This window comes from Roseateles oligotrophus (assembly GCF_025717515.1).
In the GTDB taxonomy this organism is placed as follows: domain Bacteria; phylum Pseudomonadota; class Gammaproteobacteria; order Burkholderiales; family Burkholderiaceae_C; genus Paucibacter_A; species Paucibacter_A oligotrophus.
Genome location: NZ_JAJIRN010000004.1, coordinates 400,775 through 510,955 on the forward strand (window position 1 = coordinate 400,775; position 110,181 = coordinate 510,955).

Here is a 110,181-nt window from a genome sequence, read left to right on the forward strand (position 1 = left end):
CAATGTAGCTGGAACTCGGAATGGGGGGGTTATATTTGAGACCTGAGCCCGATTTTGCACGTGACCCCGATTTTGCACGATTTTGCTTGTATGAAATTGAATCGCTCATGAATACTCTCAATTAACGTTTAAATAAATACTGAAAAGGAATACTGAAGAAGTTAAAAATGGCTTGACACCACACAAACCATATAGTCGCTGCGCCAGCCGCAGCGCTTGCACCAACAATGGCCAGCCCAGGCTTGGTCGAAACCATAAAGCTAACCATCAGCTGCCCACGGCTTCCATGGGCTTTGTTGGTGGGTTGGTCGGGGAAGATGTAAAAAAATGCCAGTAGCGCTGCAAATACAAAAATCCCAAGGAACCCTTTTAACCACAACACCCACTTACCGCGCGGCTCTCCCAGAACGGCAAACTGCAAATATTCGAGTTGAGATTCGATCGAGAGAAAGCTAGCCGTACCGCACAGAAATGCGAATGCCAGCATGGCAACGAGGTAAACGAACACAACATTGGGAGAGCTAGCAATGATCGAAAGTTTGTGCGCGGACGGTATCAAAACACCGAGTTGTTGAAATATAAAGCTTTTGGCAAGCCAATCAGACTCCGGCAACAAAAACGGCAACACAAGACCGAATCCACAAAGCCAAATTATCCCGTTCGTCAATCGCGAGTTGCTTCTGACCACGGACGGATAATTGGTGGCAGGCTCCGCAATTTTTTGGTCAACATTTTTTTCTATTTTCGATATCATAGTATTTCCATCAATAACTTATAGCCATAAAAACATTTGAACCTAATGAAATGAACGCGCGCCACTGATGATTTAGTTATTTTCATTCATAGAACCATAATTCCCACTGCCTCTGCATACTCGAAGAGTCCCTCCACTGAATCGGCCACAGGGTCACTAGTGAGGCCTCAATATTTTTTTCTAGCATAGGTGGGTACACCAAAACATATAGCGCCCCTGTAATGAAACTACGAATACGGCACTAATCCTGTGTTGCTTCAGATTGATGAACTGGCCGCCACGAGTTCGAATCAGATAAATTTCCATTTACATTTAATACCTGATCCAGTCGTTTCCAGGCACTTCGCAACTGCATAAGCACCTCAACACTTCGCAAACCCTCTACCCGACCAAACTTCGCCTGAATCTCGGCCCTGGCATTGCCCCGAATGGATGCAAAACGCTGGGGCTCAGTGATGGCCTGCACGGTCTTCTCGGCGATTTCATTGACATCCGTGAAGCCGACCAGTCGGCCGTTTTCTCCGCCCCTGAGAACCTCCCTGACCGGCGCCGTATCCGAGCAAACCACCAAACATCCCGAGGCCATCGCCTCCAACATCGACCAGCTCAGCACGAATGGATACGTGAGGTAGACATGCGCACCGGACACTTGCAATAAGCGCTTGTAGTCGGCGTAGGGCAGCTTGCCGACGAAATGGGTGCGCGCCGGGTCCAACCTTGATCCGACCTCGGCCAGCATTTTTTCTCGCCAAGTTTTGAACTTTCCGCACTTGGGCCGACTGCCGTAACTGACCTCGTCACCGCCGGCGATCACGGTATGGCGTTGCCTGTGCTCGGCCTGAATGGCCGGCAAGGCCCGCATGAAGGAATGAAAGCCTCGGTAGGGCTCCAGATTGCGCGCCACATAGGTGACGACCGGATCCCCAGCCTTCAGGATCTGTCCATTCGGCAACTTGCACCGCGCCGTTGAATCGGGCCACAAATTCTGGGTATCAATACCCTCATGTGCCACCGTGATCTTGTCCCGGTAGGCGAGCGGGTGCTGCGCTTTCTGCCACTGCGTCGGGTTGATCGCCGCGTCGCAGTTCTCCAGGTTCAACAGATGCAAGGCGTTCCAGCTGCGGATGCGCGCCTGATCGTCAAAGGTGACCGGGAACTCAGGATCAAACCCAATATCTGCGCCCTGGCTGTTGTAGAACCATTCCGCGAAGTGCACCAGGCGCGCACCGGGAAACACATCCTTCGCATACAGCGTCTCGCCCCAGCCTGGGTGCGCCAAGATCGCGTCTGGTTTGAAGCCCTGGCGTTTCAGATCCAGCAGCACCCGCGCGACGGCCTGACCGTGCAACACCGCGTCTTCCATTTTGCGAAGGTAATGATGTTGATTGGCATGAACTGGCCGATGCGGCTTGTAGCGCAGCATTTTGAAAAAGCCGGGGGCCTCGGGCAAACCTGGCGCTGTGTCACGCCCAATGGCGATGACCTCATAACCCGGTCGCGTTTTCGCCCACTCGGCGGCCATGTGCCGGAATTGGCCGGGGAAGTTTTGGTGAATGACGGGAATCTTCATGGTGATGATCAACGTTCTTTCAGGCGCTCATTCACATGGCGTTGCACTAGGCCAAGCCCAGTAACCTGGAGTGAACCCCATGAACTCCAAGGCCAGTGGAGGCGGAAAAATCTGTACTGTGACGTCGCCGGGAAATTGCCTGTCGATGAGTTCTGGAGCTCGCTCCAAGCCGCCAAACTGGTGAACTTTCCCCTCGCTCCTTGTCCGAAACATCCTCGGTGCCGCTGCTGCTAACTTTTGCTTTCAGCGTAGCATGGCGAAGCCATTGAAATTCCCCGGCATGATCCTGACCACATGGCCCGCGCGCGCAAAAATCACGCCTTGGCTCTCCAACACCTACAACGGCCACCAGAGAGGTCTACTTTCAACTCGTCGGCCCTGCCCCTGCCCATTGAAAAAGCTCATACCCCTCAAGTCTTGCCCAAGCCGGCCGAAATAGACCGATCAAGCCGCTAGACCCTATCCGCTATGGACCAAGCCCGCCGACTGACCTTGCCCGAACTGGAGGCCGCCCTGGCCACCATGGTGCATGAGCGCTACTTCGAGGCGGAGAGCGATGACGAGGCCGAAATGCAGGCGGTCGAGGCGCGTGATACCGAATACCTGCTAACCCGCATCCGCTGCCTGGAACTGAATCTCAAAGCAGCGGAAGAGGAGTTGAGCTGGATAGGCCCGGGCGGGCGCAACACGCCGGCGCAATCGCTGCGGCGCATCAAGGCACTATGTGCCCGCTTCCCCGATTTGTTCAACGCGATGCAAGCGGTGGCGGTCACGCATCCGGCGGTGTCCCGCGAGATGCTGGCAATGGCGATCAAACAGTTTCGGCGCGATGCCGATGCACTCAGCCAGGACGATGTGGTGGGGCTGTTGACCAGCGTCGTCAACGGCGCCCATCAAGCCTTTGACGCGGTGCTGCGTACCCGCAAAGGCGCCGAGCGCAAGGCAACCTCCTTGCCCTGGGGCAAGCATAACGAGTAGGCAAGTCGGTAGCCGACCACCACCGCTCAGCGCTCAGCGCAGCGTGCTGGTGCTGGACACCAAGCGGGCGATATGCCGCCCATCGGACGGGCTGAACTCCAGCCAACTGAACACCGCAGCGACGACCACCAATCCAAGCAACACATAGGCCGAACTCGGGCGCTGAGACTTGTTGGGCACCGCCCGCCGACCCTGTGTGCGCGAAGGGGCCAAGGCAGACGGAAGTTCCCGAGTCGCCGCGCCGGACTTCAAGCGTTGCACGCGGCTGGCCTGTTTCTGATTGTTTCGTCCTGTCACAATTTCGAAGCTGATGCGCTCACCCGCGACGGGCTGCGGCCCCTCGGCCGGGAACGCCGAAATATGGATGAACAGTTCTTGGCCACCCTGATCGGGCATGACCGCGCCATAGCCTCGCTCAATATGCCAGACGGTTAATTTGCCTTCGAAACGCATGATGGACCTCACTCGATTTGAAAATCCCGGCTCTCTTTGGGCCTTTGGGATCAAGGTCTAGGCCTCTTGACCCACCTCTCTTGACTGCTCGACCCGATCTTGCCCCTTGCTCGCGGCAAGCCTGCAACAGTCGGTAAGCAATGTTTCCGGCGCCGACCCGCGACAATCGGGCATTCAAGCCCCCGAGCCAACAGCTGCGGCGGCGACCTTGGCAATTCAGAAAGACACAAAAACATGGCCATCCACTGGTTCCCCGGGCATATGAATTCGACCCGCAATGCGATCAACGATCGCATGAAGGCCGGCCTCGACGTCGTGATCGAGCTGCTGGACGCGCGCCTGCCCGGCTCCAGCGCCAACCCGCTGCTGGCCAAGCTGACCGAGGGCAAGCCCACGCTCAAGCTGCTGAACAAGCAAGACCTGGCCGACCCCGAGCGCACCGCCCTATGGCTGGACCATTACAACGCGCTGCCCGACACCCGCGCGATTGGCCTGGACGCCTCGATCAAAGCGCCGGCGCAAGCCTTGATCAAGGCCTGCCGCGAGTTGGCGCCGCTGCGTGGCGGCATGGTCAAGCCGGTGCGCGTGCTGATCTGCGGCATTCCCAATGTGGGCAAGTCAACGCTGATCAACACCATCACGACCAAGCGCATCGCCAAGACCGGCGACGAGCCCGGCATCACCAAGATCGAGCAGAAGATCGTGCTGGAAAACGACTTCTACCTCTTCGACACACCGGGCATGCTGTGGCCGCGCATCACGATCGAAGAAAGCGGCTACAACCTGGCCGCCAGCGGCGCGATCGGCCGCAATGCGTTTGAGGAAGAAGAGGTCGCGCTGGAGCTGCTGGCGCGGCTGCGCCAGAACTATGCCGGCCAGGTGGAAGAGCGCTACAAGCTCGGCGATGTGAGCAGCCTGAGCGATGAGGAATTGCTGACCGCGATCGGCCGCAAGCGCGGCGCCATGCTCAGCGGTGGGCGGGTCAATCTGCAAAAGGCCGCCGAGGTGCTGATCTATGAGTTCCGCCAATGCATACTCGGCCGCATCACGCTGGAGACACCGACCGAGTTCAAGCAATGGGCCGCAGCGGCCGATGCGGCCGAAGAAACGCGCAAGGACAAAACCAGCAAGCGAAGAAAGAAGGCCGCCGAGGAGCGCGCGCCGATGGCCACAAAGCCAAGCACCGAGGCCGCGCCCAGCGAGCCAGACCGCATGGAAGAATGACCGCTGCGCGCTGCGGCGCGGCATGCCCAAAGGAAGACCAGCATGAGTTTGCCAAGCAAGACCTGGACCGGCGTACCGGCATTGGCGCTCGCCATTGCGACCCTGAGTAGCTGCGGCGGCGGGGGTGATAGCAGCGCCCCGGCCCCGGCACCCGCGCCAGCGCCAAGCCCCGCCCCTGCACTGCCCGGCAATCGCATCAGCGCCGACAGCCCGGTCGCGGCGGGCTGCACCGGCGGCTCAAGCGGCGGCTCAAACAGCGGCACCCTGTACGCCAACGCCGAGGTTGAACCCTTTGCCGCCGTTCACCCGGGCAACGCCAATGTGCTGATCAGCGCCTGGCAGCAAGACCGCTGGAGCAGCGGCGGCGCACGCGGCTTGGTCACCGCCGTGTCGAGCGACGCCGGCGTCAGCTGGACCCGCCGGCTCCTGCCCTTCTCGCGCTGCGGCGGCGCGGCAGCGGGGAGCAGCGGCGACTACGAGCGCGCCAGCGACCCCTGGGTCGACATCGGCCCCAGCGGCGTGATGTATTCGATGGCCTTGGGCTTCACCGGCACGGCCTTCACGCCGGGCGCCAGCTCAGCCCTACTGGCCAGCCGTTCGCTCGACGGCGGCCAGACCTGGAGCACGCCGGCCACCCTGCTGCGCGACGGCGAGACGCTCTTTAACGACAAGAACGCGCTGACCGCCGACCCGACCGATGAGCGCTATGTCTATGCCGTCTGGGATCGCCTGGAGTCGACGAACTTCGGGCCCACGCTGCTGGCGCGCTCGACCGACAGCGGCGCCAGCTGGGAGCCGGCGACCATCATCTACCGCCCCAGCGTGGCCGCAGGCATCAGCCAGACCATTGGTAACCGCATCGTGGTGCTGCAAGACGGCACGCTGGTCAATCTATTCACCCAAATCGACACCGTCGGCAGCAGATCGAGCAGTTGGCTGGGTGTGCTGCGCTCCAGCGACAAGGGCTTGACTTGGTCGGCGCCGATACGCATCAGCGACATCCAGGCGGTCGGCGCCAAAGACCCGCAGACGGGCAAGGCCATACGCGACGGCGCGACGCTGGCCTCGATCGCCGTCGGGCCCGCCGGCAGCTTGTGGCTGACCTGGCAGGACGCACGCTTCAGCGGCGGCCTGCGCGATGCGATTCTTGTGACTCGCTCGGTCGATGGCGGCCGCAACTGGACGGCGCCGGTGGCCATCAACCGAGACCCCGGCGTTGCCGCCTTCACGCCGACGGTGGCGGTCAACGCCGAAGGGCAAGTGGCCATCAGCCATTACGACCTGCGCGCCGACACGGCCGATGCCACCACCTTGCTCGCCAGCGCCTGGTTGCTGAGTTCGCGTGACGGCCTGACATGGGTCGAGACCAAGATCTGGGGGCCTTTTGACATGGCACAGGCGCCCGACGCACGCGGGCTTTTTCTTGGCGACTACCAGGGTTTGATCGGCAGCGGAACCGGCTTCTTGCCGGTGCTCGCGCTGTCCAGCCAAGACGGTAACAATCGCAGCGATATTTATGCGCTGCGCGTGACGCCGGTGATGGCTGCGGCCGCCGCGCCGACTGCCAAGATCATGGCCCGGGCGCCAACCGCCAGCCGGCCCGAGGGACTAGGCGAGCCGGCCTTCCGGCGCGCCAGCCACGAAGCCATCGCCGCGCTGATGGAGCGCCGGGTGCCCGGATGGGAGCAGCGCTTCAAGAAGAATGCCGGCCCGCCCTGAACAAGCAGGCTCAAACGCCCGGTTCGCCTTGCGTCCATAGGCGCAGCAGCAGGCCCATGCCCACCAGCAGGACTGCGGCCGTGATCCACAGCGCGCCCCGGTAGCTGCCGCTGGCCTGCGCCATCGCGCCCGCCAAAGCCGGCGCGCAAACCTGCGCCAGGCCGTAGCTGAGCGTCAGGCGGGCCATTGCCTTGCCGGGGTTGTCGGGTGCGCGCCGGCCGACCAGGGCCAGCGTCAGGCTGACGATGCCAATGAAGGTGGCGCCATACAGAAAAGCGCCCGCCAGCGCGGCGGCCAGGCCGTTCGACCAGGCCGGCAACAGCACCGAGACCGTCTGCAAACCGAAGGCCAAGAGCAAGGCGGGCAGCTCGCCCCAGCGGCGCGCGAGCTGGTCCCACAAGAATACGGCCGGCGTGGCGGACAGGCCGACCAAGGCCCAGGCCCAAGGGCCTTGACCGGCCAGCAGCGGCTGGCGCTCGACGATGGCGACGGTGAAGGTGGCGCTGATCACAAAGCCCCAGCCGGCGCAGAAGTACATCAACATCATCAAGCCCAGCCAGCGCCGGGATGTTGTGCTCGGCTTGGCCTGAGAGCCAAGCGCGGCGGGCGGCACCGGTGGCCGCCAGGCCCAGGCCGGCATGAGAAACAGCAGACCGATCAGCGCAAAACCCAGCCATTGCTGAGCCCAGCTCAAGAACAGGCCGCTCATCGCAAACGCGCCCAGCGCCGACACCACGATGCCCAGGCCCAGGCCGGTGAAATGCAGGCCCAGCTCGGGCCGGCGGCCATTGCGCATCAGCCAGTTCAGCACCAGGCCCGAGCCCAACAACATGCCGGCCGCGCCGCACAAGCCGCCCAGGTAACGCGATAGCGCCCAGACCCAGAAATTGCCGCTGAGACCCATCAGCGCGGTGACACCCAGGCTCAGCACGAGGCCGGCGCTGTAGAGGCGCTGGCGCAGCCTTGCGTCATCAACCCAGGCCGCCAGCAAGGCGCCGCTCATATAGCCGAGGTAATTGATCGAGGCCAGCCAGCCGCCGGCCACATCGCTTAAATCCGCCTGCGCCTGCATCAGCGGCAGCAGCGGCGTGTAGGCAAAGCGCGCCAAACCTATGGTCAAGACCAGGCCGCAGATGCCGCCCGCAATGACTTGCCAAGCCTGGAGCGGCCGCGCCGTGGTCGGGGATAGGTCGGAACTGTGCATGGCCGCAAGCCTAAGGCATTCGACCGCCCTTGCAATCGACACAAACGCGCCCATGTGGCGAGCTATGGACATCAACGCCCTGCCCCTGCTGCTCACCATCGCCTTTGGCCTGGGCCTGATCGCTTGGCTGGCCGGTGGCCCCTTGCTGCAGCGCCGACGCCGCCAGAAGCTGCGCGAGCAACCGTTTCCGCAGGCCTGGCGGCGCATTCTGCGGCGCCGTGTGCCCTTGGTGCAGCGCCTGCCGGCCGACCTGCAGCTGCGGCTGAAGCAGGACATCCAAGTCTTTCTGGCCGAGAAGCCGATTCTGGGTTGCGGCGGCCTGACCGTGACGGACGAGATGCGCGTCAGCATCGCAGCGCAGGCCTGCCTGCCGCTCTTGGGCGCCAGGCGCGGTTACTACCCGCAGCTCAAGCAGATCCTGCTCTACCCCGGCGCCTTTGTGGTGGACCGGCCGGTCAATCAAGCGGGCGGTGTGCAGATGGAGCAGCGCCGTGCGCTGGCCGGCGAGAGCTGGGTGCAGGGTCAGGTCTTGCTGTCCTGGAGCGATGTGCAGGCCGGCGCGGCCGACCCGGAGGATGGTCATAACGTCGTGATTCATGAATTCGCCCACCAACTCGATCAGGCCAAAGGCCATGCCAATGGCGCGCCGCAGCTGGCCAGCAAACAGGCCTACCGGCAATGGTCGACGGTGATGCAAAACGAATACGACGCCTTGCGGGCTCGGCTGGCAATGGGCGAAGCAGGCCTGATTGACGCCTACGGCGCCACCGATCCGGCAGAGTTTTTTGCCGTCAGCAGCGAGCTCTTCTTTGAGCGGCCGCTGGATCTGGCCCAGCAGCACCCGGCACTCTACGGCTTGCTGCGCGACTACTACCGCATCAACCCGCTGAACTGGAACTAACTCCAGAGATTCAGCGGCGCCTCGCGGGTCAAGGCGCGCAGGATGTCGGTGCGGGACAAGAAGCCCAGCATGTCGCCCCGGTCATCGACCACCGGCAGACCCGGCAAACGCAGGTCCAGCAAGGCTTGCGCCACTTCTCGAATCGGCGTATCGGGCCGCGCCGCCGGCACCGGGCTCCACATCACTTCGGCCACCGGGCGCGCCAGCCATGCGGCCCAAGCCTGCGCATCCTCGAAGTTAGCCGGCCCCGGCAATAGGTCCGCCCGCAGCAGCAGCCCGACCAAACGCCCCCGCTCATTGACCACCGGCGCCTGCCCGACGCGGGCCTGGCCGAGTATGGCCAAGCCTTGGGCCAGCGTCGAAGCGAGCGGCACCGTGTGCAGGTCCAGGCTCATCAATTGCTCGACCAGGCTCAAGACCTGCCGCTCGGCACCGGCATTGGTGGTGAGCGCCTGGGCCTGCGCGTAGGCAGCCAAGGCGTCGCGCGGTTGCGGTTCGGCGCCACCCAGCGCGGCCAAGGTAGTGTCGGGCGCGGGCCCGGCCAGAATCACATCCGGCGAAAACTGTTCGCCCCGCCGCGTGGTGGCCTCGACCGCCCTCACTCGGGCCACGGACTGCACCGCACCCAGCTCGCGCAGCCCTTCCAATCGGCCACTGAAAATACGCCCGTTCAGGCCGTAGACAGTAAACATAATGCTCAGGCCTTGCTGATACGTTCCGTGGATGGAGGCAGATCCGGGCCGGCCGAAGCCGCGGCTTGCGCCACTTCAACGCGGTTGCGCCCCCCTTGCTTGGCACGGTAGAGCGCGGCATCGGCGGCTGCCACCAAGCCATCGGCGGTATCGGCTCCGGTGATGGCGCCACCGCGCACGCCGATGCTGATCGTGATCGCGATGCTGTGCACGCCCCATTGAATCGGCGTTGCCTCCACCGCCGCACGCAGCGCCTCGGCCAACACCTGCGCGCCCTCCAGGCTGGTATCAGGCAAGATCGCCAAGAACTCTTCACCACCGAATCGCCCGATTTGATCCTGCGCCCGCAGTCGACTCTGCAGGGTCTGCGCCACGCTACTCAGCACCACATCACCGGCTTGATGACCGAAGTTGTCATTGACACGCTTGAAGTGATCAACGTCAAGCATCAGCACGCTCAAGTATTGGCCTTGACGCTGCGCGCGCGCCACGGTCATCAGCAATTGGTCGCCGATGGCGCGGCGATTCGCCAGCCCGGTCAACATATCCTTCATCGCCAACTCGAAGTTGCGCTGCTCGGCGCGCTCCATCGTCATGTAGACAAAGCCAAGCGTGATGCTCAGTACCGCGCACAAGGAAATCAAGAACACCGGCCCCAAGCCGCGGCCGCTGGCCGCAAGCGTCTGGGTATCAAGCAAGCCCAATAACGCCAAAGCGGCCCGCGCCAACAGCGTCAGCAACAAGGTGCCAAAAGCACCCAACAAAATGTAGCGGCCTCGGCCATGCCGGGGCTGGCTAGGGTCCAGCAGTGCCGCCAGAATCAAGCCGATCTGCCATGCGTAGATCAAAGACGAACAGACCACCCGAACCGTGCTGTACTGAGCCAACAAGGCGTACAGCAGCGGCACGAGCAGCAAAGGCGCCAGGTACCAGCGCCCGTTCTGGGCCACCCCTTGAAAGCGCCGCACGGCCTGCAGCATCAGCACCAAGGCGACCGCATAGGCCGTACTGCCGCCAATCAGGAACACCTGCGGCGGCAAAAAATCTTGCAGGCCGAAAAACACATGGCTCGCCGTATAGGCCAACAAGGCCAATGCCCAAGCCCAAAGAGCATGGCCCAAGGGCTGCCCCCAAGCCATGAAACAAACCCAAAACGCCATCAACAGGCCAACCACCGTAACCACAAGGTAAAGCGTAGCCTGGTCAAGATTCATAACGTTGATTCTAAAAGCCGCATGAACTTGAACGCTAGGTATTTAGCAAGCGGGCCAGAGCCAGCAAGGCGCCCTCATCCAAGCGGCCGCTGGCTTGCGCCAGCCTCAATTGCCGACGCGCCAGTTCGCGGTAGATGTCGCCATGCTCGCGCCCCAGCCCGTCGAAGGCCTGCAAGTGAGCGGCCACCACACCCCTATCGCCGCGCGAAATGGGGCCCGACAAGGCGCCAGCGAGCCCACGCGCCGCTGCCGCATCCAAGGTGCCGCGCGCCAAGGGCAACAAGGCCTGCAGCGCCGCCTCGGGCGGCAAGCCTATCTGCGACCAGACTTGCGCCGCCTCGTCCAACATCGAGAGCAGAAAACTCGCCGCGAAACTGGCGGCGCCGTGATACGCAGCCCTGGTGCCGGGCTGCAACTGCAGGGGATTCATTTGCAGGAGCCGCGCCAAGTCATGCAAGTCGGCCGACAAGGCCTCAGACTCGGCGCCAACCTCGATCGCCACCGCACTGCCGGCCAGCAAGGCCAAGGCCCTTGTCGGGTCGGAAAAAATCTGCAAGGGATGAAATCCGCCGACTTGTGCGCCGACCGCCGCCGCCGTATGCAGCGTCGTCAGTTCGGTGGCGCCGCTGCAATGCACAAGAGCTTGGCCGGCCGACCAAGGCAGCGAAGCGGCCAAGCTGGCGATCGCGTCGTCCGGCACCGACAGAAAAACCAAATCCGCCGCCGCCGCCGCCTCGGCCGCACTCAGCGCCCGACAGCCGGGCAATTGCGCGGCCAATTGCTCGGCCGCGACCGGGCTGCGGCTGGCCACCGCCACCACCGCCAAGCCTCGGGCAGCGCACGCGCGAGCCAAGGTCTGACCCAGTCGGCCGGCTCCGATGAAGGCCAGCCGGCGCGCCGCAATTGCCCTTGTCATCCGTGCAAACTCAAGGTTTGACGAACTTCAGCGTCATCCGGTCGCTCTCACCGATGGCCTCGAACTTTGCACGGTCCTTGTCCTTCAACCCATAAGTAGGCGGCAGCGACCAAACGCCGCCCTCATGGTCGGCCGTGTCCTTGGGATTGGCGTTGACCTCGGAGCTGGCGGCCAGCTTGAAGCCAGCGTTCTCGGCCATGCGGATCACATAGGCCTGATGCACATAACCGCTCTCGGCCTTTTCATCCTGCTTGACCGAGGCCGGCCGGCGATGCTCGACGACACCAAATGTGCCGCCCGGCTTGAGTGCCGTGAAGGCGCTCTTGAATACCGCTTGGGTCTTTTCTTCTCCGGCGCCTATCCAGTTGTGGACATTGCGAAAGGTCAGCACCAGATCTGCCGAGCCGGGTTTTGCGTAGTCCAGCTTGGATCCACCGGCCGAGAACACCGTGACTTGGGCGCGGTCATAAACGGCCGGCAGGGCGGCCAGCTTGTCCTTCATCCTGGCCGCACTGCGCTGGAAATAGGCAATCTCGGACGCGGGGTCATCGCCGGCCAGAATCAGCTGACCTTTGTCGCGCAGATAGGGCGCCAGGATCTCGGTATACCAACCACCGCCGGGTGACAACTCAACCACGGTGTAATTCGGCTTGATGCCAAAGAAGGTCAAGGTCTCGTAAGGGTGGCGCGCGGCGTCGCGAAGCACATAGGCAGGGGTGCGATGAGGGCTGGCAATTGCCGCCTTCAAGGCATCGTCCGCCTGCACCGGCGCAGCTGCCATCAGGGCGGCACAGGCCGCCGCGAGGCCCAAGGTCCAATGTTTGCTCATCTTCATCGTCAGCGTCATGGTGGTGATCCGGGTTAGGTGAATAAGTTTTGGCCAGCCGAAGTATGGCGCCAGTGGCGAACCCATGCCAAAGGGCATGGCTCGGCTCGGCTTGACCGCCGCCGCCTCGCTTATATTAGACGCCCCGTACCCTGCCCCGAACCCACCATCATGTCCAACCCTGCTGCCTGTCCTGTTTGCACTCTTGAGAACACCTATCGGGACGGCGAAATGAATATCTGCCCCGATTGCGGCCATGAATGGGGCGATGCCGTCGAGGCCAGCCCGGCCGATGAAGGCAGCAAGGTCGTGCGCGATGCCAACGGCCAGGTACTGGTCGACGGCGACTCGGTCATCTTGGTCAAGGATCTGAAGGTCAAGGGCTCGTCCATCACCCTCAAAAAAGGCGCCAAGGCCAAGGGCATCAGGCTGGTTGATGGCGACCATGACGTAGATTGCAAGATCGACGGTGTCAGCCTGATGCTGAAGTCGGAGTTTTTGAAGAAAGCCTGAGCCGGACTGAAGCAAGCCTGAGGCTTGATTCAGCCTGCGAAGGGGTGCGGCCCCCGGACATTTCCCCGGCCTTTCAAACAAGAAAGTTGACTCCATGCAACGCAAGTCCGTCCTGGCCCTGATCACTGTCGCCATGATTGCCACCGCTGGAGCGGCCTGGTGGACTTGGAAACAAGGCCAACCCCTCGGCAAGCCCGGCAGCGGCCCGGCCAAGGCTGGCGGCCCGCAAAGCGTCAGCGTTTTCACCGCCTTGCTGCAAGACGTGCCCCTGATGCTGGAAGCCAGCGGCACGGTGACGGCGCTGAAGCAGGTCGAGCTGCGCGCGCAGACCACCAACACGGTCAAGGAAGTCTTGATCAAAGATGGTCAAACGGTGCGCAAGGGCGACTTGCTGTTTCGCTTTGACGAGCGCGCCGACCGCGCCAATTTCGACAAGGCCCGCGCCCAGCTCGCACGCGACCGGGCCAGCCTGGCCGATCTGCAGCGCCAACATCAGCGCGCGGTGGATCTGCGCGCACAGAACTTCGTCGCGCAAAGCGCGCTGGACACCGCCTTGTCCAACCTGGAAGCCCAACGGGCGCTGATCCAGGCCGACGAGGCTGCGCTGCAGTCGGCGCAGGTGGCGCTGACCTACAACGAAATTCACGCGCCAATGAACGGTCGGGCCGGCACGGTCAATGTGGTGGCCGGCAGCCTGGTGCAGGCCAATTCAAGCGCGCCGCCGCTGGTCAGCATTGCGCAAATTAACCCCGTCGCGGTCGGCTTTGTGCTGCCCGAGACGCAGTTGGCGGCGCTGCTGCAAGCGACCCGTGGCGCCAAGCCGCAAGGCTTGAACGCGGAGGTCTTGCTGGCAGGCGAGCGGCGCGCCAAAGCCGAAACCAAGGCCGAAACCAAGGCGCTGGGCCGGGTCACTTTTGTCGACAACCTGGTCGACAGTACGACCGGCACGATCAAGGTCCGCGCCGAGTTCAATAACGAACAAGAGCTGCTCTGGCCCGGCCAATATGTGCGCCTGCGCCTGCAACTGGGCAGCCTCAAGGAGGCGGTGGTGATACCGCAAGCGGCCATCATTCAGCGCGGCAACGAGCGCTCGGTCTATGTGATCGATGCCGAGCAATTGGCCCAGCCCAAGCCGGTCCAAATCCGCCACAGCTTCGGCGAGATGGTGGTGGTGGACGGCATCAATGCCGGCGCAAAAGTGGTGCTGGACGGCAAACAGAATCTGCGCCCCGGCACGCCAGTGAAGGCGCAGCCCGCGGCGCTCAATCCGGCCGCGCCAAAACGCCCGGCTTCAGTTGCATCATCGGCATCATCGGCATCGAGAGTTGGCGCATGAGTCGGGGCAAGCATCCGATGCAATGCTTGAGTCAGGTGGCGCCATGAGTCTGACCGAGCTCTTCATCCGCCGGCCGGTGATGACCGTGCTGCTCAATCTGGCCTTGGTGATCGCGGGTCTGGCCGCTTGGAGCAAGATTCCGGTGGCGGCCTTGCCGTCTTACAACACGCCGGTCATCAATGTGCAGGCCGCCTTGCCGGGCGCCTCGCCGGAGACCATGGCCGCCTCGGTGGCGCTGCCGCTGGAGAAGCAGTTCTCCACCATCGCCGGCCTGGCCAGCATCTCGTCCTCCAGCATCCTGGGCAGCACCTCGCTGACCCTGGAGTTCGAGTCCTCTCGCAATATCGATGCGGCCGCGGTCGACGTGCAAGCCGCGCTGTTCCGCGCGCTGCGGGCGCTGCCGTCCGAAATGAACAGCCCACCCAGCTACCGCAAGGTCAACCCGGCGGATGCGCCGGTCTTGCTGGTGGCACTGACCTCGCCGTCCATCAATCTATCGGACTTGAACGACTTTGCCGAGAACCTGCTGACGCCCAGCCTGTCAACCATAGACGGCGTGGCGCAGGTTTCGATCTATGGTCAAAAACGCTATGCGGTGCGGGTCAAGGTCAGTAACGATTTACTCAGCCAGCGCAATATCACGCTGGAAGAACTGCAAGCGGCCATCCGCAGCGCCAATGCCAACACGCCGGTCGGCGTCTTGGACGGCCATCGCCAGACGCTGACCATCCAGGCCAATAAGCAGCTGCGCAATGCCAAGGAATTTGGCGCCATCGTGGTGGCCAGCCGCAATGGCGCGCCGGTGTTCTTGCGCGACGTGGCCGAACTGCAGGACAGTTTTGAGACCGTCAAATCCTTCTCCAGTTTCAATGGCGAGCGCTCCATCGTGCTGGCCGTGCAGCGCCAGCCGGACGCCAACACCGTCAAGGTGGTCGATGCGGTGAAGGCGATGCTGCCGCGCTTCGCCGCGCAGTTGCCCGCCTCGGTGCAAATGAGCACGCTGAATGACCGCTCGGTGTCGGTGCGCGAGTCGCTGCACGACGTCTATTTCACCCTGGCGCTGACCGTCGCGCTGGTGGTGCTGGTGATCTTCATCTTCTTGCGGCGAGCGGTGGCGACGCTGATCCCGACGCTGTCGCTGCCGATCTCGCTGATCGGCGCCGTGACGATCTTGTTCGCGCTGGGTTACAGCTTGAACAATATCTCGCTGCTCGGCATCACGCTGGCCGTGGGCCTGGTGGTCGACGACGCGATCGTGATGCTGGAGAACATCCACCGCCATATCGAGGACGGTATGGACCCGTTTTCGGCCGCCGTGCGCGGCGCGCGCGAGATGGCTTTCACCATCGTGTCGATCTCGATCTCGCTGGTCGCGGTGCTGATCCCGATCTTCTTCATGCCGGGCGTGATCGGCCTGCTTTTCCATGAGTTCGCGGTGGTGGTGTCGCTGGCCATTCTGGTCTCGGCCGGCGTGTCGCTGAGCCTGGTGCCGATGTTGTGCAGCCGCTTTTTGCGCCCCCACGCGGCGCATCAGGAAGGCGCCTTGGGGCGGCGCTTTGAGCGCGGCTTCAATGCGCTGCTGGGCGGCTACACGCGCAGCCTCGACCTGGCCCTGCGCCACCGCAATTGGGTGTTAGCGCTGGCTTTGTTGACCTTTGTGGCCAGCGCCTGGTTCTATCACGCCATTCCCAAGGGCTTTTTCCCGGAGGAAGACATCGGGCAAATCCAGGCCAGCACCGAGGCGGCGGAGGACATCTCCTTCAACGCGATGACGGTCTTGCAAGAACGCGCCGCCGCGATCGTCAAAGACCACCCGGCCGTGGCCAGCGTGGCGGCGGCCGTGGGCGCGGGCGGCGGTGGCGGCGGCAACGCCGGCAACACCGGCCGCATGTTCATCAATTTGAAGCCGCGCGGCGAACGCCCGCCGATGAAAGAAGTGCTGGAAAGCCTGCGCAAGCAGCTGCGCGTGGTGCCGGGTCTGGCGGTCTATTTGCGGCCGGTGCAAAACCTGCAACTGGGCGGGCGCCAAAGCAAGAGCCGCTACCAATACACGCTGCAATCGGTGGCCGGCGGGGAGCTTGGTGTCTGGGCGTCCAAGCTGCAAGAAAAGCTGCGCGCCGACCCGCTGTTTCGCGACGTCACCAGTGACTCGCAACTGAAGGGCCTGCAGGCCAATCTGATCATCGACCGCGAGCGTGCGGCAGCACTTGGCGTGCAGATGCAAGACCTGCGCAGCGCTTTGTACAACGCCTTCGGTGACCGGCAGGTGTCCAGCATTTATGCCGAGAGCAACACCTACCAGGTGATCATGGAGGCGCGCGACGATGAGCGCCAGAACGAGCAGGCGCTGGCCAAGATCCATCTGCGCGGCAAGGGCGGTGCGCTGGTGCCGCTGAGCGCATTTGCCACCGTCGAACGCGGCCTGGGGCCCACCTCGATCAATCACCAGGGCCAGTTGCAGGCGGTCACGGTGGCCTTCAACCTGGCGGCCGATGTGCCGCTGGGCGACGCCACCGCCAAGCTGGACGCTTATGTGAAGGCGCTACAAATGCCCAGCAGCATCATCACCAGCTATGGCGGCGACGCCGCCGTATTCCAGGACTCGCAAGGGGGTCAGCTCTTGCTGATTGGGCTGGCGATCGCGGTGATCTATGTGCTGCTGGGCGTGCTGTACGAGAGTTTCATCCACCCGCTGACGATCTTGGCCGGCCTGCCCTCGGCGGCCGTCGGCGCCTTGATAACGCTGCAACTGTTCGGCATGGACCTGACGCTGATCGCCACCATCGGCATCCTGATGCTGATCGGCATCGTCAAGAAGAACGCCATCATGATGATCGACTTCGCGCTCGACGCGCAGCGCATGGGCGGCATGAAACCAGCTGAGGCGATCCGCGCGGCCTGCATCCTGCGCTTTCGTCCCATCATGATGACAACCTTGGCCGCGCTGATGGGGGCGCTGCCGATTGCGCTCGGCCTGGGCGCGGGGGCCGAGTTGCGCCAACCCTTGGGTCTGGCGGTGGCCGGCGGTTTGATCCTGTCACAGGCGGTGACGCTCTACATCACGCCGGTGATCTATCTGGCGCTGGACCGCTTCAGTGGCAAAGGGCCGGACCAACGGGTGGTGGTGGTGGAGGCGCCGCAGGCCGGCTAATCAGGCCGCTCGCTTGATCAGGGCCGCGTCCAGCAGCTGAGCGGCCAAGGCCCCGATGCGGCGCAGCGCTTGGGGGTGCTCCGGCCCCCAACGCCCGCCCACACCCAGCCTGATGCAGTGCCGAAAGCGCGGGCTCGCGCTGAACATCGAGCCGGGCGCGACGCAAATATTCTCCGCCAGGCAGGCCTCGTACAAGGCCACCGCGTCCAAGCCCCCCGGCAGTTCCACCCAAAGGATGAAGCCCCCACCCGGGTCGCTGACGCGCGTGCCTTTGGGGAAGCTGTCGGCAATCAGGCTGCGTGCTTCGTCGACGCGCCGCGCCAGCGTGGCACGCAACTGGCGCAGCGCAGCCGCCGCGCCGGCCTGATTCAGCAGGTCCGCCAGGGCCAGCTCCACCACGGCGGTCTGCGCGCCCGATTGCACCGATTGGATCTTGTGCAAGGCCTGCGCCCAGCGGCCACCATCCACCCAACCCAAACGCAGGCCAGGCGCCATCGTCTTGCTGAACGAGCCGCAAATCATCACATGGCCGCTGCTGTCAAACGAGCGCACGGCACGCCGCTTGTCCTCTTGCTCGGCCAGGTCGTTGTAGATCACGTCTTCGATCAAGGCCACATCGTGCCGCAGCACCATCTGCGCCAGCCGCTTGCGCTCGGCCACCGCCATGCAAGAGCCCATGGGGTTGGACAAGGTCGGCACCACCAGCACCGCCTTGACCGGCTGAGTTTCCAGCGCGAGTTGCAAGGCATCGAGCGACATGCCGTGGCGCGGATGGGTCGGAATCTCCAAGGCGCGCAGGTGCAGGCTTTGCAGAATTTCCAGAAAACCAAAGTAGGTCGGTGACTCCAAAGCCACCACATCACCGGGCTTGGTGACCGCCTTCAGGCAGAGCGTGATCGCTTCCATGCAGCTGCTGGTGATCAGCACATCGTCGGGCTGCAACTCGCAACCCAGCCCAAGCGCGTAACGGGCCACCGCACGGCGCAGCTCCTCTCGCCCCGGCCCGAGCGGGTAGGTGCAGAGCAGATCGCGGTGACGCTGCACCACCCGGGTGAGCGCCCGGCGCACGCGGTCCTGGTCAAACAGATCGGGCTCGGGACAAGCCGCCCCAAACGAGATCAGGCCCGGCTCCACCGACTGACGCAGCACCTCCTGCCCGAGCTCGTCCAGCTGCACCACCCGCGAGCGCGCGCCCGGGCGGGAAGATTGAGGCTCCGGCAACAAGGCCGGGCGGGCGGCCACGAAGTAGCCCGATCTCGGCCGGGCTTCGATCAGCCGGGCGTCCTCCAGCCAACGCAGCGCCTGCACCGCGGTCGACGCCGATACCGATTGCTGCGACGCCAACTCGCGCACCGAGGGCAGGCGTTCGCCGCGCTTCAAGGTACCGGCACGGATCGCCCGCGCCAATCGCTCGGCGATTTGCAGATAGAGCGGTCCGCTGTTAGAAGCCTCATCCATGCGCCATTCTGTACCAGCCTGCGGCTTTTCAGGCAGTACAGATGGCCACCAAGCCGAACCATACAGACCAAGCATTCACCAGACCTGTACGGTACAGATTGGCTTGACCCTGTGGCTGGCGGCGAGCACGCGCTGGCCGCAAAGTTCGACCCATGGACAGCACAATCACCCGAACCGAAATCACCGCGCTGCCGGGTTCACAGCGCCAGCAACTCGAGTTGCCGGCCTCCGCCGCCAGCCAATTGCTCAAGCTGCGGCCGGGCCAGCGCTTGCTTGTGCAGGTCAGCCAAGGCTGCCTATGGCTGACTCGGGACGGCCACCTCGATGACATCTTCTTGCCGCGCGGTGCGCAGTTGCAGTTGCAGCAAGCGGGCAACTACCGCCTGGGCGCCTTCGGCCCGGCCGACGCCGCGGTGATCACCTCTGCGTTGTGACATCGGCACCGGCATGTGGGCGGGCAATTTGCGGCCGGGCAGCGCCGCCATGCAGCCTGTCGCAAGTGGTTTGACCTGCCCTCCAGCCGCTTGCAAACTGCATGCTTTGAAGCCCAGAGGCGAGTCCAGCGCCCGACAAGAAGATGCAACGCCATTTCAAACGCCTGATACTGAGCCTTCAGCTCGCCCTGCTTTGCGCCGGCGCGCTCGCCGCCACAGAGGCCGTACCCACCAAACCCCCGGCAGCCAAGACGCCGGTCGAACTGCAGCAACGACTCGCCAGTCTGCTGAAGGAAAAGACGCTGCCCGGCGCCAGCTACGCGGTCTTTGACCTGAAGGAAACCCTGCTGACCGGCCAACTCGGCGTCGGCAATCAAAAGACCCAGGCCAAGGTCAGCGACAAGACCTTGTTCCGCATCGGCTCCATCACCAAGACGGTCACCGCGATCGCGGTGATGCAACTGATCGAGCAAGGCCAGTTCGACCTGCAAACGCCGGTCGCTGAATTGCTGCCGACGCTGCCGATCAAGAACCCCTACGACAGCAGCGACCCGGTGCGCGTGATTCATCTGCTGAGCCATTCCGCGGGCTTCGAGGACGAGCACCCCAAGGGTTTCCACAGCGACACCGAGGTTCGCGGTCAGCACCTGCAAACCTCCCAGCGTCAAAACGAAGCGCTGGTCGCGCGCTGGCGGCCAGGTCACCATCACAGCTACTCCAATCCGGGCTATGTGGTGCTCGGCGCCATCCTTGAGGCTCATTACAAACAGCCCTGGGACGACATCATCACCCGCCAGGTGCTCAAACCACTCGGCATGAACGACAGCCTGGCGCTGACCTCCATGGCCGAAAAGCTCGACCATGCCGACGGCCATAGCGGCGCCGAGATGAGGTCCACCGGCAACGACTTCGCCCGCACTCAAGCCGATGGGGCACTCTGGTGCAACGCCGCCGATTTGGCCAAGCTCGGCCGCTTCGCGCTGAGCGACGGCGCCTCCAGCCCTGGCGTTCTGAAGCCCGAAAGCGTGCGCTTGATGAAAACCGCGCAAGCCACCGATGGCGCCAGGGCCGGCCTGACTCATGGTTATGGCCTGGGCCTCACCCACCTGATCATCGATGGCGTGCGCTGGCAGGGCCACACCGGCGCCGTGCCCGGCCAGAGCGCGGTTCTGATGTTCCACCCCGAGCAAGGGATGGGCTTTGTGTTGCTGATCAATAGCGACATGCCCAAACGCAAATTGGTCGAGGCCTTGACGGCCTACGTGATCGGGCAGAGCCATTGGCAGCGGCCCGCCGTCACGACCCAAGCGATCGACGCCGAGTTGGAGGGTTGGTACCGCACGGCGCCGGGTCGCACCGAACTGTTCGGGCTGATCGAAGTGTTGATGAACGTCGGCCATATCACCGTCAAGGGCGACAGCTTGTTGATGAGCCCGATCTTGCCGGGCCTGGGCCCTAACGCCAGCTTCAAACACCATGGCAAGGACCTGCTCGCCGAAGCCGATGACGGCGATGTCGTGGCCAGCGTGGTGTTGCGCGACAGCGCCGGCAAGACCACCGGCATACAAATGGACGGGCGCCACATGTTCAAGGTGTCCACCGCCTCTGCGCTGCTGCCGATGGCCAGCGTGCTGCTGTCCCTGGCCTTGCTGTTGAGCGCGCCCTTCGGCCGCCGCAAAGCGCTGCAAAACCCTTGGCTGCGACGCCTGCCAAGCTTGGCGCTGCTGAGCCTGATCGGCGGCCTAGCCTGTGCGCTGAGCTTGAATTTTGCCATCATGGGCCAGCTCAATTGGCAAACCATAGGCATACTGCTGGCCACCACGGCCTTCCCGCTGTTCGCAATTGCCGGCATGTTTGTCAGCTTGAGGACCTGGAAGCAGGAGAGCGCAAGCGTGGCCAAGTGGCGCTGCCTGTTGGCGTCCTTGGCGGCCTTGGTCTTGAGCGCCTGGTTTGCCGCCCATCAATTGTTTGCGCTGGCCCTGTGGGCCTGGTGAGAGTCAACGAATGCAAAACACAGTCCCTAAGCCAAGCGCACGCAGCGGCCATCGCTGGGCCACGATCTCGGCGATTCGAGCCCGCACGATGATCATCGCGGTCTGCGCCTTGGGCACCTCGCTCTGGCAGGGCTACACGATCCAAAAGCACAATCGTTTGATGGTGCAGCCGATTCTGGACGAAGAGATCAACACCGACCCCGACGGCAGATGGGAGAGCTATGTGCTCAATAGCGGCCTCGGCCCGGCCAAGGTGGTGCGCGTCGACTACCGGGTCGACGGCAAGGCGCTTAAAGGTCTGGACGAAGCGCTGAAGGCCTTGGGTGAACCGGCGGATTGCTATGGCACCGGCAGCCTGGAGCATTTCTACCGCGTCAACCAGCGCCAGCAAGTGCTGAGGTCGCTCGACAAGCGCTGCGCCAAAACGTCGGAGCAATTGAAGCTGCTGCTGTCCAGGCTACAGCTCACGCTGCACTATGAGTCACTCTATGGCGACAAGGCGACCTTGAACATGTTCGGGCAGGAAGCAAGCGCGCCCTGATCCGGGTGCAATCAACGCGAGATCAGCCGCCCGTCACGCCAGGCCTGCGCCAAGCCCGCCACGCCGCGCTCCAGCAGCGCCAGCACATGGTCAAAGCCCGCCGCCGGGCCGAAATAAGGGTCGGGCACATCCTGCCCCTCCATGCCGGGCACAAAGTCCAAAACCAATTTCAGGCGCGACTGCAGCTCGGGCGGGCATTGCGCGCGCAAGACCTTCAGGTTGTCGGCCTCCATCGCGAGGATCAGGTCATAACGCTCGAACTGTTCGGGCATGACACGCTGGGAGCGCCATTTCTTTTCGACCGCCAGGCTCGCCCGTTGCAGCGCCGCAGCGGCGCGCGCGTCGATGGGCTCGCCGCGCGGGCCCGCGCGTGCGCCGGCCGATGCCACTTGCTTGAATGCCAGCTCAGCCGCCGGCCCGAAGCCGGCCCGGCGCGCCTTCAACAGCGCCTCGGCCATCGGCGAGCGGCAGATATTGGCCGTGCAGACGAACAGGACTGCCGGCACGATTTCAGCGCGCCAGCTCGGCGCGCATCGCGTCAATGACGGCCTTGTAGTCGGGCTTGCCGAAGATGGCCGAGCCGGCCACAAAGGTGTCGGCGCCGGCATCGGCGATCTGGCGGATATTGTCGATCTTGACGCCGCCGTCGATCTCCAGGCGAATGTTGCGGCCGCTTTGCTCAATGATGCGGCGCGCCTTCTCGAGCTTCTTCAAGGCACTCGGCAAAAAGCTCTGGCCACCAAAACCGGGGTTGACGCTCATGATCAGAATCATGTCGACCTTGTCTATCACCCACTCCAGCACATCCAGCGGCTCGGCCGGGTTGAACACCAGACCGGCCTGCTTGCCCTCGGCCTTGATCAGCTGCAGCGTGCGGTCCACATGCTTGGACGCGTCGGGGTGGAAGGTGATCATGTCGGCGCCGGCCTTGGCAAAGGCGACGGCCAGCGCGTCCACCGGCTCGACCATCAGGTGCACATCGATCATCGCGGGCGTGCCGTCGGGCTTGACCGAATGCTTGCGCAAGGCCTCGCAAATCATCGGTCCGAAGGTCAGATTGGGCACGTAATGGTTGTCCATCACATCGAAGTGAATCCAGTCGGCGCCGGCCGCCAGCACATGGCGAACCTCCTCGCCCAGGCGGGCAAAGTCGGCGGACAGGAGGCTGGGGGCGATGCAGAAATCTGGGCGGGTATTGCTCATGACGGACGGTCCAATAAGTTCGGGCAAGGCGTGATTCTAGGAGGCCGGCGATTTAAAAGCGCGCCGTGCGGCCTCAACCCGGGCTCGGGTCACACAACCCAGGCTGTGGTCATTGAGCAGCCCCATCGATTGAATGAACGCATACATGGTGGTCGGGCCGACGAACTTCCAGCCGCGTTTTTTCAAGTCCTTGGACAGCGCACGCGAGGCCTCGGTCTCGGTCGCGATCACCGGCGCGGCCAAGGCCTGGGGCTCAAACTGCCAGATGTAGCGCGCCAAACTGCCCTGCTCGGCCACCAACTCAAGGCAACGCTGGGCATTGTTGATGACGGCCTCGATCTTGCCGCGATGCCGGACGATGCCTGCATCCTGCAGCAAACGCTCAATCTCGGCGGCGCCGAAGCGCGCCATCTGCTCGATCTCGAAGTTTGCAAAGGCGCTCCGAAAGGCTTCCCGCTTGTTCAAGATCGTGCGCCAGGACAGGCCGGATTGAAAGCCCTCCAGGCATAGCTTCTCGAACAAACGCCTATCGTCGGCGACCGGGAAGCCCCACTCGGTGTCGTGATAGTGCAAATAGCCGGCGTCACCGGCTGCGGCGGCGCACCACAGGCAACGCGGCTGGCCATCGGGCGGCAAGAACAGGGGTTGAGTTGAACTCATGGCGGCATCTGGATGAAGACTTGAAAACGAAACAATCGGGAAAGCCCCGCAGCATAGCGGCCCAGGCTGGCGCGCCTAGAATCGCGCCATGGCTAATCCGCAAATCAAATGCACGGTGCTCGTGCAAGTTCTGCCCGAGCAGACCGACGCACAGCAAGGCGTGCACGCCTTCAGCTACCAGATCACTTTGGAGAACACCGGCGACATTGCCGCTCAAGTGATTGCGCGCCACTGGCACATCACCGACGCGCGCGGTTTCGAGCAAACCGTCGATGGCCTGGCCCTGGTCGGCCATCAGCCGCTGCTGGCGCCCGGTCAGAAGTTCCAGTACAGCAGCTGGGCGCAGATCGCGACGCCGCAAGGCAGCATGCATGGCCGCCTGCTCTGCGTGACCGAAGAGGCCGAGATCTTCTACACCGAGATCCCCGAATTCATGCTGGCCGACAGCGGCGCGCTGCATTGATGTTTGGACTGTTCAAGGCGGCGCCTAGCTGGGACCTGACCGCATTGCTGAATGCGGCCGAGCCGCGTGCCCCTCTTGCCAAGCGCAATCTCTGGCTGGCCCGACTGCTCGAATGGCTGCGCCACCCGGCCGAACGGGACGAAGCCAGTGCCGGCACCACGCTGCTGCCGGTACTCAGACTCAAGCACCTGCTCAATGTGCTGGAGCGTAACCCCGAACATGCGCGGGTCTTCGCTTCGGTATTGAATTCCATCTGGCGCGATGTCGATGCGATCGGCCTGTTTGCCGACGTCGGTTTTGCGCCGCGCGTCGCCTTATGGGGCGAGTTTTTGCATCGTTTGCGTCAGCACTTGCTGCCACGCACCGCCGACACCACCGACCTCGCCGAGTTGTTCGATCTGCTCTTCCCCGATGAGGCCGATGAGCAATGGCTGCTGGCGCTTGACGATGACTTGCTGCAAAGGCTGAGCCGTCTTCTGGTCGGCCAGACGCAGACCAAGGACTGGCAGGCGCCGATGTTCAGCGGCCTGACGACCTTGGTCAGCGCAATCCGAGCCGAAGGTCTGTCTGCCGCCTTGCGTCGTCGCATGAGTGCCGAACTGCTCGCCAACCAACCGTTCGAGCAACTGGCCAGCGCCTGCGACGATATGGTCGATGCCTTGCGTGCCGGCGATGGCGTCAAGACCGCGCAAGCGCTGCAATACCTGCGCGCGCTGCTCGAAGCCTGTCGGCGTGCGGCGGCCAGCATCCCCGAGCATCTGGAGGCCTACGGCGTATCGGTGGAAATCGTCTTCGCGCTGGAGCAGATGCAAGCGCGCATCGAACGCGTCGAAGGCCTGCTGATCTGCCTGGTGGCCGAACAGCCGCAACGCGAATTGGCGCGCCTGCTGGCCAGCCTGGTGCGTGTCGTGCATGAGCGGCGCAGCATCACGCAATTGTTCTCCAGCCATTACTCGCTGCTGGCGCGCAAGGTGGCCGAGCGCAGCGCCGAAACCGGCGAGCACTACATCACCCGCGACCGCGCCGACTACGCCAGCATGCTCAAGCATGCGGCCGGCGGCGGCGCCATAATCGTCGGCACCACTTTTGCCAAATTCAGCGTCATCGCCATCGGCATGAGCGCTTTCTGGACCGGCTTCTGGGCCGGCGCCAACTATGCGATGAGCTTTTTGATCATCCATCTATTGCACTGGACGGTGGCGACCAAGCAACCGGCGATGACGGCGCCGGCAATGGCGCAAAAGCTCGAGCACATCGAGCGCGACGCCGATCTGCAAAGCTTTGTCGACGAGGTGGCCAATCTCCTGCGCTCCCAGTTCGCCGGCGTGCTCGGCAATTTGGCCGTCGTGGCGCCCATCGTGCTGGGCATCCAACTGCTGGCTTGGGCGCTCTTCGGCGCGCCCCTGGTGGGCGAGAAGTCTGCCCATTACGTCTTGCACTCGCTGACCCTGCTGGGGCCTTCGGCGCTGTTTGCGGCCTTCACCGGCGTGCTCTTGTTTGCCAGCAGCATCGTCGCGGGCTGGGCCGAAAACTGGTTCGTCTTGCATCGGCTGGAAAGCGCGATCGCCTGGAACCCGGCCATCATCGGGCGGCTCGGGGCGGCACGTGCGCAGCGCTGGGCCAAGTGGTGGCGCGACAATATTTCGGGTGTCGCCGCCAATGTCTCGCTGGGCATGATGCTGGGGCTGGTGCCGGTCTTGCTGGACTTCGTCGGCCTGCCGCTGGACGTGCGCCACGTCACCTTGTCGACCGGTCAGTTGGCCGCGGCCGTCGGTGCCTTGGGGCTGGACATTTTCCGGTTGGCGGATTTTTGGTGGTGTGTGGCCGGCATCGCGCTGACCGGATTCTTGAATCTGAGCGTCAGTTTCTACCTGGCACTGAAGGTAGCGCTGCGTTCACGCGGCATCCGCTTGGCCGACCGTGCGCGCGTCAGTTCGGCCATTTGGCGGCGCGTACGCGAGCAACCACGCAGCTTTTTGCTGCCACCCAAGGCCGATGAAACGTGGAGGGGCTAGTCTTTTCCTGAATCGCGATGGTTTCGCTCACCACCCTTGCGGCCGGAAAACATGGTCCACCAGATGATGAACACAAAAATAGCCAAGGCTCCTAGCGCCTCCAACAAGAGCAAAGTCATCAAAAAAACCTCAATTTCAAGCGACGCCAGACCGGGGTGGCGGGCCGCTTCGGTGGCCGCGATTCTAGGTGGCTTGTTGGCAGGCTGCAGCACGACGCCACAGCCGCAGCCCCTTCCCGAGGCCAAGCCCACAGAGACCCGCCATGACGAGGCGCCGCGCCAACGTGCCGTGCTGCTGCGCGAGCGCGCCCGCTGGGTCGAAGCCGACTGGAGCGAGCTGCCCGGTTGGGGCGCTGACCGCGCCAGCGAGCTATGGCCGGCGCTGCTGCGCGGCTGTGCCCGCCCGGCCGAGGCTTGGGCCGAGGTCTGCGCCCAAGCCAAAGCCGGCGCCGCGCCCGCCGATGACGCACAGACTTCGCTCTGGCTGATGCAACATCTGCGCCCCTATCGCGTCGAGACGCATCAAGGTGAAGCGCAAGGGCTGATCACCGGCTATTTCGAGCCGATGCTGGACGCCACGCGCCGCCCGCAAGCCAATTTTCAAGTGCCGGTGCATGCGGCGCCCGCCGACCTGATGCAGCGTCGGCCCTATTTCACCCGTCAGCAGATCGAGTCCGATGTGGCGCTACGAGCGCGCCTGAAGGCACATGAGCTGGCTTTTCTGGAAGACCCGCTGGATTTGCTGGTCTTGCAGATTCAGGGTTCGGGCCGCCTGCGCGTCAGCGACGCGAGCGGGCGCACGCAATGGGTGCGCATGGCCTTTGCGGGCCATAACGACCATCCCTATCAGTCCATCGGCAAGGCCTTGATCGAGCGCGGCGAGCTGCGTCCCGGCGAGGCCTCCTGGCCCGGCATCCGCGACTGGCTGCGCCGCAATCCGGCGTTAGCGAAAGAATTGCTGTGGAGCAATCCGCGCTATGTGTTCTTCCGCGAAGAACCGCTGCCCGACCCGGCCATCGGGCCGCGCGGCGCCCAAGGTGTGGCCTTGACGCCGGGCCGCTCGATCGCGGTCGATCGTGCCAGCATCCCCTATGGCACGCCGGTCTGGCTGGACGCGACCGAGCCGCTGTCCAACCAGCCCTTGCGCAAATTGGCGATGGCGCAGGACACCGGCAGCGCCATTGTGGGTGCGGTGCGGGCCGATTATTTCTGGGGTTGGGGCGGTGAGGCCGAGGCGCAGGCCGGGCGTATGAAGCAACCGCTCAGGTTATGGGCGCTGTGGCCGGTGGGGGCGATGTAGAACCGCGTCTACCGACGCAATGCCAATGTGTGGCGGACGCCGGTTTGTCTCTTTGAAGCCCGCCGAATTCGCAGGTCAGCTCCGGGCACGAAGCCGCCATCACAGCTGACCCGTCAAAAATGACAGCAGCCGGCTAAGCGCAATCACCCACTCCTCACTGCCAACCCTCAATTCCCCACGATAGCCAGCAGTTCAACCTCAAACACCAGCGGCGTGTTCGGCGGAATTTCGCCGCCGCCGGCACCACGCTCACCATAAGCGATCGCGGAGGGGCAATACAGGCGCGCCTTGCCGCCGACCTGCATCAGCTGCACGCCCTCGGTCCAGCATTTGATGACGCGGTTGAGTGGGAACTCGGCCGGCTCGCCGCGTTTGATCGAGCTGTCAAACTCACGCCCGTCCAGGAAGCGGCCGACGTAATGCACGCGCACCTTGTCGGCGGCCGTTGGATGCGGGCCCTTGCCCACGGTGAGCGGCTCGTAGCGCAGGCCGGAGGCGGTCGTCACCGACTGAGCGGCACTGGCGGCAGCAGCAGGCGCGGATGCTGCCGCTGCGGGAGCCGAGGCCGGCTTGGCCGGCTTCTTGGCGGTAGCGGCCGCAGCGCCGAATGAAACGAGCAGGGCCAGCACGGCCAGTATTGACTTGGACATAGATTGGGTTTCCGGCAAAGTGAACATCATCGCAGGCAATGTGATTCAAGCCACCGGCAGCCCGTCGGCCTTGAACATCGCCTTGATGCCACGCACCGCCTGGCGAATGCGCGCTTCGTTCTCGATCAAGGCAAAGCGCACATGGCCGTCGCCCTGGTCGCCAAAACCGATACCCGGCGAGACGCAGACCTTGGCACGCTCCAAAAGCTGACGCGCAAACTCCAGTGATCCCAATGACTCGTAATGCGATGGGATCTTGGCCCAGATATACATGCTGGCCTTAGGACATTCCACCGCCCAACCGGCCTCGGTCAGGCCCTTGTAAAGCACATCGCGGCGGCGCTGATAGGTAGCGGTGATTTCACCGACACAGCTTTGATCGCCCTCCAGCGCGGCGATTGCGGCCACCTGCAAGGGCGTGAAGGTGCCGTAGTCGTGATAGCTCTTGATGCGCGCCAGCGCCGCCACCAACTCCGGGTTGCCGACCATGAAACCGATCCGCCAGCCGGCCATGTTGTAGCTCTTGGACAGCGTAAAGAACTCGACCGCCACATCCTTGGCGCCGGGCACCTGCATGATGGACGGCGCCTTGTAGCCATCGAACACAATGTCGGCATAGGCGAGGTCATGCACGATCAGGATGTCGTGCTTTTTGGCCAGCGCCACGACGCGCTCGAAGAAGGCCAACTCCACGCATTGCGCGGTCGGGTTCGACGGGAAGCCGAACACCATCATCTTGGGCTTGGGGTAGCTGCCACGTATGGTTTTCTCCAACTCGGCAAAGAAGTCCACGTCCGAGGCCACCGGGATCGCGCGGATATCGGCGCCCGCAATCACCGCGCCGTAGATGTGAATCGGGTAGCTTGGGTCGGGCACCAGGACCGTGTCGCCCCGGTCCAGCGTGGCCAGCATCAGATGCGCCAGCCCCTCCTTGGAGCCGATGGTGACGATGGCCTCGCTGTCGGGGTTGATGTCGACGCCGTAGCGGTTTTGGTACCAATGCGAGATCGCGCGGCGCAGGCGCGGGATGCCTTTGCTGGCGGAGTAGCCATGGGTGTCGGGCCGCTGCGCGACCTCGGTCAACTTGGCGACGATATGAGCCGGCGTCGCCCCATCGGGGTTGCCCATGCTCATGTCGATGATGTCTTCGCCGCGCCGGCGTGCCGCCAACTTGAGCTCGGCAGTGATATTGAAGACGTAGGGAGGGAGGCGATCGATGCGCGCAAAGCGGCGCTTGCCCGACGAGGAAGCGGAGGAAGAAGACATAGCTGTAGATTTCACACGTTAGCGCCCGGAACCGTCCGAGCGACGTGGCCTGCCCCGAGGGGCGGCCGGGGGCAATGCTAGCGCAATTTTCTTGACTGCACGCCTTGTTCAGCCCTTAGCGCTGCCCAAGGCGCCGGAGGCCACGCGCAGACGCATGGCCAGATGCAGTGCCATATTGCGATAGAGCTGGCTGCACAAAACCGGCTCGGTGGCGGCCAATTTATTCAGCGCATCCTTGCTGAGAAAAAAAACTTCTGCATCCTGATCTGCCTCGGCGTTAGCACTTCGACCTTGGCCATCCAACATCGCCAACTCACCCAACATAGTGCCGGCAGAAAAGCTCATAAATCGCTGGCCGCCGCCGTTCACGATGCTGATGGAGCCACGAGTTAGCACATAGACACCATTGCCTGGGTCGCCTTCTTTGAACAGTCGTTCACCGGCTTTCAGCTCAAGCTGTTGCAGGTGCGGAATCAGGCTCGCCTGTTGCGCCATGGACAAATCGCTCAGCAGACTGCACTGCGCCAGCGGCACGGCGCCGCCCAATTGCTGGCGAGGGTTCGAATCTGCTTGCAGGATTTGGAGCTCGGCGGACTCGAGCGCATGATCCATATCCAGATACCAATGAGCCATGCTTGCTGCGAACGGAGCCCCCGCCCAAGCCGCCAAGATTTGGGCGCGTTGCACACTCACGGGCCCCACACCCGCCAGCAGCAGACGGCAGTCCTGCCGCGCCAAGGTGGCGCCGAGTTGCTGCAAGGCCATTGCGCCTGACTCATCAATGGACACCACCCGCTGCACATCAAGGATCAAATAGCGCAGGCCTGGCGGCAAACGCTTGGCTTCGTCATGGACGCGATCGGCATTGCCAAAAAAGAGCGCACCTTCCAATTCCAAGGCGTGGATATGCGCCCGCAGCGGGCGCAAGAACTGCTCCACTTGTGGCGGGTAGACCCGCCGCGACGGTCGCTGCTGAGCGGTGTAGCGGGCGCGCAAGAGCGTGCGATTCAAACCCCGCAAAAACAGCAAGACCGACAGCAGCAGGCCCAGCAATACCCCCGCACCCGGCCCTTGCAACAAGGTCAGCAAACACACCAAGCCCATGACCAGCAAGCTCTCTAGACTCACCGGGCCGCCCCGCAACTGCGTGCGGATTTGCCTGACCGAGCGGCGATCGACCAAATTGACGGCCACGGTGAGCATCACCCCGGCCAAGACCGCGCGCGGCAAATAGGCCAGCCAGTCCCCGACCATGCCGACCATCAAGGCAGAGCAAAGCACGGCGCCCAGCGCACCGACGCGCCCGCCGCCTCCGCCCAACTGAATGGCGGTGGCTCGGCTTCTGGACCGCGTGATCGGCAAGGCGCAGACCATGCCGCCGCCAATGTTCGCCAGGCCCAAGGCCCACAGTTCGCGGCTTTCGTCACTATGCTCGCCGTTGCACTGATCGGCAGCGCGCAGATTGAGCAAGGATTCCAGACTCCCCACCAAGGCGAGCAGAACAGCCGTTAGGCCTATGGGCCGGGCATATTTGACCAAGAGGGAAATCGTTGTGGACGGCTCGACCCACAGGGCCAGCAGGCCCGGCAAAAAATGACTCGCATCGAGTGCCCCTAGCGTGGGCCCAAGGTCCGACACGGGCGATATCGCATCAACGAGATGAAAGCCCAGCAGCCCCGACACCATACCCAGCAAAGCCGCCGGCAGGCGCGGCGCCTGCCAGGCCAGCAGCCAAACCAAGCCGGCCGTGGCCAAGCCCAGCAACAAAGCGCCTCCATGCGCTTGCTGCAAGGCCTGCCAGCCATGCTTGGGCCAAAGCTCGGGCGCCACGTCCAGCAGAGCCGGCACTTGGGCCAGCACCACCAACAGCGCCACCCCATTCATGAAGCCGGCCAACACCGGCTGCGGAACGAAGCGGGCCAAACGCCCAAGGTGCAAGGCCGCCATCAGCATCTGCAGCAAGCCCATCACAAGCACCGCAGCACTCAAGGCCACCAGCACGAGCGCCAGGGCCGCAATGCTGCTGCCGGGCTGCTCTTGGTGCAGCACCTGGCCGAGCAGCAAGGAGACGATCAAGGCCGTCGGCGAACTCGGGCCACCCGCTGCATCGCTGCCGCGGCTCACAAACGCATAGAGACCTGCGCTGACAATCACACAAGCAAACGCCGCCGGAACGCCTATTTGCACCGCCCGGCTGCCCAAGGGCGCCAGCGCCAGCACACCCAGGGTCAACACAATGGCCAGGCAGACGATGGCCCCCACCGCGCCGCCCAAAAGTGAGCGCCAGCCAGCAAAAGTAAGCTCAAACTGGCGACGCGCTACGAACATTGCACAAGACCTCTTCCCTACGCTCCACGACCAGACACCCAAAATGGGGTTTGGCCGCAACTGAAGGCAAGACTTGACCCTGTTTCACTCCTCGCGTCAAGCCAGGGCCCGCACCCCGGCCAGTTCAGCTTGCGTCGGGTTTGTGCTCCAACATCGCCGCCAGCGAATGCGCCATGCCGGTGATGCCTTCGTTGCTGAGGCCGGCATCCTTCATCACCGCGTCGACGATGGGCTTGGCGATCTGGTATTGCAGCGCCGAGTTCATCACCTGCTCGGGGAAAGTCGCGCCGCCTGATCCAGCGGTGTTGTTGCCGCTCTCGGCGCCGCCGTTGCTTGAACCATTCGTTCCACCCGGCATGCCTCCCACCTGGAAGATGCGGATCGAATCGATCTTCTCCATCGGCCGCACCGCCTGCTCGATGATTTGCGGCAGTTGCTGCAGCAGCAGGGTGCGCACCTGCAGATCGACCTGCGCGGCAGACAAGGTGTTGAGCGCCTCGTTGATCGCGCGCCGCCCCTCGGCATCGGCGATCGCGGCCGCCTGCTTGGCCTTGGCTTCGATGGTGATGGCCTCGGCGCGGTCCATCGCCGCCTCCTTCTCAGCCGATGCCGAGACCTTGACGGCAATAGCGCTTTGTTCGGCTTCCTTGGATGCCTCGATCAGCTGGATGCTCTTCTGGCGCTCGGCAATCGCCACCTCGCGCGCGGTGTTGACCGCCTCTTCCGCTTTCACCGCCTCGGCCAGCGCCTGGTTGGCGGTGGCGTCGGCGACCGATTGCTCCTTGGACTTGTTGGCGATCGCGATCTGCATGTCTTGACGCGCAATCTCGACCTGCTTGCGCTGTTCGGCGCGCAGCATCTCGGTCTTGCGCTCCAACTCGATCTCGCGCGTCTGCACCGCCAGATTCTTCTCGATCTCGGCCGACTTGATGTCGCGCTCGGCCTCGATTTTCTTCTGCCCGACCTGACGCTCGGAGCCGATCTTGGCGGCCTCGGCTTCGAGATTTCGCTCGGCCTGCTGGGTCGCGATCTGCGCCGCCTGCTCGGCCCGCGCGGTCTCGATCTGGCGCTGCTGGGCCAAGGTGGCGAACTCCTGATCCTGCTCAATCGTCAGCTTTTGGCGCTGCGCATCGAGGTTCTTGGCGCGCACCTGCATCTCGGTTTCTTGCTCGACGTCGTTGCGCTGCTTGCGGCGCGCCTCGGTCTGCTCGGTCAGCCGGGTCAGGCCCTCGGCGTCGAAGGCATTATTGGGGTTGAAGAACTGCTTGTCGGTCTGGTCCAGGCTGGTCAGCGAGACCGACTCCAGCTCCAGGCCGTTCTTCTCCAGATCCTCGGCGACGGCATTCTGCACCGCCTGGACGAAGTCGCGGCGCTTGTCCTGCAGCTCCTGGATGGTCATGGTGGCGGCGGTGGCGCGCAGCGAGTCAACGAACTTATCCTCCACCAAGGCCTTCAAGGCATCCGGGTGAAGCGTGCGCGTACCCAGCGTCTGAGCCGCCGTGCTGACCGATTCGGCGGTCTGCTTGACGCGCACGAAGAAGGCCGCCGTCACGTCCACCCGCATACGGTCCTTGGTGATCAGACTCTCGCGCTCACGCCTCATGACTTCGAGTTTGAGCGTATTCATATTCACCAGCACGCGCTCATGGAAGACCGGCAGCACGATGGCGCCGCCGTCCATGATGACCTTCTGCCCGCCCAGGCCGGTGCGCACAAACGAGGTCTCTTTGGTGGAGCGTTTGTAGAGCCGGGCAAAAATTAGGCCTATGGCCGCCAAGCTCAAGAGCGCGATGCCGGCAATGCTGGCCAATTCGATCAGGTTTTCCATGATGTTCGTTCCTCCACTGTTTGATTTATTTCTTACTCATTCGCCAAGCAAGCCGGGATGGGGATTGCGAATGCCCCGGTAGATCGCCGCCACCTTGCGTACCAGCAAGACCTGGCTGCCCTCTTCCAGCACCTCATCCTGCAGATCGGGCTCGACCAGCAGATGATGCGTGCGGCCATGCTCGTCGCGCACCCGCGCCTGAGCGGCCAAGCCTGCGCGAGCATGGCCAGCATAAATGACCGCCGTGCGACCTAATAGCGAAAGCTCACTGACCGCCGAGCTTTCATCGTGCGGGATGATGTGGGCCACCAGGGCGCCGCAAGCGCGCATCGTCGCCAAGCCCGCCGGCACCGCCACCAGGCCGGCGAGCCAGGCCGGCAGGTAATGCCCGCTCAACCCATGGCTGGCCAGTTGCAGGCTGAAGCCGAACATCGCGTAGCCGGTCAGGAACAGCAGGACCAGCACCAAGGAGGGCACCCGGCCGAGGTGCAACCAGCCCAGCACCTTGTCCAGCCCCGAGTCGCTGTGCAGTTCGGGCAGCAGATTGTCCAGCCAGTTGCTGGGGCTCAGCGCCAGCATCATGCCCACACCCTCCAGCACGGCAATGCCGACGATCAAGGCGAAGGCAATGCCGAAGGGCAGATTTTCGGGCGTGCTGAACAGGCTCATGCGCCGCCCGTTCCGCTGACCGCCTGCTTGAGCTGAGCCAGCCGGGCATCGATCTGCGTCTGCCGCAGCAGATCTTCCAGCGATTGCAATTGCGTCGCCTGCGTCAGATCGGCCGAGCTAGCCACACCGCTCGCGCGGCCCAAGCCGGTGTGTCGCTCATAAACGCGGTCGAAGGCGCCGGTGACGTCGGCCACTCTGGCTTCGACATTGGCCAAGCCGCCCAAGCTCGCTGCGCTGCCTGATTTGCCGGCGGCCAGCCCTGCGGCAGCGCGGCTTTGCCGAAACTGGCTCAAGGTCGCCTCCATCTCACGGCGCTTGGCCAGCAAGGCATCGACCACGCCCCGGTGCTGCGCCTCCTGCTGTGCCAACTCGGCCAAGCTGGACTCCAACAAGGGCAGTTGCAACTCGATGTCCATCTGCCGGCCGACCGCCGCGCGCGCCAGGTCATCGCGCTGTTGAGTCATCGCCAGCGCCAGTTGCTCATGCAGGGTCAGGTGTTGCCGGTTCAGTTCGGCATGGCGTTGCTGGGCCAGATGGCGGTTGGCGCTGACCAAGCCCAGCTCGAGGCGCACATCGTTCACCACGCCGTCGAGCTCGCGCAGGCCCTGCTCCATCAGGGCGTCGGGGGCCCGGTCCTCTATCCTATCCAGCAGGGCGTGGACGCCGCCGGCCATCACGCGCGCAACGCGCATCTTCAGGGATTCAGCCATGGAGAGCTCCTTTCAAGACAAGAATGGCCTGAGCCAGGTTCAAGGTGGTGGGCATATGCTTGTTCACCACCTGGGGATCGAAGGCATTGGCCTCGGCCGTCGTGGCCTGGCGCAGCAGCGCCTCGGTCAAAGCAAAGCTGCGTCGCAGCAAGGCGTTTTCCAGCTGGGCGGCGGCGGCGGCATCGGCCGGCTGAGCGCTGATCAGCAAGGCCATCGAATGGCAGCTGTGCTCCAGCACCTGTTGCAAGACCTCGGAATGTTTCCCCTGGCTTTCCTCCAGCCGAGCCAGGCTGTCACGCAGCCGGGCCACCAGATCGCGGCACCAGGCCAGCGCCGTCACATAGTCGAACGCGCCGTCATGCTGGCGCTTGAGCTGGCCCAGCAGCACGCGCAGCTTGTCGCTGTTGGTGGCGGCGCCCTCGACCTGCAACTGCGCCAACCAAAGATAGAGATCACTCGGGATGCGCGCCGATAGCGGCTCCATGCTGGTACTGGTACTCATGCACTGGCCCTTGTTTTGCAAATTGAACCCAAATGTATTCGTTTGAATTCAAATTTGCAAGAGGGCGCTTTGGCGCCGCCAACTCCTCCTCACGCAAGGTCCGCCTCAACACCGGAACCAAGCCCATTGCTATCAATAACTTCCAAACTAATCAGGGTTTCCCGCATTGCAGCTTTGAAATGGCCATCGCTACAGTGTCTCCCAGACGCCCCACCAAAGGAACAATTCAGTGCAACTTCTATTGGCCATCATGAGCCGACTATTCGCTTTAGCTTACTTACTTGCCAGCCCCCCCTCGCATTTGCGAACCAGCAACTTCGCGTAGCGCCTCCGATTGCGGCCAAACAGGTGGCCAGGCCCGCTGCATTTTCGGCTGCGCCACCCAGAATTGACAGCAAGCTGCGCCGAGGCCTTTACTCGCGTTCATTGTTGAATCCCAACAACTCCAAGGTCCGGACCAATAGCTGCGGCGACGACTCGGCGTCGGACGACGGATGCCCGCCGCCCCCGGAGGTGATCTTTGAGGACGAATTCATGGTCGAACTGGAGTTGGTTGAGGTCACAGGCTTCAGGCAAGACGATAGTGAGTGGGCAACCGTTTGCTCTGGTGATGCCTGCCAAGACATTCAATTCGATGGCTCCGACGGCGACAAAAACAGCTGGCTGGAAGATGCTGTGGTCGATTGGACCGACGTCGCCGAGCTAAAACAGGAGGCCTGCTCGGCCGCAGACTCGGCATTGATTGGGCCAGTTCAGCAACAACGTATTCGCGACAGCACCAGCCACAGCGATGAAGCCGACCGAAATTTGGCGGCGTATTCGGCCGCCCAGGCCTCAGGTTTGCTGACCCGACTGACCGCCGCCCTGGGGCATTTCGACAAGGCCTTGGGTTATGCCATCAACAAGGGCTATACGATCGAAATGACATTCTCGGATGGCGGCACCGAGCAATACAAATACATTGCAGGCTCACCGAGCGTCGCTCGTATGGAGCGCGTCGCGGGGACCTTGAAACAAGGCAACGGTCAATCGCGATGCCCAAGTACAAAATAGCAGGGTGGCTGACGGCCGCGATCATTGCACTTGGCTTGCTGATGTTTCGCGGCCTCGATGTGGGAGACCGCCCAGTAGCTAGCCACAGACAAGAGGCAAGGGTAGCAAGGCCGGCAAGTGCCGCAGCGCCGGCCGCGAGTGTGCCGCTACGCTCCGTTTCGATTGAGCAAGGCGCAAGTGCTGCCGAGCGCCAGACCTTGCGCGAGACTTGGAACGCGGCCTTCCGGCGCGCCTACAGTGAGCCCTGGGCGCAAACCATGCACCGGGCCGCAAGCAGCGGGCAAGCCCCGGAACTTGCGGCCGCGCGGCGGGTTCAGCTGGTCTGCGTCGCTAGCTATATGCCGGCCCAGGTCCGGGGCAAATGGCCGAAGGCAAGCGAGGCCGATCTGCGCCGCGCCGAAGCCCTGGAGCGCCACTGCGATGCCCAAGGCCAGTACAGGCAGCTAACGAGCCAGTTGACGGCGGCGGCGCGCAGCTTGCCCACCAGTACCGTGGCCTCTCGCTTGGCAGGCAAAGATCAGGAGCCGCTTGATGTTCAGGCCCGCTTGGAGGTCATGCGCTACGCCCTGAGCACCGGTTCGGCCCCGCTGCTCGACTACGCTGCGTCGAAGTTCGCGTCGCCCGAGGTGCTGATTCAGCTGGGCCTCACTCCGAATCCGAAGCTGCCGGCTGAATTCGATCTGCACTTGGTCCAGTGGGCCGCCTCGGTCATGGCCTGTGAAGAGATGGGCAACTGCGGCTCGGAAACCTTGCAATCCAACAGCTGCCTGGACACCGATGACTGTGTTGCCAACTTTGCCGACTATCCGGCCATGCATATTTACGGCCCAAACCGTAAGGGCGGCTTCTTTCTCACCTACCGCAGCATCGATATAGCGCAAACCAAAGCTCGCTGGGATCTTGTCAAGGCATGGGCTCAAGCGCAACTTTCGGCTTCGCTCTGAGCCCCTGATTCAATCCAAGGATGGTATTTTTTATTGCCGCAGCCCCACCGAGCTTGGCCCTTTGAGTGGGGCTTGTCGGCAAAGCCGGTATCTTGCCGCTCAGCGCTTACTCTTTTCGTCGGCTTGTGCCGCCGAGCTGACCGCCCCCTTGGCCGCCAGCGATTCCCGCAGCCGCTTCAGCTTCTCCCTTGGGTCTTCCTTCCCGCTGGCCTCATTCAACCTCATCTCGGTGATGAAGCGGCTGGGTATGCCCATCACCGTCTCGCGTGACTTCTTGCGCCGCCGCAGCGTGCCCACCGCCAGCGTGCTGCGCGCCCTTGTGATGCCTACATACATCAGTCGGCGCTCTTCCTCCAGGCGCTGCGCGGTCATCTCTTCGTCATCGGCCTTGAAGGGCAGCAGTCCCTCATTGACGCTGGCCAGGAAGACATGCGGCCACTCCAATCCTTTGGACGCATGCAGCGTGGTCAAGGTGACCTGATCCTGCTCGTCGCCGCGCTCAGCCAGCGAGATGATCACGCTGATGGTCTGCGCAACTTGCAAGACGGTTTGCTTCTCGCTCTCGAAGGTGGAGCCGCCGTCTTGCGTGACCTTGCCGCCGCAGCGCTTGGCAACCCAGTCGATGAAATCGAGCACATTGTTCCAACGCGCGATCGCGACGTTTTCGTTGTCCTCGCTGCCGAGCAAATGTTCCTCGTAGCCGATGTCCTTGACCCATTCCATCAGCAAGGCCTTGGCCGCTTCGGTGCCCTCGGTATGCTTGGCGCGGAACTCCAGATCGGTGATGTAGCGGCCAAACTCATGCAGCGAGCCCAAGGCCTTGGCGCTCATCACCTCGCCCAGCGACTCGGCGAACAGCGACTCGAACATGCTGCTCTTCCAGCGCCCGGCAAACTGGCTCAGCGAGCCCAGGGTCTGGTGGCCGATGCCGCGCTTGGGCGTCGTGATGGCGCGCAAAAAAGCCGGATCATCATCCTGGTTGACCAGCAGACGCAGCCAGGCGCAGAGGTCCTTGATCTCGCTCTTGTCGAAGAAGCTCTGGCCTCCGCTTACCTTGTAGGGAATCTCGGCCCGGCGCAGCGCCTTCTCGAAAGTGCGTGCCTGATGATTGGCGCGGTAGAGGATGGCGAAGTCGGCGAAATGCTGCGCCTTGCCGTCGGCCCGCAGCGTTTGGATACGCTGCACCGCACGCTCGGCCTCATGCTCCTCGCCGTCGGCCTCGATCAGCAAGACCGGGTCGCCGTCACCAAACTCGCTCCACAGCTTCTTCTCGAAAATCTTCGGATTCACCGCGATGACGTTGTTGGCCGCGCGCAGGATGGCGCCGGTCGAGCGGTAGTTCTGCTCCAGCGGGATCACTTTCAGGCGTGGATAGTCGACCGGCAGGCGCTTCAGGTTTTCGATCGTCGCGCCGCGCCAGCCATAAATACTCTGGTCATCGTCACCCACTGCGGTGAACATCGCGCGCGGGCCGACCAGCGCCTTGAGCAGGTCGTACTGCACCGCATTGGTGTCTTGATATTCGTCGACCAGGATGTAACGCAACTGATCCTGCCAGCGCCCGCGCGCCTCGGCGTGTTCGCTCAGGAGGCGCAGCGGCAGGCTGATCAAGTCATCGAAGTCAACCGCCTGATAGGCGGCCAGGCGCTCCTGGTAACGCTCCATCACGACGGCAGCGGCACGCTCATGCTCGTCCTTGGCCATCGCCAGCGCCTGCCTTGCGGTCAGGCCCTGATTCTTCCAGCCCGAGATCGTCCACTGATAGGCCTTGGCCTGGTTGGCGTCCAGCGTGCCGCCGGCGTCGCGCAAGACGCCCAGAACATCGTCGCTGTCGAGAATGGAGAACTGCTCCTTGAGCCCGACGAGCGGCCCTTCGCGGCGCAGGATGCGCACGCCCAAGCTGTGGAAGGTCGAAATCCCCAGGTCCTTGGCGGCGCGAGGACCGATCAAGCCTTTGGCGCGCTCGCGCATTTCCTGCGCGGCCTTGTTGGTGAAGGTGATCGCGCCGATGTTTTTAGCCGCATAACCCGCCTGCAAGAGGCGGGCGATTTTCTGCGTGATCACGCTGGTCTTGCCCGAGCCCGCCCCGGCAATCACCAGGCAAGGGCCATCCAGATGGTGGACGGCTTCGAGCTGGGCGGGGTTGAGGGTGGTGGCGGGTTTGGAGGACATGACTAGGCTCTGGGGCAGCCCAACATGATAGCGATGCTGGGCGGCTATGCTCTCGGGTATGAGCTTCACCACCACACCAAACTCCGGCCGCCGTAGCCTGCTCCAGGCCGCCCTCGCGAGCGCCAGCACCCCGCTCTTCATCCGCCACGCCTTCGCCGCCGACACCATTGATCGCTTCGCCCTGGGCTTGGCCTCCGGCTGCCCGCGCCCGAGCGGCATGGTCTTGTGGACCCGGCTGACCGGCGCCGAGCTGCCGCCCAATACCGAGGTCAGCTGGGAGCTGGCCGAGGACGAGGCCTTCACCCGCATCGCCGCACGCGGCGTCGAGCAGGCCGTCGTTGAGGACGCCCACAGCGTTCACGCAGAAGCCACCGGGCTCGAAGCGGATCGCTGGTATTTCTATCGCTTCAGCGCCTTGGGCGCCCGCAGCATGGTCGGACGCACACGCACCGCCCCCGCCGCCGATGCCGAGGTCAAGGAACTGCGCTTCGCCATCGCCTCTTGCCAGCGCTGGGACCATGGCCGTTATGCGGCCTGGGCCGATATGGCCAAGCAAGATCTCGACCTGGTGCTGTTCCTGGGCGACTACATCTACGAATACGGCGCCGTCTCGAATGCCTCGGCCAGCGGCCCCGCGCCACGGGTTCATGTGGGCGGCCTGTGCCGCACGCTGCCCGAGTATCGTCAGCGTTATGCCCAGTACAAGAGCGACCCGGCCCTGCAGGCCATGCATGCACGGGCGCCCTGGATCATCACCTGGGACGACCACGAGGTTGACAACGACTGGGCCGGCGACAGCTCGCAAGGCCTGGAGGCCGACTTCCCGGCGCGCCGCGCAGCCTCCGCCAAGGCCTATTGGGAGCACATGCCCTTCACCAAGGCGATGCGTCCCAAGGGCCACGAAATCCGCATTCACGAGCGCTATGACTGGGGCAAGCTGGCCCGCATCATCACGCTGGACTGCCGCCAGTACCGCGACCCGCAGGTTTGCCCCAAGCCCGGGCGCGGCGGCTCCAACACCTTGTCGATCAAGGATTGCCCGGCCTTCCTGGACCCCAAGCGCAGCTTCCTGGGCGAGGCCCAGGAACAATGGCTGGCGCAGAGCTGGGATGCGGCCAGGCCGTGGAACCTGCTGGCGCAATCAACGCTGATGGCGCAGATGAACTGGCAGGAGAACCCGGCGCAGCCACGCGTGCACTGGACCGATGGCTGGGACGGCTACCCCGCCGCTCGCAACCGCTTGCTGCAAGGTCTGGCCGACAAGAAATTACCCAACGCAGTGGTGCTGGGCGGCGATGTGCATGCCAACTATGTGACTGACTTGAAGCTGGACTTCAATGACGCCAAGAGCCGGACAATTGCAACCGAGTTCTGCGGCACCTCAATCACCAGCCAGGGCCTGGATCAACAGCGGATTGACCGCGCCCGGCCACACAACCCGCATATCCACTACGGGCGCGGTGACCAGCATGGCTATATGAGTTTCAAGCTGCAGGCCAACCGCCTGGAGGCCGAGTTGCGCAGCGTACGGAACCTGTGGGAGGCCGATAGCGAGGTCGAGGTGTCGGCGCGCTTTGCGGTCGAAGCCGGGCGACCCGGCGCAATTCCCTTGGACCTGAAATAACGGCCTATTCGCCCGCGTCACCTGCGGCCGCCAAGCTGGGGGCCGAGGCGGCCATGGCCGCAGGCGCATCGACTTGAGGCAGCGCGGGGCTGCGCTTGATTTCTGGTTTCATTCCGGGCTCGCGCTTGCCGGTCGAATTGGCAGCCAGCACAGCATCCTTCAGCATATTGGCGGCCGGCGTTGCTGCGCTCGCCTTGGCCGCCCCATCGGTGCCGTTTGCGGCCATCAGTTGCGGCCAGACTTGCGGGCCGAAATAGGCGCCCATGGACAACACCGCCATGCCGGCCAAGGCCAAACCGGCCCACAAGGCGCGCCGACTGGTGGCCGGGCGCGGCGGCCAGACGGCCACCGTTGATTCATAGGCAATCGCACCGGTCGAGGCTGTGACCGGCATCGGCGTCAGCACCAGGGCCGAGTGATCCTCTCCGGCCAGCCAGGATCGCAAATCCTCGGCCAACGCTTCGACGCCCGTATAACGGCGAGCGGCCTGGGGCGCCACGGCCTTGCGCAACAAAGCGTCCAGACTGAAGCGCTCCAAAGCCGTCAAACCCGGCCACGAAGCGGCCGGTGAATGAGAGTCGGCATCGGGACTCTGCTCGCTCGGCAAACGCCCATCAACCAATAGACAGAGCAGCATGCCCAGGCCAAAAACCTCGCTGGCAAAACTCGGGGGCTCGCCGGCCAAGGCCTCCGGGCTGGCAAACCCGGCCGCCGAGCCCAGGCCCAAGCCGCGTTCGAAGGGGTCGGCCGGGTCGGGCATGCGCAGCAATCCCATGCCCATCAATTTGAGCTGGTTGTCACTGCCCACCCATAGAAAAGAGGGATCGATTTCGCCCAGCAACCAGCCCTGCTGGTGTGCATAGCGCAGGGCTTCGCATAACTGGACGACCAGCCGCAAGCGCTCCCGCAAGGGCCGGGTAGAGCAGGCCCGCACGATGGGCTGGCCATCGGTGGCATCAAAAATCAGATAAGGCTGGCCGTCAGAGGTGATGCCGCTGTCGGTTGGCACCTTGATGACCTCATGCGACAAAGCCCCCAGATCGCTGACCTGATCGCCAAAGCGCAGCATGATGCCGGCCGAGCGCTCACAGCGCGGCAACACCAACACATTGCAGTTCCGGTCGGCAGCCAACGCATGGCGTGCGCCATACCACTGGCCTGACTGGCTGGCTTCACGGCCATGCAAGGCGGCGCGCAAACGCCAAACACCCAGCACCGCGCCTTCGCGCAGCAAAGCTTGGGGCGACGGGGGGGGGAGGGTGAGTTCAGGCATTCGCATAGGGTTTATGCCCGGATCGTAGAGGACGGCCCCGTCATCACCGCCCTTTTATGCCCCCGCAAACCGGGGGTAGCCGCGCATTCGCTCACACTCCATGCGCATTTGTTGGCAGTTCGGGCCGGCCCTCGCTGGCGCTCGTCTCGTTCAGGCCCCAGCAAGGCGGGCTTGCGATACTCGCTCACGCATGCAAACCATCCTCGCCGTCACCCTGCCCTTCTTTGCGCTGATCTTGTGCGGCTATCTGGCCGCGCAGCGCGGTGTGCTGGCGGAATCGGCGATCCCCGGTCTGAACGGCTTCGTGCTGTTCTTTGCCCTGCCCTGCATGTTGTTTCGCTTCGGTCTCAGCACCCCGCTGGCCACGCTGCTCAACCCTGCGGTGCTGGGTATCTATAGCGCGGCGGCCTTGCTCGTGGTGGCGCTGACGATCCGGCTGACCCTGTCAAAGCGGGTGCAGATGAAGGATGCGGCCTTTGGCGCGCTGGTGGCCGCCTTCCCCAACACCGGCTTCATGGGCGTGCCGCTGCTGGTGGCCTTGTTGGGCGAGGCCGCAGCCGGGCCGGTGATCTGCACCATCTTGGTCGATTTGTTTCTCACCAGCTCCTTTTGCATTGCGCTGGCCCGCGGCCATGACGCCGGGCGAGACAACTCACGCGCGGCGCTGCGTCAAGCGCTGCGGGGCGCGCTATCCAACCCCCTGCCATGGGCCATTGCGCTGGGGCTGAGCGTCGCCGGCCTGGGGCTGACGCTGCCGGGGCCCATGATGACGGTCATCAAAATGCTGGGCGATGCCGCCTCGCCGGTGGCGCTGTTCACCATCGGCGCGGTGCTTTGGCGTGCCGGCCAGCACACCCACAGCCGCCCTCCCGCAGCGCTGTATCTGCCGGTCGCACTGATCAAATTGCTGGTCCATCCGAGCCTGGTGTTTGCGCTCGGCTCGGCGGCGCAAGCGCTGGGCGCGGGCCTGAGCGGCTTCCAGCTGATGGTGCTGACGCTGGCGGCCGCGCTGCCCAGCGCCAGCAATGTGTCCCTGCTGGCCGAGCGTTACGGCGCCGACAATGGCCGCATCGCCCGCATCATCCTGGCCTCGACGGTGCTGGCCTTCTTGAGTTTCTCGACGCTGGCCTGGTGGTTTGCGGCCAAAGTGTCCTGATCTGATACGCTTTGCCGCCATGCTCTCGGACCCCCGCCTCTTGCTAACCCGCTTCAACTATTGCACCCACCGGCTGCTGCTCGGGGCCAGTCTGCTCATCGCGGGCTTGGCAGCGCTGGCCGCACCTCAGCAGAGCGCCTACCAGCAGCCATCGCCGGCGGTGCGCGACTTGCTTGACGCAGCGGCTAGCCCCAAGCATCTGATATCGCCGAACAAGCAGCATTTGGCCATGCTGGAGCTGCGCCGCTTCAGCAGCTTGGCCGAGCTGGCCCGGCCGACACTCAGATTGGCCGGTCTGCGCTTTGACCAGGCCAGCGGTGTGCCCAGCCAGACGGCCGCCATCCAGCGCCTGCGTCTGCGCCCATTGCTGAACCCGCAGGCGCCGGAGCTGGTCGTCGATTTGAACGCCGGCGGCCCGGCCGGCAAGAGCTATTTCCACAGCTTCAGCTGGGCGCCGGATGGTCAACGCTTTTTGCTCGAACGGCGCACCGACCTGGCCAATGAGCTATGGGTCGGCGACGCCGGCAGCGGCCAATTGCAAAAGGTCGCCGGCTTGCGCCTGAATAACGCCTTAGCGCAAGGGGAGTTGGCCTGGCTGAACCCCAGCGAGTTGGTGCTGCTGGCTCAGGTAGAGCGGCGCGGCGCGGCACCCAAGCTGCCGCCGGTGCCCAGCGCCCCGCTGGTGCGCGAAACCTCGGGCCGCGCCTCGCCGGAGCGCACCCATGCCGACCTGTTGCAGACGCCGCACGACGAGCGCCTGCTCGAATATCACGCGTTGTCGCAACTCACGCGCATCAATCTGCGCACGATGCAGAGCAAAAGGCTGGGTGAGCCGGCGCTGTTTTTCAGTGTCGCCAGCCTGGGTGACGCCGACGCGTTGCTGACCGAGCGCATCACCCGCCCTTTCAGCTACAGCCTGACCTGGGACGACTTCCCGCAAGTGGTGGAGGTGCGCCGGCCGGACGGCACCGTAATGCGCGAAATTGCCCGCTTGCCGCTCAAGCGAGGCGTGGCCATCAATGGCGTGTTGCCGGGGCCGAGGCTGTTCTATGCCTCGCCGAACAAGGACGCAGCGGTCTATTGGGTCGAGGCCCTGGACGGCGGCAACCCGAACAACCGCGCCGCGCACCGTGACCATCTGATGCGCCTGGACGCGCCCTACACCGGCGAGGCACAGGAGCTGCTGCGCCTGCCCCATCGCTTCAAAGACATGCGCTTTCTGGATGACGGCCTGCATGCCTTGGTCAGCGAGGACGACGCAATGCGTGCCTGGACGCGCAGCTACCTGTTTCCCCTGCGCGGCGGCAGCATTCGCACCGTGTTTGACCATTCCATGCGCGAGCGCTACGGCCACCCCGGCGCCCCGGTGATGCGCATATCGCCCAACGGCCACATGCTCGCGCAGACCCAGGGCGGCGGCCTTTTGCTGATCGGTGCCGGCGCCAGTCCGAAAGGGGACAGGCCTTTTCTGGACCGACTGTCGCTGCGCGACGCCAGCGTCCAGCGCCTGTTTCAATCCGGCGAGGCGATCTACTCGCAGCCGCTTGAACTGCTGAACGAGAGCCAGTTGCTGACCTTGCAGGAGAGCATCAACACGCCGCCGGCGCTATTCACCCAAAGTCTGACCCAGCCAAACGCGCCCCAGGCCTTGACCCGGGCCCGCGCACCACACCCGCTGATGCGCAAGATCCGCCGCGAGTTGGTCAGCTTCAAGCGCAGCGACGGCGTTGACATGTCGTTCTGGATGTATCTGCCGCCCGACTACAAAGAGGGTGAAGCCCGCCCGACCCTGGTCTGGGCCTATCCGCTCGAGTTCAACGATGCCAGCTTGGCCGGACAGGTGAGCGGCTCGGCCAACCGCTATCCAAACTTCAACGGCATCAGCCCCTTGATGCTGGTGCTGGACGGCTATGTGGTGCTGAACGAAGCGACCATGCCCATCGTCGGCGACGCCAAGGCGGTCAACGACGAATTCATCGAACAAATCACCCTGAGCGCAAGAGCCATCATCGACAAGGCCGAGGATTTGGGCGTCACCGACCCGAAACGCGTGGCCATCGGCGGTCACAGTTATGGTGCCTTCATGGCCGTCAATCTGCTTGCCCATACCGACCTCTTCAAGGCCGGCATTGCGCGCAGCGGTGCCTATAACCGCACGCTGACGCCGTTCGGCTTCCAAAGTGAGCGGCGCTCGCTCTGGGACGCCCGCGACACCTATCTGAAGCTGTCACCGTTCTTGTATGCCAACCAGATCAAGGAGCCGCTGCTGCTGATTCACGGCGACGCCGATGACCGCGCCGGCACCATCCCGATGCAGTCGGAGCGGCTCTATCAAGCGCTGGCCGGCACCGGCGGCACCGCCCGTTATGTGCTGCTGCCGCTGGAGGCCCATGGCTACAACGCACGCGAGTCGGTCGGCCATGTGCAATGGGAAATGCGTCAATGGCTGAAAACCCATCTGGGCGAACCGAAAGCAAGCCATTGATGAAGCCGGATCAAGAAATGTGGCGGCGGCTTGGGTGGCGGCCGCCCGGCCCGATCAACCCAGCTTGGCCAAGCTCTTGCGTGCAGCGTCGACGTTATTCGGGTTGGCGTTCTTCTTGGTGAGGAAGCGCTCATAGGCGGCCCTGGCCTGAGGCTTGTCACCCTTGGCGAGCAAGGCGTCGCCCAGCCTGTGGTCGATCGGCAAGTCATCCGCACCTTCCAGCGTCTTCGCCCGCTCGAACAGACGCACCGCCTCTTCTGCCTGCCCCATCTCGGCATGCACTCGCCCGAGCCCATAGCTGCCGGCCGCTTGGCCAGGCTGCTCGCGTTGCAACTGTTCGAACAAGCTCTTGGCCTTGACGAAGTCCTTCTCATCCTTCAGGTAATGCGTGGCGAGTTGGAGCGTGGCACTGCGCGCTTCGTCCAGCAACGTTGCATCCTTGGCCGGCTTGAGAGCCAGCAGCTCGGTCTCCATCTCGGCCCATTTTTTGCCCTCGGCGGCGATGTAGATGCGAATGACGCGGGCCTGCTCGGGCTGGCTGTTACGCACCGCCGCCTCCAGCTCGCGCGCCTTGGCGACGCTGCCCCCCAGCATGCCCGGCGCAAACAAATAGAGCTTGGACAGCTGAATGCGCGCCATCGCCTGCGTCGGCTCCAGTTCCAGCGTGCGGATCAGCGCGGCCTTGATGTCACCCAGCATAGAGGCCATCTTGAACATGCCGGCGCTGCCCATCTGCACATTCAGGCTTTGCGCCGTGACCAGCTGGCACACGGCCACCGTCGGGTGCTGCTCGACACAGGCCTTGGCTTGGCTCGCGCCGGCCTCGACGCGTTTTTTGTCGCCGCCATCCAAGGACGACAGCGCCAGCGACAAGGCCGCGCTGGCCTCGGCATCGGCCGGATTGGCCTTCAAGCGTGTCTGCGCCAAACGCTCCAGCTCGACATACTTGTTCGCATCCGAGAGTGCGTCGAGTTCCTTGTCCTTGAAGATGGTGGCCTGGGCCGAACCCAAGGCCGTCAGCAAGGTGATTGCGGCCAGGAAGGCACGCGAGCGACGTGGGGTTTGAGTTTGCATGGGCGAGCCAGGGTTGGGGTGTTGAGCGATACCGGCGATTGTGTCGCCCACTCAAGCGCGCGGCCAGTTTGCTGCGACGAATTGCCGATTCGCCGGCTTGAATTGACTCGGACGCTTAGGCCCCGCTTCGCGAGATCGCTTTCTTGTAGGCGGCCCGCATGAGCTGCGAGCTTGATCCTGCTGGTGCACTTTCACCGATTAGCGACAACCGAAGGCTGCTGGGGCGCCGGTGACTGGCAGAATTGCGCTCGCCATGACGAAAACCTGCGGCGCGCGAGCAAGACTCGGTGTCTTGAGACGATCTAACAGTACTTGGGGGTATTAAATTGACTTGCAAACGCGCGACCTTGGGGCAGAGGGCCCTGCCTGGATTCCCAAAGAACTGGACTCTTGCGATGAGCCTGCTTCTGGCCCCCTTCCTTGTAGCGGCTCAAGCCCAAACAGCTGGAATTTCAAGCTTGGGCGTCAGTGGTGGCTTGGCCACCCCCAACGCCGAGGTGCTCGGCAATGGTCTTGCCGCACTAAGTTTCGGCAACTATCAAGACCCCCGTCGGGGCGATTTCGACCAGCGTTTGAACCACTCGCTGGGCTTCGGTTTTCTGCCCGGGCTAGAGCTGTTTGGTCGCTTCGCTCAGCACAAGGGGTTCAACGGTGTTAGAGCGGCCTCTGGCAACGAGATCGTCGATCTTTCGGTGAACCTGAAATGGCAGATCCCACGCTTGCTTGACGGAGTGCCGAATTTGGCAATTGGGGCGACGGATATCGCTGGAGGTGCGAACTACTTCGGATCCGTTTACGCTGTGGCCAGCGACCACTACGGGCCGCTGGCTTGGAGCGCGGGTTGGGGCAACTCGCAGAACGCCTCCACTTCTAATCGCCCCAAGGTTTTGAATGGAGCCTTTGGGGGTCTTGAGCTAAGCCTCTTTCAAACAGGCTTGAGTGCCTTGCTCGAAACCGACGGGGCACAGCGCCATGTCGGTGCGCGCTATCGCAGCCAAGCGATGCCCGGGCTGGGCGACACGCGTTTCATCGCCACGGTGCAACGCACACAAGGCGGACGCGATTTCATGGATCAAGCTCGCGGCCTGACCAGCGTGAATTTGTCCGTCGTCATTCCCCTGCAGCGCGAGCCGGGCCAGCGACAACAAGCAATGGCTGGCGAGAAGAGCTTGCCGGCCCTGCTTGCGTTGCAGCCCTCCAGTTCGGAATCCAGTGTCGCGCCGAGTGCGAGCTCGCCGCCCATGGTTGCCCCGCAATCATCCAATCCGGCACCGACTGCGGACGCGCCGCGCATGCTTGCGCTCGCACAGGCCTTGCAACGCAGTGGTTTGTCTGGGGTCCGGATCGGCGCCGCCGGAGCCAGCCTGATCGTGGAGTATGAGAACAAGAGCTACCTGCACAATGAGGTGGACGCTCTTGGCGTGGCACTGGGCCTGATGGCCGAACGAGCGCCCCAGGGCATTGCGCGCCTCGTGGCCTACGAAATGAAACTTGGCTTGTCGGTGGCAAAGACGACGGTCGATGCCGCAAGCTACCGGCAATTTCTGCGTGATGGTGCTCGCGCGCCGGTTCAGGCTACGTTGGAGCGCGAACTGGCACCGGCGCAGGGTGCCAGCGGCGTTACCGAATGGGTGCAGGCCGGTGAAGAAAGCCATTGGTCCAGGTTTGGCTTGGAAATTCGACCTTTGCTCAATTACGCGCTGGCAACCGAAGTGGGCGCCTTTGACTACTCCCTCGCGGCCAACTTTCGGGCTTCGGCCGGCCTCTGGCGCGGCGCCAAAGTTTTTGCCGACTGGGTCCAGCGCGTCGACAATTCCAAGCAGTTTGGGCCGGGTGGTGCGTTTGGCACGCAGTTGCACCGGGATGGCTTGCGCAATGTTGTGCTGCAACAGTCGTTTTGGCTGGGGCCTCAGATATTCCTGAGCGCTGGCATCGGGCGTTATGACTATCGTGGCTGGGGCGCCGAAGGCACGGCAATCTATAGGCTGCCAGGGCGAGATGATTCGCTGCTTTTCAAGGCCAAGGCGGTAAACCAAGCCGAACTGTATCCAGGCATCAAACGCGACAGCTCGGCCATGAGCATGGCCTATCGCCTGGTGTGGAGCGACGACACATGGCTGGAGGCTGCGGTACAGCGCTACAGCGACGGCTCGACGGGCCCGGAGCTGATGATGACGCGTTGGTTCGGCGATGTCGCGCTCAGCCTGGTGGCTCGCCAGGGCGGTAGCAAGCGCTTTGTGGGTGCGGAATTGAGTCTGCCCTTGACGCTGCGGCGTACCATGCCACTCGGGTCGCTGAGGCTGACTGGAACGAGTCGCTATACGCAAACATTCAGAATTCGTGCCGCTAGTGCCGGGTCACCTGGCCTGCTGTCGCCGAATGCCGTCAGGCCAGCGGATCTGAGCTACAAGCCTGAGGTCGAATGGCTCAATTCAGGGCGTTATTCAGCCCACTATTTGGCCGGCAATCTGGATCGTCTGCGCGAAGCATTCTTCCTCTACGGCCTGCCCCAGATCACGGACTCGGCTCGCCCCTGAAGGCGCGGGATGCCCCTAACGTTTCCGCCCTAAGTTCCATGTGTTGCACTAGCGCCATTTCTTTGGCTTATTAGGCTATTCGAAGGAAGAATTTGCAAGTAGGATCGCTTTGCGCAAGCAGGCGGCGTCCCGCCGCAGCAGAAACTAGTTATGGAAAGAACCCTCGATATGAAACTGACGAAAATTCTGACCGCTTCGGCAATGGCCGTCAGCGGAGCTTTGCTGGGCGGTTGTTCCGACGGTACAGATGGTGAAGTCATCGCCGCGACCACCAACCTGGTCGTCCCCGCCAACGCGACAACAGTGGCCTCGGTGAAGGACGTCCCCTATGTGTTTGCTAGTGGCGTTGCGGAACTGGGAACAGCGACCGCGACCACGGTCAAGTTCACCAGTGCAGGGGCCGCGCCAGCGTTCTCGATCAGCTCAAGTGAAGGTGCAGCCACCGGTGCCACCACCTTCGGCTCCTGCATCTTCACCGTGGTGACTTCGACCTATCCTGCTATTCATCCACTGGCTCAGTTCAAGATCGTGAGGATTGCCAATTGCGGCTTTCAATTCAACACCGCAGGTGTCAACGCGGGTATTTCCATACCAGTACCAAGCTTCTTCGGCCTGGGGTCCGTTAATTCAGCCTCGGCGCCGGTTTCGGTGGTCATGACCGACACTGGCTCGGTCACGGTCAATGGCACCGTGGTGGGCAATGTCACGGTCGGCGTGACCGGTGGGACCGGCGGTGGCGGCTGATCGATGATTCGGCCCAGCTTCATACTGGGCTTGTAGGCTTGGCATAGCGGAGTTTGCGCTCCGCTATGCCAAAGCAAGGCAAAAAACCCAGGCAGGCTTGACGCGGCTTGGGTTTTTTTGTTCTGACATGGCTACCCTGCTCGCCGTTAGCAGAGCAGTATGGGGATCGCGCTAGAGCGACTCATTGCCGGCCCCTCCCCCCGATTTGCCAATCGCTCGGCCTAGTGACGAACACAGCCATGGCCGCCACGTCAAATCTTGGCGTTATTCGTCATTCTGCGAAAATTGGCGCCAGCTTGCCAAGCGTCTCAGGTGCCTCATGCGCTACAGCCGCCAAATGCTTCGCGCTCCCGAGGGGCAGAAACTCTCCATTTATCGACTTTCTCGAGCCCACCTTGGCTTCAATGAACCACCCGGTTCCTCCCGCATCCCGCTGATTCGGCGCGAGCGGGATTCGTTCAGTTGGCGGACTTCGACCATGGTGTGGCCATTGGTGCGGGTAGAGATGACGGAGGTACCAAGGCCAGCGCCCGCGCGCTCAATACGCGGTCCAGCCCCCATCCGTCGCGAAAGCCGCGCCGGTCAGATTGGAGGCTTCGTTCGACAACATGAACAGCATCACCGCGACCTGCTCACCCACCGTCGCGGGGCGACGTTTGGAATCCGCATAGGCCATGATGCTTTGCGTCTTGATGCTGCCCATGCCGGGGCCTTTAGCGGCCTTGCTCGCGGCCATCACGAGCTCGGTCGCGCGCGCCACCATCGGCGTGTCGGTCGCGGCCATATTGACCGAATTGACGCGGATGCCGTAGGGTGCATAGTCGATCGCCGCATTGCGCGTCAGGCCGGTCACCGCATGCTTGCTGGCCACATAAGCGGGGTTGCCGGCCAGACCGGTGAGCCCGGCGATCGAGCCCACATTGACGATCGCACCGCCGCGCCCCTGGGCCACCATCTGCTTGAGCTCCGCCCGCATGCTGCGAAACACGCCGGCCGAGTTGCTCAAAAAGACGCGGTCCCAATACTCGTCCGAGGCCTCATGGATGGGCGCGAAGATCAGCGATTTTTGCTTTGCGTAATCGATCGGATCGCCTGAGTACACACCGTCCATCACGCCGGCATTGTTGATGGCCAAATCCAGGCCGCCGAAGGTATCGACGGCCGTCTTGACCATCAGCTCGCAGGTCTTTGTCTCGCCGACATGGCCAGCCACAAACACGGCCTGGCCGCCCGCCGCCTTGATGCGCGCGATCGTCTGAGCACCCAGCTCCGGTATCCAGTCGACACCCACCACATTGGCGCCTTCACGCGCGGCGCGGATCGCCGCCGCCTCGCCCATGCCGCGGGCGCAGCCGGTGATGATGATGGTCTTGCCCTTGAAACGGTCGGGCGTGAACTGGTCCTTAGGGATAGGCTCGATATCCTTCACCCCAACGCCGGCCTGCGGCTTGCCTTGAAACTGCGCCGACGCATTGCCGGACCCAGCGGCCGCGGCACCCGCAGCCGCCAACACCGCCACGCTCTTCATCAAATCACGACGTTCCATTGCTAACTCCCTGTTGCTGTGGTTGAAAAAACTTGTCTCAATAGCCAATCCGCACAAAGAACATGGTGCTGAGCCATGGGCTGGAATGCGAGCCCAGACCCTGATCGATCGCTTTGCCGGCATAGGTCGCGGCGATATGGCCCTGGAACATCACGTTCCTGGAGTAGAAATACTTGGCCGTCAAATTGAGTTCCGTTCCAAGCTGCTTGGACTCCAACATGGACAGCGCCGGATTGCCGCCAATATTGGTCAACGAGTCCGCCTGGAAGAGCCAGAACTGCGGCACCAGCTCAATGTTCTGCTGCGGCTTCAGGCGCGCCTGCAGCCGGTGCGCGATCAGATTGGAATCCTGAAAAATCTTGAAATGGTTGATGCCCTGCACCCAGGTTTCGCCATTGCCGCCCGACAGCAAGGGGTCCCAGCGCTCGAAACGCTCGCTGCCCGGTTTGTCGCCGGTGAAGCGGGCATAGCGATAGCTGAGCGTCGGTGACCAGGCGGCCTTGGCAAACACATAACCGAATTCGCCGAAATAGCCGAGCGCCTGCATATCGAATTTGCTGTGCGTCTGACGGGCAAACTCGGCGGCAATGAAGGGGCCCGCGCCGCCGCTGGGCGCCGGTTGCCAGCGAACGCGAAAGTCCAGCGCCCGCAAGCCCTCACGCTGCAACTGGCTGCTGCTGGTGTAGTAAGCCGCCTGCGACTTCGGCACCCGCAGCGCCATCACCCCGAGCGTGAAATCATTCAGCGCGGTGGTCTCGACATTGACGCCCTGAATTTGCGTCTTCGAGTCCACCTCCGGCAACTCGTCCGGGTCGATATGAAAGGCTTCGAGCTTCCAGTCGTTATAGGCCAGCCGCGCCAGCAGCACCTGGTCGCCCGCCCAGCGGGGATTCGACTGCAGCGCCGCCCGGTTCAAACCATTCTGGGCGGTGTTGACCAGCATCATGCCCTCACCGACGCTGAAACGTTGCCGTCCGGCCGAGAGGTTATAGACCAAACGGTCTCCCTGCTCGGAGGTGCTGCCGCCGACCAGCCCAACGAAAGCATCTTCGATCGCCACATGGCTGCGCGTGCGGTCGGTGAACAGCTCCTGCCCGACCGAGCCGCTGGCGATGACGCTGGCGCCGCCATAGGCGTACAGCGTGTTCGAGAGCGGCGTGATGCCGTAGAGCCCGGCCTGCACAAAACCTTCCAGCCATTGGCTGTAGCCCTTGCCGGCCGCCTTGCCGACGGCAAAAGGATTGCCATTGAGCATCAGGTCATTGCGGCCATACCAGGCATTGTTATTGCCGTAATACATGGCCAGCGTCTCGAGCTTGGCGCGCACCAAAGTGCCATTCGACTGATACAGGGTCGGGAACTGCGGGCTCGCCTCGGCTTGCGGCGCGGCGCCGTCGGCCAAGGTCACAGCCACGCGCAGCAGCACCCCGCCGGTGCTGCCGTTGACGAGCTCGTGACTGGTGGAGCGGATCTCGGGCGAGCGCGACAAGCGCGCCAGCGCGGCGATCAAGCGGTCCTCGGAATAGCGGTTGCTGGGGTAGGCCGCCAGCGTACGCCTGACCAGGTCCTCCACGCGCGAGTTCAGTGCCAGGTCTGGGCTGGGATTGCTGATCGTGACCTGAACGGACTCGATCCTTTGATGCTCAAAGGGCTCGGTTCGGACCTGCGCCAGCGCGGGCAGTGGAGAAGCCAAACTGCCAAATAGAGCGGTACAAAGAAGAAGATACTTGCTGCGCATGAAATGCCATGAGTGTTTGTTTTTGCTTGCTGGCACTATCGCATAAAGTCATTTCAACTCAGCCGAATCTCATGGTTTGGATCAGGGTTTGGATCAGGGTTTGGCCGGCTCGCCGATGAGCCGGCGCAGCGCCGGAATCAACAGCACCAGCACCCCCCCCACCGCCACGCTGCCCGCGCCCAGCTGCGTGAACAGCGCGCTATAGGCCGGGTTGCTGATCAAGGCGGTGCTGTCGGCCGGCTGCGCCACCATGCCGGAAAAGTCGGCCGCGAACAGCGAGGCCAGACCCGTCACCAGCATCCAGCTGCCCATCATCACGCCCTGGTACTGGCGCGGTGCCAGGCGGCCAATCATCGCGTAGCCAACCGGCGAGATCAGCAGCTCACCGACACTTTGTAAAACATAACTGGTAAATAGCCAGGAGAAGGCAACTTGACCCTGTCCGTCCGCCAGCGCGATGCCGAGCGGCAAGGCCAGGAAGCCCAGGCCCATCAGCACCAGCGAGGCGGCGAACTGCTGCGGAATATCGACCGGCCAGCCCCGCTCGCGCAGCCGCGCGAACCAGGCCGCCAGCAGCGGCCCGCCGATCACGATCACCAGCGTATTGATGTTTTGCACCCATTGCGGTGCGATCACAACACCGAACAACTCCAGGCGCACATTGCCGACCGCAAACAGCTGCAGGCCGCTTGGCGCCATCTGGTAGAGCGACCAGAACATCAACGAGCCCAGGGTCAGAATCAGATAGGCCCACATGCGCCGGCGCTCGGCCTCAAGCGGATGTTTGATGGTGATGAACACCAGCGCGGCTGCAACCAGCGCACAAATCCCCTTCAGCAAGGTGTCGGTGTCCTTGGGGTTTTGCAGCAGCAACCACAGCACCGGCACCAGGCCCAGCAAGATTGCCACACCGACAACAAAGCGCAGGCGGAACTGCGCCGTGCTGACCTGCATCAGCGGCGTATCCAGATCGGCCAAGGTCCTCCAAAAAATCGCCGAAAGCACAATCGCCAGCAAGCCGCCGACGGTGGCGAAGATGAACAGGCTGCTGTAGCTCTCGCTCAGCTGGTAATGCCCGGCCATCGTGAAGCCGATGAAAAAGCCGATATTCATGCCGGCGTAATTCCACAGAAACGCGCCCTCGCGCAAACTGTCCTCGGGCGCAAAGCGCTGGGTCAGCATCATGTTCAGGCAGGTCACATTGAGACCACTGCCGACCAGAAACAGCGCCAGCCCCCAGTAAAGCAAGGCGCTGGTGCCGCCGGCAATCGCGGCGCAGCCCAGCACCTGCAGCACCATGCCGCCGACAAAGAGGTTGCGGTTGCTCAAGAAACGCCCGCCCAGATAACCGCCGAACAAATGCAGGCCGTAATTGAAGGCGCCGAACACGCCCATCATCAGCGCCGCCTGCTCAGGCGGGAAGCGCAGGTGCTTGGTCATATAGAGCACCAGGCTGGAATACAGCACCGCATAGGCCAGCGTGGCGAACATCTGCACGAAGAAGAGCACAGCCGAGCCGGCAGGGATGCGGGCCAAGAAGCCAGGTTTGGATAACAAGATAAGTTCCGAAAAGTTAGGCGTTTGGCTTGGCCATTTTGTGGCCTTGCCGGCGCAATTCTCGCTGCCATTCAGGCAAGCGGATTCGCCCCACCCGATCGAAGGCTCAAACCTGGCACTCGGCGCCACTCATCCCCGCCCCTTGCCGCTCGGCACCTTTTTTACGCAAGCGCATCACTTGTCGAGACATTAGCGGCACCGGTCACCCTTCAGCCCTCTACCTTTTTGACAAGAAAGCCCTCATGAAACCCATGCACTTCCTCAAGCTCGGCAGCCTCGCCCTCTTGCTTCAATGCGCCGGCTACGCCACGCAGGTTCAGGCTGCGCAGGTCGCTCAAGTCCAGTCAGGCCTGAACCTGCCCGGCTTCGATCAAACCGTACGCGCTCAAGACGATCTCTATCGCCACAGCAGCGGCGCATGGCTGCGAGACACCGCCATCCCTGCCGACACGGCCGATATCACCGGCGTCGATATGCCGGCGGTGGTGGACCAGCGCATCCGCAACATCCTGCAAGAACTCGCAGCTAAGCCGCAGGCCAAGGGGAGCAGCGCCAAGAAGATCGGCGACTACTACGCCGCCTATCTCGACACCGCCGCCATCGACAAGGCGGGCCTCGCTCCCATCAAGCCGTTGCTGGCCGAGATTGCCGCGATCAAGACCCCGCAGCAACTGGCCGCCTGGGCCGGCCGCGCCCAAGGTCAAATCCAGACCCCGATCTGGCTCTGGGGTGGCTTTGCCGACTTCATGAACCCGGGCCTGAACCGCGTGATGGCCTGGCAAGGTGGTTTGGGCCTGCCTGACCGCGACTATTACCTCAAGCTTGACGACGCCCAGTTCGCCAAGGCGCGCACCGCCTATCTGACTTATCTGACCCAAATGGCCAAGCTCGCCGGGCTGCCAAAGCCGGCCGAGCTGGCCCAGCGCGTGCTGAGCCTGGAGACTCGCCTGGCCCAAGCGCACACCCCCTTGAGCGAGGCGCGCAACCCCGCCAAGATGTACAACCCTCTGTCGGCCGCAGAGCTGATGGGCAAAGCCCCCGGCTTCGACTGGCAGGCTTTCATGGCCGCCGCCAAGATCTCCAGCGAGGACAAGGTCACCGTCACCCAGCTGGACACGGCAATAGCCACCGCACGGCTCTTCGCCGAGCTGCCGCTGGCCGATTGGCAGGCCTACTTCACGCTGCGCAGCCTGGGCGCGGCCGCGCAGGTCTTGCCACAGGGTTTTCGGGCTGCGCATTTTGCTTTCCACGGCAAGGCCGTCACCGGCGCACAAGCCGACCGGCCGCGTGCCCAGCGCGCCTTGGAGCAAGTCAGCGAGGCCATGAACGAAGCCTTGGCCGAGCAATATGTAGCGCGCCACTTCCCGGCCGCACACAAGCAAAAGGTCGAAACCATCTACCAGAACGTGCTGGCCGCCTACCAGCGCCTGATGGCGGAAAACAGCTGGATGGAGCCCGCCACCAAGGCGGCCGCGCTGGACAAGCTGTCCAAGTACAAGGCCAAGATCGGCCACCCGGACCAGTGGCGCGACTACAGCGGCTTGGAGGTTCGCGCCGGCGACGCGTTCGGCAACCAGCAACGAGCCAAGCGATTCGACTGGGCGCACAAGGCAGCCGCGGCCGGCAAGCCTATGGACCGCAAGGCTTGGCCGATGTCGCCACTGGAGGTCAACGCCTTCTACGATCCGTCCGGCAACGAAATCAATTTGACGGCCGGTTTTCTGCAAGCCCCGCTGTTCGAGATGGAGGCCGATGACGCGGCCAACTATGGCGGCATCGGCATGCAGATCGGCCATGAGATCAGCCATGGTTTCGACAATATGGGCGCCCAATTCGATGGCGACGGCGTGATGAAACAGTGGTGGACCGAGGCCGACCGCAAGGCCTTCGAGGCGCTCGGCGCCAGACTGGTGGCGCAGTTCAACGCGCTTGAGGCGCTGCCGGGCAAGCACGTCAATGGCGAGCTGACCCTGCCGGAGAACATGGCCGATCTGATCGGCCTGCAAATCGCCTTCAAGGCCTACCAGGCCAGCCTGGGCGGCAAACCAGCTCCGGTGATTGACGGCTATACCGGTGAGCAGCGCTTCTTCTTGAGCTTCGCGCAAAGCTGGCGCGGCAAGCGCCGCGATGAGTTGACGCTGCAACTGTTGAGCTCGGACACGCATTCGCCGAGGGAATTCCGCGCCAATGCTCCGGCGCAGAATGTCGATGGCTTCCACGAAGCCTTCGGCACCCAAGCCGGCGACAAAATGTTCAAGCCCGCCGCCGAGCGTGTGCGTCTGTGGTGAGCCCGACAATCCGCTTGTCTCTTAGTTAATTTGAAACCAAACCCAAGATGAAGTTCTTCCCCCGCGAGCGGCAGTTCTGGCTCTATCACGGCGCGGCCATGGGCTTCATCGCTGCGGTGACGCTGCTCAGCATCCTCTTGTTCGGCCGGCTGGATGGACTCAACCTAGCCAACACCTTGGCCTGGATGCCCCCCTATACGCTGGCGGTGCTGGGCTTTCGCTGGCTCTATCTGCGGCGCGGCTGGGCAGCCTTGGTGATGGGGCGGCTGATCCCTATCGTCATCGGCTACAGCCTTCTGAGCGGGGTCGCCGTGATAGCGGTGGTGGCGGCCATGGTGATGCCGTTTTTCTGGGCGCAGATCAGCGGCGGGCGGGCGGATTTCAAGACTGGCGACTTCTTGCTGCGCAACATCCTCAGCAATGGTCTGCAGGCCCAGCTCTTCATCAGCGCCTGGGCTTTCGTCTACATCAGCGCGGCGGCAGCGCAGCGCGCCCGCGAGGGCGAGCTGCAGAACTTGCGCCTGCAGATGAGTTTGAAGGCCGCTCAACTGAGCAGTTTGACCAACCAGCTCAAGCCGCATTTCCTGTTCAACGCGCTGAACAATATCCGCTTCATGATTCATGAAGACGGGGGGCGTGCCGACGCGATGATCGTGGCCTTGTCCGAGCTGCTGCGCTATTCGCTGGAGAGCAGCCAGCAAAGCAAGACCCGACTGAGCCAGGAGTTAGCGATCATCGAGGCTTATGTCGCGATCATGCGCACCCAAATGGAGGACCGCTTGGATTTCAGGCACAGCGTGCCGCCCGCGCTGCTGGGCTGCTTGTTGCCGCCCATGGTCGTGCAACTGCTGGTCGAGAACGCGATCAAGCATGGCCTCGACCATTTGCCCCAGGGCGGCACGCTCAGCGTTGAAGCGATCGACGCCGGCGACAGCCTTTTGCTCAGAGTTGGCAATGACGCGCCGCTGAATGCCGCCACCTCGCCCCCAGGTCTGGGCCTGGGCCTGGCCAATATCGAGCGGCGCCTGCATCTGCTCTACGGCGAGCGCGCGGCGCTCACCGTCATGGCGACGGCCGGCCATTTCCAGGTCGAGCTCAGCCTGCCCAAGGAGTTCAGCCGATGAGAACAAGCAAACTAAGAGCCCTGGTGATCGAGGATTCGCGCCTGGCCCGCGAAGGCCTGGTGCGCATGCTGGGCGCCTTTACCGACCAGATCGAGGTCTTGGGCCAGGCCGACAACGCCGATAACGCGCGCATCCTGATCGAGCAGCTGCGGCCTGATCTGCTTTTTCTCGACATCCACATGCCCGGCGACAGCGGCTTCGAGCTACTCGAAAAGCTCGACTACACGCCGCGCATCGTGTTCACCACCGCCTTCTCCGAGCACGCGATCCGCTCCTTCGACTTCAACACGGTCGACTACCTGCTCAAGCCGATCAGCCCGCTGCGACTGGCGCAGGCGGTGGCCAAGCTGAGCAGCGAACCAGACGCCGAGCCCGCCCCTGCGCTGGAGGCCAAGCCGGCGCTGGACCTCAATAGCAAAATTTTCATCAAGGACGGTGACCATTGCCACTTGCTCGCGCTGCCCTCGATTCTCTACATTGAGAGCTGCAAAAACTATGTGCGGGTTTTTTTCACTCAGCCCGCGGGCGACACCAAGAATGCCTATGTTAAAAAGTCGCTGAACCAGATTGAGGACCGCTTGCCGGCGCAGCTGTTTTTTCGCGCCAGCCGGCAGCATCTGGTCAACCTGCAAGCCATCAAAGCGATCGCGGAGTCAATTCGCGAGGGCTTTGAGATCACCATGATCGACGGCAAGCGCCTGGAGGTCTCGCGCCGCAATGCGGCCGAACTGAAGGAGCTGCTGAGTTTTTGAACCCGCCAAGCCCTACAAAGCCATGTCCATCAAACCGCTGCTGCTCAAGCTGATCGCCTTCAAGACCTGGGCGAATGACGATCTATTCCCACTGGTGCTGGGCCTGAACAAAGACAGCCAGGCGCAAGAGCGGCATAACGCCACCCGCGTGCTGAACCATATCTATGTGGTCGACAAGATTTTTCACGGCAATCTGCAGCGCCAGGCGCATGGCTACAGCGGCCTGAACACGCCGGAAACCCCGGCGCTGGACGATTTGTTCAGAGCCCAGCAGGCGGCCGACCAGTGGCTGGACCGTTATGTGGACGGACTCAGCGACGCCGAACTGGCCGAAGCGGTGGACTTTACTTTCGTTGACAGCAAGTCCGGCCGCATGACGCGCGCCGAGATGCTGATGCACCTGATCACGCATGGCGGCTATCACCGCGGCGCGGTCGGGCGGATCTTGTTCCAGGCCGGCGTACAGCCGCCGCCCGAGACCTTGACGACATTCATGCACCGCGCGCCGTGAATAGACCGGCCGGGCTGTTGCTGCTGCCGCTGCTGTTTGGCGGCCTGGCCATAGGCGCCGGCCTGCTCGGCCGCCTGGTCATCGACCAAGGACAGGTGATCGGTCCGAATGGTTCGAGCGGCATGCTGTTGTGGATCCTGGCGCCGGCCTTGCTGGCCCTCATCTTCAAGCGCTTGGACCCCAGGACCCGCAAAAGTAGCTATTTCAGTTGGCGCGGACGAAGCCGCAGCGCTGCGGCGGTGGCCGTTGCCGCCGTCGCGGCCGTCGGGCTGGTGATCGCGCTTGGCCTAGCCATGGGAGGCCTGGTGCTGCAACCTAAGTCGCTGGCCTTGGCGCGGCTGATCCCGACCGCCCTCGGCATCGCCCTGTTTGCCTTTTTGGAAGAGTCGGGCTGGCGCGGCTATTTGATGCCCAGCCTGCTGGCTCGGGCGCACTATCCGCTTGTGCTGCTGCTGGGCGCCTTGATCTGGTTCTCCTGGCACCTGCCCTATCTCGATCTGCTGACCTCGGCCTATTCCAGCGAGTCGCTCTGGACGCTGGCACCGCGCCTGATGCTCGGCGTGCTGGCGATGCAGTGGCTCTATATGGAGCTGTTTCTGCGCTGGCCATCGATCTGGCCCGCCTTCGCGCTGCACGCGAGCATGAATATCAGCGCACAACTCGCCCTTGCCGGCGGCCTGGCGCTGTCCGGCCCGCAGGCCTGGCTGTTCTCACCGAGCGCGGACGGCGGGCTCATTATTGCCACCAGTGCCTGCCTTGGCGGCTGGCTGTACCAAGCGAGGACTTTGAGAACCGGCGCCTCCAAACCGATTTGAGAAGCAGTTAGCGACGGCTGCAGAGAGGAATTTTTCTGAGCCGCATTGCGCCACAAGTCACGCCCTCGCCCGCCTATTTTTGCGCCGCTATCCAGCGTTCAACCTTGGCCTCAAGCACAGGCAGCGGCATGCTGCCCTCGCCGATCACGGCAGCATGAAAGGCGGCCAAGCTGAACTTGGGCCCCAAGGCCTTGCTGGCTCGCTGGCGCAACGCCGCGATCTTCATGGCGCCGATTTTGTAGCCCAGCGCCTGGCCCGGACTGGCCATATAGCGTTCGATCGCGCTGGTCGCATCGGCCAGGTCGTAGCCCAATGTCAGCCGCAGGTATTGGATCGCCTGCTCGCGCGTCCAGCCCTGCGCATGCAGGCCGGTGTCCACCACCAGACGCGCGGCGCGCAGCAACTCCGAATTGAGATGGCCAAAATATTGCGCCGGCTCTTCATACAAGCCCATTTCCTGACCCAGCGTCTCGGCGTAAAGCGCCCAACCCTCCGAGTAGGCGTTATTGCCGCCAAACTTGCGAAACTCCGGCAACTCCAGCTCCTGCTGCAGGGCGATCTGAAAGTGATGGCCGGGCCGCCCCTCATGCATGAACAGGCTTGTCATCTGGGTGCTGTCATAACGGCCAGGGTCATTGACCACCGACCAGAACACGCCGGGCCGCTGGCCGTCGGCGCTAGGGCTGGTGTAATGGTCGGACGCCGTCGCCCGAGTCAACTCGGGCTCAGCCCGCACCTCCAGGCCGGCCTTGGGCATCAGGCTGAACAGGGCCGGCAATTTGCCGACAAGCAGGCCATCGAGCTTACGAAACGACTCGTTGATTTCATCCGCGCTTTTGAAGGGATGAAACTGATCTTGTGCCGCGACCCATTGCGGCAAATCGGCCGCCGGGCCGCTATAGCCCAGCTTTGGCGCCAGCGACTCGAACTGCTGCTGAATGCGCGCAACTTCGGCCAGGCCGATGGCGTGAATCTGCGCCGGGTCCAATCGACTGCCGGTGGCGCTGGCGACGGCGGCCCGGTACCATTTATCGCCATTCGGCAGCGCGCCAAAACCGGCGCTGCTGCGGCCTGCCGGCAGATATTCGTTTTGCAAGAACTGCGCCAAGCGGGCCAAGGCCGGGTTCAGATGCGCGTCGATTTCGCGCCGGTAGGCCGCACCGAGGCGGCGTCGCTCGGCCGCCGAAAAGCCCGCCGCAGGACCCGCTTCCAGGCGCTTGATCGGGCTGTAAAAAACACTCGCCTCGGCCTTGCTGCTGAGAATTTTTTGATGCTGAGGCAGGGCCGCGATCAACAAGGCCTTGGGCGGCACGATACCGGTCTTGATGCCCTCACGCATATTGACGATGGCCTGATCTATCCAGGGCGTCAGTTGCCTGAGCCGACTCAGATAGGCCCGGTATTGCTGGGGCGTCGCGATCGCTTGAGGCCCATCGCCGCTGGAATAATTCGCCAGCAGCACCGGCATGCTGCTTTCTTGATCGATCGGCAATAAATGAGTAGGGAACGACTCAAAGGACAGGGCCTCGGCCAGTTCGTGGTCGAGAATTTCGTAGCCGATGCGGTCGGCTCGCCCCAGCAACTCCGGCCTGATCCGGTGCAGTCGTTCAGCAAATTGGCGGTATCGCGCATATTGCTTGGCCTGCAGATGCGGCGCGATGCTGAGTCCCAACTGGTCGTCGAAACGGTTGTCGCCGGCCTCGGTCGCCCACAGCGGGTCGTGCCGGACCTTGGCCTGGTAATAGTCGGCAAAGAGTTGCTGCAAGCGCTTGGCCTCTTGCTTGCTAACGATTGACGTCGGCGGCACTGCCACAGCGCTGGCGCCAACTGCCGGCGCCAACGGCGTCAGGACCAGCAGTGAGATCAGCGCGATCGTTCCCAGCGCAGGCGCGCTATTTTTGTTCTTCATCGTTGTGCAAGCTAGGTCGGCAAAAAAGGGGCTGCGCGGGCGCTCAAGACAGGGAATTAGCGATCGCGGCGAGTATGGCGGCGCTGGAGCGACCGAACCATCCAGAATTCCCCTTGGCAAGTTCGGCCCATGCACCTTCGCAGCAGACTTTTGCCCTGACTCAGTCGGGCAGCAAACTCAACAGCACCTCTTGCACGGCCTTGTCCGCGCCCATATCGGGGCCAGCATTGGCGGCCACCAGCACGCCCCGGCCGGACTCGGGGAACAAGGCCACCAGCGCAAACCAGTTGCCGTCGGAGCCGCCATGCAGCAGCACCGGGCCTTTGCGGCCGGCCAGGCTGGCCTGCACGCCCCAGCCCACCGCGCCTGCGTCTGCCGCCAACGCACTCTGCATCAGGCGATAGGACGCGGGGCTCAACAATTTGCCTGCGCCCTGCCGGGCGGCGAGTTGATCCAGGCAGAAGCTGGCCCAGTCGCGCATGGGCATATTCATATTGCCGGCCGGCGCAAACATCAGCGGGTTGCTATCGGACGCCTTGCTGACGGGCTTGCCCTGGGTGTGACCCGAATTTTGCCCAGCCTGGGTCGGGCCGTATGCGACCTGTTTCATGCCCAAGGGTCCAAACACCTCACGCTGCATCAGCTCCTCATAGCTGCTGTGCGTGGCGCGTTCGGCGATGGCCGCCGCGATGATGAAGCCGGTGTTGCTATAGCTGACCTTGCTGGCCGGCGCCGCCACCGGCGCCTCCGACAAAGCGCGGCTGATATAGGCCAGGCGCTGCTCGGTCAATGGGCGGGCGTCGCTGTGGAAGGCATCGAAAAACTTTTCGTCGCTGAAGTTTTCCGGCAGGCCGGCCCGGTGCGACAGCAGTTCGACCAGCGTCACCTTGCGGTACTGCGGATTCATCTGCTCGCTCAAGTCGGGCAAGAGACTGTCCAGCGGCGCATCCCAGCTCAAGACCCCGCGGTCAACCAGCTTGGCCAGCAAGGCGGCCGTGATCGGCTTGCCATTGGAGCCGATCAGCCAGGCGCCATCGAGCTGCGCGAGCTCCTTGCCGTCGTTGCGCCGCAGGCCGGCCACCGCCTGCCGGGCGATCTTGCCATCACGCAACTCCATGGCGGCGATCGCCGGCGTCTGGCTGCCGGCCAGCGCCTTGCTCAAGCCGAGATTCAGATCGCCAGCGGCCTGGCTTTGCGCCTGCGCCAGCGGCGCGGCGACCCACATCAGCAATGCCGTGGCCGCCATGGCTGTGAGCGAACGGGACAAAAACATATGACTTCCTTTGATGACATGGCTTGGCAGGATTTGCAGCCTCTGCCCTCCTCTTTGCAGGACTTGTGCCAGCCGCGCGAAGCCTTGCCGCAGCAAGAAAATCAATCACTTAGCGTTAGCCTGGGCCTTGAAGAATTGTCCGCGGACAGCCCATGGACAATATGCGGACATAGATCGGACAAGCCATCAAACCGGCAAGGCCGTCCGCTCGAAGCTCGAAGGCGCAGTGAACATTTGCTGCAAGGCGGCGCGCACCCTGAGCAGGCGCGGGTCATCGGCGCTCGCGTCATCGGTGGTGTCATTGAGGCAGAAGAAATCCAGCTGGCCCTCCGACGCGACCAAGGCTTGCAGCGCTGCCTGCGCCTCAGCGTCTTCATGCGCCGCACCGGTGGCCAAGAACAAGTGGCTATAGCCGCGCAGCTTGGCGCGGCCCCGGCTGAGCGACCAGCGCATCACAAAATCCGACACGATGGTCGGCTTGTTCCAAACTCGGAACACCGTTGATCGCACCGAACCGAACAGCTCGGGTGCCAAACGCTCGAGTTCGAACATCACCGATCTCAACATCGGGCGCGGCGCATGGGCAAAGGTGCGGAAGGTCGGCGAATACTCCGCCACCGGCGGGCTCGCGCTGCTACGGAGCCAGTGATGCGAGAGCCGACAGGCGTTGTCCAGCGCGGTGGCATCTGCCCGCATCGGCTCATCGCTGACCAGCGCCTCGTCCGACCAGGCGGTATAGATGCCGTCGGCCCAGAACCAATCATCCAGACGGACCGGCGAGCCGAAAAACACATCGTCGTTCAAATACAGAAAGCGCTCCGACAAGCCCGGGATGCGGTGGACATAGGACTCGATATGGCCGGAATCAAAGGTCGGCAAAGCGTCGGCCGGCATCAATTCGCCATGGTCAATGACGGTGATCCGGTCCGACTCCTGCAACCAGGCCGGCCGCTGCCCATCGGTAAGCAGATAGACATGACCATGGGCGGGGAAGTAACGCTCCAGTGCGCGCAAGTTGTAGCGCAATTCATCGTTGTCGCGAAAACGCCCTTCGACATTGCCATAAACGGCCATTTCGTCGCGGCGGCCCACGCACAGGCGAGCGGCCGCCCGATGGCGCTTGCTTCGCCAGACGGGGTCGCTACCGTCTACCCACAAGTAAACGATATCGACCGACTCGGCGCTGCCAAGCGGACTCGGCACCTTGTTCGGTTTCAAACCGCAATGCCCAGGCGGGCCAAAAATTTGATCCGCCAATTAGTTGAAGGTCAGCGGCGTGATCCGACTTCCGCTCAGGCTCAGACTGCCCATCAAGCCGCCATTGGTCAAGACAAAACCAATGATGGGTTGTTGCGCGGTCTGGGTCGACACGCTGGCGCTGGCGCCGACCTTGAACATGGTGATCGAGCCATCGACGCCCGCTGTCCAGCCGCTGCTGGCCTCGAAGCTCTTCAAGGCCGCATCCGTCATGAACAGGATGAAAACGCCCTGCGACTGCGCACCGGCCAGGAATCCTACCGAGGCTTCGGTCATGCGGAAGTAGCCGCTGCTCTTACCGCCCTTGCGCATCGCGCCGGTGCCGCTGGCGCCACCGACGATAAAGCCGGCCGAGACGAAATTGGGGAACACCAGCACACCCTTGGCCGAGGCCACCAGTTCTCTTGCGCTGGCGTTTTCCTTGAACAGGCGGGCCAGCGAACTCTCGACCGCAGCGTCAATCTCATGGCGCTGGGCGGAGGGGCTACCCGATGCGCCACGCGTGGTGCTGCATGCGGTATTCAAGCCAGCGGCGGCCGCCAAAGACGCGCCGTAGAGGAGGAAGCTTCTCTTGTTCATGGGGTCAATCTTTCTACGGTTCGGGACTGCGACAGAGGAACACCGATTCCCATTGATTTGGGCTGCAAGCCCTTAACAAATACGATTTTCATCACGCCCCAGTGTACGCATATTGCGCTGCGAATAGATCGTTAGGGCCACGCAGCCAGGGCCTAGACGCCCGCCCGGCGGGCCTGTCGAGCGTCCGACTCTGGCGCCGATATTCCGCATGGCAAGGAAATTGAGTCATCTATGATCACGGCGAATTTTGCTGCGACAAAGACCCAAGCCGCTGCTCCGTCTCAACTTCCGGCCCTGCATAGCTCATGAACCAGCACAAGATACTATTTGCCGGCTTAGCTGCCCTCGCCCTTTCGCCGCAGATCGCAGCAGCACAATCCTGCAGCGAAATCAACGCAGACACCGAGCGCTTGGCTTGTTATGACCGCGCGGCCGGACGCCCTTCTGCCCCTGTTGCAGTCGTGGCCACAACGCTGCCGCCAAGCTCGGCGGCAGCCCCGGCGGCTTCGGCCAACTCGACACAGGGCAAATGGGTAGGCCAGACCTTCTCCGAGCGATTCCAAATCGACCCTGAAACCAAGGACGGGGTCTTCAAGGTCAAGGCGCATCAGCCGGTTTATCTTCTGCCACTCAGCTGGCGCCAACACATCAACCGCAACCCCAGCTCGCCCAACCCATTGAACACCGCTTACGGCGCGGGCGATAACAACAAGAATCTGGAGGCCAAGTTTCAACTCAGCCTGAAGACCAAAATATGGCAAGACATCCTGGGCAGCCCGATCGATCTGTGGGCCGCTTACACGCAGCAGAGTTATTGGCAAATCTATAACGCCCAAGAGTCGCGCCCCTTTCGCGAGACCAATTACCAGCCCGAGGCCTTCCTGACGGTGCCGCTCAGGCTGGGCCCGGACTGGCTGCAAATGCGCATGCTCAATCTCGGCCTGTCCCATCAATCGAACGGGCAATCCGACCCGCTGTCGCGCTCCTGGAACCGGGTCTACGCGACCTTGGGCCTCACCTCGGGCAATCTCAGTTTGTTTGTCAAACCATGGTGGCGCGTCAGCGAGAACGTCGCCATCGACAACAACCCCGATATCAACGACTATGCCGGCCGCATCGAACTGCAGGCGGTCTATAGCTTCGGCCAGCATGTGCTGTCGGCCACCCTGCAGAACAATCTGAAGTTCAACTCCAGCACGCCGAATCGCAGCAATGCGCAGATCGAATGGGCCGTCCCCTTGATCGGTGATCTACACGGTTATGTGCGCGGTTTTGCCGGCTTTGGCGACTCGCTGCAGAACTACAACTTCCGCAACAGCGGCATTGGTCTGGGGGTTTCCTTGGTGCAGTGGCGCTGACCTTGGTTTTCAGGCGCCACCCAGTCAAGGCTTCACGGCCTCCGACTCGATCACCATGTCGAGCACGTAAAGGTAGGGGACAACTCCACCATGCGCCGCACGGTCGAAGCGTTTCAGACGCAACACATTGCGCACGCCTGGCCTGTGGGTGTAGCCCTCAATCGGCTCCGCAAAAGGCAGCCAAGCACCGGGCGCGCCGACCGCCAGACCTTGCACATCAAAGCGGCGCTCGCGCACCTGCAGGCATTCGGCATTGGCACCTTCTGCGTTTTTGCATTCCACCCTGGTCGCGTCGACCTCGATGAAGACCCTTGTCGGTTGACCGTAACGCGCCTCGGGCGTCATTTTCCCGGTAAAGAACAGCGTCGCATTGGTCGCGCTGCTCAGGCGCAGCGTGCTTGCGTTGCCGGCCAGAAGTTCGATTTTCAGCGCCCCGGCAAGCAGCTCCGCCACGACCGCATCAAGCTGCATCACGGCCGGTTCGCAAGCCATCATCGTCGAGGCCATCCGGCTAAAACCGAGCATGCCCTCGGCATCGACCCGGTAGCCACCCATCATGCGATTGCAAGTGCCCTCGATATTGAAGCGGCCGGCGCTGAAATTGAAATGGATTTCGCGTGGGCTTGCGGCCGGCAAGCCGGCAATCGGTTGACCCTTGGCGTCACTGGCCCAGACCAGCGTCCAGCGATGGGATTCGAGCTTGCCCGGCAGCTCCCCGACAGCCAGCGGAGTCAGGCGCGTCAATTGCTGCCGAGCGTCCTGCGGCCAGGTCGGCGCGGTACCCTTGTCCAGCCAGGCAAGCCGACCTTCAGCGACCAGAAATTCGCGCCCGCTGCCCTGCTCATCAAGCGTGATCGCATTGCCATTGGCCGCCCAGGTGAAACGGCCGCGCGAAACCTTGGGCGCCTTGTCGCGCTCCAGGTACTGAAGCAAAAGCTCGAAGCTTTCATCCCGGTTCAGCCGCAGGCTTGTCTGCACCCCGGGACAATTGGCGCAAGGCAAGGTGCCCGCGTAAGTACCGGCCCAATCGAGCGCATTGCGACTGCTGTGGGCGGGGTCAGCCATCGCGGCCCCGCTCGGTGTTTGAGCGCCAGCACCCGTATTGATCGGCGCACAAGCGGTCATCGCAGCAAACGCGATTGTGCTCAGGGTCAGTATTGGCCAAGAAAATATTCTTCTCATCATCAGACACTCCAAAAGGCATGAAGCCGGGCGCACGCAGCGGGCGGATCGGCGAAAAAGAGAGCTGCGCAGGCCCAAGCAAAGCCCGCGCCACGATTCACCTACGCCGAAAGCATGGTGATGGCGAGAGCCCCGGCACTGTTGGCGCAGCGGCCGCTGCTGGCGGCCCGGTCAGGCCGGTCCGCTCTTTCGCGCTTACTTGCCGCCCGGCAACTTGCTGTCCACGCCCTTGACGTAGAAGTTGACGCCGGACAGGAATTTGTCGTCGGCTTGCTCGCCTTTCTTCAAGACCTCTTTGCCGTCTTGGCCGACGATCGGTCCCTTCCAGATCGCGAAGCTGCCGTCCTTCAGGCCGGCCTTGATCTTGTCGACCTGCGCGCGGGTTTCGGCCGGCACGGCTTCGGCAATCGAGACCAGATCAATCGAGCCTTCCTTGACGCCCCACCATGAATGCTTGCCCGGCCCGGCCGCCCATTTGCCGTCCAGCGCTTCGCGTACCGAGGCGATGTAGTAAGGCGCCCAATTGATCACCGCCGAACCAAGGTGAGCCTTGGGGCCGTAGGCAGTCATGTCGGAGTCCCAGCCGAAGGCGTATTTGCCGTTCTTCTCGGCGGTCTGCAGCACCGCGCTGGAATCGGTGTTCTGCATCAGGACATCGGCGCCGCCGTTGATCAAGGTCTGCGCGGCCTCGGTCTCTTGCGGCGGGTCAAACCATTTATTCACCCACACCACCTTGACCACCGTCTTGGGGTTGACGCTCTGCGCGCCCAAGGTGAAGCTGTTGATATTGCGGATCACCTCGGGGATGGGGATGGAGCCGACCACGCCCAGCGTGCCGGTCTTGCTCATCTTGCCGGCGATGACGCCGGCCATATAAGCACCCTCGTAGGTGCGCGAGTCATAACTGCGCAAATTGGCGGCCTGCTTGTAGCCGGTCGCATGTTCGAACTTGACGTCCGGGCTATCGGCCGCCACTTTGAGCATCGGCTCCATATAGCCGAAGGTGGTGCCGAAGATCAGCTTGTTGCCCTGGCCCGCCATATCGCGGAAGACCCGCTCGGCATCGGCCGCCTCGGGCACTTTTTCCACGAAGCTGGTCTGCACCTTGTCACCGAATTCCTTCTCGACCGCCTTGCGCGCGTTGTCATGCGCAAAGGTCCAGCCGCCGTCGCCGACCGGGCCGACATAGGCGAAAGCGATCTTCAAGGGTTCGGCCTTGGCCACGGCGGAGGCCGGCGCGGAAGCCGGAGCACTGGCAGCCGGTGCGGCGGCCTCTTCGGTCTTCTTGCCGCAAGCCGTCAGCGCGGCGGCAGCAGCAATCAAAGTCAGCGAACTCAAATTCAACAACAAGGCTCGCTTGCTCATCTTTTTCATCATCGTCTTCTCCAATCAAGAACCAGGGAAAAATGGTTTGCCCAAGGAGGCCGGCATATTGGCCCGTATGAATCCGGCGTTACTGGAAATCAGCACCAGCACCACAATCGTCGACAAGTACGGCAGCATACTGAGAAATTGGCTGGCCACCTCGACGCCTTGGCCCTGCAGATAGAACTGCAACATGGTGACGAAACCGAACAGATAGGCGCCCAGCAGAATGCGCGCCGGCCGCCAGGTGGCAAAGGTGGTCAGCGCCAGCGCAATCCAGCCCTTGCCGGCGATCATGCCTTCGACCCACAGCGGCGTGTAAACGGTGGACACATAGGCGCCGGCCAGGCCGCACAAGCTGCCGCCGGCCATCACTGCACCTAAGCGTATCCAGCGCACCGGGTAACCCAGCGCATGAGCGGACTCCGGCGACTCGCCGACCGCGCGCAAGACCAGGCCGGCGCGCGAGCGGTACAAAAACCAGGCCAAGGCGGCGGTCAAGGCCATCGCGCCGTAAACCAGCGGATGCTGCTTGAACAGCGCCGGGCCGACAAAGGGAATGTCGGCCAAGAGCGGAATCTCGACATGGCTGCGGGGGGCCAATTTTTCGGACGTGTAGCGGAGGCCGACAAAGGCCGAGAAGCCGCTGCCGAACAGGCTCAAGGCCAGGCCGGCCGCATATTGATTGGTGTTCAGCCAGATCACCAGCAAGCCGAACAGCCCCGCCAGCAGCGCGCCCGCGCCCATGCCGGCGGCAAAGGCCAAGCCTTCGCTGCCGGTATGCACGGCGGTGGCGAAGCCCGCGATCGCGGCGACCAGCATCAGGCCCTCGGCGCCGAGGTTGACGATGCCGGCCCGCTCGTTGATCAGCAGGCCCAAGGCGGCCAGCGCCAGCAAGGTGCCGGCGTTCAGCGAGGCGGCGATCAGGAGTGCGATAGCGTCCATGCGGGTTTCAGGCGCGAGCCGACACCGTGCGGCGCAAGCGATAGTTGATCAAGGTGTCGCAGGCCAAGAGCGAGAACAAGAGCAGACCCTGGAACACGCCGGTGATGGACTTGGGCAGGCCCAGGCGCGTCTGCGCCAGCTCGCCGCCGATATAGAACATGCTCATCAGAATGGCCGAAAAGACGATGCCGACCGGATGCAGGCGCCCGACAAAGGCGACGATGATGGCTGCAAACCCATAGCCGGCCGGCACATAAGGCGTCAGTTGCCCCAGCGGCCCGGCCACTTCCAGCGCGCCCGCCAGACCGGCCATGGCACCCGACAACAGCAGCGCCGTCCACAGCGCCCGCGTCGAAGAAAAACCGGCATAACGCGCCGCCGCAGGGGCCAGGCCGCCGACCTGCAGGGCGAAGCCGGCATAGGAGCGGAACAGCAAGACCCAAAAACCCAGCACGGCGCCGGCCGCCATCAGCACGCCGATGTTCAGGCGAGAACCGTCGAACAGGCGCGGGATTTTGGTGACGGCCAAAAAACTGACGCTCTGCGGAAAGTTGAAACCCTGCGGATCTTTCCAGGGCCCATAGACCAGATAGCTCAAGAGCAGATCGGCCACATAGACCAGCATCAGGCTGACCAGAATCTCGTTGGCATTGAAGCGCGCCCGCAGCAAGGCGGTGATGGCCGCCCAGGCCATGCCGCCCAGCATGCCGGCGGCCAGAATCCACAGCACGATGATGCGGCCGGTGTTGGCGTCGGCCTGCATCGCCACGAAACCACCGGCCAGCGCGCCGATGATGAACTGACCCTCGGCGCCGATATTCCAGACATTGGCGCGAAAGCAAACCGCCAAACCGAGCGCAATCAAGACCAGCGGCGTCGCCTTCAGGCCCAGCTCGCTCCAGGCATTGACCGAGCGAATCGGCTCCCAGAAAAACATCTGCAGGCCGCGCGATGGGTCTTTGCCCAAGGAGACAAACAGGATGACGCCCAGCACAACGGTGATCAGCAGCGCCAGCAGCGGCGAGGCCAAGGCCATCAGCTTGGATGGCTGCGGGCGCGGCTCAAGCCGGAGCATGGTGGGAGCCTTCCTTTGAATTCCACAAACCGCTCATCCATTCCCCGATCAGCGTGCGGCTCGCCTCGGCGACCGGCAAGGCCGGCGACAAGCGGCCCTGCGCCATCACGACCAGGCGGTCACTGATTTCAAACAATTCGTCCAACTCCTCGCTCAGCACCAAGACGGCGCAGCCGGCGTCGCGCAGCTTCAACAACTCGGCGCGGATCTGCGCGGCCGCGCCGACATCCACGCCCCAGGTCGGCTGGGCAATGATCAAGACCTTGGGCGCGGCGTCGATCTCGCGGCCGACGATGAATTTCTGCAAGTTGCCGCCCGACAGGCTGCGCGCCGCCGCCCCGGCACCACCGGCGCGGACCGAAAAGCGCGCGATCAGATGCTCGGCCAAACGCTGTACCTGCGCGGTGCGCAACCAGCCCCAGGCCGTCACACTGTCGGTACGAGTCAACAAGGTGTTTTGCGCCAAGGACAAGCTGGGCACAGCGCCCCGGCCGAGCCGCTCCTCGGGCACAAAGTGCAGGCCCAGGCGGCGCCTTTTGCGCGGGCTGCTGCGAGCGATGTCCTGGCCGAACAATTGCACGGAACCGGGCTGGCCGCGCGGGTCTTCGCCCGACAGCGCGGCCATCAACTCCTGCTGACCATTGCCCGAGACGCCCGCCACGCCGACGATCTCGCCGGCATGCAGGTTCAATTCGATATCGACCAAGGTGCTGCCAAAAGGCTCGGCCTTGGCCAGGCTGAGTCGGCGCAGGCTCAAGGCCAGGGCGCCCGCCTTGCTCGGCTGGCGTTGCAGCTGCGGCGGCTCGGCGCCAATCATCAAGCGCGACAGCTCGCTATTGCTCTGCGTGCGCGGGTCGACCTCGCCCGTCACCCGGCCGGCGCGCAGCACCGTGCAATGGTCGCAGAGCGCGCGAATCTCATCGAGCTTGTGGCTGATGTACAAGATGCTGCAGCCCTGCGCGGCCAGTTGGCGCAGCGTGACGAAGAGCTTGTCGACGGCACGCGGCGTCAGCACCGAGGTCGGCTCGTCGAGGATCAGCAATTTGGGCTCGGTCAGCAGCGCACGGACGATCTCGACCCGCTGGCGCTCGCCGACCGACAGGCTGTGCACCGGGCGCTGCGGGTCTATGTCAAGCCCATAACTCTGCGCCACGGCGGAGATGCGCTCGGTCAATTCGGCAAGACCGGTGCCCTTATCCAAGCCCAGCCAGATGTTCTCGGCCGCACTCAACGTGTCGAACAGCGAAAAATGCTGATAGACCATGCTGATGCCCAAAGCGCGTGCCTGCGCCGGGCTCTTCAGCGCAACCGGCTGGCCGTTCCATTGCACCTGGCCGGCGTCGGGCTGCACCGCGCCGTAGATGATCTTCATCAGCGTCGATTTGCCGGCGCCGTTTTCGCCCAAGACCGCATGGATCTGCCCCGGCGCCACCGTCAATGACACCCCGTCGTTCGCTTTGACGGCAGGGTATTGCTTGCTGATGCCGGTGAGTTGCAGGCGGGCTGGGCTCATGAAGGGGCTGTGGTTTGTTGCTCAGATCATAGGGGGATGTTGGGGGGATTTCCTGGGGGTTAAGCCGTAGAAATTAATGGTCGATTTAACAATCGATGATGATCAAGGTGCCATGACTGCCCGGAGCCACGGCATGCGGCTGGCCCGCAGGTACGAGGTAGACCGAACCGGCCGGCACCGCGACGACCTGGTCGGCAAAGGACAGATTCATCTGGCCGTCCAGCACCAGCAGCGCCTCATCGAAGTCATGGGTTTCGTCCGGGTAGGCACTACCGTCCATGCGCAAGACCTTGAAGTTAGCACCAGCACCAACCCGGCCAAGAATCTGCGAGCGCCAAGCCTGCGGCAAGGCCGCAGCAGCAGCGGCAAGATCAATCATCGACATTTCAACTTCCCTTACTTCTCGTTTGTGCCGGCGTTTGCCAAGCTATCCTGGCTGAATATATTGACCCAATTTCCACCCTCTTGGCGGCGCCACAAGGACGAGACATACATTGCCTTGGCTTGAGCGTCAGCGACTCGCTGGAACACCGCCTTGTACGACAGCATCACCAGGTCGGGCGCCAGCTCCATGATCCGCGCTTCGCTGAGCACATAGCTCGGGGCAAAGCCGGGCGCCTGCTCGAAGGGGGTCAAATTTTCAGCCAAGCTGGCAAAGCCACTCGGGTAGACGCCCAGAAACTCCGGCGCCAGCAGCGCCTTGTAGGCCTTCACATCACCGAGGGTCAGGGCTTGCCAGACGCAGGTTTCCAGGGCGATGAAGAAGGCGATTCTTTCGGTGCTCATCGGCTGTTGCTCCTGGAAAACTTCTGCACCCCGGCCACATAAGCGCTGTGCAGATTGCGATCATCCGACAGGCCCATCCAAGCGAACACCCGCTCATGCAGGCCGCGCGCCACTTCGTCGCGAGCCTTGGCCACCGGGCCGATGGCCCAGTCCCAGACGCAGACATCGGCCAGCGTGCCGGCGCCGAAATGGCCAAGCTCGTCGGCCAGCCCCAGCGCTTCGGCCGCCCCGCGCGTGGCCGCATAGAGGCCCGACCAGGCGCTCAGGCGCTGGCCCGCCAAGGCTTGCACCTTGTAGCCATCGAGCAGATTGCGCTGCATCGACAAGCTGGTGCCGCCGCCGACATCGCTGGCCACGCTGACCGCCACGCCGGCTTCTTTGGCCGCAACCCAGTCGAACAGACCGCTGCCGAGAAACAGATTCGACGAGGGGCTGAAAGCAATTTGCGCGCCGCTATCTGCCAGCACCGCGCGGTCGGCATCGTCCAACCAAACGCCATGCGCCAGCACGGCGCGCGGATGCAAGAGGCCCTCTCTGGCATAGACATCCAGATAGCTGCGCGCGTCCGGGAACAGTTCGCTCACCCAGGCCACCTCGGCGCGGTTCTCGGCCACATGGGTTTGCATATACAGCGAGAGGTCGGCGCGGCACAGCGCACCGGCCATAGCCAACTGGGCCGGCGTGCTGGTCGGCGCAAAGCGCGGCGTGACCGCATAACTCAAACGGCCCCGGCCATGCCAGCGCGAGATCAGGTCGACACAGTCGCGCTCCGATTGCGCCAGATCCGCGTCCAACAGCGCCGCCGGCGCGTTACGGTCCATCATCACCTTGCCAGTGATCAGGCGCATGCCGCGTGACTGCGCCGCCTCGAACAGCGCGTCGGCTGAGACCTTGTGCACAGTTGCGAAGACGACCGCCGCCGTCGTGCCATGGGCGAGGAGCGCATCCAGAAAGCGCTCGGCGCCCAGGCGCGCGACGGCCGGGTCGGCATAGCGGCATTCGGCCGGAAAGGTGTAAGTGTTGAGCCAGTCCAGCAGCTCGGCGCCATAGGAGGCGATCACATCGAGCTGGGGGCAATGCACATGGGTGTCGATGAAGCCGGGCAGGATCAGCCGGCCGCTGTGGTCGATTTGCTGCCAGCTCGCATCGGGCGCCTCGGCCTGGGTTCCCAGGATGCGGCCGTTTTCTATCAAGAGCCAATGGTCGGGCTGAAAACGCAGGGCGCTGCCGGGATCGAGCTGCCCCCAGGCAGGTGCGGCCCTGAAGTCGAGCAGGTCGCCGCGCAGCGCCAGTCGCTGAGCGTTATGGGAAACGGGTTTCAATGAAGTCATCAGCGAGAGATTTTGGCAGGCCCGTTGGGGTGCGAGGCCTGAGAGAGCGAAAGCGCCACCTCACGCACCTGCTCACGCAGCCAGCGCATGGCGGGCGAGTGGTGCGTGACCTGGTGCCAGAGTTGGTAGTAATTCATCGCCGGAAAGGCGACCGGGCAAGGCAGCACCGTGACCGGCAGGCCCTTCAAATAGCGCGAACAAAACAGCCGCCCGGTCGTCAGCACCAGCAAGCTGCGCGCCACCATCTGCGGCAATTGGCCGAAATGCGCACTGCGCACCGCCAGCCGGCGACTCAGGCCCAGGCTGGCCAGATGCTGGTCAATGAAGCCGGGCTGGCCGGCCGCCAGCGGCATCGGGGCCAGGTGTTGACAGTCCAGATAGCGCTCGACCGACCAAGCCGCGGGGTCGCGCTGCCAGGCCTTGGCCGCCGGGTGCTTGTTGCTAAGCAGGCAGACCACCTCGTCGCTGAGCAAGGCGCCGAGGTGCAACTCATCGGGTGGCTGCAGCCAGTTGCCAATCACCAGCTCCAGCTCACCGGCGCCGAGGCTGCGGCGGTAATCGAACTGCGCGGACAAGGGCTGCAGATCGAGTTGCAGGCCAGGTGCCGCCTGCTGCAGGCGGCCAACCAGCTCGGGCAGGAACAAGGGGTCGAGGTAGTCGCTGACGGCGATGCGCACCTGCATCTCGGCGCTTGCCGGCTCGAAGCCCTCGGCGCCGAGGCAATTGCGGCTGCCTCGGCTATGGCGCCCGAACAAGCCCTCGGCCTCGCTCAGCAGGCGGCCGGCCGGCTCCAGCAAGCCCAGGGCGACGGTGGTCGGCGTCATGCCGGCGCCGCTGCGCACCAGCAAGGCGTCGCCGGTCAACGCACGCAGGCGCCGCAGCTGCGCACTGACGGCGGGCTGCGTGCTGTTCAGGCGCATGGCGGCCTTTGAGACGCTGCGTTCGCTAATCACTGTGTGCAAGACCCGTACGAGTTGGAGCTCGATCTTGTCGAAATCGGAACGCCTATTCATATTCATAAACGCATAATAACCATGCGCCAATCGATATGTCGCGACGCCGCCCCGGCGCTACTTTCGGGGCAAACTCTAGGCGCACCAACCCATGCCCCCAAGCCCCATGAACAGCCGTCCGATTCGTTTCTTTCATCAAGGCCAGATCCAGTCCGTGCAGGGCCTGCCGGTCACGACCACGGTTTTGCAATACCTGCGCGAGCACAGCAATTGCCTGGGTACAAAAGAAGGTTGCGCCGAGGGCGACTGCGGCGCATGCACGGTCTTGCTGGGCGAGTTGAGCGAGGGAGGCCAAGTTCGGCTGCGCAACGTCAACGCCTGCACACAGTTTCTGCCGACGCTGGATGGCCAGGCGCTGCTGACGGTGGAAGACCTGGGCTCCTCCATCGACCTGAATCCGGTGCAGCAGGCGCTGCTGGACTGCCATGGCTCGCAATGCGGTTTTTGCACGCCTGGCTTTGCGATGACGCTGCAGGCCTGCTATGAGCAGCACAGCGACGCCGGCACCAGACCGACGCGCCAGCAATTGGCCGACGATCTGGCCGGCAATTTATGCCGCTGCACCGGCTACCGGCCGATTCTGGACGCCGGGGAACAGATGTTCGAGCTGCCGGCGCGCCGACTCGATTTGACCGCGGCCGAGGCGGCCTTGCAGCAGATGCGGGTTGACGCCGAAGCCTTGCAAGCCCTGCATTACGAGGCGCCCAACCCCGCCGCCCCTCAACGCGTGGACAGCTTTGATGCGCCGCGCAGCTTGGCCGAGTTGGCTGAACTGGTGGCGGCCAAGCCGGCCGCAAGGCTGCTGGCGGGGGCTACCGATATCGGCCTCTGGGTCAACAAGCAGTTTCGCGACCTCGGCGATGTGATCTATATCGGCGCGGTGAGTGAGTTACGCGAGATCCGACCGGAGCCGTTTGAAGGGTGCCCTGGCCTGTGGATTGGCGCCGGCGCCTCGCTGGAGGAAGCCTGGACCGCCTTGACCGCGGCCGCGCCACCCTTGCGCGAGCTGTGGCTGCGCTTCGCCTCGCCGCCGGTGCGCCGGGCCGGCACCTTGGGCGGCAATGTGGCGAACGGCTCACCGATAGGCGATGGCGCTCCGGCCTTGATCGCGCTCGGCGCGGAGCTGATCTTGCGGCGTGGCGCGCAGCAGCGCCGCCTCAAGCTGGAGGATTTCTACCTCGGCTATATGCAGAAGGACTTGCAGCCGGGCGAGTTCATCGAGGCGATGCACTTGCCGCTGCCAACACCCGATTGGCAGCTGCGCGCCTACAAGATCGCCAAGCGCTATGACAGCGATATCTCGGCGGTCTGCGCGGTGTTTTCATTGCGTCTGGAGGGCGATTTAATCAAGGAGGCGCGGCTGGTGTTTGGCGGCATGGCGGCGATCGTCAAGCGAGCCGCTTCGGCCGAGTCGGCCTTGCTGGGGCAGCCTTGGGACGAGGCCAGTTTGCGGGTCGCTCAACTTGCGCTGGCGCAGGGCTTCACGCCGATGAGCGACGCCCGCGCCAGCAGCAGCTATCGGACGCAGGTGGCGCAAAACCTGTTGCGCCGGATGTGGCTGGAAACGCGCAGCCAGGCGCCGCTGGCGGCTGCGGACCTGAGCGTCTGGCAGGCCGTTTCATTCAACAAAACCGGGAGCGCGGCATGAACGGGGCCGCCACTCAAGTCGGCGTCAGCCGCCCGCATGAATCGGCCGCGCTGCATCTGTCGGGCGAGGCGATCTACATCGATGACATTGCCGAAGCGGCCGGCACGCTGCATGCGGCGCTGGGCCTGTCGCCGGTTGCGCATGGTCGGCTGCTGTCGATTGACCTCGATCTGCTGCGCGCCCAGCCCGGCGTCATCGCGGTGCTGAGCGCCGCCGATATTCCGGGGGCCAACAACTGCGGCCCGCTCGTGCATGACGACCCCATCCTCGCCGCCGACATACTCAGCTACCTGGGCCAGCCTGTGTTTGCCGTCATCGCCAGCAGCCGCGAGCTGGCGCGCCGCGCCGCCGCGCTGGCCAAGACGGCAATTCGCTTCGAGGCGCTGCCCGCCGTGCTGACGGCCAAGGCCGCGCATGACTTGGGCCAATATGTGTTGCCGCCGATGCATCTGAGCCGGGGCGATGCTGCCACGACGCTGGCCACCGCGCCGCAGCGGCTGATTGGGGAATGGTCGGTTGGCGGCCAGGAACAGTTCTATCTGGAGGGGCAGATCAGCTATGCCTTGCCGCAGGAGCAGCAAGCGATGCTCGTGCATTGCTCGACCCAGCATCCGAGCGAGATGCAGCAACTGATTGCCCATGCCTTGGGCTATGCCGCGCATCAGGTGCAGGTGCAATGCCGGCGCATGGGGGGCGGATTTGGCGGCAAGGAGTCGCAATCGGCGCTGTTCGCCTGCGTGGCGGCCATCGCGGCGACGCGGCTAGCCCGGCCGGTCAAGCTGCGCCTGGACCGCGATGATGACTTCATGATCACCGGCCGCCGCCATGGCTTTGATTACCGCTGGGATGTGGGGTTTGACGAGACCGGCATGATCCTCGGTGCCGAGGTCGACTTGATCTCCAACTGCGGCCATTCGGCCGATCTGTCGGCGCCGGTGATGGCGCGTGCGCTTTGCCATTTCGACAACGCCTACTTTTTGCCGCATGTCGCGCTGCACGGCTTTTGCGCCGGCACCCATACGCAAAGCAATACCGCGTTCCGGGGATTCGGCGGGCCGCAGGGCGCGCTGGCCATCGAGATGATTCTGGACTCGGTCGCGCGCCGCCTCGGGCTCGACCCCTTGCTGGTGCGTCAGCGCAATCTGTACAGCGATGCCGGTGGGCGCAATATCACGCCCTATGGCCAGCAGGTCGAAGACAACATCCTGGCCGCGCTGACCGACAGGCTGATCGAGACCAGCGACTATCACGCCCGCCGCGCGGCCATCACCGCCTACAACGCCAGCAGCCCGGTGCTGAAGAAAGGCCTGGCGCTGACGCCGCTGAAGTTCGGCATCAGCTTTAACGTCGTGCATCTGAATCAGGCCGGCGCCTTGGTGCATGTCTACACGGATGGCTCGGTCTTGGTCAACCATGGCGGCACCGAAATGGGCCAGGGGCTGAACACCAAGGTCGCGCAGGTGGTGGCGCATGAGTTGGGTATTCGCTTGAGCGACGTACGCTGCAGCGCCACCGACACCCAAAAGATCGCCAACACCTCGGCGACGGCCGCCTCCACCGGCAGCGACCTGAACGGCAAGGCGGCGCAGGATGCGGCGCGCAAGATCAAGCAAAGACTCAGTTTGCTGGCTGCGCAGTTGTTCGGCTGCACGCCGGAAGATGTGAAGTTCGACGGCGGGCGCGTCAGCGCGGGTGAACAGTCGCTGAGCTTCGCGGAGCTCGTCCACAAGGCCTATATGCAGCGCGTCCAGCTCTGGGCGGACGGCTTCTACACGACGCCCGGCCTGCATTGGGATCGCGCCAAGCTGCAGGGCAAGCCGTTCTACTATTTTGCCTACGGCGCGGCGGTGGCCGAGGTCTTGGTCGACACACTGACAGGCGAAAGCCGAGTCACCCGCGCCGATGTGCTGCACGATGTTGGCAAGTCTCTGAACCCGGCCCTGGACATCGGGCAGATCGAAGGCGCTTTTGTGCAGGGCATGGGTTGGCTGACCACCGAGGAATTGCGTTGGCACCCGCAAACCGGCGCCCTGCTGACCCATGCGCCCAGCACCTACAAGATTCCGACCGCCAACGACAGCCCGCCCGACTTCCGCGTTAGCTTGTTTGATCAGGCCAACGCCGCCGACAGCATCCATCGCAGCAAAGCGGTCGGCGAACCGCCGCTGCTACTGCCGTTCTCGGTGCTGCTGGCGATCAAGGATGCGGTGGCCTCAACCGGACAAGCCGGCCCGGCCGGCTGCGACCCGCTGCTGCGGGCGCCGGCGACGGCCGAGGCGGTGTTGTGCGCTCTCGGCTCCATCGCTCAGCGCGGGATTTAGGCCCGGCCGCCCAAGCGAACACATCAGATTGCAGCGCCCTTATCCTGCTCTGCGCTTAGATGGGTTTGAGCGCTCCAACTTCGCCTGGGCGCAGGAGCCTCAATTACGGCCCACCAAAATAGACGGTATTGAGCTTGTAACCATTGAGAATGATGCCGTCCAATTCTTTGTGCGCCAAATCATTGGCGATTACCGCCTTGACCGCGGCCAAAGGCATGGGCTGACGCTCGTCGACACGCAGAATATGAAAACCGAACTCGGTCTGGATCAATGTACTCAGGACACCGGTGGCCAAGCTGTACGCGGCCGCTTCGAAGTTGGCATCGGTCGAGCCCTTGGCCACAAAACCCAAGTCTCCACCGGTCCGCAAGGAACCTTGGTCATCTGACTCGGCCTTGGCAAGGCCGGCAAAGTCGGCCCCGTTCACCAAACGAAGCCGCAAAGCCTCGGCCTTCGCCCTGGCCTGCTCCAGCGGCAGATCAGGCCGCCCCTTGATCAGCGCCACAGGCGAGCTTTTTGTGCGCACCAGGATATGCCGCACGCGCGGTTGGGCATAAGCCTCTTTGTTGATCTCGTAGTAGGCACGCAGCTGAGCCTCGTCCTGCAGAAAACCACTGCGCAGCTTGATCAACAACTCATTTGCCAGCAACTGTTGCGTGTAGCTGCGAATTTTCAACTGCACCGCGGGGTCACGATCAAGCTGGCGGCGGCGCGCCTCGGCCTCCAGCGCGAATGCCTTTCCGAAATCCGTACCGAGAGCCAGCTTGGCGGCCGGCCGAGCCAAGGCAACCGGCAAACGCGGATCTCCGGCCAACATTTGCTCAAACTCCGCCTTGGTGATTGAAAGCCCGGCGGACTCGATCACCACGGCGTTGTCGTTGACTTGCCCCTGCGCGCCGAAATGGCCGAGCGCAAGCAATAGCACCGAAATTCGTTTGTACATGGACACTCCCATTCATTAAGCGGGGCCGGCGGAACTTGCGGCCGGCCCGGTTCAAACAATCAAGCCACCTGAACTAAAGGCAATTGGGGAACTTGAAGGAAGCAATCTTGGTACGCCAGTTGAAGGTGCCGTTCGCACCTATGTACTGCGTTGTGTACCAAAAAGTGCATTCATCGGCCGGGTCAATCTGCATCGTTGAATAGTCACCCCAACGCGACAGTCCGGTCGTCTGGCTTCCTCCACCGGCCTGCACCAGCACCTCAGCGCGCAAGAGATTTTTCGGGTCCGCACGGCGACGGCCTGTGACCATGATGCCGGGGTTCATCGTGGCCGATGACACGGAGTAGCCAACGCCAATATTGCCAAGCTTGTCAAACGCGGCCGAACTCATCCAACGAGCGTCACCATTAGGTGCAAAAGTGCTGTTCTGATACACCACGGGCGGATTGGCCGCCGGGTTGCGGATCTCCCACCAGCGCAGATTGGCGGTATTGGCCGCAACGGTGTCGACCGCTTGCGTGACCAGCAGCGCGTCATAAGTGCCGAAATTGCGGTACACAAGTCGGTACATCTGCCGACTGCCCAGCGTATCAAGCTTTTGCGTCGTGCCCAGTTGCGGCACACAGGCGTTGCCGTTGTCATTGCAGGCCGCGAAGGTTCCCGCATCCATTGGCACGGCCACAAAGGAGAACGGTGCACCACCAAATCCGTCGGAAAAAGTCGAGGCGGCCGGATTGGCAAAGTCCGGCACGAATTTGGTCAACTGCATCGTGTACGGTGCGGTGGTCAGGAAGGCCCAGTCCCAGGAAATGTGGATATTTGGCGTGCCTGCAGGTGGCAGGTTAGGCCCATCCAGGTCGGAAGGCAAAAAGCTAAACCGAGAAAGGCTGTTGAAGCAAATTTGACTAGGAGCCGGTACACCGGCAAGCATTTTGGCTCGGTCATAGGCGCAGGCACGGCCACCGGCAAAGCTGGCGCCGTTTGTGAACATGTTGTAGGTGATGTAGTAAGCGTCCGGCCAGACACCGATCTTGCCGTAGTCGGGCAATTGAGCACCAAAACTGTACTCATAGAGGTGGTAGGCCCCCATCGCATTGCTGGTCTGCGAGACCGCGATGCACTGCGAATTTTGCGTAAAACTCGCATTGAAGGCGAACTGTGTCAGCACCCAGCGCTGCGCCATGCGGTCGTACTGAACAATCGGGTCGCCGCGGTTGGTCGTCGCACAAAGGCTTGAGGCACCCAAAGCGGCCCAGATCGTATTGCCGTTCAAAAATCCCGGCGCCGGCAGCTGCGGTACGCCGGCCTTGTTGTACACAGCGAACTGCGAATTAACCCATTGGACAATTTGCGTAGGGCTGACCGCCAAGGTGGTGTCGGGCGGAGCACCGGATATTCCAAAACCCGGCGTACCAAGACCGAGAGCTTCGAAATTTGCACCCATGGTGGCGCCAAGCGGCTGGTAGGTCGCCGTCTGCATATAAGGCGCACTAACCGGAGTTGCCACCAGTGGAGCCAGCATGGCCCGCCCCATGCCGGCGACAGTTTGAGCCTTGTCTACATCGTGATTGCGGCTAGGCCTAAATTCCCGCACGGCAAACGCGCTCGTTCGCGCGCGCAGCGCAATATGTTCAAGCGGTTCGGACATGCCACTGAACGCTGGCGGCGACACCAACGGGCCCGACACCTGAGCCAACGCTGCGCTTGAACACAGCAAGGATGTCAATAGTAGTTTGCGCATACCTAACTCCTAAAAAGAGTGGTGAATTTTGCAACTGGGTCAGACTTTGCGGCGAACAGCACCAGCGGCCAACAGGCCAGCTAGCGCCAACGACCATGAGGCGGGCTCAGGAACATCGCCACCCGGCGGCTGGACCACGGCTCTACCCTCAAGAAGAAAGGCATGTTCATTGCCCGAATCGATCCAGTCGGCGCCGTCCAAATATTGCCCAGCCACCGCCGCGCCGGTTGCGGTAGTGGCCCAAAGCATTTCAGTGGGGTCGGTATTCCCCAACGCACCGTTGTGCAGCCCCAGCCAATAGTCACCAATGCCGAGCGTGAAGTTGACGGCAATGTCCAGCATGTATTCCGCGTACTCGAATCCAGTCTGCAAGCCGGTGGCGGACTCGGCAATGGTTGCGCTCACGCCTCCCTGGATCAGTGCCCCAGGTGCGCCCGCTGCGTTGCTATAGATCGCCCAATAGACACTGCCCGAATAATCATTGGCTGCGCTTTGGATACTCCAGAAACGGATCTTGCTGATATCCGAAGCCGCGCTGATGCTGAAATTGTCAGCCACCTGAAATTCGCTCATCTGCGTGCCCCACCCCTGATTCGGCACACCGTTGTCATAGACCGCCGCACTCATCGCCGCCTGTGAAAAACCCAGCGCGACCATTGCCAATCCCAATCGACTCGTTACCTGTTTCATGATTGTTCCTTTTAGGACCTTGCTCGACACAACTTGCTGAAGCCGCCATACGAACGGCGTGCCAGAACAGACAACAGGTCAGTCGACCCAAGGGCTACGACCCTGGATAGACTAAAGCGCCCAACACAAGGCTCCCAACGAGTTGAACCGGCCGCCTAGTTCCAAAGGAATCTTCCGCAAGAATCGCACCACAAAAAATTTGCACATAGGAAACAAGGCTCTAGCCGTTAGCGCAAGAAGGTCGTGGAGGCAAATGTAAAAATTACCGACAGAATGCCTCCAGGGTATACGTGGATTGGATTTTCAAAAACACAGAAATGGTCTGCAGCGCCGCGGACAAGCAAGGCAAGTCAAGTCTTTGACGGTGACAGCTTGTGGCTGCGGTAGGTCAGCGCGTCGTCCACCTCGATTCCGGGCAAGACACGGGCGGTCTGGCCGCGCAGCGGGATGATGGAGTTGCCCCCCAACAAGGCGCGCGACGCGCCGGCGCGTATCAGCGGCAGGGCCAGTTTGGCCGAGCCCCAGGACAGAACCCAGCCGCTGCCGCCATGGCCGTATTGGTGGACGATGGAGTTGCCGCAGCGCTGCTCGGACTCGATGTGCGGGCCTTGGCTGCGAAAGAGCGGGCGGCAGACATTGAAGTCGATGCTGCGACCCGCTGCTGCTTGCGCCGGCTACCGCCGAGGCGGTGTTGTCGGCCTTGCAGGCTGTGGAGCAAGCTGCGCCAATTGGATCAGGATCGCATGCGCCGCAGTGATGCGCGCCGTGATGTCGACGTTCTTGTTCGCCAACATCACGACGCCAATTTTCAGCTCAGGCACATACAAAACACAGCTGCCGAATCCTGCGGTGGAGCCGGTCTTGTTGAACAAGGTCGGCCGGGTCGATAGGGCCTGCATTTGCGCCGCCGCGGGGCGTTGGGCCGGATTGGATTCAAAAATCATGTCGGCGGAGTTGCCGGCCAGCAAACGGTCCAGCGTGATGGGGAAAGGGTACTGCTCCCAGCCCAAGCCTTGCACCATCTCGCCGACCTTGAAGTAGCCAAGCTGCGTGCCCGCGATCGCGCGCTGCATGTTCAGGTTCAAATGCTGCGGATCGATTTGGGCCTGCACATAACGAATCATGTCAGCGGCCGTCGACTTGACACCATAGGCTTGTTCGGCGAAAACGCCTGGGCTCACGCGGATCTCGGCATTGGCCTTGCTATAGCCCCAGGCATAGCGATCCATCTGCGCGTCCGGCACCTGGATATAGCTGTCGCGCAGGCCCAACTGCGGGAACAGCCGGTTTTGCATCGCGTCGGTAAAACTGCTTTTCAAGGCCAAGGCGGTGACATGACCCAGCAAGCCAAGACTTGGATTGGAGTATTCGCGCCTGGTGCCCGGCGCAGCGCTCGGCCGCCATTGCTGAAAGTACGCCGACATACCCTCAGGCTCGACCTCATCCGGAAACTGCAGCGGCAGGCCGCCGGCGGTGTAGGTCGCCAGATGAATCAAGGCGGCGCGGTCGATCGACCGACCCTTGAGCGCTGGCATAAAGCGGCCGGGATGGTCGTTCAAAGACAGCTTGCCCAGCACTTGTGCGTAAGAAGCCAGCGTGGCCGTGAAGGTCTTGCTGATGGAGCCCAGCTCGAACAAGGTGTGTTCGTTGACGGGCAACTTGGCCGCCCTCGACGCCAGGCCATAGTTATGGAAACTGGCTTGACCATTGACCGTGATGGCGACAGCCATGCCGGGCACATCATGCTCGGCCATCAAGGGAAGAATGGCCGCATCAACGATGGCAGCAGGGCTTGCGAGCGCCCCGGCGGCCCTGCTGTCGCCGAGGGGCAGCAGGCAGGCACATACGAGGGAGATGGTCAGTAGTTTTGGCATATGGATCAGGGGTGCCATCAGGCGAACAGACTTGCTAGCCGCTCCACCGCAGCGACCGACAGCGCCCGGTCGATGCGCATGTCCTCATTGCCGAAGTCGTGTTCGCCTTGCGCCTGCACCAGCACGCCGTCGCGGCGCGGCAGCATGAACAAGTTGTGGCCTCGGTAGATCAGCGCGTAGTCCACTTCAATTTGCGGCACCAGGCGGGCGGTCTGGCCGCGCACCGGGATGATGGAGTTATCCCCCAGCAAGGCGCGCGCCCCATAGCCGGTGCAGTTGACGATGGTGCGTTCCCGCAAGTTGCTGAACTGGCGCGGATGCTCGAAGACCTCATGCACGATCTCGCCTCCGGCGCGCAAAAAATCATCCATCAACAGGCGCTGATAGCTGGAGATATTGAAGCTCATCTGCGTGAAGCGCTTGGCATGGGCGACGCGAAACGGATGTACGCCGGGCTTCAAGAGCACGGATTTGGGCCGGATATCGTCCAGCTGCGCGATCAGATCGGGGTAGTCGGGTTCTTCGTCTCCTCCATGCGCGGAGTCCGGCAAGGGCTGATCAAAAGGGATGTCCGACAAGAGATAGCCGTCGCGCCATTCGACCGGCTGATCGGCCAGGCCGAGCAGGCTTTGGTAGGTCTTGAAGGAGCTGCGCGCCATCGCCTCCCAGGCTTGGGTCCAGGCCGGCGTCGCGTGCTCGCTGCTGCAGATGCGCGAGTCCGGCGACCACATGCCGGTGGCCATTGATGAGGCCACTTCGGGCGGGCGCTCCTTGCAATAGATGCGCACCTTCATCCCGTTCATCTGCGCGACGCGGGCGGTGGTCAGGCCAATGGCGCCGCAGCCGATCACCGCGATCTGCCTGGCCCCGCCGGCGCGTATCAGCGGCAGGGCCAGTTGGGCCGAACCCCAGGACAGCGACCAGCCGGCGCCGCCATGGCCGTAATGATGAACGATGGTCTTGCCGTAACGCCGCTCGGACTCGATCCGCGGGCCTTGGGCGCGAAAGGGCCGGCGGCATACATTGATGTCGATGATGCGATCGACCTTGGCGCGCAACGGTGCGAGCGCGCGCGGCGGGGCAAAGTTGCCGAGCGCGGAGCCAGCCGGGCCGGGGTCCGGCGAAGTCGGTGCCGGGGCTGAGGTCTGGGCATGGCTGCATTTGGAAAAACTGGCGAGCGTGGCGGTGCCCGCAGCCAGAAGGAGGCGGCGTTTCATAGAGGTTTCCGGTGAGTGCTGGCCGGGCTTGGTCCGGCCGGAGCCTTGGGTCAAGAACTGCGCAAGGAGGCTAGCCTGTCGCGTATGCGGGTGGCATCAAGCTGGCGCTGCGCCGAATCATCGGCATTCAAGAGCACAAGGGTGAATGGCTTGCCGCCGCTGTTGATGCGCATGGTCAGGCAACTGCCCGCCGCGCCGGTGTAGCCGGTCTTGGACAGCTTGATGTCCCAGCCCAAGTCGCCCACCAGCGGATTGGTGTTGCGCACTGCGCGGGCATGGCCATCGACGCCCACCCGCGCACTTTGCTCGCTGCTGATGCGTGCAATCTCGGGGTAACGCGCAGCGGCGGCGGCAATCTTGGCGACCTCGGCGGCGCTGGAGACATTGCCAGCCAAGATGCCGGCCGGGTCGACAAAGCGGGTGTTGGTGAGCCCCAGGCTGTGCGCCTTGGCCTGCATGGCCTGTACAAAGGCCGGCGTACCGCCCGCATAGTTGCGCGCCAGCGTGGCGGCGGCGCGGTTGTCCGAGGGCATCAGCGTCAGCTTGAGCGCGCTGAGCCGGCTGATGCTCGCCCCGATAGCCAGATGCGCGGCGCTGGGCTTGCGCGCGCTCAGGTCGCCGGCTTCAATCCGCAATTGCTCGTCGAGGTCTTGCCGGGCGTCCAGCGCCACCATCGCCGTCATCAGCTTGGTGATGGAGGCAATCGGTACCGCCGCGTCGGCGTCCTTGGCCATCAGGACCGCGCCGCTGCTCTCGTCGAGCAGCAACATATGGCGGGCATTGACCGGCAGTTGCAGCAATTGGGGCATGCTGGGCAGACTCGGCAGGCTCGCACTCACGGGCGCGGGCTGACCTGTGCGGCCGTTGGCGCCCAAGCTTGGCTGCGTCTGCATCCATAGGCTGGTGGCGGCCACCAGCAAAGCGGGCAAGGCGATTTTCCAGCCCGCGGTCTGGGCCTGTGGCGCCAGCAATCGCTCCAGGCGTTGCAACAGCTTGCCGCCGCTGGCCGACATGGCCAGCCTGGGCGCAAAGCCGGCTTGCTGCAGCGACAGCTCGTGCAAGGCCGTCGCCATCCGGCGCGGATCATCCAAGGCTTGGGCTGCCAACTCGTCGGCCACTTCTTCGCGGGCATCCCGCATCTGACCGGACAGCCACCAGACCACCGGGTGGAAGAACAGCAGCGATTCGACCAGGCTCTGCAACAAATTGGCAAGATAGTCCCAGCGCCTGACATGGGCCAACTCATGCGCGAGCAAGGCCTCCAGCAAGGGCGGCGGCATGCCGCTGAGCAAGGCGGTGGGCAGCAGCACCAGCGGCCGCAGCAACCCCAAGGTGATGGGACTGCTCAGATCGGGCAAGAGCCCCAGCGTGACCTTGCGGCACAGGCCCAGGCGCAGCGCCAAAGCATCCAAGCGCTGCTGCCAGGCCTGCGGGGCCGGGCCGGCGCGGCGGCGCAGCCTACCCAGCCAGGCCAAGCCGACACCCAGGCGCAGCGCCATCAACATAACGCCAAAACTCCAGGCCGTGACAAGAGCCGGCAAATGCGTCGCCACCGCCTGCAACCACGCGGGTAGCGCGCCCACCGGCGACGGCATTCTGCTGCCCGCCTCGCCGCTCAGCATCCACGCCAGATGAGCCAGCGGCAGACCCAGGCAAATCAGCAGCGACCAGGCGCAGACCGCATAGCGCCAACGCGGGCCGGCTTGGCGCAATAGCGCGAGCGTGGGCCATGCCAGCAGGCCAAGGATCAGGCCTTGCCAGACAAAATTCAACAAGGCCCAACCGAGGGCCGGCACCAGGGACTGCAGCAAGCCCGGCATCGCTAACGAGCTCATTTGCTTTCGCCCTGGCTGTCCAGCAGCTTTTGAATATCGGCACGCTCCTGGGCGCTGACATGCCCTTTCAATGCGGCCAACACCAAGGCCTTGCCCGAGCCGGCAAAAGCCTTGGCGATCAGGTCCTTGAGCAAATGGGTCTGCAGCTTGTCCTGCTTTTGGGCCGGCGCATATTGCTGCGGCCGCCGGCTTTCATCCCTGCTCAACAAGCCTTTGCCGTGCATCACCTGCAACTGCCGCAAGACGGTGGCGTAACTCGCCTCTGGACGATCGCTCAGCAAAGCCTCGTGTACCTGCTTGGCATCGGCGGGGCCGAGGCGCCAAAGCACACGCAATAGATCAAGCTCGGCGGCGGTGGGATGAGGAATGGCGTTCTGCAGCATTCTTTCAGTATAAATGTTCTAGAACAAATATTCTAACTATTGTCTGGATTTTTCATTGGCAGGGGAGCTCGGCGCAGCTGACGGTCGGCTCCAAGCCCTTGGGCCCTCCGCGCCCTCGAACCCGTGCATCCTCGGCCCGTAAAAATCAGGCGGGCCCAGGCAGAGCTGCTGCGGCGGTTCAAACGCCCCTGGCTACCGGGCAAAGGCCCGCTTTGCTCTGCGGCGGCTTGTGTACTGCGGTCAATAGCGCCCCGCCCACAAGGGGGCACGCCTGAATCGCGTCGGATGAATCCCTGCGGTCACCCGCTTGAGTCGGCACAGGCATATGGCCGCCCATCCACAGCAAGCCCAGGGCAATATCGTCCAAGCCTTTCCAATTGATCTTCATCGTCAGCATCCTTGAGTTCCAGGTTCGCAACGCCTGCTGCGTTGTCCTTGGCTTGCATCTTATTTAGATGCGCATTGATTGATAATCCATGCAAATTTATCAACACTGTTTCCGAAAACAAGCTAATGTCTTTGCATGAACGCTTGGCCGATATGGCCGTCTATGCCCGCGTGGTGGAAAGCGGCGGCTTCTCGGCGGCGGCGCTGACGCTTGGCCAGTCAAAGGCCGCCGTCAGCAAAGCGGTATCCCGCCTGGAAGCTCATCTGGGCACACGTTTGCTCAATCGCAGCACCCGCAAATTGACGCCGACCGAGGCCGGGCGGGCCTTTCACGGCTACTGCCGCCAGATCGTCGCGCAGGCGGAAGAGGCCGAACAGCACATCGGTCAATTGCGCGATGTGCCGCGCGGCTTGCTGAAGATCACCTCTCCGCTGAGTCTGGGCGTTGGGCGCATCGCGCCGATGCTGCCGGAGTTCTTGGCCCAGCACCCGGAGATTCGCGTCAGCCTGGTCGTCGACGACCGCAATCTGGACCTGATCGGCGAGGGTTTCGATCTGGCCCTGCGCATAGGCTTGCCGCCCGACTCCAGTCTGGTCGCCCGAAAATTGGCCGACCTCAAGAACCTGCTGGTGGCCTCGCCCGACTATGTGGCCAAGCATGGTGCGCCGCGCCGGCCCACCGACCTGTTGCGCCACAACTGTCTGAACTTCAGCGAACGCGCGGACTCCGGCCAATGGGACCTCATCGGCCCCGAGGGCAGCGAGAGCGTGCAGACGCAAGGGCAGTTGATGCTCAACACCAGCCTGGGGCTGCGCGAAACAGCGCTGGCCGGCATCGGTGTCGCGCATTTACCTGATTACCTGGCCGCAGAAGGTTTGGCAGACGGTCGCCTGGTCCGCCTGATGCCCGATTACCAATGCCCGACGCGCCCGCTTTACGCGGTCTACCCACACCGCCAACATCTGGCCGCCAAGGTCAAGGCGGCCATCGCGTTCTTTCAGCAGGCGTTTGCGGCTTAGATTCGACGGGTCAAAGCGCGCAGGGACCGACCTCATGTCATCATCACTCCATGCACGCTTTCTCGCGCTCTATGGTCGAGCTGTACAGCCTGGCCGAACAAGCCAGTTATCAGGAGTTTCCTGATGCAGCGCTGCGCCTGTTGCAGCGCTCGCTAGGCTTCGATGGCGCCGTGCTCGGCATGGGGGAGTCCGGGCGCGACCCGCATAGCCAGTTGCAGATCACCCAAGCTCATGTGCATCAGCGCGATGAGCAGATTCTTCCGGCCTATGGCGCGGTGTCGGGCGGCGACCCGGTCACCCGGGCCTTTTTGCGCGGGCTGGAGCGGCCGCTGGCGGTCGACTGCCAAGCCACCTATCGCGGCCCTCAACAAGCATTGAGCGATATGGCTGAATTCAGCCGCAGCCATGAGTTGCGCCATCTGCTGCTGTTCGGCGACCAACCCCATGGGGCAATGCCTGGCCGCTGGTTGGTGCTCTACCGCAGTACCAACACCGGCTTTCGGCCCGAAGACGCCGACTATCTGCATGCCGCCTGGGTGCATTTATCGCGCGCCATCGTCATTCATCGCAATGCCCTGTTGGACCGGCAAGACAGCGTGCGGGCGCAGCGGGCTTCGGCCCTGGTCAACGAGCAGGGCGGCATTGAAACCGCCGACCCACAGTTTCTGGCCTTGTTGCACAAGCAATGGCCCGATCAAGCACCCCATCTACGCGGCCGGCAGTTGCCGCCCGCCTTGCTGGATGCGCTCAAACGCGGCGTCAGCTACCGGGGCCAGCAGATTGAAGTCAGCGCCAAGCGCCAAGAGCATCTGTGGGTCTGCACGGCCCGCCCGCTCGATTCCCTGGCCTTGCTGACGCCGGGCGAAAACGCCGTGGCGAGGCGTTTTTCCGCCGGCCTGAGCAGCAAAGAGATTGCCCGCGAATTGGGCGTGGCACCCAACACCGTGCGCACACAGATCACCCGCGTTTACGCCAAACTGCAGGTGCATGACAAGGCGGCGCTGGCGCAGCGTTTGATGGAAAGTTGACCCGGCTGTCACGCATTTGCGTGATTGAGCGCCGGGCTCTCCGAGCCTATCGTTGTCGAAGAACCGAGGGCATTCAGCCCCTCGATCAACAACGACGGAGACAAGCATGTTCACACATAGAAAGCTGCCGATCGCGGCCGCGTTTGCACTCGCCTTGCTTTTGACGGCCTGCAGCAGCGGCGACGATGACAAGCCGCTGGAACCGGTCGACCCGGCCGCGGCCTTCAAGCTGCGGCCCGACTTCTTGCTTACCGAGCCCAGTCGCACCGACTACGACGGCGCCAGCAACGGCCTGCTGACCGGCAAGACCCCCTCGCTGACCGCCTTGCTGAGCTACAAACTGCCGGCCAGCCCAAGCGCCGCCGACCTGCGCACCTTGGCCATCCAGACCAGCTACACCGGCCTGCTCGACGTGACGGCGGCCGGCGGCTTTGGCAGCTATTACGGCCGCATCTCCGAGGCGGCCAACAAGGGTAGCGAATACATGGCCGTCGCCGATGACGGCACGGGCAACAAGAACGTCACCATGGTGGTGACGGTGCCGAGCAACTTCGACGCCGCCAAGGCTTGCGTGGTGGCCGTGCCTTCGAGCGGCTCGCGACCGGTCTACGGCGAGTTGGGCACCATCGGCGAATGGGCGCTCAACAAGGGTTGCGCGGTGGCGCTAACGGACAAGGGCGGCGGTGTCGGCATCCATGATCTGGACCGCGACATGAGCTTCGCCGTCGACGGCAGCGTGGTCGCCGCCGGCATGCGCAAGGACCTCAGCTTCAATGCCAATCTGCTCGGCGACGATTTGAGCAAATTCCGCGCCGCCAACCCGAACCGCTTGGCACTCAAGCATGCGCATGGCAAGCAGAACCCGGAGAAGGACTGGGGCAAATACACGCTGCAGTCGATCAAGGTAGCGCTGTACGTGCTGAACAAGCAGTTCCCGGCGGCCAATCTCTCGCCCGCCAATACGCTGGTGATCGCGTCCAGCATCTCCAACGGGGGTGCGGCCGTGCTGCGCGCCGCCGAGCAAGACAGCGAGGGTTTGATTCGCGGCGTGGTGGCCGGCGAACCGCAACTGAACCTGCCTGAAAACGCCGGCCTAACGGTCAAGCGCGGCGGCGTCAGCGTACCCATGTCGGCCAAGCCGCTGTATGACTACATCACGGTCGCCGGCCTCTACCAGGCCTGCGCCACACAATCGGCCGCGCTAGCGCCGAGCAGCGCCTTCGTGATTGTGCCCTTCGCCGCCAACCGCTGCGAGGCTCTCGCCGCGCAGGGGCTGGTCAGCGGCGCGACGCTGGCGGAACAATCGGCCGACGCCTTGGCCAAGCTGCGAGCCTATGGCTGGGAGGCCGAGACCGACCTGCTGCATGACAGCCATTACGGCTTCGAGTTCACCGAGTTGGTCGCGCATACCTATGCCAATGCCTTCGCCCGCGCCTCGGTGACGGAAAGCCTCTGCGGCTATAGCGTGGCCGGCATTGATGCGAGCTACCAGACCCCTGTGGCGCCCGCCACAGAGGCCTTCAAGACCGGCTGGGCGACCGGCGGCGGCCTGGGCTTTCTGGGCGGCGCGTTCAACATCATTGCCGACAAGTCGGTGGGCGGGCCGGCGCTGTTCCTGCTCGCCTCATCGGCCAGCAGCGGCAAGCCCGACTTCTATCTCGACGGCGCCACCTGCCTGCGCCGCTTGGCGACCGGGGCCGCGGTCGGCAGCGCCGGCATCAGTGCCGCCGAGCAGGCCTTGGCGGCACGGGTCAAAACGGGCCTGAACGAGGTGCGCGTCAGCGGCGATCTGCGCGGCAAGCCGGTCGTGATCGTGCATGGCCGCTCGGATGCACTGATCCCCGTCAACCACAACTCGCGCCCCTACGCCGCGCTGAACAAACGCGCCGATAGTGCCGGGAGCGCCAGCGGCCTGCGCTATTACGAGATCACCGACGCCAACCATTTCGACGCCCTGGTCGGTCTATACCCCAAGACCTTGGTGCCCTTGCATGTCTACACGCTGCGCGCGCTGGACCTGATGTGGGCCAAGCTGACGACCGGTGCTGCCTTGCCCGACTCGCAACTGGTACGGGCCAAGGCGCGAGCCTCGGCCAGCGTGCCGCTGAGCGACGCCCATGTGCCGGCGATCGCCGCCACACCGGCCGCCGCCGACAGCATCGTCATCACGGCGGGGGCGATCGACGTGGCGAACTGAGGGTCTGCTGCTCGCTCAGCCGATCTGCTCAAGCAGATCGGCTGCCGATGGCCAAGCAAAGCGCCATTCGGCGGCCTCTCCGCCCCCTCGCACCGCAACGATTCTTCGTTCGAATCGCTGGCCACCCAGGGACTCGTAAAACCGCCGGGCCGCCGAATTGCTTTCGTAGACCCAGAGGAATAACCCTTCATCGCCGGCGACTTGGCAACAACGCTTCGCCATGGCCGCCAATAGCCCGCGCCCAATGCCCCGCCCCTTCAGCTCCGGCAGCACATGCAAGTTATCCAGCAATGTCCCCCAGGTCGGCTCGGCATTGGGAAAAGCGAAGGCAAAGCCGACCGGCACATCGCCCTCGGAGGCGAGCAGGCCAAAGGAGTTGCTGGCATGGGCGCCCAGTCTTTGCTGCCAAAACGCAAAGCGATTGGCACTCAGATCGGCATCCAGGAAGGCATCGCTGATGATGCCCCGGTAAGCCGAACGCCAGCTGGCGGCATGCAAGGACGCGACAGCATGGGCATCGCTCGGCTCAATCGCCCGAATGGCAAACATTGATTTGGTTCCCATGCAAAGAAATCAAAGGCTGCGCTCCCACATCAGCCGCATATTGACGCAGGTCTGCAAGCGCTCCTCCAGCCTGTGGTCTAGCCCCTCGGCCAGCACGCGGCGCTGGTTGACTTGGTCGGGATGCAGCAAATTGGCCAGGCTCAAGCGCCATAGGGTCTGCTTCTCGGGCTTCCAGACGGCATAGAGATCCAGCACCGTTTGGGTCGATTTATCGGCCCAACGATCAACGGCCAGGCGCTTGGCGCCGCCGGTCGTGATGTTCAGATTGCCACCCCAGCTGAGCGAACCCTCGATACCGTCAAGGGGCAGCGTCACGGGGCGGTGATCAAAACCCAGGTTCAGGCTCAGCGGTGTCTGCTGAGCCAGGCGGTTATCCGGCCCAGGCACGGCCTCCACGCGGGAGTGATTGAGGCCGATATTGGCGCGCAAGTCCAGGGCCGGGCTCGCCTTGCCGAGCAGCTCCTGCAGGCTCAACTTCGCCTCCAGCTCCAGCCCCTGCGCCCAGGCCAGCCCCTGATTGGCACGGCGCTCGACCCAATGGCCGTTTTGGTAGATCAACTCGCTGACGATCACCTGCTCGATGCGCTTCAGATAGCCACTCAGGCTCAGCAGACTCGACTTGCTCAAGGGGTGAGTCCAGCCGGCATCCAGGCCCCAGGCCAATTCGGGCAACAGATCCGGGTTGCCTTGCAGATCGGGGGTGGTGGGGCTGTTGTTGTTGGCGACAAAACGGCGCGGGGTCAGCTCACGCGGGCTGGGGGCCTTGTAGCTGCGCGCCAGGCCAAGCCGCATCTGGTCTTTGCTCTCGGGCAGGCGCCACAGCAGTTGCAGCACCGGGCTCAACACGCTGCTGCGTTTGTTGACCGTCTCAAACACATTGCCCGAGCTGATGGTTTGCAGCGCCTCCCAGCGCAGGCCCAGCGTGGCCTGCCAGGCCTTGCTGATGTCGATTTCGTCCTGCACAAAAAAGGCCAGGCGGCGAATGCGGGCGTCATAGACCTCATCCAGATTCTCCACCGGCAGTCCGCCGGGCAAGGGGTTTTCATGCTGCAGCCTGTCCTCGCTGCGGCGGCTTTCCTCGGCATCCCAGCCGGTGCTGAGGCTGTGGCTGTCGGCCAGCGCACGGCGATGGCGCCCGGCCAGACTCCAGCCCTGATCGACCGCCAGCGAGTCGACCTGCGCGTCGCGAATCCAGCGGCCATCGAAGTCATAACCGTCAAACTGGGCAGCCGAGTCGCGCTGCAGGCGGGTATAGCCCAGCTTCAACTCCCATTTGCTGCCATCCGCCTCGCTCAGGCTCCAATTCAGGCGGCTGCGCAATTGCATTGCCCTGATGTCCACCCCCAGATCGTTGTGCGCCTGCTCGGGCAGCGCGCCGGCAATGCTGAAACGATCATCGACGGCCCCGGCCTTGGCCCGCGACCAGCGCAGCAGGTGATCGGTGCTGAGCGTCTGCTCGGGTGACAAGATCCAGCTCGCGCGCGGGCTGAGCGTCAACTTGTTGCTGCGGTCAAACTCGCGCTTGTCGGTGCGGTAGGCCTGCACCACCGCGCCTTGCGCATCAAGCGCCTGCTGATCCAGCTTCATCGGCCACAGCTGCCGCTCATGGGCCAGGCCAAGCCCCAAACCCCAAGAGAAGGCGCCCGCGCGGTCACCCAATTGCAGATCGGCGCTCACCATCGGCTGCTCCAAGACCGAGCCCAGGCCCAGCTTCAGGTCGCGCTGGGCCTGCCGCGCCAGGCTGCGGGTGACGATATTGATGCTGCCGGCAATGGCCTGGCTGCTCTGCTCGACGCTGGCGCTGCGCGAGACCTCGATGCGCTCGATCGCCTCGGGCGAAATCGATTCGAGCGAAAAGCCCGGCGGCACCGGCTCGCCATTGAGCAGGATCTGCGTGTAGCCGCCGCCCAGGCCGGACATGCGTATCTCCGGCCCACGCGAGCCCTCGCTGACGATGCTGACGCCGGGCACACGCCGCAGCGCATCGCTGAGGCGCGTGTCGCCCTGGCGCAGCAACTCCTCCCGGTTCACCACCAGCAAAGCGCCCACCGACTCGCGCCGCGCACTCAAGGCATTGGCCGAACCATCTCCCCGCACCTCGACCCGCTGCAAACTGGCCGGCGCGGCATCAGCCACGGCCTGCGCAGCAACCGTTGTCGCCCACAGCAGGCTCAAGCCTCCCAACAGCGCTGTTCGCGCCCTACTCAAGATTTCAATCACCACAACATCGCTTTTCAAAAAAACTCGCCAAGCACAACTCAGGGCCGCGATTAGACTGTGCTGCGCCAAACAAATCAATCTTGATCAAGTCAATCAACCTATGAGCAAAGCCAAATCGACCGCCCAAGCGCCGGGGAATTTGCCGGCGACCGGCAACTACACCTTGCTGGACTCCAGCGCGGCAGCCGCGCGTCTGGGCATCAGCAAGGCAACGCTCTATGCCTATGTCAGCCGCGGCCTGCTCAGCGCCACGGCCGACTCAAGCGACCCGCGCATAAGGCGCTACTCCAGCTTCGAGGTCGAATTGCTGTTGCGGCGCAAAGAGGGCGGGCGTCAACGTGAGCAGCAGACCATGGCCGCGCTCAGCGACGGTCTGCCGGTGCTGGACACCGCGCTGTCTGGGATTCGGGATGGTCAGCCGATTTACCGTGGCCAGTCGGCCCTGCAGTTGGCCGAGCAGGCCAGCGCCGAAGATATCGCCCGCTTGCTGTGGCAGTTTGACGCCGCGACAGACCCCTTCGCCGGCCCGGCGCCCAGCCTGAGCGCGGCTTGGCAAACCCTGTGCAATACGCTGCCGACCGGCCCGAGCAGCCGCACCCTGGCCCTGTTTGCCACCGCGCTGCTGGACTTGCACGGCCCGGCTTGGCTACCCGACGGCCCGGCGCTCGCGCAAGCCTGCGCCGCCCATCTGCGCGCGCTGATCGCCTGTTTTCTGGCCCGCCCGCCCTCGGCCCTGCCCATGCACCAGCAATTTCGCCAGGCCTGGCAATTACCGGTCAGCGCCGATGAACCCTTGCGGCGCGCCTTGGTCTTGGTGGCCGATCACGAAATGAATATGGTCAGTTTCAGCGCCCGCTGCCTGACCTCGGTGAACGCCAGCCTGGGCGCGGCGCTGCTGGCGGCGATGTGCAATCTGACGGCCACCTTCAACGGCGGCAATAGTGCGCAGGTCGAGGCGCTATGGGATGAGCTGGCGGCCGCGCCCGACTTGGACGCTGCGCTGGTGCGCCGCCTCGACCGCGGCGAAGGCCTGCCCGGTTTCAACCATTTGTCCTATCCGGCCGGCGACCCGCGGGCGCGCATGCTGCTGGCCGAATGCAGCAATAGGCCCGGGGCCGACACAGCTGGATTAGCGCAAAACCTGGCCCCGGCGGTGGAGCGGCTGACCGGCTGGAAGCCCTCGATCGATTTCGCGCTGGTGAGCTTGCGGCGTACGCTGGGGGCGCCGCCCGACGCCGCACTAACGCTGCAAATGGCCGGGCGCAGCATCGGCGTGCTCGCTCATATGCTTGAGCAAAGCCGCAGTGGCCAACGCCTGTGGGCAACGGCGCGCTACACCGGCCCTTGAAGGCCGGGCCAGGGCTCAGTGCAGCAACTGTTCCACGTCACTGGCCACATCGCCGGCGGCGGTGATCTTGGCCTCAAGATAGGCCAGATCCAGGTGCAAATGTTCGACCAACTCGGGCACGGCCACCAGCAAGGCTTGCGCCGGGTTGTCGTGATGCTCGGCCGCGTCGGCCAAGACCTCGGCCAGATGCAGCACCGCCGCCATCAGCGAAAAGGGCCGAATTTCCATCGGCGTGTTGGCGTCCTTGAAGGCCTCGACCATCGCCGCCGGGAAATGCCAATGCGAGGCCAAAGAGGCGGTCACATCGGCATGGGTGCAGCCGAAGCGATGCTCTTCCAGCGAGAAGCGGCTGCCCGGTTCGGCCGCATGGGCCTCCACATCGGCGACCATTTCGGGCTCTTCCATCGCCATCATCAGCTGACCGGTGCGCAGCATCAGACCGGCCAGATAGCTGGTGTCGGCGTCCAGGCGCAACATTTGGCTGAGGATGCGGGCATAGGCCGCCGTCGTGACGCTGTGGCGCCAGAACAAGGCCCGGTCCAGCCCTTTGATGACCGGGAAGGCCCCCGAAATACAGGCCGCCAAGGACAGGTTGCGCAAGGTATCCATGCCGAGCGCGCCGGCGGCGTCGTTCAGGCTGGAGATTTGGTGCGAGGGGCTGTAGCGCGCCGAATTGGCCAGGCGCAAGACCTTGGCCGACAAGGTGGAGTCCTTGCCTATCAAATCGGCGATCGCATTCAGACTGATGTTCTCATCGTCAAAACTGCGAATCAGTCGGCTCGCGACCTCGGGCATGGTCGGCAGAGCATTGTTGTTCTTGAAAAACTTTTCGGCTGCAGCGGTCACATTGGTCTCCTCGAACGCAGGCCACCAATGCGGGGCCTCTACGGCCACAGTCTAAGCGGCGGCCAAGCATTTTTGCCGAGATCTAAGACCCGAAAAGCATTGAAATTCACATCTAAAAGACAAGGAATGCCGGCGTCAAGGATTAACCATGGGCCAAGTTCTGCAAGGCAGCCAGGTTGAGCAACTTGATCGAGTAGCCCTTTACCTCGATCAGGCCGGCGCTCATCAACTGACGCAGCAGCCGCGACAGGGTCTCGGGCGTGATCGCCAACTGGGCGGCCAACTCCCGCTTGCGCTCTTTCAGCGCCACATCCTCGCCCTGCACCGGGCTGCGCTGCAGCAGCCAGGTGGCCAAGCGTTTTTGTGCGTCTTTGGACATCAAATCATGGGTAGCGCCGGTGAGGCTTTGCACGGTCTGCGCCAAGCCCAGCATCAGGCGCTCGCGCATATCCGGAAACCGGGCGAGCAGCGGGCGCATGCCATCCAAAGGCAACTCCAGCACCGAGGCGGGTTGCAGCACGCGCGCATCTTGCGCATGACCTGACCCCAGCCAAGCGCTGCTCAAGTCCAACCAAGCGGGGCCATGCACGCTGCGCTCGAGATGAAACTGCTGATCATCTCCAGCGGAACCCAGGCCCACCACGCCGCTCAGCACGGCCACCAAATGCGTCGCCGCCTGACAGCGCGTGAACACCGCCGCGCCCATCGGCAATTGGCGGGTTTGGGAGATCGGCGCGAGTGCATGCAACTCGGCGTCACTGAGCCGGGGCGGCCCCAGCACGCAGTCCAGCGCGGAGGGGTTGTTGGCAGGCTGCCAGGTCTGTACCAGGCGATTGGGCTCGATTAAGGTTGCGGTTTCCACGGTGGCTTGATCCCAATGACAGTCAATGTGAGGCAATGTCATGCATGCCCCTCTTCTTGTCTTTGCGAAAAGTCAAACCGCATGGCCACGAGCCGGCTTCTGCGAGCGGCTGCTTGAGCAAGCGCAAACGCGGATGGCCCGTCGACAAAACGCCGACTCAGCGCAGAGTCATGGCCCGGAAGTCGCTCACATGGGTGAAGGTCCGGCCTGGTTTCCCGCCGCGTCACCTTGATTTCGCGGCCCGACCAGATCACGCAGGGTATGGCAAAGGGCTCGCCGCAGGGCCCTCGGGCCACCGTTCACGGCTTGGCCCCGGCCTCGAACCAGCGCCCCAGCAAGGACCGCTCCGCCTCGGTGATGGCGGTCGCATTGTTCAGCGGCATCAGCTTTTGCAGCACCGCCTGCTGGTAGATCAGCGGGGCGTTCTGAGCGATCAAGGCGGGCGTGTGCAACTGCACCCCCTTCTGCGCAAGATCGGCGTTATGACACATCACGCAACGTTGCGCGATGACCGCCTGCACCTCGGCAAAACCAGGTGCACGCGCTTGACTCGTCACCGGCTTGGGCGCTGGCGCCATCCACACGATCAAGCCGGCCAGCAACGCCAGCGCCGCCGCTACCAAGCCCCAGGCATTGCCACCCTTGTGGCGCTTGACGAAATAACTGCGCACCAGCACGCCCACCGCCATCAGCAAGCTCAGCACCAGCCAGTTCTGCGCGTGGCTGAACAGCATGCCGTAATGGTTGCTGAGCATCGCGATCAGGACCGGCAAGGTGAAATAGGTGTTGTGCACGCTGCGCTGCTTGCCGCGCTGGCCATAAACCGGGTCGACCGCGCGGCCGGCACGCATATCGGCGATCACCTGCTTCTGGCCGGGGATGATCCAGACCAGCACATTGGCGCTCATCATCGTGGCCAGCATCGCGCCGATGATCAGGAAGGCGGCGCGGCCGGCGAACAACTGGCAAGCGGCCCAGGTCGCCAGCACGATGAAGAGGGCGATCAGGCCCAAAACTCGGCCGTCGTTGCCGATGCTGCCATCGGACCTGTGACCTAAACGTCGGCAAATCTGGTCATAGACCAACCAGCCCGATGCCAGAAAGCCCAGCGCCGCCGCGATGACGGCCGGCGCGCTCCAGACATGCACACGCGGGTCGATCAAATAACTGTTCGCGTTGAACAAGTAGAGCGCGACAAAGAGGGCAAAGCCGCTGATCCAGGTCCAGTAGCTTTCCCAGTAGAACCAATGCAGGTGCTGGGGCAGATTGGGCGGCGCCACCATGTATTTCTGCGGGTTGTAAAAACCGCCGCCATGAACGGCCCACAACTCGCCGGACACACCACGGGCGCGCAAATCTGCGGCCTCGGGCGGGACGAGGTGGTTGTCCAGCCAGACAAAGTAAAAGGAAGCACCAATCCAGGCGATGCCGACGATCAGATGCAGCCAACGCAGCAGCAACGCTGCCCAATCCAATAGATAGGGCGCAAAGGCGAGATCCATGCAAGTCTCAACAATCGAGTCAGTTGCCTCTCACCACAGGCGGGCGCTGTGAGCTGCGGACAAGTCGCGTCATTGATAGCCGCTGCGACATCTTTTCTTTCGAGCGGCAAAGTGTAGCGAGCTTTCCGGCCTTCAAGGCCGGCGGCTCTTGGCCGCCTTTGCGGCTTTGTGCTCCTTTTTGGCCGGCCGGTCGGTGCGCGCCGCATGGCTGGGCAGAATGCCCTGCGCCAGGGCAATCAGCTGCCCGGCGCTGCGACTCAGCGCCGCATCATCATGCTGAGCCAGCGCCAGCGCATCAACGAAACGGGACAGGCGCTCAAGCCGGTCGACCATGGCCTCCAATTGCATGGGCCGCACCGTCACGCAGCGCAGCGCCTCCGTGTAGCTGGCAGAAAGCTCATCAAACCAATGCCGGCCCTCCTCGTCCGGCCGCCCCAACTTGCCATCGATCATGCGTTCGACCAGCAAGGCCTCCGGCTGTATCAGCAGATCCCAAGGGCTGGGCTGCATGGCAAAGTTACGCACCGCCGTGCGCCGGCATTGCTGCGCCAACTCGATCGCGGCGTCCCTCTCCGCCGGGCCGTGCCAGTCGGTCAAGGCATCCAAGGCGAGCCGATACAGCGCATGACAGGGGCTGAAATGCTCGGATCCAGGCTGGCCTTCGCCGGCCCGGTAGGCCTCGACACCTTGCTGCAAACAGCGCGCCATCTCCAGCGCCGCAGCGTCGGCGGCGGCCGTATCCAAGAGACCACTGAGCAGGCGCCGGGCCTGCAGATGGGCCTTGCGCTGCCAGGCCGCGCCACGCAAGGCGGTGCGCTCGCTGTGCATGGTCGAGCTGGGCGTCGGGTTCGCGCCGTCGCCGTCCGCGACCAAGGCGTCCAGCCCGTCCAAGCGGCGCAGCGCCAGCTCGATCAAGGCCTCCCCGGCTTGGGCCTGCTGCAGCGCTTGCGGGTCACCGCCCAAGGCTCGCCCCAAGGCCTCAAGCGCGCGGGCCTCGCCCAACCGCGACTCAACGTCGACCAGCTTCTCCAGATCCGATATCGGCACGCCGCCACTGCGGTCAACCGCCTGCGCCGCACTCAAGAAGGCGGCCCGGGCGCGCTCCCATTGGCCCAAGTCAAACCAGGTCTGGCCCAAAGCGTATTGCAGTTGCGGGTTCTGCTGCCAACCGGCCGGGCAGCGCCGCGCCAGCGAATCGGCCACATGTTCGAGCTGCGCCTGCAACTCGCGCGCGCCAAGAAAATCGCCTCGGCGCGCCAGATCGGCGCGCAGACGAGCCAACTCATCCAGCATCTCATCCGGTGACACATAGGGACTCGCCGGGCCGGCGCCGGCCACACCTTCGGCGGCCGGCTCGGCCAACCAGATCGGGTCCCCATAGGCCTGGAAGGCGCCCCAGGTGATGTCCTCGGGGTGGGACTTCCAGACTTCTTTGCGGGCGCTGAAGACCGCATCGCCAAAAGGCTGGCGGCGCAGCAAAAGCTGCTCATAGAAGACTTGACCGAAGAGTTGGGCCGATTCGTCATTGACCGCCCAGCCGGCCACGACCACACAGCGCACACCGATGGCGATCATTTCGCGGGCCACGCTGGCGGCCAACTTATTGCTCGCCGGGCCACTCTGCTCGCTGTCGACCTGACCCAGATGGCAGCAATTCAAAAACACCAATTCGGGCACGACCTCCATCGCCATGATCTCGGCCGCCGTGATCAGCAGGCCGTCGGACAAGAGCACGCCGCTGCGCTTGCGGCCATCGGCATGCGGCAGATCGAACACGCCATGGGCGGAGATATGCAGGATGCGCCAAGGCTTGGCATAGAGCTTGGACAGCACATCGCTGGCCTTGTTGCCATACTCGTCGCCTCGGCCAATCACCGCCTCGACCTCATAACCCATACCGGTCAACAGCTCCTGGCAGGCCTCGCCTTCGGCCCGCGCACCGGGCAAATCGGGCGGCGCCTGGGTCGGCTGGCCGTTCAGAAAGGGGAAGCCCTTGGAGAAGCCGGCCACCGAGGGGTTGGCGATCACCAGCGCGCTGCGCGTCGCGCTTTGATGCACGCTGGCGCGGAAGGTTTGCGCCGCCAACTGCCGCACCACCGCCGTACGCAGCGCGAGTGGTTGCTTTTCATCGGAAGGCCGGTCCGGGTCATCGGCCAGCATCAGCTCCCAGGGCAGATTGGCGGTATAGCCATCCACCACCAAGACCACGCGGTCAAGTTGACGCGCGGCGTCCTTGAAGTCATGCGGCACCATCAGCTGGAACAACATGCGGCCGAAGTCTTCGTTCCAGATCGGATTGGCAATCTGCTGCGCCACCATCTGCTCGATCAAGCCGGGCTGGCGTTGCAAGGCGACCGACTCGGCGCGCGCCCGCTGGCCGACAAAAACGAAACGCAGCTTGTCCGCCAATGGCGCGGCCTGGCCGGTATGTGCGGCCAGGTTTTGAGCTTCGCTGCGCTCGGCGTCGGTGATGATAAGACGCGGCCAATAGCTGGAATTGCCATCATCGAAGAGCCGCTGCCTGAAGCCCTCGCATTGCTGCAACTCGTCCTGGCAAAGCAGCGCGGTGCCCTGCTTCTCGGCCTGTGCGGCCAGCTGCGCACTCAGATTCCGCAAAGCATAGGTGGCACCGATGGCGGTGTCGAGATAGAGCTCGATGATGTCGAGTCGGCCGATCCGGATATTCAGGCGCGTAGCCGCATAGAAGCGCGCATTGGCCTCCATCACCCCGCGCACCAAGGCCTCGACCGAGGCCGCCACGGTCAGATTGGCCGAGGAGTTATAGCCGAGCAACAGGCTGGCCAGCGGCACCTCGCGGTCGCTCTTGCCCAGCACATCGATGACTTGCAGCAAATAGCGCAGCGCGCCGGTGCGCACCGCCTCGGTCAGATCGGCCGGACTCAGCGCCCGGTCGTAGGAACCCAGGCCGGTAACCACCGCACCGCTCAGCACCCCGAGTTGACGCTCAAAATCGCCGCGCACTCGCAACACCACGGTGGCCGAGCCGCGCGCGCCGGCATACAAGCCCAGGCTGTAGCGTTCGCTCAGCTCCTTGTTCAGCAACTCGCGGTCGATCAAGGCCTCGGCGCCCGAGATCGGGTCGTGCTCGTAATGCCCGACCAACACGGGGTCGGACACAAAGCGCAGGTCCATCGCCTTGACCGCCACCTCCAGCCGCCGCTGTGTGCGCGCCGGCACCCGGTTGCGGGAGGAGCTGCCCATCACCGCTCGCAGCAGCGCATCCGGGTCATCGACGGTCGGCGGGCCGGCGTCATAACTGACCGGCTGAGCATGCTCTATCGCCCGCGTCGTCGGCGCTTGGGTGCTCAAGGCTGCGGTCGAGCCAGAGTTCAAGAGTTCGGTCAAAGCCGTGAAGTAAGCGCTGGTCGAGAGCAAGTCGCCATGCGCTGCGGGCAAGTAATAGAAGCGCCCGATGCCGCCAATACGCCCCGAGGCCCAGCTCACCGTGCCATCGCCGCGCGTGGTGCCGACCATCTTCAGGCGCACATTGGCACCCGTCCCTTCTTCACGCAAGCCGCAGGGCGTGTTGGGCGCCTGGCCGAAGATATAGACGCTCTTGGCCTCGTAGGCGCCGGGGAGTGCCGGTTGCGCGGCGCCATCCTGCGTCCACAACCAACTGGCCGCATCCAGCACGGCCTGGCTCGGCGTGCCGGCATGCCGGTCACCGAACCAGAAATCCCGCACCTTGCTCTTCAGCTCGGTCCAGGTCTGGGCCTGCTGATAGGCAAAATTCCCACCGCCATCCGGCAGCCCCTGGAAGGTATCGACGAAACCGGGCTTGGGCAGTAACTGCAAGGCGCCACGGAAACCGGCAATGATGTCCAGCACCTCCTGCATATCGTGCCGCACGTCCAGACGCACCAGCTTGCGCAAGGTGTCGCCCTTGCCGATCAGGTTCTCCACCATCGAATGCGCGCCCTGATTGGGCGTGCCCAGCATGATCAGGCGCGCACCGGCGCGGGCCATCAACTGGTCGATGACGGCGCGGCGCTTGTAGATGCAGGCCCGCACCACCAGACCGCCCATGCTGTGGGCCAGCAGGCGAATCGGCTGCTGGGTCTGGCGCATCAGGCGGTCAAGGAATTCGCCCAGACGTTCGGCCAGCACATCCAGCGGTTGGCGCCAGTCATAGGGGAAGGGTTCAACCCGGTGACTCTCGGCCAGATGTTTGCAAACGCGCCCGTAGAACATCGCGAACAGCTCTTCGGCCTCGACGCTAGGGCGCGACCATTCGATCTTGGACAGGCCGCCGGTGGCGATGTCGGCCGGATCAAACCAGACCCGGTCATTGGCGCCGGCCTGCAAATGCGAACCCATGATGCCGGGCAGCACGACAACGATGGGCCGGTCGGCGGCACCAAGCGCACGGCTGGCGCCGGCAGCGGCCAAAGCGGCCGCGTAATCGGCCGGGTCGGGCAATGCGCGAAAGCTGGTCAATTTCTGGGGTTCGGCCACCAAGAGCCAATCGCGCAGCGCGGCGCGGGTGTCGATATTGACGAAATAACGGAAATGCGAGACATCGGCGCCCCGGTCAAACAAGACCCGGGCGGCGGACTTGGGCGCAATGCCGGCCAACATCGAGGTGGTGTTGACGACCAGATCGTTGTCATCGTTGTCGAACAACAAGAAGTCGGTCAGCATCACACCCAGGCGGCGCAGCATATTGCCGCCCTCGATGTCGCCGGCAATGATGGACATCAAAGTCCCCGGGCGCACCGGCGCATCGTGCAGCAGCCTGGCCATTGGTGAATCGGGCAGCATGGCCTCGATGCCGGGCACCAGATGCGCATTCGTGCGGTTCTTGGCGATCTCGATCACCACCCGCTTGAAGGCCGAATAAAGCGGGCTGCCAAAGAAGAAAGGCACGGTGCCGATCAAGCTCAGCAGGCCCGACAAAAAGACATCGAAGTTGCCGCTGGCGAGCTTGGTGCCATTGGCGGGCGAGGCCGCGCGCACATAGCGCTGCACGACAATCTTGCGTTCGCGCAGCAGGCCGGCCAAGGCGCGCAACTGCTGGCGTTGCTCGGCGTGAGCGGCCCCCAACTCCTTGATGACGCGCTCGGCCTCGGCTGCATCGGCGTCGCCGGTGCCCTCGAAGCCGAAGGCATACCCGTCAATCAAGGCATCGAAATCGCCCAGACACAAGAGGTCGGCCACCAAGCCGCCGCGCGAATGCGAAACCAGGCAAATCCTTGCGCCGAGCGGCAGCGCGCGCACCAGATCAATCGCATTTTCGATCGGGCTCTGTGACAGCGTGCGATGCTCGAAGCCGTAAATGCCACCGGTGAACCTTGCTTGCAGCGCGCCCCACAAGTCGCGGTCACCGCTGCGCAGCTCACCAAAACTGCCCAAGGTGCTGGAGCCGGTGCCATGCACAAACACCAGCATTTCACCCACCGGCGGCCGGGCCTCAAAGCCGCAATCCTCAAGGTCTTGCGGCTTGCCTGTCGCCGCAACCCAGCGGTACAGGCCGGGTGCCTGTGACAACTGCTTCTCGATCGCCCACATCAAGGCCTTGGTGCCGGCCCAAGTCACGCCCAGTTCGGCCTTGTTCTTCAATTGGCCGAGTGCGGCGTCAATGATGGCATCGGGCACCGCCCCGACGGCAAAGGAATAGACCTTGCTGATCAGGCCACCGACCGCCTCACCCAAACCTCGGCCGGGCGCGGCGCCTTGCGAGCGCAGCGCCTCCAGCAGGATGGTGCCATCTTCGGCGATCATCTCGGGATGGGTTTGCAGCAAGGTCTCGCGCAGGCGCCCGGCGCTGGTGATCAGCGTGCTGCCATCGCTCAACTCCAATACCAAGACCTCGTTGGCGGCGGCCGCATGGGTCTGCGCCATGGCCGCGGTGTCGGCACTGCCCACACCGCGCGCGGCGGGGCTCAGGTCAAACGCACTCAGCGGCTGCAAATAGCCATCGGGCAAGAAGGCGTCGTCGCGCCGATCGGCCGAGCGAGCGGCGGGCGTCAGCAGCGGCGGCAGGCGTGGCCGCTCGTCCGGGCGCCCATTGAGTTTGATTGGAATGCTGTGCTCGGCCATCTTGATCTCCCGCTAGTTCCAGCCTGTTAAACCGTGAACGGCTTTTGCGCCACAAAGGCCGCCACTGCGGCGCTGTTACCCAGCACAAACAGATTGGGCGACTGGGTTGGCGGCAGACCGGCGCGAATGCGCGCATGAAAGCTGTTGTAGTTGCCAGCGAACAGCCCGCCATTCCAGGTCTTGAGCAACTGGCCGGTGAACGCGCCGTTATGGTCGCCGTCCATCGAGGTCTGGTTGTCCTGGCAGCCGGAGATCAACAACACCGCCGGCTTGAACTCGCCGACCAGCGCCGTCGCATGGGCGGCCGCGCCGACCAGGGCCAGCGCCGCATCGGGGTCAGTTGTTGCCTTGGCGGTCTCTCTCAGCACATCGATCTGCAATTGATCATAAAAATCCTTGTGCTCGGCGTAGACCCGGCGCGCCACCTCGACCGGCATCAGCTTGATACGCTGGCCAGGCGGTGGCGGAGGCGGAGGGAATTCCCTTGTGACGCTGCCACTGTGGCAACTGTCCGACAAGACCAGCACCCGCACGCCCGCCGCAAATCGGCTGAGCTCCAGGTAGAGCTCGTCGTCGATCAACTGCCCGTCAAACAGACACCAGGTTTCGTCCTTGTGATCGGGCTCGTCGCCATTGATGTCACCGACCTGGCCGCCATGACCGGAGTAGGTCAGCAAGAAGAAGTCGCCCGCCTTCAAGGCCTTGGCGGCGGCGCGCATGCCGGACAAGACCGCCGCCCGCGTGCCTTTTTTGGTCAGCAACACGGTCGGCTTGATGCCCTTTGTCTTGGCCAATGTTGCCATGTCGTTGGCGTCAAATTCGCAGGCCGCGAGCGGGCCATCCCAACCGCCATAAGCCGCAGGGCTGACGGCATTCAGGCCGATGTGAAGCGACAAGGCTTTGGGCTTGGTCGCCGAAGCCTTGGGCGGCTGGGCAGTTGCAGTCTTGCTGGCCATGATGTGGGTCTCCTGAAGCCGCCCCGGTGGCGACAGCCGCTGATCTTCCGCGCTGGGCGACCATTGCGAAACCCCTAGCTTCGACTAGGATGGATTTCCAACCCCCTCAAACCAGCGAATTCAATGAACTCGGCACGACCTGACCCCTTGGCGCGGCATCTGCTCAGCATGGCCTATAACAATGGTTGGGCCAACCAGCGGCTGCTGAGCGCCTGCGCACAGCTCAGTCAGGCCGAGTTTGAAGCCCGGCGCTGCAGCTTCTTCCCCAGCATCAAGGCGACTTTGAACCACACGCTATGCGTCGACTGGTTCTATCTGGACGCGCTGGAGCGGGCGCAGCAAGACCTGACCCCGCACCCCGACTGCTACAGCTTCTTTGCGGCCGACGAGCCGTTTCAAAGCTGCGCCGATTTGCAGCGGGAGCAGCTCAGCGTCGACCTCCGCTTGATAGCGCTGTGCGCGGCTCAGCGCGACGATCAGCTTGAACGCATCGTCACGATTGCGCGCCCCGGCCGCCCGCAACTGGAAACCCGTACCCGTCTGCTGGCGCATTTGTTCCAGCACCAGATCCACCACCGCGGACAGGTGCACGCGATGCTGGCGGGCAGCTCGGTGGCTCCGCCGCCGCTGGACGAGTTCTTCTGCGCCGGCGAGGCGGACAAGCGGGCGGCGGAGTTCGCCGCCCTGGGCTGGACCGAGGACCTGATTTGGACCTAAATCAAGCCGCCCGGCGGCGGCGCACAAGCAGGCCCAAAGCCCCCAGACCAGCCAGCAGCAAGGCATAGCTTTCCGGCTCGGGCACCGGGGTCAGGGCCGCGACCGCAGCCACACCGGTGTCGGCGAAGTCGGTGAAGACACCGTCAACGCCCAGCTTCAGATAGGCTTCCATTTCCTTTTGCGGGTCGCTGAAACCCAGCATCGATGCGTCATTTCGGAAGGTCCAGGTGTGCACGAACAGGCCATTGGCATGGGCCGACTCGATCACGCCGGTGGAGCCATCAACACGGCGGTCTTTGCCTGTGACGGCGCCGTCGCCATTGCGATCAATGCCGTCATCCACCGTCTTCAGCAGATAAGGCTTCCACGGGCCGATGCCGTCCGCATAGGTCGCGACGAAGGACAGGCCGATATCGGTCACCATGTCGGCAAAGGTCAGCTTGCCGCCCTTTTTGGCGATGTCAAACGGCTTGTCGTAGGGAGCCACCAGCGACAAGGATCCATCGGCATTGACGTCATCGGCGTCCACCAACTGCACCAGCTTGATGTCGGTCTTGGTGTTCAGGTATTGCAGGTTCGAGACCTCGAAGCTCTGGATAAAGACCGGCGCATTGCCGGTATTGCCGTAGGCCGAGTGCAAGGTCGACACCAGCTTGTCTTCAAAGTAGGACTTGTTGCGGCCCTGAGCGACCGAGACGCCTTGCATATAGGTCGAATGCTTGAGCTCCGGATAGATGCCGATGGTGCGGCCGGTCTCGATGCTCTTGGCCTTGGCCAGCGCGATCACTTCGTCCAGCGTCGGCACCTTGAACTGGCCGTCGAAGGTGGTCGGGCGGCCCGCGCGGGTCTGCATGGCGCCCAGCGTCTTCAGCTCGGCCAGGGTGAAGTCCTCGACGAAATACTGGTTCTTGTAGGTGACGCCGTCGATGGTCTTGGTCGTCATGCGGTCGTTGAACTGACTCAACATACGCACATTGGTCGAGTCGCCAATGACGGGCTCGTGGCGCGCCACCAGCACGCCGTCCTTGGTCATCACCAGGTCGGGCTCAATGTAGTTGGCCCCCAGCTCGATCGCTTTGGTATAGCCCTCGATGGTGTGCTCGGGCAGATAGCCGGACGCACCGCGGTGGCCGATCACGATAGGCGCATTGCCGTCCAGCGTATTCCAGGCAAAGGCCGGCGCGGCGGCCAGCGCGCAAGCTGCGGCCAGGGCGGAGAGGATGTGTTTGGTTTGCATGACAGACTTTCTTGATGGAGTCCGCATGCTGACGCCGAATGATGAAAGCCCTACCCGCAGAACCTGCCCAGGCATAGTCCGTTCGGACTATCCGACACCATCATCGACGCCCGGCGGCCGCAGCATTTAGAAGTT

At 63.4% G+C, this 110,181-nt stretch carries 87 protein-coding genes; 33 read left to right on the plus strand and 54 right to left on the minus strand.

Features of this window, described 5'->3' with window-relative positions:
* Positions 1-121 precede the first annotated feature (121 nt).
* On the minus strand, positions 122-754 hold the full coding sequence (locus LNV07_RS10885; protein ID WP_263571175.1) for a hypothetical protein: 633 nt from the start codon (positions 752-754) through the stop codon (positions 122-124).
* A 241-nt stretch (positions 755-995) separates the two neighbouring features.
* Positions 996-2,336 (minus strand): glycosyltransferase family 4 protein, encoded by a 1,341-nt coding sequence (locus tag LNV07_RS10890; protein ID WP_263571176.1) that lies wholly within the window; start codon positions 2,334-2,336, stop codon positions 996-998.
* 456 nt (positions 2,337-2,792) lie between these two features.
* On the opposite strand from LNV07_RS10890, the gene LNV07_RS10895 reads away from it, so the two are divergent.
* The gene (locus LNV07_RS10895) at positions 2,793-3,302 is read left to right on the plus strand and encodes a hypothetical protein (protein WP_263571177.1); all 510 of its coding nucleotides are present in this window, start codon (positions 2,793-2,795) and stop codon (positions 3,300-3,302) included.
* Between the two features lie 33 nt (positions 3,303-3,335).
* Here the strand turns inward: LNV07_RS10895 and LNV07_RS10900 are convergent, their stop codons facing one another.
* Positions 3,336-3,755 carry a cold shock domain-containing protein gene (locus LNV07_RS10900; RefSeq protein WP_263571178.1) on the minus strand — a complete coding sequence of 140 codons (420 nt, stop codon included), beginning with the start codon at positions 3,753-3,755 and terminating at the stop codon, positions 3,336-3,338.
* A gap of 234 nt (positions 3,756-3,989) precedes the next feature.
* Between LNV07_RS10900 and ylqF the strand changes: the two genes are divergently transcribed.
* Positions 3,990-4,979 carry a ribosome biogenesis GTPase YlqF gene (gene ylqF / locus LNV07_RS10905; RefSeq protein ID WP_263571179.1) on the plus strand — a complete coding sequence of 330 codons (990 nt, stop codon included), beginning with the start codon at positions 3,990-3,992 and terminating at the stop codon, positions 4,977-4,979.
* 42 nt (positions 4,980-5,021) lie between these two features.
* Positions 5,022-6,698, plus strand: a complete 1,677-nt coding sequence (locus tag LNV07_RS10910; protein WP_263571180.1) for a sialidase family protein — start codon at positions 5,022-5,024, stop codon at positions 6,696-6,698.
* Positions 6,699-6,708: 10 nt separating this feature from the next.
* Here LNV07_RS10910 and LNV07_RS10915 read toward each other — a convergent pair whose 3' ends face one another.
* On the minus strand, positions 6,709-7,902 hold the full coding sequence (locus tag LNV07_RS10915; RefSeq protein ID WP_263571181.1) for a YbfB/YjiJ family MFS transporter: 1,194 nt from the start codon (positions 7,900-7,902) through the stop codon (positions 6,709-6,711).
* A 64-nt stretch (positions 7,903-7,966) separates the two neighbouring features.
* On the opposite strand from LNV07_RS10915, the gene LNV07_RS10920 reads away from it, so the two are divergent.
* Positions 7,967-8,803 carry a M90 family metallopeptidase gene (locus LNV07_RS10920; RefSeq protein ID WP_263571182.1) on the plus strand — a complete coding sequence of 279 codons (837 nt, stop codon included), beginning with the start codon at positions 7,967-7,969 and terminating at the stop codon, positions 8,801-8,803.
* On the opposite strand, the gene LNV07_RS10925 is transcribed toward LNV07_RS10920, so the two are convergent.
* The 4 genes from LNV07_RS10925 to LNV07_RS10940 are packed head-to-tail and all read right to left on the minus strand — an operon-like array spanning position 8,800 to position 12,472.
* Entirely contained in the window at positions 8,800-9,495 is a 696-nt protein-coding gene (locus LNV07_RS10925; protein WP_263571183.1) for a CBS domain-containing protein, read from the minus strand. The two genes, LNV07_RS10920 and LNV07_RS10925, sit on opposite strands and share 4 nt — an antisense overlap.
* Before the next feature lie 5 nt (positions 9,496-9,500).
* Positions 9,501-10,709 (minus strand): GGDEF domain-containing protein, encoded by a 1,209-nt coding sequence (locus LNV07_RS10930; RefSeq protein WP_263571184.1) that lies wholly within the window; start codon positions 10,707-10,709, stop codon positions 9,501-9,503.
* Between the two features lie 34 nt (positions 10,710-10,743).
* The gene (locus LNV07_RS10935; RefSeq protein WP_263571185.1) at positions 10,744-11,625 is read right to left on the minus strand and encodes a Rossmann-like and DUF2520 domain-containing protein; all 882 of its coding nucleotides are present in this window, start codon (positions 11,623-11,625) and stop codon (positions 10,744-10,746) included.
* Positions 11,626-11,635: 10 nt separating this feature from the next.
* The gene (locus LNV07_RS10940) at positions 11,636-12,472 is read right to left on the minus strand and encodes a class I SAM-dependent methyltransferase (protein ID WP_263571186.1); all 837 of its coding nucleotides are present in this window, start codon (positions 12,470-12,472) and stop codon (positions 11,636-11,638) included.
* Positions 12,473-12,622: 150 nt separating this feature from the next.
* On the opposite strand from LNV07_RS10940, the gene LNV07_RS10945 reads away from it, so the two are divergent.
* The 3 genes from LNV07_RS10945 to LNV07_RS10955 all read left to right on the plus strand — a co-directional run bounded on the left by LNV07_RS10945 (position 12,623) and on the right by LNV07_RS10955 (position 17,451).
* Entirely contained in the window at positions 12,623-12,964 is a 342-nt protein-coding gene (locus LNV07_RS10945) for a zinc ribbon domain-containing protein YjdM (RefSeq protein WP_263571187.1), read from the plus strand.
* Positions 12,965-13,058: 94 nt separating this feature from the next.
* Positions 13,059-14,300 (plus strand): efflux RND transporter periplasmic adaptor subunit, encoded by a 1,242-nt coding sequence (locus tag LNV07_RS10950; protein ID WP_263571188.1) that lies wholly within the window; start codon positions 13,059-13,061, stop codon positions 14,298-14,300.
* A 43-nt stretch (positions 14,301-14,343) separates the two neighbouring features.
* Positions 14,344-17,451: an efflux RND transporter permease subunit gene (locus tag LNV07_RS10955; RefSeq protein WP_263571189.1), complete on the plus strand. Its 3,108-nt coding sequence runs from the start codon at positions 14,344-14,346 to the stop codon at positions 17,449-17,451.
* On the opposite strand, the gene LNV07_RS10960 is transcribed toward LNV07_RS10955, so the two are convergent.
* Entirely contained in the window at positions 17,452-18,909 is a 1,458-nt protein-coding gene (locus LNV07_RS10960; RefSeq protein WP_263571190.1) for an aminotransferase-like domain-containing protein, read from the minus strand. It lies immediately after the preceding gene.
* A gap of 152 nt (positions 18,910-19,061) precedes the next feature.
* Here LNV07_RS10960 and LNV07_RS10965 point away from each other — a divergent pair, with 152 nt between their 5' ends.
* From LNV07_RS10965 to LNV07_RS10975, 3 genes are all read left to right on the plus strand, one after another.
* A complete protein-coding gene (locus LNV07_RS10965) occupies positions 19,062-19,343 on the plus strand; it encodes a DUF2917 domain-containing protein (protein WP_263571191.1) in 282 nt (93 codons plus the stop codon).
* Positions 19,344-19,486: 143 nt separating this feature from the next.
* Positions 19,487-21,337, plus strand: a complete 1,851-nt coding sequence (locus tag LNV07_RS10970) for a serine hydrolase domain-containing protein (protein WP_263571192.1) — start codon at positions 19,487-19,489, stop codon at positions 21,335-21,337.
* A 10-nt stretch (positions 21,338-21,347) separates the two neighbouring features.
* Positions 21,348-21,878, plus strand: coding sequence for a hypothetical protein (locus LNV07_RS10975; protein WP_263571193.1), 531 nt, complete (start codon positions 21,348-21,350; stop codon positions 21,876-21,878).
* Positions 21,879-21,889: 11 nt separating this feature from the next.
* Here LNV07_RS10975 and LNV07_RS10980 read toward each other — a convergent pair whose 3' ends face one another.
* Genes LNV07_RS10980 through LNV07_RS10990 form a run of 3 tightly spaced genes read right to left on the minus strand, consistent with a single transcriptional unit; the run spans position 21,890 to position 23,741 of the window.
* Entirely contained in the window at positions 21,890-22,384 is a 495-nt protein-coding gene (locus tag LNV07_RS10980; RefSeq protein WP_263571194.1) for a low molecular weight protein-tyrosine-phosphatase, read from the minus strand.
* A gap of 4 nt (positions 22,385-22,388) precedes the next feature.
* Positions 22,389-23,081: a ribulose-phosphate 3-epimerase gene (gene rpe, locus LNV07_RS10985; RefSeq protein ID WP_263571195.1), complete on the minus strand. Its 693-nt coding sequence runs from the start codon at positions 23,079-23,081 to the stop codon at positions 22,389-22,391.
* Between the two features lie 36 nt (positions 23,082-23,117).
* On the minus strand, positions 23,118-23,741 hold the full coding sequence (locus tag LNV07_RS10990) for a DNA-3-methyladenine glycosylase I (protein ID WP_263571196.1): 624 nt from the start codon (positions 23,739-23,741) through the stop codon (positions 23,118-23,120).
* A gap of 88 nt (positions 23,742-23,829) precedes the next feature.
* Between LNV07_RS10990 and apaG the strand changes: the two genes are divergently transcribed.
* The 3 genes from apaG to mltA all read left to right on the plus strand — a co-directional run bounded on the left by apaG (position 23,830) and on the right by mltA (position 27,518).
* A complete protein-coding gene (gene apaG / locus LNV07_RS10995) occupies positions 23,830-24,204 on the plus strand; it encodes a Co2+/Mg2+ efflux protein ApaG (protein WP_263571197.1) in 375 nt (124 codons plus the stop codon).
* Entirely contained in the window at positions 24,204-26,219 is a 2,016-nt protein-coding gene (locus LNV07_RS11000) for a site-specific recombinase (RefSeq protein WP_263571198.1), read from the plus strand. Before apaG ends, LNV07_RS11000 begins: the two co-directional genes overlap by 1 nt.
* A gap of 66 nt (positions 26,220-26,285) precedes the next feature.
* A complete protein-coding gene (mltA, locus tag LNV07_RS11005) occupies positions 26,286-27,518 on the plus strand; it encodes a murein transglycosylase A (RefSeq protein ID WP_263571199.1) in 1,233 nt (410 codons plus the stop codon).
* Between the two features lie 167 nt (positions 27,519-27,685).
* Here the strand turns inward: mltA and LNV07_RS11010 are convergent, their stop codons facing one another.
* The 7 genes from LNV07_RS11010 to LNV07_RS11040 all read right to left on the minus strand — a co-directional run bounded on the left by LNV07_RS11010 (position 27,686) and on the right by LNV07_RS11040 (position 35,471).
* Positions 27,686-28,168: an FKBP-type peptidyl-prolyl cis-trans isomerase gene (locus tag LNV07_RS11010; RefSeq protein ID WP_263571200.1), complete on the minus strand. Its 483-nt coding sequence runs from the start codon at positions 28,166-28,168 to the stop codon at positions 27,686-27,688.
* A gap of 45 nt (positions 28,169-28,213) precedes the next feature.
* On the minus strand, positions 28,214-29,434 hold the full coding sequence (gene alaC, locus LNV07_RS11015) for an alanine transaminase (RefSeq protein WP_263571201.1): 1,221 nt from the start codon (positions 29,432-29,434) through the stop codon (positions 28,214-28,216).
* 108 nt (positions 29,435-29,542) lie between these two features.
* The gene (locus tag LNV07_RS11020; protein ID WP_263571202.1) at positions 29,543-31,762 is read right to left on the minus strand and encodes a SulP family inorganic anion transporter; all 2,220 of its coding nucleotides are present in this window, start codon (positions 31,760-31,762) and stop codon (positions 29,543-29,545) included.
* 124 nt (positions 31,763-31,886) lie between these two features.
* Positions 31,887-33,590, minus strand: coding sequence for a flotillin family protein (locus LNV07_RS11025; RefSeq protein WP_263571203.1), 1,704 nt, complete (start codon positions 33,588-33,590; stop codon positions 31,887-31,889).
* Positions 33,591-33,626: 36 nt separating this feature from the next.
* Complete coding sequence (locus LNV07_RS11030; RefSeq protein WP_263571204.1) at positions 33,627-34,259, minus strand: YqiJ family protein; 633 nt, start codon at positions 34,257-34,259, stop codon at positions 33,627-33,629.
* Positions 34,256-34,969 (minus strand): PspA/IM30 family protein, encoded by a 714-nt coding sequence (locus LNV07_RS11035; RefSeq protein WP_263571205.1) that lies wholly within the window; start codon positions 34,967-34,969, stop codon positions 34,256-34,258. Before LNV07_RS11035 ends, LNV07_RS11030 begins: the two co-directional genes overlap by 4 nt.
* Entirely contained in the window at positions 34,962-35,471 is a 510-nt protein-coding gene (locus LNV07_RS11040) for a hypothetical protein (protein WP_263571206.1), read from the minus strand. The genes LNV07_RS11035 and LNV07_RS11040 overlap by 8 nt, the downstream gene beginning before the upstream one ends.
* Positions 35,472-35,900: 429 nt before the next feature.
* Here LNV07_RS11040 and LNV07_RS11045 point away from each other — a divergent pair, with 429 nt between their 5' ends.
* Together LNV07_RS11045 and LNV07_RS11050 are read left to right on the plus strand one after the other, a co-directional pair.
* Entirely contained in the window at positions 35,901-36,524 is a 624-nt protein-coding gene (locus tag LNV07_RS11045; protein WP_263571207.1) for a hypothetical protein, read from the plus strand.
* Between the two features lie 140 nt (positions 36,525-36,664).
* A complete protein-coding gene (locus LNV07_RS11050; RefSeq protein WP_263571208.1) occupies positions 36,665-37,468 on the plus strand; it encodes a hypothetical protein in 804 nt (267 codons plus the stop codon).
* A 99-nt stretch (positions 37,469-37,567) separates the two neighbouring features.
* On the opposite strand, the gene LNV07_RS11055 is transcribed toward LNV07_RS11050, so the two are convergent.
* On the minus strand, positions 37,568-39,640 hold the full coding sequence (locus LNV07_RS11055; RefSeq protein WP_263571209.1) for an ATP-dependent helicase: 2,073 nt from the start codon (positions 39,638-39,640) through the stop codon (positions 37,568-37,570).
* Positions 39,641-39,698: 58 nt separating this feature from the next.
* Between LNV07_RS11055 and LNV07_RS11060 the strand changes: the two genes are divergently transcribed.
* Positions 39,699-41,264 (plus strand): alkaline phosphatase D family protein, encoded by a 1,566-nt coding sequence (locus LNV07_RS11060; RefSeq protein ID WP_263571210.1) that lies wholly within the window; start codon positions 39,699-39,701, stop codon positions 41,262-41,264.
* Between the two features lie 4 nt (positions 41,265-41,268).
* On the opposite strand, the gene LNV07_RS11065 is transcribed toward LNV07_RS11060, so the two are convergent.
* Positions 41,269-42,537 (minus strand): serine/threonine protein kinase, encoded by a 1,269-nt coding sequence (locus LNV07_RS11065; RefSeq protein ID WP_263571211.1) that lies wholly within the window; start codon positions 42,535-42,537, stop codon positions 41,269-41,271.
* Positions 42,538-42,727: 190 nt separating this feature from the next.
* On the opposite strand from LNV07_RS11065, the gene LNV07_RS11070 reads away from it, so the two are divergent.
* Positions 42,728-43,693 carry an AEC family transporter gene (locus LNV07_RS11070; RefSeq protein ID WP_263571212.1) on the plus strand — a complete coding sequence of 322 codons (966 nt, stop codon included), beginning with the start codon at positions 42,728-42,730 and terminating at the stop codon, positions 43,691-43,693.
* A gap of 19 nt (positions 43,694-43,712) precedes the next feature.
* Positions 43,713-46,178 carry an alpha/beta hydrolase family protein gene (locus tag LNV07_RS11075; protein WP_263571213.1) on the plus strand — a complete coding sequence of 822 codons (2,466 nt, stop codon included), beginning with the start codon at positions 43,713-43,715 and terminating at the stop codon, positions 46,176-46,178.
* Positions 46,179-46,232: 54 nt separating this feature from the next.
* Here the strand turns inward: LNV07_RS11075 and LNV07_RS11080 are convergent, their stop codons facing one another.
* Positions 46,233-47,252 (minus strand): tetratricopeptide repeat protein, encoded by a 1,020-nt coding sequence (locus LNV07_RS11080; RefSeq protein WP_263571214.1) that lies wholly within the window; start codon positions 47,250-47,252, stop codon positions 46,233-46,235.
* A gap of 395 nt (positions 47,253-47,647) precedes the next feature.
* Here LNV07_RS11080 and LNV07_RS11085 point away from each other — a divergent pair, with 395 nt between their 5' ends.
* Positions 47,648-49,789 (plus strand): YjbH domain-containing protein, encoded by a 2,142-nt coding sequence (locus LNV07_RS11085; RefSeq protein WP_263571215.1) that lies wholly within the window; start codon positions 47,648-47,650, stop codon positions 49,787-49,789.
* Between the two features lie 168 nt (positions 49,790-49,957).
* The gene (locus tag LNV07_RS11090; RefSeq protein ID WP_263571216.1) at positions 49,958-50,533 is read left to right on the plus strand and encodes a hypothetical protein; all 576 of its coding nucleotides are present in this window, start codon (positions 49,958-49,960) and stop codon (positions 50,531-50,533) included.
* Positions 50,534-51,071: 538 nt separating this feature from the next.
* Here the strand turns inward: LNV07_RS11090 and LNV07_RS11095 are convergent.
* The 3 genes from LNV07_RS11095 to LNV07_RS11105 form a co-directional block, all read right to left on the minus strand.
* Entirely contained in the window at positions 51,072-52,079 is a 1,008-nt protein-coding gene (locus LNV07_RS11095) for an SDR family NAD(P)-dependent oxidoreductase (protein WP_263571217.1), read from the minus strand.
* Positions 52,080-52,116: 37 nt separating this feature from the next.
* The gene (locus tag LNV07_RS11100; RefSeq protein ID WP_263571218.1) at positions 52,117-53,772 is read right to left on the minus strand and encodes an alginate export family protein; all 1,656 of its coding nucleotides are present in this window, start codon (positions 53,770-53,772) and stop codon (positions 52,117-52,119) included.
* A gap of 138 nt (positions 53,773-53,910) precedes the next feature.
* Positions 53,911-55,374 carry a peptide MFS transporter gene (locus tag LNV07_RS11105; protein WP_263571219.1) on the minus strand — a complete coding sequence of 488 codons (1,464 nt, stop codon included), beginning with the start codon at positions 55,372-55,374 and terminating at the stop codon, positions 53,911-53,913.
* Between the two features lie 242 nt (positions 55,375-55,616).
* Between LNV07_RS11105 and LNV07_RS11110 the strand changes: the two genes are divergently transcribed.
* The 5 genes from LNV07_RS11110 to LNV07_RS11130 are packed head-to-tail and all read left to right on the plus strand — an operon-like array spanning position 55,617 to position 60,864.
* Positions 55,617-57,662, plus strand: a complete 2,046-nt coding sequence (locus LNV07_RS11110) for a M13 family metallopeptidase (RefSeq protein WP_263571220.1) — start codon at positions 55,617-55,619, stop codon at positions 57,660-57,662.
* Between the two features lie 47 nt (positions 57,663-57,709).
* Positions 57,710-58,786 (plus strand): sensor histidine kinase, encoded by a 1,077-nt coding sequence (locus LNV07_RS11115; protein WP_263571221.1) that lies wholly within the window; start codon positions 57,710-57,712, stop codon positions 58,784-58,786.
* Entirely contained in the window at positions 58,783-59,538 is a 756-nt protein-coding gene (locus tag LNV07_RS11120; RefSeq protein ID WP_263571222.1) for a LytR/AlgR family response regulator transcription factor, read from the plus strand. Before LNV07_RS11115 ends, LNV07_RS11120 begins: the two co-directional genes overlap by 4 nt.
* 22 nt (positions 59,539-59,560) lie before the next feature.
* Positions 59,561-60,049 (plus strand): DinB family protein, encoded by a 489-nt coding sequence (locus LNV07_RS11125; protein WP_263571223.1) that lies wholly within the window; start codon positions 59,561-59,563, stop codon positions 60,047-60,049.
* Positions 60,046-60,864, plus strand: a complete 819-nt coding sequence (locus LNV07_RS11130) for a CPBP family intramembrane glutamic endopeptidase (RefSeq protein ID WP_263571224.1) — start codon at positions 60,046-60,048, stop codon at positions 60,862-60,864. Before LNV07_RS11125 ends, LNV07_RS11130 begins: the two co-directional genes overlap by 4 nt.
* Positions 60,865-60,937: 73 nt before the next feature.
* Here LNV07_RS11130 and LNV07_RS11135 read toward each other — a convergent pair whose 3' ends face one another.
* The 4 genes from LNV07_RS11135 to LNV07_RS11150 all read right to left on the minus strand — a co-directional run bounded on the left by LNV07_RS11135 (position 60,938) and on the right by LNV07_RS11150 (position 65,882).
* Positions 60,938-62,773 (minus strand): DUF885 domain-containing protein, encoded by a 1,836-nt coding sequence (locus LNV07_RS11135; protein WP_263571225.1) that lies wholly within the window; start codon positions 62,771-62,773, stop codon positions 60,938-60,940.
* 160 nt (positions 62,774-62,933) lie between these two features.
* Entirely contained in the window at positions 62,934-64,046 is a 1,113-nt protein-coding gene (locus LNV07_RS11140; RefSeq protein ID WP_263571226.1) for a serine hydrolase domain-containing protein, read from the minus strand.
* Between the two features lie 186 nt (positions 64,047-64,232).
* Entirely contained in the window at positions 64,233-65,249 is a 1,017-nt protein-coding gene (locus tag LNV07_RS11145) for a stealth family protein (protein ID WP_263571227.1), read from the minus strand.
* Between the two features lie 54 nt (positions 65,250-65,303).
* On the minus strand, positions 65,304-65,882 hold the full coding sequence (locus LNV07_RS11150; protein ID WP_263571228.1) for a BPSL1445 family SYLF domain-containing lipoprotein: 579 nt from the start codon (positions 65,880-65,882) through the stop codon (positions 65,304-65,306).
* Positions 65,883-66,343: 461 nt separating this feature from the next.
* Here LNV07_RS11150 and LNV07_RS11155 point away from each other — a divergent pair, with 461 nt between their 5' ends.
* The gene (locus LNV07_RS11155) at positions 66,344-67,240 is read left to right on the plus strand and encodes a phospholipase A (protein ID WP_263571229.1); all 897 of its coding nucleotides are present in this window, start codon (positions 66,344-66,346) and stop codon (positions 67,238-67,240) included.
* A 24-nt stretch (positions 67,241-67,264) separates the two neighbouring features.
* On the opposite strand, the gene LNV07_RS11160 is transcribed toward LNV07_RS11155, so the two are convergent.
* The 9 genes from LNV07_RS11160 to LNV07_RS11200 all read right to left on the minus strand — a co-directional run bounded on the left by LNV07_RS11160 (position 67,265) and on the right by LNV07_RS11200 (position 76,450).
* The gene (locus LNV07_RS11160; RefSeq protein ID WP_263571230.1) at positions 67,265-68,305 is read right to left on the minus strand and encodes a copper resistance protein NlpE N-terminal domain-containing protein; all 1,041 of its coding nucleotides are present in this window, start codon (positions 68,303-68,305) and stop codon (positions 67,265-67,267) included.
* A 312-nt stretch (positions 68,306-68,617) separates the two neighbouring features.
* Positions 68,618-69,796 (minus strand): BMP family ABC transporter substrate-binding protein, encoded by a 1,179-nt coding sequence (locus tag LNV07_RS11165; protein ID WP_263571279.1) that lies wholly within the window; start codon positions 69,794-69,796, stop codon positions 68,618-68,620.
* A 15-nt stretch (positions 69,797-69,811) separates the two neighbouring features.
* Entirely contained in the window at positions 69,812-70,732 is a 921-nt protein-coding gene (locus LNV07_RS11170) for an ABC transporter permease (protein WP_263571231.1), read from the minus strand.
* Positions 70,733-70,739: 7 nt separating this feature from the next.
* A complete protein-coding gene (locus tag LNV07_RS11175; RefSeq protein WP_263571232.1) occupies positions 70,740-71,807 on the minus strand; it encodes an ABC transporter permease in 1,068 nt (355 codons plus the stop codon).
* Positions 71,794-73,320, minus strand: a complete 1,527-nt coding sequence (locus LNV07_RS11180) for an ABC transporter ATP-binding protein (RefSeq protein ID WP_263571233.1) — start codon at positions 73,318-73,320, stop codon at positions 71,794-71,796. Before LNV07_RS11180 ends, LNV07_RS11175 begins: the two co-directional genes overlap by 14 nt.
* An 85-nt stretch (positions 73,321-73,405) precedes the next feature.
* Positions 73,406-73,705, minus strand: a complete 300-nt coding sequence (locus LNV07_RS11185) for a cupin domain-containing protein (RefSeq protein WP_263571234.1) — start codon at positions 73,703-73,705, stop codon at positions 73,406-73,408.
* 11 nt (positions 73,706-73,716) lie between these two features.
* The gene (locus tag LNV07_RS11190; protein ID WP_263571235.1) at positions 73,717-74,106 is read right to left on the minus strand and encodes a nuclear transport factor 2 family protein; all 390 of its coding nucleotides are present in this window, start codon (positions 74,104-74,106) and stop codon (positions 73,717-73,719) included.
* The gene (gene guaD / locus LNV07_RS11195; RefSeq protein ID WP_263571236.1) at positions 74,103-75,437 is read right to left on the minus strand and encodes a guanine deaminase; all 1,335 of its coding nucleotides are present in this window, start codon (positions 75,435-75,437) and stop codon (positions 74,103-74,105) included. The genes LNV07_RS11190 and guaD overlap by 4 nt, the downstream gene beginning before the upstream one ends.
* On the minus strand, positions 75,437-76,450 hold the full coding sequence (locus LNV07_RS11200; protein WP_263571237.1) for a LysR family transcriptional regulator: 1,014 nt from the start codon (positions 76,448-76,450) through the stop codon (positions 75,437-75,439). Before LNV07_RS11200 ends, guaD begins: the two co-directional genes overlap by 1 nt.
* A gap of 91 nt (positions 76,451-76,541) precedes the next feature.
* Between LNV07_RS11200 and xdhA the strand changes: the two genes are divergently transcribed.
* Positions 76,542-78,098, plus strand: coding sequence for a xanthine dehydrogenase small subunit (gene xdhA / locus LNV07_RS11205; RefSeq protein WP_263571238.1), 1,557 nt, complete (start codon positions 76,542-76,544; stop codon positions 78,096-78,098).
* Positions 78,095-80,419, plus strand: coding sequence for a xanthine dehydrogenase molybdopterin binding subunit (gene xdhB, locus LNV07_RS11210; RefSeq protein WP_263571239.1), 2,325 nt, complete (start codon positions 78,095-78,097; stop codon positions 80,417-80,419). Before xdhA ends, xdhB begins: the two co-directional genes overlap by 4 nt.
* A 103-nt stretch (positions 80,420-80,522) precedes the next feature.
* Here xdhB and LNV07_RS11215 read toward each other — a convergent pair whose 3' ends face one another.
* The 8 genes from LNV07_RS11215 to LNV07_RS11250 form a co-directional block, all read right to left on the minus strand.
* On the minus strand, positions 80,523-81,362 hold the full coding sequence (locus tag LNV07_RS11215; protein WP_263571240.1) for a peptidylprolyl isomerase: 840 nt from the start codon (positions 81,360-81,362) through the stop codon (positions 80,523-80,525).
* 73 nt (positions 81,363-81,435) lie between these two features.
* Positions 81,436-83,103 carry a hypothetical protein gene (locus LNV07_RS11220; RefSeq protein ID WP_263571241.1) on the minus strand — a complete coding sequence of 556 codons (1,668 nt, stop codon included), beginning with the start codon at positions 83,101-83,103 and terminating at the stop codon, positions 81,436-81,438.
* Between the two features lie 39 nt (positions 83,104-83,142).
* On the minus strand, positions 83,143-83,823 hold the full coding sequence (locus tag LNV07_RS11225) for a PEP-CTERM sorting domain-containing protein (protein WP_263571242.1): 681 nt from the start codon (positions 83,821-83,823) through the stop codon (positions 83,143-83,145).
* 644 nt (positions 83,824-84,467) lie between these two features.
* The gene (gene ampC / locus LNV07_RS11230) at positions 84,468-85,667 is read right to left on the minus strand and encodes a class C beta-lactamase (RefSeq protein ID WP_263571243.1); all 1,200 of its coding nucleotides are present in this window, start codon (positions 85,665-85,667) and stop codon (positions 84,468-84,470) included.
* Between the two features lie 17 nt (positions 85,668-85,684).
* Positions 85,685-86,884 carry an FAD-dependent oxidoreductase gene (locus tag LNV07_RS11235; RefSeq protein WP_263571244.1) on the minus strand — a complete coding sequence of 400 codons (1,200 nt, stop codon included), beginning with the start codon at positions 86,882-86,884 and terminating at the stop codon, positions 85,685-85,687.
* A gap of 50 nt (positions 86,885-86,934) precedes the next feature.
* Positions 86,935-88,719 carry a M56 family metallopeptidase gene (locus tag LNV07_RS11240; protein WP_263571245.1) on the minus strand — a complete coding sequence of 595 codons (1,785 nt, stop codon included), beginning with the start codon at positions 88,717-88,719 and terminating at the stop codon, positions 86,935-86,937.
* The gene (locus LNV07_RS11245) at positions 88,716-89,102 is read right to left on the minus strand and encodes a BlaI/MecI/CopY family transcriptional regulator (protein WP_263571246.1); all 387 of its coding nucleotides are present in this window, start codon (positions 89,100-89,102) and stop codon (positions 88,716-88,718) included. The genes LNV07_RS11240 and LNV07_RS11245 overlap by 4 nt, the downstream gene beginning before the upstream one ends.
* 178 nt (positions 89,103-89,280) lie before the next feature.
* Entirely contained in the window at positions 89,281-89,490 is a 210-nt protein-coding gene (locus LNV07_RS11250) for a hypothetical protein (protein ID WP_263571247.1), read from the minus strand.
* Between the two features lie 125 nt (positions 89,491-89,615).
* Here LNV07_RS11250 and LNV07_RS11255 point away from each other — a divergent pair, with 125 nt between their 5' ends.
* The 3 genes from LNV07_RS11255 to LNV07_RS11265 all read left to right on the plus strand — a co-directional run bounded on the left by LNV07_RS11255 (position 89,616) and on the right by LNV07_RS11265 (position 93,734).
* Positions 89,616-90,509 carry a LysR family transcriptional regulator gene (locus LNV07_RS11255; RefSeq protein ID WP_263571248.1) on the plus strand — a complete coding sequence of 298 codons (894 nt, stop codon included), beginning with the start codon at positions 89,616-89,618 and terminating at the stop codon, positions 90,507-90,509.
* Positions 90,510-90,559: 50 nt separating this feature from the next.
* Entirely contained in the window at positions 90,560-91,537 is a 978-nt protein-coding gene (locus LNV07_RS11260; protein WP_263571249.1) for a helix-turn-helix transcriptional regulator, read from the plus strand.
* 106 nt (positions 91,538-91,643) lie between these two features.
* Complete coding sequence (locus LNV07_RS11265; RefSeq protein WP_263571250.1) at positions 91,644-93,734, plus strand: D-(-)-3-hydroxybutyrate oligomer hydrolase; 2,091 nt, start codon at positions 91,644-91,646, stop codon at positions 93,732-93,734.
* 15 nt (positions 93,735-93,749) lie between these two features.
* Here LNV07_RS11265 and LNV07_RS11270 read toward each other — a convergent pair whose 3' ends face one another.
* Together LNV07_RS11270 and LNV07_RS11275 are read right to left on the minus strand one after the other, a co-directional pair.
* Positions 93,750-94,298: a GNAT family N-acetyltransferase gene (locus LNV07_RS11270; protein WP_263571251.1), complete on the minus strand. Its 549-nt coding sequence runs from the start codon at positions 94,296-94,298 to the stop codon at positions 93,750-93,752.
* Between the two features lie 9 nt (positions 94,299-94,307).
* On the minus strand, positions 94,308-96,536 hold the full coding sequence (locus LNV07_RS11275; protein ID WP_263571252.1) for a TonB-dependent receptor plug domain-containing protein: 2,229 nt from the start codon (positions 96,534-96,536) through the stop codon (positions 94,308-94,310).
* A gap of 82 nt (positions 96,537-96,618) precedes the next feature.
* On the opposite strand from LNV07_RS11275, the gene LNV07_RS11280 reads away from it, so the two are divergent.
* Positions 96,619-97,866, plus strand: a complete 1,248-nt coding sequence (locus LNV07_RS11280) for a citrate synthase (protein ID WP_263571253.1) — start codon at positions 96,619-96,621, stop codon at positions 97,864-97,866.
* A gap of 15 nt (positions 97,867-97,881) precedes the next feature.
* Here the strand turns inward: LNV07_RS11280 and LNV07_RS11285 are convergent, their stop codons facing one another.
* The 5 genes from LNV07_RS11285 to LNV07_RS11305 form a co-directional block, all read right to left on the minus strand.
* Positions 97,882-98,712 carry an HDOD domain-containing protein gene (locus LNV07_RS11285; RefSeq protein WP_263571254.1) on the minus strand — a complete coding sequence of 277 codons (831 nt, stop codon included), beginning with the start codon at positions 98,710-98,712 and terminating at the stop codon, positions 97,882-97,884.
* A 142-nt stretch (positions 98,713-98,854) separates the two neighbouring features.
* Entirely contained in the window at positions 98,855-99,574 is a 720-nt protein-coding gene (locus tag LNV07_RS11290; protein WP_263571255.1) for a Crp/Fnr family transcriptional regulator, read from the minus strand.
* A gap of 299 nt (positions 99,575-99,873) precedes the next feature.
* A complete protein-coding gene (locus LNV07_RS11295; RefSeq protein WP_263571256.1) occupies positions 99,874-101,076 on the minus strand; it encodes a urate hydroxylase PuuD in 1,203 nt (400 codons plus the stop codon).
* Positions 101,077-101,208: 132 nt separating this feature from the next.
* Complete coding sequence (locus tag LNV07_RS11300; protein ID WP_263571257.1) at positions 101,209-107,136, minus strand: CHAT domain-containing protein; 5,928 nt, start codon at positions 107,134-107,136, stop codon at positions 101,209-101,211.
* A 26-nt stretch (positions 107,137-107,162) separates the two neighbouring features.
* Entirely contained in the window at positions 107,163-108,092 is a 930-nt protein-coding gene (locus tag LNV07_RS11305; protein WP_263571258.1) for a caspase family protein, read from the minus strand.
* A 123-nt stretch (positions 108,093-108,215) separates the two neighbouring features.
* Here LNV07_RS11305 and LNV07_RS11310 point away from each other — a divergent pair, with 123 nt between their 5' ends.
* A complete protein-coding gene (locus tag LNV07_RS11310; RefSeq protein WP_263571259.1) occupies positions 108,216-108,809 on the plus strand; it encodes a DinB family protein in 594 nt (197 codons plus the stop codon).
* A 1-nt stretch (position 108,810) separates the two neighbouring features.
* Here LNV07_RS11310 and LNV07_RS11315 read toward each other — a convergent pair whose 3' ends face one another.
* Entirely contained in the window at positions 108,811-110,046 is a 1,236-nt protein-coding gene (locus LNV07_RS11315) for a glycerophosphodiester phosphodiesterase (RefSeq protein WP_263571260.1), read from the minus strand.
* Positions 110,047-110,181 lie beyond the last annotated feature (135 nt).

What these genes read in the sequence shown, in the direction of transcription:
- xdhA (WP_263571238.1), top strand. Translation starts at nt 76,542, where the DNA reads ATGCCCCCAAGCCCCATGAACAGCCGTCCGATTCGTTTCTTTCATCAA.
- LNV07_RS11070 (WP_263571212.1), top strand. Translation starts at nt 42,728, where the DNA reads ATGCAAACCATCCTCGCCGTCACCCTGCCCTTCTTTGCGCTGATCTTG.
- LNV07_RS11185 (WP_263571234.1), bottom strand. Translation starts at nt 73,705, where the DNA reads ATGTCGATGATTGATCTTGCCGCTGCTGCTGCGGCCTTGCCGCAGGCT.
- LNV07_RS10945 (WP_263571187.1), top strand. Translation starts at nt 12,623, where the DNA reads ATGTCCAACCCTGCTGCCTGTCCTGTTTGCACTCTTGAGAACACCTAT.
- ampC (WP_263571243.1), bottom strand. Translation starts at nt 85,667, where the DNA reads ATGCCAAAACTACTGACCATCTCCCTCGTATGTGCCTGCCTGCTGCCC.
- LNV07_RS10965 (WP_263571191.1), top strand. Translation starts at nt 19,062, where the DNA reads ATGGACAGCACAATCACCCGAACCGAAATCACCGCGCTGCCGGGTTCA.
- LNV07_RS11140 (WP_263571226.1), bottom strand. Translation starts at nt 64,046, where the DNA reads ATGTTTTTGTCCCGTTCGCTCACAGCCATGGCGGCCACGGCATTGCTG.
- LNV07_RS11175 (WP_263571232.1), bottom strand. Translation starts at nt 71,807, where the DNA reads ATGCTCCGGCTTGAGCCGCGCCCGCAGCCATCCAAGCTGATGGCCTTG.
- LNV07_RS11245 (WP_263571246.1), bottom strand. Translation starts at nt 89,102, where the DNA reads ATGCTGCAGAACGCCATTCCTCATCCCACCGCCGCCGAGCTTGATCTA.
- LNV07_RS11075 (WP_263571213.1), top strand. Translation starts at nt 43,713, where the DNA reads ATGCTCTCGGACCCCCGCCTCTTGCTAACCCGCTTCAACTATTGCACC.
- LNV07_RS11260 (WP_263571249.1), top strand. Translation starts at nt 90,560, where the DNA reads ATGCACGCTTTCTCGCGCTCTATGGTCGAGCTGTACAGCCTGGCCGAA.
- LNV07_RS11165 (WP_263571279.1), bottom strand. Translation starts at nt 69,796, where the DNA reads ATGAAAAAGATGAGCAAGCGAGCCTTGTTGTTGAATTTGAGTTCGCTG.
- LNV07_RS11020 (WP_263571202.1), bottom strand. Translation starts at nt 31,762, where the DNA reads ATGTTCGTAGCGCGTCGCCAGTTTGAGCTTACTTTTGCTGGCTGGCGC.
- LNV07_RS11030 (WP_263571204.1), bottom strand. Translation starts at nt 34,259, where the DNA reads ATGAGCCTGTTCAGCACGCCCGAAAATCTGCCCTTCGGCATTGCCTTC.
- LNV07_RS11310 (WP_263571259.1), top strand. Translation starts at nt 108,216, where the DNA reads ATGAACTCGGCACGACCTGACCCCTTGGCGCGGCATCTGCTCAGCATG.
- LNV07_RS10935 (WP_263571185.1), bottom strand. Translation starts at nt 11,625, where the DNA reads ATGACAAGGGCAATTGCGGCGCGCCGGCTGGCCTTCATCGGAGCCGGC.
- LNV07_RS11180 (WP_263571233.1), bottom strand. Translation starts at nt 73,320, where the DNA reads ATGAGCCCAGCCCGCCTGCAACTCACCGGCATCAGCAAGCAATACCCT.
- LNV07_RS11240 (WP_263571245.1), bottom strand. Translation starts at nt 88,719, where the DNA reads ATGAGCTCGTTAGCGATGCCGGGCTTGCTGCAGTCCCTGGTGCCGGCC.
- LNV07_RS11025 (WP_263571203.1), bottom strand. Translation starts at nt 33,590, where the DNA reads ATGGAAAACCTGATCGAATTGGCCAGCATTGCCGGCATCGCGCTCTTG.
- LNV07_RS10920 (WP_263571182.1), top strand. Translation starts at nt 7,967, where the DNA reads ATGGACATCAACGCCCTGCCCCTGCTGCTCACCATCGCCTTTGGCCTG.
- LNV07_RS10895 (WP_263571177.1), top strand. Translation starts at nt 2,793, where the DNA reads ATGGACCAAGCCCGCCGACTGACCTTGCCCGAACTGGAGGCCGCCCTG.
- LNV07_RS11080 (WP_263571214.1), bottom strand. Translation starts at nt 47,252, where the DNA reads ATGCAAACTCAAACCCCACGTCGCTCGCGTGCCTTCCTGGCCGCAATC.
- LNV07_RS11235 (WP_263571244.1), bottom strand. Translation starts at nt 86,884, where the DNA reads ATGAAACGCCGCCTCCTTCTGGCTGCGGGCACCGCCACGCTCGCCAGT.
- LNV07_RS11065 (WP_263571211.1), bottom strand. Translation starts at nt 42,537, where the DNA reads ATGCCTGAACTCACCCTCCCCCCCCCGTCGCCCCAAGCTTTGCTGCGC.
- LNV07_RS11120 (WP_263571222.1), top strand. Translation starts at nt 58,783, where the DNA reads ATGAGAACAAGCAAACTAAGAGCCCTGGTGATCGAGGATTCGCGCCTG.
- LNV07_RS11170 (WP_263571231.1), bottom strand. Translation starts at nt 70,732, where the DNA reads ATGGACGCTATCGCACTCCTGATCGCCGCCTCGCTGAACGCCGGCACC.
- ylqF (WP_263571179.1), top strand. Translation starts at nt 3,990, where the DNA reads ATGGCCATCCACTGGTTCCCCGGGCATATGAATTCGACCCGCAATGCG.
- LNV07_RS11305 (WP_263571258.1), bottom strand. Translation starts at nt 108,092, where the DNA reads ATGGCCAGCAAGACTGCAACTGCCCAGCCGCCCAAGGCTTCGGCGACC.
- LNV07_RS11110 (WP_263571220.1), top strand. Translation starts at nt 55,617, where the DNA reads ATGAAACCCATGCACTTCCTCAAGCTCGGCAGCCTCGCCCTCTTGCTT.
- LNV07_RS11160 (WP_263571230.1), bottom strand. Translation starts at nt 68,305, where the DNA reads ATGGCTGACCCCGCCCACAGCAGTCGCAATGCGCTCGATTGGGCCGGT.
- LNV07_RS11085 (WP_263571215.1), top strand. Translation starts at nt 47,648, where the DNA reads ATGAGCCTGCTTCTGGCCCCCTTCCTTGTAGCGGCTCAAGCCCAAACA.
- LNV07_RS10940 (WP_263571186.1), bottom strand. Translation starts at nt 12,472, where the DNA reads ATGACGCTGACGATGAAGATGAGCAAACATTGGACCTTGGGCCTCGCG.
- mltA (WP_263571199.1), top strand. Translation starts at nt 26,286, where the DNA reads ATGAACACAAAAATAGCCAAGGCTCCTAGCGCCTCCAACAAGAGCAAA.
- LNV07_RS11215 (WP_263571240.1), bottom strand. Translation starts at nt 81,362, where the DNA reads ATGTACAAACGAATTTCGGTGCTATTGCTTGCGCTCGGCCATTTCGGC.
- LNV07_RS10960 (WP_263571190.1), bottom strand. Translation starts at nt 18,909, where the DNA reads ATGGATGAGGCTTCTAACAGCGGACCGCTCTATCTGCAAATCGCCGAG.
- LNV07_RS11125 (WP_263571223.1), top strand. Translation starts at nt 59,561, where the DNA reads ATGTCCATCAAACCGCTGCTGCTCAAGCTGATCGCCTTCAAGACCTGG.
- LNV07_RS11315 (WP_263571260.1), bottom strand. Translation starts at nt 110,046, where the DNA reads ATGCAAACCAAACACATCCTCTCCGCCCTGGCCGCAGCTTGCGCGCTG.
- rpe (WP_263571195.1), bottom strand. Translation starts at nt 23,081, where the DNA reads ATGAGCAATACCCGCCCAGATTTCTGCATCGCCCCCAGCCTCCTGTCC.
- LNV07_RS10970 (WP_263571192.1), top strand. Translation starts at nt 19,487, where the DNA reads ATGCAACGCCATTTCAAACGCCTGATACTGAGCCTTCAGCTCGCCCTG.
- LNV07_RS10975 (WP_263571193.1), top strand. Translation starts at nt 21,348, where the DNA reads ATGCAAAACACAGTCCCTAAGCCAAGCGCACGCAGCGGCCATCGCTGG.
- LNV07_RS11295 (WP_263571256.1), bottom strand. Translation starts at nt 101,076, where the DNA reads ATGGATCTCGCCTTTGCGCCCTATCTATTGGATTGGGCAGCGTTGCTG.
- LNV07_RS11265 (WP_263571250.1), top strand. Translation starts at nt 91,644, where the DNA reads ATGTTCACACATAGAAAGCTGCCGATCGCGGCCGCGTTTGCACTCGCC.
- LNV07_RS11060 (WP_263571210.1), top strand. Translation starts at nt 39,699, where the DNA reads ATGAGCTTCACCACCACACCAAACTCCGGCCGCCGTAGCCTGCTCCAG.
- LNV07_RS11055 (WP_263571209.1), bottom strand. Translation starts at nt 39,640, where the DNA reads ATGTCCTCCAAACCCGCCACCACCCTCAACCCCGCCCAGCTCGAAGCC.
- LNV07_RS11270 (WP_263571251.1), bottom strand. Translation starts at nt 94,298, where the DNA reads ATGGGAACCAAATCAATGTTTGCCATTCGGGCGATTGAGCCGAGCGAT.
- LNV07_RS10885 (WP_263571175.1), bottom strand. Translation starts at nt 754, where the DNA reads ATGATATCGAAAATAGAAAAAAATGTTGACCAAAAAATTGCGGAGCCT.
- LNV07_RS11010 (WP_263571200.1), bottom strand. Translation starts at nt 28,168, where the DNA reads ATGTCCAAGTCAATACTGGCCGTGCTGGCCCTGCTCGTTTCATTCGGC.
- LNV07_RS10900 (WP_263571178.1), bottom strand. Translation starts at nt 3,755, where the DNA reads ATGCGTTTCGAAGGCAAATTAACCGTCTGGCATATTGAGCGAGGCTAT.
- LNV07_RS10955 (WP_263571189.1), top strand. Translation starts at nt 14,344, where the DNA reads ATGAGTCTGACCGAGCTCTTCATCCGCCGGCCGGTGATGACCGTGCTG.
- LNV07_RS11040 (WP_263571206.1), bottom strand. Translation starts at nt 35,471, where the DNA reads ATGAGTACCAGTACCAGCATGGAGCCGCTATCGGCGCGCATCCCGAGT.
- LNV07_RS10915 (WP_263571181.1), bottom strand. Translation starts at nt 7,902, where the DNA reads ATGCACAGTTCCGACCTATCCCCGACCACGGCGCGGCCGCTCCAGGCT.
- LNV07_RS11200 (WP_263571237.1), bottom strand. Translation starts at nt 76,450, where the DNA reads ATGAATAGGCGTTCCGATTTCGACAAGATCGAGCTCCAACTCGTACGG.
- LNV07_RS11035 (WP_263571205.1), bottom strand. Translation starts at nt 34,969, where the DNA reads ATGGCTGAATCCCTGAAGATGCGCGTTGCGCGCGTGATGGCCGGCGGC.
- LNV07_RS11300 (WP_263571257.1), bottom strand. Translation starts at nt 107,136, where the DNA reads ATGGCCGAGCACAGCATTCCAATCAAACTCAATGGGCGCCCGGACGAG.
- xdhB (WP_263571239.1), top strand. Translation starts at nt 78,095, where the DNA reads ATGAACGGGGCCGCCACTCAAGTCGGCGTCAGCCGCCCGCATGAATCG.
- LNV07_RS11250 (WP_263571247.1), bottom strand. Translation starts at nt 89,490, where the DNA reads ATGAAGATCAATTGGAAAGGCTTGGACGATATTGCCCTGGGCTTGCTG.
- LNV07_RS10930 (WP_263571184.1), bottom strand. Translation starts at nt 10,709, where the DNA reads ATGAATCTTGACCAGGCTACGCTTTACCTTGTGGTTACGGTGGTTGGC.
- LNV07_RS11220 (WP_263571241.1), bottom strand. Translation starts at nt 83,103, where the DNA reads ATGCGCAAACTACTATTGACATCCTTGCTGTGTTCAAGCGCAGCGTTG.
- LNV07_RS11150 (WP_263571228.1), bottom strand. Translation starts at nt 65,882, where the DNA reads ATGAACAAGAGAAGCTTCCTCCTCTACGGCGCGTCTTTGGCGGCCGCC.
- LNV07_RS10910 (WP_263571180.1), top strand. Translation starts at nt 5,022, where the DNA reads ATGAGTTTGCCAAGCAAGACCTGGACCGGCGTACCGGCATTGGCGCTC.
- LNV07_RS10990 (WP_263571196.1), bottom strand. Translation starts at nt 23,741, where the DNA reads ATGAGTTCAACTCAACCCCTGTTCTTGCCGCCCGATGGCCAGCCGCGT.
- apaG (WP_263571197.1), top strand. Translation starts at nt 23,830, where the DNA reads ATGGCTAATCCGCAAATCAAATGCACGGTGCTCGTGCAAGTTCTGCCC.
- guaD (WP_263571236.1), bottom strand. Translation starts at nt 75,437, where the DNA reads ATGACTTCATTGAAACCCGTTTCCCATAACGCTCAGCGACTGGCGCTG.
- LNV07_RS11095 (WP_263571217.1), bottom strand. Translation starts at nt 52,079, where the DNA reads ATGGAACGTCGTGATTTGATGAAGAGCGTGGCGGTGTTGGCGGCTGCG.
- alaC (WP_263571201.1), bottom strand. Translation starts at nt 29,434, where the DNA reads ATGTCTTCTTCCTCCGCTTCCTCGTCGGGCAAGCGCCGCTTTGCGCGC.
- LNV07_RS11115 (WP_263571221.1), top strand. Translation starts at nt 57,710, where the DNA reads ATGAAGTTCTTCCCCCGCGAGCGGCAGTTCTGGCTCTATCACGGCGCG.
- LNV07_RS11000 (WP_263571198.1), top strand. Translation starts at nt 24,204, where the DNA reads ATGTTTGGACTGTTCAAGGCGGCGCCTAGCTGGGACCTGACCGCATTG.
- LNV07_RS11280 (WP_263571253.1), top strand. Translation starts at nt 96,619, where the DNA reads ATGAGCAAAGCCAAATCGACCGCCCAAGCGCCGGGGAATTTGCCGGCG.
- LNV07_RS11135 (WP_263571225.1), bottom strand. Translation starts at nt 62,773, where the DNA reads ATGAAGAACAAAAATAGCGCGCCTGCGCTGGGAACGATCGCGCTGATC.
- LNV07_RS11090 (WP_263571216.1), top strand. Translation starts at nt 49,958, where the DNA reads ATGAAACTGACGAAAATTCTGACCGCTTCGGCAATGGCCGTCAGCGGA.
- LNV07_RS10950 (WP_263571188.1), top strand. Translation starts at nt 13,059, where the DNA reads ATGCAACGCAAGTCCGTCCTGGCCCTGATCACTGTCGCCATGATTGCC.
- LNV07_RS10925 (WP_263571183.1), bottom strand. Translation starts at nt 9,495, where the DNA reads ATGTTTACTGTCTACGGCCTGAACGGGCGTATTTTCAGTGGCCGATTG.
- LNV07_RS11255 (WP_263571248.1), top strand. Translation starts at nt 89,616, where the DNA reads ATGTCTTTGCATGAACGCTTGGCCGATATGGCCGTCTATGCCCGCGTG.
- LNV07_RS11190 (WP_263571235.1), bottom strand. Translation starts at nt 74,106, where the DNA reads ATGAGCACCGAAAGAATCGCCTTCTTCATCGCCCTGGAAACCTGCGTC.